The organism is Halobacillus sp. GSS1 (assembly GCF_017307035.1).
Taxonomy (GTDB): Bacteria; Bacillota; Bacilli; order Bacillales; family Halobacillaceae; genus Halobacillus; species Halobacillus litoralis.
This window is the reverse complement of record NZ_JAFLHE010000004.1, coordinates 115,344-230,686: the sequence shown is the minus strand read 5'-3', so window position 1 is coordinate 230,686 and position 115,343 is coordinate 115,344. Positions and strand designations below refer to the sequence as shown.

102 protein-coding genes and 3 riboswitches (2 of these 105 cut by a window edge) are annotated in these 115,343 nt (G+C 45.3%); of the genes, 20 read left to right on the top strand and 82 right to left on the bottom strand.

Annotation, left to right across the window (positions count from 1 at the left end):
- From rlmD to pruA, 8 genes are all read right to left on the bottom strand, one after another.
- Positions 1–154 carry the 5' portion of a 23S rRNA (uracil(1939)-C(5))-methyltransferase RlmD gene (gene rlmD, locus J0K78_RS11345; protein WP_206947050.1) on the bottom strand. The gene continues 1,229 nt to the left of window position 1, outside the view, so the window shows 154 of its 1,383 coding nt (coding positions 1–154); the start codon lies at positions 152–154; its stop codon lies beyond the left edge, outside the window.
- A 142-nt stretch (positions 155–296) separates the two neighbouring features.
- Positions 297–1,217: a diacylglycerol kinase gene (locus J0K78_RS11340; protein WP_160913944.1), complete on the bottom strand. Its 921-nt coding sequence runs from the start codon at positions 1,215–1,217 to the stop codon at positions 297–299.
- Positions 1,218–1,372: 155 nt separating this feature from the next.
- Positions 1,373–2,803, bottom strand: coding sequence for an Asp-tRNA(Asn)/Glu-tRNA(Gln) amidotransferase subunit GatB (gene gatB / locus J0K78_RS11335; protein WP_160913942.1), 1,431 nt, complete (start codon positions 2,801–2,803; stop codon positions 1,373–1,375).
- Positions 2,803–4,272 carry an Asp-tRNA(Asn)/Glu-tRNA(Gln) amidotransferase subunit GatA gene (gene gatA / locus J0K78_RS11330; protein WP_206947048.1) on the bottom strand — a complete coding sequence of 490 codons (1,470 nt, stop codon included), beginning with the start codon at positions 4,270–4,272 and terminating at the stop codon, positions 2,803–2,805. Before gatA ends, gatB begins: the two co-directional genes overlap by 1 nt.
- A gap of 12 nt (positions 4,273–4,284) precedes the next feature.
- Complete coding sequence (gatC, locus tag J0K78_RS11325) at positions 4,285–4,575, bottom strand: Asp-tRNA(Asn)/Glu-tRNA(Gln) amidotransferase subunit GatC (RefSeq protein WP_206947047.1); 291 nt, start codon at positions 4,573–4,575, stop codon at positions 4,285–4,287.
- A gap of 283 nt (positions 4,576–4,858) precedes the next feature.
- A complete protein-coding gene (gene putP / locus J0K78_RS11320; protein WP_206947045.1) occupies positions 4,859–6,370 on the bottom strand; it encodes a sodium/proline symporter PutP in 1,512 nt (503 codons plus the stop codon).
- A gap of 6 nt (positions 6,371–6,376) precedes the next feature.
- Complete coding sequence (locus J0K78_RS20175) at positions 6,377–6,502, bottom strand: hypothetical protein (protein ID WP_255534807.1); 126 nt, start codon at positions 6,500–6,502, stop codon at positions 6,377–6,379.
- Between the two features lie 363 nt (positions 6,503–6,865).
- Entirely contained in the window at positions 6,866–8,416 is a 1,551-nt protein-coding gene (pruA, locus tag J0K78_RS11315) for an L-glutamate gamma-semialdehyde dehydrogenase (protein ID WP_160913936.1), read from the bottom strand.
- Positions 8,417–8,790: 374 nt separating this feature from the next.
- Between pruA and J0K78_RS11310 the strand changes: the two genes are divergently transcribed.
- Positions 8,791–9,600: a ZIP family metal transporter gene (locus J0K78_RS11310; protein WP_206947043.1), complete on the top strand. Its 810-nt coding sequence runs from the start codon at positions 8,791–8,793 to the stop codon at positions 9,598–9,600.
- Positions 9,601–9,642: 42 nt separating this feature from the next.
- Here J0K78_RS11310 and J0K78_RS11305 read toward each other — a convergent pair whose 3' ends face one another.
- From J0K78_RS11305 to J0K78_RS11270, 8 genes are all read right to left on the bottom strand, one after another.
- Positions 9,643–10,788, bottom strand: coding sequence for a CamS family sex pheromone protein (locus tag J0K78_RS11305; protein ID WP_206947041.1), 1,146 nt, complete (start codon positions 10,786–10,788; stop codon positions 9,643–9,645).
- 90 nt (positions 10,789–10,878) lie between these two features.
- Positions 10,879–12,879: an NAD-dependent DNA ligase LigA gene (gene ligA, locus J0K78_RS11300; protein WP_206947040.1), complete on the bottom strand. Its 2,001-nt coding sequence runs from the start codon at positions 12,877–12,879 to the stop codon at positions 10,879–10,881.
- A 14-nt stretch (positions 12,880–12,893) separates the two neighbouring features.
- Positions 12,894–15,131 (bottom strand): DNA helicase PcrA, encoded by a 2,238-nt coding sequence (pcrA, locus tag J0K78_RS11295; protein WP_160913928.1) that lies wholly within the window; start codon positions 15,129–15,131, stop codon positions 12,894–12,896.
- Positions 15,128–15,838, bottom strand: a complete 711-nt coding sequence (pcrB, locus tag J0K78_RS11290; protein ID WP_206947038.1) for a heptaprenylglyceryl phosphate synthase — start codon at positions 15,836–15,838, stop codon at positions 15,128–15,130. Before pcrB ends, pcrA begins: the two co-directional genes overlap by 4 nt.
- A gap of 278 nt (positions 15,839–16,116) precedes the next feature.
- Entirely contained in the window at positions 16,117–16,704 is a 588-nt protein-coding gene (locus J0K78_RS11285) for a YitT family protein (RefSeq protein WP_206947257.1), read from the bottom strand.
- 131 nt (positions 16,705–16,835) lie between these two features.
- Positions 16,836–17,138 (bottom strand): YerC/YecD family TrpR-related protein, encoded by a 303-nt coding sequence (locus J0K78_RS11280; protein WP_089651501.1) that lies wholly within the window; start codon positions 17,136–17,138, stop codon positions 16,836–16,838.
- Positions 17,139–17,151: 13 nt separating this feature from the next.
- Entirely contained in the window at positions 17,152–18,228 is a 1,077-nt protein-coding gene (locus J0K78_RS11275) for a DUF3048 domain-containing protein (RefSeq protein ID WP_242517837.1), read from the bottom strand.
- A gap of 19 nt (positions 18,229–18,247) precedes the next feature.
- Positions 18,248–19,993, bottom strand: a complete 1,746-nt coding sequence (locus tag J0K78_RS11270) for an adenine deaminase C-terminal domain-containing protein (protein WP_206947036.1) — start codon at positions 19,991–19,993, stop codon at positions 18,248–18,250.
- Positions 19,994–20,066: 73 nt separating this feature from the next.
- Here J0K78_RS11270 and J0K78_RS11265 point away from each other — a divergent pair, with 73 nt between their 5' ends.
- Both J0K78_RS11265 and J0K78_RS20305 read left to right on the top strand, forming a co-directional pair.
- Positions 20,067–20,321, top strand: a complete 255-nt coding sequence (locus J0K78_RS11265) for a YgaP family membrane protein (RefSeq protein ID WP_206947034.1) — start codon at positions 20,067–20,069, stop codon at positions 20,319–20,321.
- Positions 20,322–20,515: 194 nt separating this feature from the next.
- The gene (locus J0K78_RS20305) at positions 20,516–20,623 is read left to right on the top strand and encodes an EYxxD motif small membrane protein (protein ID WP_335808466.1); all 108 of its coding nucleotides are present in this window, start codon (positions 20,516–20,518) and stop codon (positions 20,621–20,623) included.
- On the opposite strand, the gene purD is transcribed toward J0K78_RS20305, so the two are convergent.
- From purD to J0K78_RS11195, 14 genes are all read right to left on the bottom strand, one after another.
- Positions 20,585–21,868: a phosphoribosylamine--glycine ligase gene (gene purD, locus J0K78_RS11260; RefSeq protein WP_206947032.1), complete on the bottom strand. Its 1,284-nt coding sequence runs from the start codon at positions 21,866–21,868 to the stop codon at positions 20,585–20,587. The genes J0K78_RS20305 and purD overlap by 39 nt on opposite strands.
- A gap of 18 nt (positions 21,869–21,886) precedes the next feature.
- Positions 21,887–23,419 carry a bifunctional phosphoribosylaminoimidazolecarboxamide formyltransferase/IMP cyclohydrolase gene (gene purH / locus J0K78_RS11255; RefSeq protein ID WP_206947031.1) on the bottom strand — a complete coding sequence of 511 codons (1,533 nt, stop codon included), beginning with the start codon at positions 23,417–23,419 and terminating at the stop codon, positions 21,887–21,889.
- Complete coding sequence (purN, locus tag J0K78_RS11250) at positions 23,416–23,994, bottom strand: phosphoribosylglycinamide formyltransferase (RefSeq protein ID WP_206947029.1); 579 nt, start codon at positions 23,992–23,994, stop codon at positions 23,416–23,418. The genes purH and purN overlap by 4 nt, the downstream gene beginning before the upstream one ends.
- Complete coding sequence (purM, locus tag J0K78_RS11245) at positions 23,991–24,995, bottom strand: phosphoribosylformylglycinamidine cyclo-ligase (RefSeq protein ID WP_206947027.1); 1,005 nt, start codon at positions 24,993–24,995, stop codon at positions 23,991–23,993. Before purM ends, purN begins: the two co-directional genes overlap by 4 nt.
- A gap of 12 nt (positions 24,996–25,007) precedes the next feature.
- The gene (gene purF / locus J0K78_RS11240; protein WP_206947025.1) at positions 25,008–26,420 is read right to left on the bottom strand and encodes an amidophosphoribosyltransferase; all 1,413 of its coding nucleotides are present in this window, start codon (positions 26,418–26,420) and stop codon (positions 25,008–25,010) included.
- Positions 26,396–28,621, bottom strand: coding sequence for a phosphoribosylformylglycinamidine synthase subunit PurL (purL, locus tag J0K78_RS11235; RefSeq protein WP_206947023.1), 2,226 nt, complete (start codon positions 28,619–28,621; stop codon positions 26,396–26,398). The genes purF and purL overlap by 25 nt, the downstream gene beginning before the upstream one ends.
- Positions 28,605–29,288, bottom strand: a complete 684-nt coding sequence (gene purQ / locus J0K78_RS11230; RefSeq protein WP_206947021.1) for a phosphoribosylformylglycinamidine synthase subunit PurQ — start codon at positions 29,286–29,288, stop codon at positions 28,605–28,607. Before purQ ends, purL begins: the two co-directional genes overlap by 17 nt.
- Before the next feature lies 1 nt (position 29,289).
- Complete coding sequence (gene purS, locus J0K78_RS11225) at positions 29,290–29,535, bottom strand: phosphoribosylformylglycinamidine synthase subunit PurS (RefSeq protein WP_089651512.1); 246 nt, start codon at positions 29,533–29,535, stop codon at positions 29,290–29,292.
- A complete protein-coding gene (gene purC, locus J0K78_RS11220) occupies positions 29,523–30,245 on the bottom strand; it encodes a phosphoribosylaminoimidazolesuccinocarboxamide synthase (protein WP_160913904.1) in 723 nt (240 codons plus the stop codon). Before purC ends, purS begins: the two co-directional genes overlap by 13 nt.
- Before the next feature lie 127 nt (positions 30,246–30,372).
- Positions 30,373–31,665, bottom strand: a complete 1,293-nt coding sequence (gene purB, locus J0K78_RS11215; RefSeq protein ID WP_206947019.1) for an adenylosuccinate lyase — start codon at positions 31,663–31,665, stop codon at positions 30,373–30,375.
- A gap of 10 nt (positions 31,666–31,675) precedes the next feature.
- Positions 31,676–32,803: a 5-(carboxyamino)imidazole ribonucleotide synthase gene (purK, locus tag J0K78_RS11210; RefSeq protein WP_206947017.1), complete on the bottom strand. Its 1,128-nt coding sequence runs from the start codon at positions 32,801–32,803 to the stop codon at positions 31,676–31,678.
- Positions 32,793–33,284, bottom strand: a complete 492-nt coding sequence (gene purE / locus J0K78_RS11205; protein WP_206947015.1) for a 5-(carboxyamino)imidazole ribonucleotide mutase — start codon at positions 33,282–33,284, stop codon at positions 32,793–32,795. Before purE ends, purK begins: the two co-directional genes overlap by 11 nt.
- Before the next feature lie 108 nt (positions 33,285–33,392).
- A riboswitch (purine riboswitch) is annotated at positions 33,393–33,493 on the bottom strand.
- Between the two features lie 81 nt (positions 33,494–33,574).
- Complete coding sequence (locus J0K78_RS11200; RefSeq protein WP_206947013.1) at positions 33,575–33,775, bottom strand: NETI motif-containing protein; 201 nt, start codon at positions 33,773–33,775, stop codon at positions 33,575–33,577.
- The gene (locus J0K78_RS11195) at positions 33,744–34,313 is read right to left on the bottom strand and encodes a DUF2179 domain-containing protein (protein WP_146815706.1); all 570 of its coding nucleotides are present in this window, start codon (positions 34,311–34,313) and stop codon (positions 33,744–33,746) included. Before J0K78_RS11195 ends, J0K78_RS11200 begins: the two co-directional genes overlap by 32 nt.
- A 143-nt stretch (positions 34,314–34,456) precedes the next feature.
- Between J0K78_RS11195 and J0K78_RS11190 the strand changes: the two genes are divergently transcribed.
- Complete coding sequence (locus J0K78_RS11190; RefSeq protein ID WP_206947011.1) at positions 34,457–34,882, top strand: Hsp20/alpha crystallin family protein; 426 nt, start codon at positions 34,457–34,459, stop codon at positions 34,880–34,882.
- Positions 34,883–35,044: 162 nt separating this feature from the next.
- Here J0K78_RS11190 and J0K78_RS11185 read toward each other — a convergent pair whose 3' ends face one another.
- The 24 genes from J0K78_RS11185 to J0K78_RS11070 all read right to left on the bottom strand — a co-directional run bounded on the left by J0K78_RS11185 (position 35,045) and on the right by J0K78_RS11070 (position 63,997).
- The gene (locus J0K78_RS11185; protein ID WP_206947009.1) at positions 35,045–36,379 is read right to left on the bottom strand and encodes an NCS2 family permease; all 1,335 of its coding nucleotides are present in this window, start codon (positions 36,377–36,379) and stop codon (positions 35,045–35,047) included.
- Positions 36,380–36,579: 200 nt separating this feature from the next.
- Positions 36,580–36,682, bottom strand: a riboswitch (purine riboswitch).
- 79 nt (positions 36,683–36,761) lie between these two features.
- Entirely contained in the window at positions 36,762–38,300 is a 1,539-nt protein-coding gene (gene guaA, locus J0K78_RS11180) for a glutamine-hydrolyzing GMP synthase (protein WP_206947007.1), read from the bottom strand.
- A gap of 109 nt (positions 38,301–38,409) precedes the next feature.
- Positions 38,410–38,511, bottom strand: a riboswitch (purine riboswitch).
- A gap of 34 nt (positions 38,512–38,545) precedes the next feature.
- A complete protein-coding gene (locus J0K78_RS11175) occupies positions 38,546–40,741 on the bottom strand; it encodes a transglutaminase TgpA family protein (RefSeq protein WP_206947005.1) in 2,196 nt (731 codons plus the stop codon).
- Positions 40,741–42,006: a DUF58 domain-containing protein gene (locus J0K78_RS11170; RefSeq protein ID WP_206947003.1), complete on the bottom strand. Its 1,266-nt coding sequence runs from the start codon at positions 42,004–42,006 to the stop codon at positions 40,741–40,743. The genes J0K78_RS11175 and J0K78_RS11170 overlap by 1 nt, the downstream gene beginning before the upstream one ends.
- Positions 42,003–42,968, bottom strand: a complete 966-nt coding sequence (locus J0K78_RS11165) for an AAA family ATPase (protein WP_206947001.1) — start codon at positions 42,966–42,968, stop codon at positions 42,003–42,005. Before J0K78_RS11165 ends, J0K78_RS11170 begins: the two co-directional genes overlap by 4 nt.
- 452 nt (positions 42,969–43,420) lie before the next feature.
- Positions 43,421–44,494: a HAMP domain-containing sensor histidine kinase gene (locus J0K78_RS11160; protein WP_206946999.1), complete on the bottom strand. Its 1,074-nt coding sequence runs from the start codon at positions 44,492–44,494 to the stop codon at positions 43,421–43,423.
- Positions 44,481–45,164 (bottom strand): response regulator transcription factor, encoded by a 684-nt coding sequence (locus J0K78_RS11155; RefSeq protein WP_206946997.1) that lies wholly within the window; start codon positions 45,162–45,164, stop codon positions 44,481–44,483. The genes J0K78_RS11160 and J0K78_RS11155 overlap by 14 nt, the downstream gene beginning before the upstream one ends.
- A gap of 10 nt (positions 45,165–45,174) precedes the next feature.
- A complete protein-coding gene (locus tag J0K78_RS11150; protein ID WP_206946994.1) occupies positions 45,175–45,738 on the bottom strand; it encodes a redoxin domain-containing protein in 564 nt (187 codons plus the stop codon).
- Positions 45,739–45,754: 16 nt separating this feature from the next.
- Positions 45,755–46,507, bottom strand: a complete 753-nt coding sequence (locus J0K78_RS11145; protein ID WP_206946992.1) for a cytochrome c biogenesis CcdA family protein — start codon at positions 46,505–46,507, stop codon at positions 45,755–45,757.
- Positions 46,508–46,663: 156 nt separating this feature from the next.
- Positions 46,664–47,263, bottom strand: a complete 600-nt coding sequence (locus J0K78_RS11140; RefSeq protein WP_206946990.1) for a hypothetical protein — start codon at positions 47,261–47,263, stop codon at positions 46,664–46,666.
- 116 nt (positions 47,264–47,379) lie between these two features.
- Positions 47,380–48,702, bottom strand: coding sequence for a class I SAM-dependent methyltransferase (locus tag J0K78_RS11135; RefSeq protein ID WP_206946989.1), 1,323 nt, complete (start codon positions 48,700–48,702; stop codon positions 47,380–47,382).
- Between the two features lie 111 nt (positions 48,703–48,813).
- On the bottom strand, positions 48,814–49,545 hold the full coding sequence (locus J0K78_RS11130; protein WP_206946987.1) for a cytidylyltransferase domain-containing protein: 732 nt from the start codon (positions 49,543–49,545) through the stop codon (positions 48,814–48,816).
- Between the two features lie 16 nt (positions 49,546–49,561).
- Positions 49,562–50,611, bottom strand: coding sequence for a pseudaminic acid synthase (gene pseI, locus J0K78_RS11125; protein ID WP_206946985.1), 1,050 nt, complete (start codon positions 50,609–50,611; stop codon positions 49,562–49,564).
- The gene (gene pseH / locus J0K78_RS11120; protein ID WP_206946983.1) at positions 50,601–51,146 is read right to left on the bottom strand and encodes a UDP-4-amino-4,6-dideoxy-N-acetyl-beta-L-altrosamine N-acetyltransferase; all 546 of its coding nucleotides are present in this window, start codon (positions 51,144–51,146) and stop codon (positions 50,601–50,603) included. The genes pseI and pseH overlap by 11 nt, the downstream gene beginning before the upstream one ends.
- A complete protein-coding gene (gene pseG / locus J0K78_RS11115) occupies positions 51,139–52,134 on the bottom strand; it encodes a UDP-2,4-diacetamido-2,4,6-trideoxy-beta-L-altropyranose hydrolase (RefSeq protein WP_242517850.1) in 996 nt (331 codons plus the stop codon). The genes pseH and pseG overlap by 8 nt, the downstream gene beginning before the upstream one ends.
- Before the next feature lie 50 nt (positions 52,135–52,184).
- Positions 52,185–53,393, bottom strand: a complete 1,209-nt coding sequence (gene pseC, locus J0K78_RS11110; RefSeq protein ID WP_206946979.1) for a UDP-4-amino-4,6-dideoxy-N-acetyl-beta-L-altrosamine transaminase — start codon at positions 53,391–53,393, stop codon at positions 52,185–52,187.
- A 13-nt stretch (positions 53,394–53,406) separates the two neighbouring features.
- Positions 53,407–54,351 carry a dTDP-glucose 4,6-dehydratase gene (locus J0K78_RS11105; protein WP_206946977.1) on the bottom strand — a complete coding sequence of 315 codons (945 nt, stop codon included), beginning with the start codon at positions 54,349–54,351 and terminating at the stop codon, positions 53,407–53,409.
- Between the two features lie 69 nt (positions 54,352–54,420).
- Positions 54,421–55,830 (bottom strand): hypothetical protein, encoded by a 1,410-nt coding sequence (locus J0K78_RS11100; RefSeq protein ID WP_206946975.1) that lies wholly within the window; start codon positions 55,828–55,830, stop codon positions 54,421–54,423.
- Between the two features lie 17 nt (positions 55,831–55,847).
- Positions 55,848–56,852, bottom strand: coding sequence for a UDP-N-acetylglucosamine 4,6-dehydratase family protein (locus J0K78_RS11095; protein WP_206946973.1), 1,005 nt, complete (start codon positions 56,850–56,852; stop codon positions 55,848–55,850).
- A 302-nt stretch (positions 56,853–57,154) separates the two neighbouring features.
- Positions 57,155–58,525: a hypothetical protein gene (locus J0K78_RS11090; RefSeq protein ID WP_206946972.1), complete on the bottom strand. Its 1,371-nt coding sequence runs from the start codon at positions 58,523–58,525 to the stop codon at positions 57,155–57,157.
- A gap of 2 nt (positions 58,526–58,527) precedes the next feature.
- The gene (locus J0K78_RS11085) at positions 58,528–59,772 is read right to left on the bottom strand and encodes a surface carbohydrate biosynthesis protein (protein WP_206946970.1); all 1,245 of its coding nucleotides are present in this window, start codon (positions 59,770–59,772) and stop codon (positions 58,528–58,530) included.
- 79 nt (positions 59,773–59,851) lie between these two features.
- Positions 59,852–61,279, bottom strand: coding sequence for a hypothetical protein (locus tag J0K78_RS11080; protein WP_206946968.1), 1,428 nt, complete (start codon positions 61,277–61,279; stop codon positions 59,852–59,854).
- A gap of 12 nt (positions 61,280–61,291) precedes the next feature.
- Positions 61,292–62,707 (bottom strand): hypothetical protein, encoded by a 1,416-nt coding sequence (locus J0K78_RS11075; protein ID WP_206946966.1) that lies wholly within the window; start codon positions 62,705–62,707, stop codon positions 61,292–61,294.
- A gap of 306 nt (positions 62,708–63,013) precedes the next feature.
- Positions 63,014–63,997, bottom strand: a complete 984-nt coding sequence (locus tag J0K78_RS11070; protein WP_206946964.1) for a ring-cleaving dioxygenase — start codon at positions 63,995–63,997, stop codon at positions 63,014–63,016.
- Positions 63,998–64,242: 245 nt separating this feature from the next.
- Here J0K78_RS11070 and J0K78_RS11065 point away from each other — a divergent pair, with 245 nt between their 5' ends.
- Complete coding sequence (locus J0K78_RS11065; protein ID WP_206946962.1) at positions 64,243–65,637, top strand: L-cystine transporter; 1,395 nt, start codon at positions 64,243–64,245, stop codon at positions 65,635–65,637.
- 40 nt (positions 65,638–65,677) lie between these two features.
- On the opposite strand, the gene J0K78_RS11060 is transcribed toward J0K78_RS11065, so the two are convergent.
- Genes J0K78_RS11060 through pgsB form a run of 4 tightly spaced genes read right to left on the bottom strand, consistent with a single transcriptional unit; the run spans position 65,678 to position 70,527 of the window.
- Complete coding sequence (locus J0K78_RS11060; RefSeq protein WP_206946960.1) at positions 65,678–67,525, bottom strand: gamma-glutamyltransferase family protein; 1,848 nt, start codon at positions 67,523–67,525, stop codon at positions 65,678–65,680.
- Positions 67,526–67,538: 13 nt separating this feature from the next.
- The gene (locus J0K78_RS11055; protein ID WP_206946958.1) at positions 67,539–68,795 is read right to left on the bottom strand and encodes a CapA family protein; all 1,257 of its coding nucleotides are present in this window, start codon (positions 68,793–68,795) and stop codon (positions 67,539–67,541) included.
- A 13-nt stretch (positions 68,796–68,808) separates the two neighbouring features.
- Positions 68,809–69,258, bottom strand: coding sequence for a poly-gamma-glutamate biosynthesis protein PgsC (gene pgsC / locus J0K78_RS11050; RefSeq protein WP_160913838.1), 450 nt, complete (start codon positions 69,256–69,258; stop codon positions 68,809–68,811).
- A 21-nt stretch (positions 69,259–69,279) separates the two neighbouring features.
- Positions 69,280–70,527, bottom strand: a complete 1,248-nt coding sequence (gene pgsB, locus J0K78_RS11045; RefSeq protein ID WP_206947255.1) for a poly-gamma-glutamate synthase PgsB — start codon at positions 70,525–70,527, stop codon at positions 69,280–69,282.
- A gap of 367 nt (positions 70,528–70,894) precedes the next feature.
- Between pgsB and J0K78_RS11040 the strand changes: the two genes are divergently transcribed.
- Positions 70,895–73,414: a cyanophycinase gene (locus J0K78_RS11040; protein ID WP_242517836.1), complete on the top strand. Its 2,520-nt coding sequence runs from the start codon at positions 70,895–70,897 to the stop codon at positions 73,412–73,414.
- A gap of 87 nt (positions 73,415–73,501) precedes the next feature.
- On the opposite strand, the gene J0K78_RS11035 is transcribed toward J0K78_RS11040, so the two are convergent.
- The 5 genes from J0K78_RS11035 to J0K78_RS11015 form a co-directional block, all read right to left on the bottom strand.
- A complete protein-coding gene (locus J0K78_RS11035) occupies positions 73,502–75,472 on the bottom strand; it encodes a penicillin-binding transpeptidase domain-containing protein (RefSeq protein WP_206946957.1) in 1,971 nt (656 codons plus the stop codon).
- A 133-nt stretch (positions 75,473–75,605) separates the two neighbouring features.
- On the bottom strand, positions 75,606–77,138 hold the full coding sequence (locus J0K78_RS11030) for a BCCT family transporter (RefSeq protein ID WP_206946955.1): 1,533 nt from the start codon (positions 77,136–77,138) through the stop codon (positions 75,606–75,608).
- A gap of 109 nt (positions 77,139–77,247) precedes the next feature.
- Positions 77,248–78,471 carry an MFS transporter gene (locus tag J0K78_RS11025; RefSeq protein ID WP_206946952.1) on the bottom strand — a complete coding sequence of 408 codons (1,224 nt, stop codon included), beginning with the start codon at positions 78,469–78,471 and terminating at the stop codon, positions 77,248–77,250.
- Between the two features lie 195 nt (positions 78,472–78,666).
- Positions 78,667–79,038: a VOC family protein gene (locus J0K78_RS11020; protein WP_206946950.1), complete on the bottom strand. Its 372-nt coding sequence runs from the start codon at positions 79,036–79,038 to the stop codon at positions 78,667–78,669.
- A 54-nt stretch (positions 79,039–79,092) separates the two neighbouring features.
- Positions 79,093–79,824: a ZIP family metal transporter gene (locus J0K78_RS11015; RefSeq protein WP_206946948.1), complete on the bottom strand. Its 732-nt coding sequence runs from the start codon at positions 79,822–79,824 to the stop codon at positions 79,093–79,095.
- A gap of 273 nt (positions 79,825–80,097) precedes the next feature.
- Here J0K78_RS11015 and J0K78_RS11010 point away from each other — a divergent pair, with 273 nt between their 5' ends.
- The gene (locus J0K78_RS11010; RefSeq protein ID WP_206946946.1) at positions 80,098–80,904 is read left to right on the top strand and encodes a CsxC family protein; all 807 of its coding nucleotides are present in this window, start codon (positions 80,098–80,100) and stop codon (positions 80,902–80,904) included.
- Between the two features lie 40 nt (positions 80,905–80,944).
- Here J0K78_RS11010 and J0K78_RS11005 read toward each other — a convergent pair whose 3' ends face one another.
- The 3 genes from J0K78_RS11005 to J0K78_RS10995 form a co-directional block, all read right to left on the bottom strand.
- Positions 80,945–82,213: a hypothetical protein gene (locus J0K78_RS11005; RefSeq protein ID WP_206946945.1), complete on the bottom strand. Its 1,269-nt coding sequence runs from the start codon at positions 82,211–82,213 to the stop codon at positions 80,945–80,947.
- Positions 82,214–82,400: 187 nt separating this feature from the next.
- Positions 82,401–83,132 carry a CsxC family protein gene (locus tag J0K78_RS11000; protein WP_206946943.1) on the bottom strand — a complete coding sequence of 244 codons (732 nt, stop codon included), beginning with the start codon at positions 83,130–83,132 and terminating at the stop codon, positions 82,401–82,403.
- Positions 83,133–83,315: 183 nt separating this feature from the next.
- Positions 83,316–84,071 carry a CsxC family protein gene (locus J0K78_RS10995; RefSeq protein ID WP_206946941.1) on the bottom strand — a complete coding sequence of 252 codons (756 nt, stop codon included), beginning with the start codon at positions 84,069–84,071 and terminating at the stop codon, positions 83,316–83,318.
- A 783-nt stretch (positions 84,072–84,854) separates the two neighbouring features.
- Here J0K78_RS10995 and J0K78_RS10990 point away from each other — a divergent pair.
- On the top strand, positions 84,855–86,045 hold the full coding sequence (locus J0K78_RS10990; RefSeq protein ID WP_206946939.1) for a ParM/StbA family protein: 1,191 nt from the start codon (positions 84,855–84,857) through the stop codon (positions 86,043–86,045).
- Positions 86,046–86,056: 11 nt separating this feature from the next.
- Positions 86,057–86,425 carry a hypothetical protein gene (locus J0K78_RS10985; RefSeq protein WP_206946938.1) on the top strand — a complete coding sequence of 123 codons (369 nt, stop codon included), beginning with the start codon at positions 86,057–86,059 and terminating at the stop codon, positions 86,423–86,425.
- Between the two features lie 92 nt (positions 86,426–86,517).
- On the opposite strand, the gene J0K78_RS10980 is transcribed toward J0K78_RS10985, so the two are convergent.
- Positions 86,518–87,075 (bottom strand): CotY/CotZ family spore coat protein, encoded by a 558-nt coding sequence (locus J0K78_RS10980; RefSeq protein WP_206946936.1) that lies wholly within the window; start codon positions 87,073–87,075, stop codon positions 86,518–86,520.
- A gap of 244 nt (positions 87,076–87,319) precedes the next feature.
- Here J0K78_RS10980 and J0K78_RS10975 point away from each other — a divergent pair, with 244 nt between their 5' ends.
- Both J0K78_RS10975 and J0K78_RS10970 read left to right on the top strand, forming a co-directional pair.
- Positions 87,320–87,745 (top strand): hypothetical protein, encoded by a 426-nt coding sequence (locus tag J0K78_RS10975; RefSeq protein ID WP_160915881.1) that lies wholly within the window; start codon positions 87,320–87,322, stop codon positions 87,743–87,745.
- A 118-nt stretch (positions 87,746–87,863) separates the two neighbouring features.
- Positions 87,864–88,364: a hypothetical protein gene (locus tag J0K78_RS10970; RefSeq protein ID WP_160915883.1), complete on the top strand. Its 501-nt coding sequence runs from the start codon at positions 87,864–87,866 to the stop codon at positions 88,362–88,364.
- A gap of 160 nt (positions 88,365–88,524) precedes the next feature.
- Here the strand turns inward: J0K78_RS10970 and J0K78_RS10965 are convergent, their stop codons facing one another.
- The 4 genes from J0K78_RS10965 to J0K78_RS10950 all read right to left on the bottom strand — a co-directional run bounded on the left by J0K78_RS10965 (position 88,525) and on the right by J0K78_RS10950 (position 92,175).
- Positions 88,525–89,073: a CBO0543 family protein gene (locus J0K78_RS10965; protein WP_242517835.1), complete on the bottom strand. Its 549-nt coding sequence runs from the start codon at positions 89,071–89,073 to the stop codon at positions 88,525–88,527.
- A 191-nt stretch (positions 89,074–89,264) separates the two neighbouring features.
- Positions 89,265–90,446, bottom strand: coding sequence for an NAD(P)/FAD-dependent oxidoreductase (locus J0K78_RS10960; protein WP_206946934.1), 1,182 nt, complete (start codon positions 90,444–90,446; stop codon positions 89,265–89,267).
- A 17-nt stretch (positions 90,447–90,463) separates the two neighbouring features.
- On the bottom strand, positions 90,464–90,895 hold the full coding sequence (locus tag J0K78_RS10955) for a helical membrane plugin domain-containing protein (protein ID WP_206946931.1): 432 nt from the start codon (positions 90,893–90,895) through the stop codon (positions 90,464–90,466).
- Positions 90,896–91,257: 362 nt separating this feature from the next.
- Complete coding sequence (locus J0K78_RS10950; protein ID WP_206946929.1) at positions 91,258–92,175, bottom strand: aldo/keto reductase; 918 nt, start codon at positions 92,173–92,175, stop codon at positions 91,258–91,260.
- A gap of 196 nt (positions 92,176–92,371) precedes the next feature.
- Here J0K78_RS10950 and J0K78_RS10945 point away from each other — a divergent pair, with 196 nt between their 5' ends.
- The gene (locus tag J0K78_RS10945) at positions 92,372–93,568 is read left to right on the top strand and encodes a cytochrome P450 family protein (protein ID WP_206946927.1); all 1,197 of its coding nucleotides are present in this window, start codon (positions 92,372–92,374) and stop codon (positions 93,566–93,568) included.
- Between the two features lie 23 nt (positions 93,569–93,591).
- Here J0K78_RS10945 and J0K78_RS10940 read toward each other — a convergent pair whose 3' ends face one another.
- Entirely contained in the window at positions 93,592–94,323 is a 732-nt protein-coding gene (locus J0K78_RS10940; protein WP_206946925.1) for a TspO/MBR family protein, read from the bottom strand.
- A gap of 174 nt (positions 94,324–94,497) precedes the next feature.
- On the opposite strand from J0K78_RS10940, the gene J0K78_RS10935 reads away from it, so the two are divergent.
- Positions 94,498–95,388, top strand: coding sequence for a fructose bisphosphate aldolase (locus J0K78_RS10935; protein ID WP_206946923.1), 891 nt, complete (start codon positions 94,498–94,500; stop codon positions 95,386–95,388).
- 41 nt (positions 95,389–95,429) lie between these two features.
- Here the strand turns inward: J0K78_RS10935 and J0K78_RS10930 are convergent, their stop codons facing one another.
- From J0K78_RS10930 to J0K78_RS10915, 4 genes are all read right to left on the bottom strand, one after another.
- A complete protein-coding gene (locus tag J0K78_RS10930) occupies positions 95,430–98,051 on the bottom strand; it encodes a heavy metal translocating P-type ATPase (RefSeq protein ID WP_206946922.1) in 2,622 nt (873 codons plus the stop codon).
- A gap of 20 nt (positions 98,052–98,071) precedes the next feature.
- Complete coding sequence (locus tag J0K78_RS10925) at positions 98,072–98,428, bottom strand: ArsR/SmtB family transcription factor (protein WP_206947252.1); 357 nt, start codon at positions 98,426–98,428, stop codon at positions 98,072–98,074.
- A 408-nt stretch (positions 98,429–98,836) separates the two neighbouring features.
- A complete protein-coding gene (locus tag J0K78_RS10920) occupies positions 98,837–100,645 on the bottom strand; it encodes a methyl-accepting chemotaxis protein (protein ID WP_206946920.1) in 1,809 nt (602 codons plus the stop codon).
- 2 nt (positions 100,646–100,647) lie between these two features.
- Positions 100,648–102,648: an efflux RND transporter permease subunit gene (locus J0K78_RS10915; RefSeq protein ID WP_206946918.1), complete on the bottom strand. Its 2,001-nt coding sequence runs from the start codon at positions 102,646–102,648 to the stop codon at positions 100,648–100,650.
- 214 nt (positions 102,649–102,862) lie between these two features.
- On the opposite strand from J0K78_RS10915, the gene J0K78_RS10910 reads away from it, so the two are divergent.
- The 6 genes from J0K78_RS10910 (at position 102,863) to J0K78_RS10885 (ending at position 107,676) form a co-directional block, all read left to right on the top strand.
- Positions 102,863–103,429, top strand: a complete 567-nt coding sequence (locus J0K78_RS10910) for a TetR/AcrR family transcriptional regulator (RefSeq protein WP_206946916.1) — start codon at positions 102,863–102,865, stop codon at positions 103,427–103,429.
- Between the two features lie 383 nt (positions 103,430–103,812).
- Positions 103,813–104,553 (top strand): metal ABC transporter ATP-binding protein, encoded by a 741-nt coding sequence (locus tag J0K78_RS10905; RefSeq protein WP_206946914.1) that lies wholly within the window; start codon positions 103,813–103,815, stop codon positions 104,551–104,553.
- 3 nt (positions 104,554–104,556) lie between these two features.
- Positions 104,557–105,414 (top strand): metal ABC transporter permease, encoded by an 858-nt coding sequence (locus tag J0K78_RS10900; protein WP_206946912.1) that lies wholly within the window; start codon positions 104,557–104,559, stop codon positions 105,412–105,414.
- Positions 105,415–105,456: 42 nt separating this feature from the next.
- Positions 105,457–106,398, top strand: a complete 942-nt coding sequence (locus J0K78_RS10895) for a metal ABC transporter solute-binding protein, Zn/Mn family (protein ID WP_370551115.1) — start codon at positions 105,457–105,459, stop codon at positions 106,396–106,398.
- Positions 106,399–106,580: 182 nt separating this feature from the next.
- Entirely contained in the window at positions 106,581–106,931 is a 351-nt protein-coding gene (locus tag J0K78_RS10890) for a PadR family transcriptional regulator (protein ID WP_206946909.1), read from the top strand.
- On the top strand, positions 106,909–107,676 hold the full coding sequence (locus J0K78_RS10885; protein ID WP_206946907.1) for an HAAS domain-containing protein: 768 nt from the start codon (positions 106,909–106,911) through the stop codon (positions 107,674–107,676). Before J0K78_RS10890 ends, J0K78_RS10885 begins: the two co-directional genes overlap by 23 nt.
- Before the next feature lie 63 nt (positions 107,677–107,739).
- On the opposite strand, the gene J0K78_RS10880 is transcribed toward J0K78_RS10885, so the two are convergent.
- From J0K78_RS10880 to J0K78_RS10870, 3 genes are all read right to left on the bottom strand, one after another.
- On the bottom strand, positions 107,740–108,723 hold the full coding sequence (locus J0K78_RS10880) for a class F sortase (RefSeq protein WP_206946905.1): 984 nt from the start codon (positions 108,721–108,723) through the stop codon (positions 107,740–107,742).
- Between the two features lie 59 nt (positions 108,724–108,782).
- On the bottom strand, positions 108,783–110,114 hold the full coding sequence (locus J0K78_RS10875; protein WP_206946903.1) for a copper amine oxidase: 1,332 nt from the start codon (positions 110,112–110,114) through the stop codon (positions 108,783–108,785).
- Positions 110,115–110,279: 165 nt separating this feature from the next.
- Entirely contained in the window at positions 110,280–110,624 is a 345-nt protein-coding gene (locus J0K78_RS10870) for a YqfO family protein (RefSeq protein WP_206946901.1), read from the bottom strand.
- 136 nt (positions 110,625–110,760) lie between these two features.
- Here J0K78_RS10870 and J0K78_RS10865 point away from each other — a divergent pair, with 136 nt between their 5' ends.
- Positions 110,761–111,261 (top strand): GNAT family N-acetyltransferase, encoded by a 501-nt coding sequence (locus J0K78_RS10865; RefSeq protein WP_206946899.1) that lies wholly within the window; start codon positions 110,761–110,763, stop codon positions 111,259–111,261.
- 15 nt (positions 111,262–111,276) lie between these two features.
- On the opposite strand, the gene J0K78_RS10860 is transcribed toward J0K78_RS10865, so the two are convergent.
- The 3 genes from J0K78_RS10860 to J0K78_RS10850 form a co-directional block, all read right to left on the bottom strand.
- Positions 111,277–111,672, bottom strand: a complete 396-nt coding sequence (locus J0K78_RS10860; protein ID WP_160915924.1) for a VOC family protein — start codon at positions 111,670–111,672, stop codon at positions 111,277–111,279.
- Positions 111,673–112,397: 725 nt separating this feature from the next.
- On the bottom strand, positions 112,398–114,311 hold the full coding sequence (locus J0K78_RS10855) for an LTA synthase family protein (protein ID WP_206946897.1): 1,914 nt from the start codon (positions 114,309–114,311) through the stop codon (positions 112,398–112,400).
- A gap of 314 nt (positions 114,312–114,625) precedes the next feature.
- On the bottom strand, positions 114,626–115,343 hold the 3' end of the coding sequence (locus tag J0K78_RS10850) for an FAD-dependent monooxygenase (RefSeq protein WP_206946895.1). Its footprint extends 902 nt past the window's final position; the window shows 718 of its 1,620 coding nt (coding positions 903–1,620); the start codon falls outside the window, past its right edge — the gene reads right to left on this strand; the stop codon is at positions 114,626–114,628.

Genomic DNA, 115,343 nt, shown 5'->3' with positions numbered 1-115,343 from the left:
TGACTTTTACTTCCGCCTTTTCACCTGGAAGGCCATACGGTACGAAAAGTGGATAGCCATCGACTTTCCCTACCCCATTGCCTTCGTGGGTCAAATCTTCAAAGCTGAGTTCGATCGTCTCGTTCTTCTGTACCGGCGGTTTTGGTTTCGCCATTGTTCATCCGTCCTTTATCGCTTTATCTATATACTCTACATGTAGTTTATCATATCTCTAAGTGCGGAGTCGCCCCGGTGGCTATGTACTCCCCTTAAACAAAACAAAAGAACGCCACTGTCTCACACAGCAGCGCTCCCCATTATTCTTCTTCGTCAGCTTCTTCTTCTTTGAATATATCTTCTGGGACAAAAAAGTCCAGATGTCTGTATAAATTGACAAATTCCCCGGGCAATAATCCACCGAATTCCCCGTCAATATTCAACTGCATCTTTTCATCTGTCTTCACTTTCACACGGCTTGCGGTCGTGTGGATGAATTTCGGGTGATTCAAGTGGTTGCCTTGGATGGCGAGTGTCGCTAAGCGGACGAATTCTGCGATGTTCATTTTTTCAATGATCATCAGGTCGAAAAGTCCGTCATCCATACGGGCAGATGGCGCCAGTTTTTCAAGGCCGCCGACAGAGTTGGTGTTACTGACGAGGAAAAGCATGATCTCGCCTTCATACCATTTGCCGTCATACTCCATCTCGACATAAGTCGGACGAATGGATGGCAGCATCTCGATACCTTTTAAGTAGTAGGCGAGTTGCCCAATCATTGTTTTCAGCTTACTTGGTACTTCGTAAGAGATTTCTGTTATTTTACCGCCACCGGCGATGTTCATGAAATATTGGTCGTTGACACGGCCGATATCGAGCGGATGGCTGTAGCCTTCCAGGATGATATCCACCGCTTTATGAATGTTTCTAGGCACGTGTAAAGCACGGGCGAAATCGTTCGTTGTCCCGACTGGAATGATGCCGACTTTCGGTTTGTGTGGTTTTTCGGCAAGTCCGTTGATCACTTCATTGATGGTTCCGTCTCCCCCTGCAGCGACGACAAGATCGAATTCACGATCGACGGCGTATTCTGCTGCTTTGACGGCGTCACCCGCACATGTTGTGGCATGAGTGGAGGTTTCGTAACCGGACTGTTCGAACCGTTGCAAAATGTCCGGGAGAACCTTGCGTATGACTTCTCTTCCAGAGGTCGGGTTATATATAATTCGGGCACTTTTCATCGTGTATGACCCCCTTTTCTATCCAAGCATGTTCCATTCTACATCATAGCGCTTTTTCCTGGATTTGCAAACCATTTCTATAGTATATGATGGCAAGTCCTAAACCATACGAAAGCACGCACCAGCAAGTGCGTGCTTTCTTGTAATTTAAGCGTTTAGCGCTTTTCCATTTCTGCAAGGATGATCTTGTTGACCATCGGCGGGTTCGCTTGTCCTTTGGTTTCTTTCATTACCTGACCGACAAGGAATCCAAGGGCTTTGTCTTTTCCGTTCTTGAAGTCTTCGATGGACTGCGGGTTGTTGTCCATGATGCCGACGACGATTTCGGTCAGCTGGCCTTCGTCGGAAATCTGAACAAGTCCTTTATCCTTAACGATCTTCTCAGGATCGCCGCCTTTTTCTACTAGCTCTGTGAAGACCTTCTTCGCGATCTTGGAACTGATTGTTCCGTCTTCGATCAACTGGATCATCTTCGCAAGAGAAGCCGGCGTTAGCTCAAGCTCATGAAGTTCTTTATAGTGCTTGTTCATGTAAGCAGAAACTTCACCCATCAACCAGTTGGATGCCTGCTTGATGTCCGCTCCTTCGGCAATGGTTTCTTCGAAGAAATCGGAAAGCTCTTTGTTGTTTGTCAGAACCATCGCATCGTATTCTGGAAGCTTCAGTTCTTCAATGTAACGCTTCTTACGGGCATCTGGAAGCTCAGGAATTTCAGCACGGATGCGTTCTTTCCAAGCTTCATCGATGTGTAGTGGAACTAGATCCGGCTCTGGGAAATAACGATAATCGTCAGAACCTTCTTTGACACGCATCAGAATCGTTTCTTTCGTCTGCTCATCGTAACGACGAGTTTCCTGAAGGATTTCTCCTCCGGAAAGCAATTCTTTCTGCTGACGCTTCTCTTCGAATTCCAGTCCTTTTTGTACAAAGGAGAAGGAGTTCAAGTTCTTAAGCTCTGTCTTCGTTCCGAACTCTTCCTGACCGATCGGGCGGATGGAAAGGTTGGCGTCACAACGTAGGGATCCTTCTTCCATCTTACAGTCGGAAACGCCTGTGTACTGGATGATGTTTTTCAATGCTTCCAAGTACGCGTACGCTTCTTTCGGTGAACGGATGTCCGGCTCAGATACGATCTCAACGAGCGGAGTACCTTGACGGTTATAGTCGACAAGGGAGTATCCGTCATCGCTGTGTGTCAGCTTACCAGCATCTTCTTCCATGTGAAGACGGGTAATACCGATACGCTTCTTCTTGCCATCGACTTCGATATCGATGTAGCCATTTTCACCGATCGGCTTGTCAAACTGGGAGATTTGATAAGCTTTCGGGTTGTCAGGGTAAAAGTAGTTTTTACGGTCGAACTTCGTGTCTGTCGCGATGTCGCAGTTCAATGCCATCGATGCCTTCATCGCGAAGTTGACGGCTTCTTCGTTCAACACCGGCAGCACACCTGGGTACCCAAGGTCGATCGGGTTCACGTTCGTATTTGGATCATCTCCGAACATGTTCGGAGACGGGCTGAAAATTTTCGAGTCTGTTTTCAATTCTACGTGGACTTCAAGTCCGATAATCGTTTCAAAGTTCATTAGCGCGCACCTCCAAGGGACGGGCGTTGTTTATGATAATCAGTCGCCTGTTCGAAGGCATGAGCGGCACGGTAAACGGTACCTTCATCAAAGTGTTTTCCGATAATCTGAAGGCCGATCGGAAGACCGTCTCCAGAGAAACCGCATGGGATGGAGATTCCTGGTACGCCTGCAAGGTTAACCGGAATCGTCAAAATATCGTTCGCATACATCGTCATTGGATCATCGACTTTGTCCCCAACTTTGAAGGCAGGTGTCGGTGTTGTCGGCCCGATGATGACATCGTAGTCTTCGAACACTTTTTCAAAGTCGTTCTTGATCAATGTACGAACCTGCTGGGCTTTCTTGTAATACGCATCGTAATACCCGGAGCTCAAGGCGAATGTTCCAAGCATGATCCGGCGCTTCACTTCGTCACCGAAGCCTTCTGCACGGGAACGCTTGAACATATCGAGCATGTTCTTCGCATCTTCGGCACGCTTACCATAACGGACACCGTCGAAACGGGCCAGGTTCGCAGATGCTTCAGAAGACGAAATCAGGTAGTACGTGGATAGCGCGTACTTGGAGTGAGGAAGAGAAACTTCTTCCCAAGTCGCTCCCATTTTTTCATATTCTTTAAGAGCAGCTTTGACTGCTTCTTTTACTTCTTCAGAAACCCCTTCAGAAAGGTATTCTTTCGGTACACCGATCTTCATGCCTTTCACATCACCAGTCAGAGACGCGGTGTACTTCGGCACTTCAACGTTGGCAGAAGTAGAATCCATCTTGTCATGACCAGCAATCGTTTCAAGCAAGAACGCATTGTCTTCGACGCTGCGAGTGATTGGTCCGATCTGATCAAGAGAAGATGCGAATGCAATCAGTCCGAAACGGGACACACGGCCGTAAGTCGGCTTCAATCCGACCACACCACAATAAGCGGCTGGCTGGCGGATCGAACCACCGGTATCAGAACCTAGAGAATAAGGTACTTCTCCTGCGGCTACAGCTGCGGCAGAACCACCACTGGATCCACCTGGAACGTAATCGGTATTCCAAGGGTTACGAGCCGCTGCGTAGCTTGAGTTTTCGTTGGAAGAACCCATGGCGAACTCGTCCATGTTCAATTTTCCGATCGTGACGGACTTGGCATCATTCAGTTTGTTGACAACGGTCGCGTCATACAATGGATCATCCAGGTTAGAGAGAATCTGGCTTCCTGCTGTTGTACGCAGTCCTTTTGTTACGATGTTATCTTTCACACCAATTGGCAGTCCGAAGAGCTTTGCATCATTGTTGCCGCGCTCCTGGTCAAGTTCTGCCGCCTGCTTCGTCGCTGCTTCTTTATTCAGCGTGATGAAGGCCTGGACTTCGTCGTCCACTTCTTCGATTCGTTTGTAAGATTCCTCTACTAAATCTGTGACAGAAATCTCTTTATTATGTAGCTTCTCTTGAAGCTCACGTAATGTATAGTCAAATAAAGACATCGTCGAACCTCCTTATTCCAATACGGATGGTACTTTGAACTGTCCATCCTGCTTGTCTGGTGCATTTTTCAGTGCATCATCCTGAGAAATCCATTTCTTCGGCTCGTCCTTACGCATAACGTTCTTCAAATCAAGAACGTGGGTCGTAGGCTCGACACCTGTTGTATCTATTTCATTCAACTGTTCCGCATACGTGATGATGTCATCAAGCTGCTTCGTGAATGTCGTTGCTTCTTCTTCCGTGATCGCAAGGCGCGCGAGATTCGCGACGTGCTTCACTTCCTCTTTGCTAATTCTGGACATAATGCGACCTCCATTTCGATCTCACATAATATATGATCATACCAAATATCAGAATCCATTTTCAACGTACGGATACACCTTTCTTAGTTTAACACATCAGAAGGGCGCTGTCTTATCGCGAAAGTTTCCTCTTGCTGAGAGTGTTTCCGTTAATTTCAAACGTGCTTGAAGGTCTGGGGAATCACTCGCTTTCCATGGGCGTACAGTGAGCTTCCTCGGGCTAAATGCCCTGAAACAAAAAAATTCCCGGCCAAGAGACCGGGAATTTTTAATGAAGAACTTCTTACATTTTCGTAACTTTATCAAATTCTTCAGCAATATCTTTCGGTGGCGTACCAGAAAGACTGACAAGAATAGCGACAAGTCCACCTAGTATGAAACCAGGTACGATTTCATAAAGGTCGAAGAATCCGCCACTCAGGAAGTCTCCCCAAATGACAACGGTAACGGCACCGACGATGATTCCTGAAAGCGCACCATTACGTGTGATGCCTTTCCAGAATAGGGACAGAATGATAACGGGACCAAATGCGGCACCGAAACCTGCCCATGCGTAGGATACAAGACCAAGAACGGTACTGTCCGGGTTACCTGCAAGAAGCACGGCGATCAAGGCTATACCGGCTACGGCAGCACGACCAACCCATACCAATTCTTTTTCCGTAGCGTTCTGACGGAACAGTGCTTTATAGAAGTCCTCTGCAAGTGCAGAAGAAGATACAAGCAACTGAGAGTCAATGGTACTCATGATAGCAGAAAGGATCGCTGCTAGTAGGATACCGGCAATGACAGGGTGGAACAGGATTTGAGAGAACGTGATGAAAATTTTCTCAGAGTCGACAAGCATCTGGATGCCGCCTTCTGTCATCACTTCTGCGTTGAATGTAGAAAGATCAGCTACATCTGCTGTGTTGATGTAAGCAAGTCCGAATAGACCTGTGAAGATGGCACCGTATAGACCTAGAACCATCCAGCCGATACCGATCAAGCGTGCTTTTGGAACGTCCTTAGGAGAACGTAGAGCCATGAAACGTACAAGGATGTGCGGCTGACCGAAGTAACCAAGTCCCCAGGCAAGAGAAGATAGGATCGCAAGGGCACCGACACCTTGAACCATGTTCAAGTGAGATGGATCGATTTGGGCTACTGCATCTGTCGCAGCATTCCAACCACCAAGTTCAGAAATCGCAACAATTGGTACAGCGATTAAGGCAAAGAACATCAGGATACCTTGAACAAAGTCTGTCCAACTTACGGCTAGGAATCCACCTAAGAAAGTGTAAGAAATAGTAACAATTGCGCCTAACCATAGAGCCTGTGTATAGCTCAAAGCAAAGGAAGCTTCAAACAGCTTCGCACCGGCAACCATACCGGAAGATGTATAGAAGGTGAAGAATAAAAGAATGACAGCTGCAGAAATGACACGTAACACGTGGGAATGGTCACGGAAGCGGTTCTCAAGATAGTCTGGAACAGTAATCGAGTCATTTGCAATCTCCGTAAACACACGAAGTCGGCGTGCGACGAACTGCCAGTTTAAGTATGCACCAATAGCTAGACCGACACCGATCCAAGCTGCGGATAGTCCTCCAGCATAAATCGCGCCCGGCAAACCAAGCAGCAACCAACCACTCATGTCGGATGCACCGGCAGATAGCGCGGCAACTCCTGGACCTAAACGACGACCACCTAAGACATAGTCAGATAAATCACTTGTAAGACGATATGCAGCAAAACCGATTCCCAGCATACCGATTAAATAGACAATAAACGTTATTAACGTAGCAGTACTCATGTTTTGTTATTCGCTCCTCTCAGTGAATAGTGTAATGATAGATAGAATGATTAAAATTGGCATTGGTACAAATAACCAGAACCATGTTGCTCCAGCGATGGATGCTGATGTTGCAGTAGCGAGTTCAAACACATTTCCACCTCCCAAATGTTGGTTTATACAATCCTATGCAAATCGTACCGACGCATGGTTCTTAAGTCATATTGACTTAAAAAAACCAAACACAGGTACAACTATATCATATAACTTTTATACGAACATTGCAAAAATTGTGTGAATAGGTCATAATTGAATGTTTATTCGTTTATATAGTATAAAAATACATATATGTGACATTTTTATGATATTCATTCACAAAATTTATTTTAAAAAATTTTAGAGGTCATAGAAAATTGGGGAAATGTTCCCTTTTCCCTACAGCGTTAGTATGTTCCATTTTTCATGAAAAAATCCCTTTCCACATACATGTGGAAGAGGGATTTTTTGGTCGTTCTATTACAGCATTTCAGACGTTGTTTTTCCTTGCATATGATGAATAAGGTAATCAGGACCACCGGCTTTTGAATCCGTTCCTGACATGTTGAAGCCACCGAATGGATGATAACCTACGATTGCAGCCGTACACCCGCGGTTGAAGTACAAATTCCCGACATGGAAGTCATCGCGTGCCTTTTCAATATGCTCGCGATTGTTGGAAATAACAGCTCCTGTTAAGCCGTAGTCGGTGTTGTTTGCGAACTGAATCGCTTCATCAAAAGATTTCGCCTTCGTGAAACCTACAACAGGACCGAAGATTTCCTCCTGCATGAGACGAGCATCCGGAGCAAGGTCAGCAAAAACAGTCGGCGCGACGAACCAGCCTTTGCTGTCGTCTCCTTTGCCGCCTGTCATTAACCTTCCTTCTTCCTTACCGATTCCGATATAACTCATAATCTTATCATAAGCGCCCTGGTCGATCACCGGTCCCATGTAGTTGCTGTTATCGGTTGGATCTCCATAGTTTACTTGTTCCTTTGTCTTCTGAACGACTCGATCCAGCAGCTCATCATACACATCTTCATGAGCAATGACACGGGAACAGGCGGAACACTTTTGGCCGGAGAAACCGAAAGCCGAATACGTAATCGCATCTGCCGCAAGCTCAAGGTCAGAATCACTGTCTACAACAATGGTATCTTTCCCGCCCATTTCAATGATGGTACGCTTCAACCACTTTTGGCCTTCGTGAACTTTTGCGGCACGCTCGAATAAACGGGTACCCACTTCACGGGAACCTGTAAAGCTTACAAAACGCGTACGAGGGTGATCGACAAGATAGTCGCCGACTTCTTTACCGCTTCCCGGGATGTAGTTGATGACCCCTTTCGGCAGTCCAGCTTCCTCTAAAACTTCCATCATTTTATAAGCGATGATCGGAGTTGCACTCGCCGGCTTCAGAAGCACCGTATTCCCGGATACCATTGCGGCAACCGTTGTTCCGCACATGATAGCAAACAGGAAGTTCCAAGGAGAAATGACCACCCCTACTCCAAGCGGGATGTAATGGAACCTGTTATTTTCAATCGGACGTGAATTGATTTCCACGCCTTTATCAATTTCAAGCATCTGCCGCCCATAATACTCCATGAAGTCGATTGCTTCTGCTGTGTCCGCATCCGCTTCCTTCCATGGTTTTCCGCCTTCTTTGACAAGGTGTGCCGTGAACTCATGCTTACGACGGCGGACGATCGCTGCCGCGCGGAAGAGGATGTCTGCACGGAACTTCGCTTTCGTCTTTCTCCACCAGTCAAACGTCTCATCTGCCACTTGGTGAGCTTTCTCAGCAAGATCCTGGTTCGCTTTCGACACATAGCCGATGACTTCTTTCTTGTTAGCCGGATTAACGACCTTGATCTTGTCATCCGTGACAATTCTCTCCCCACCGATGATGAGAGGGTACTCTTTTCCAAGGTCCGCTTCTACCTGCTTAATTGCCGCCTGCAGAGCTTTCCGATTTTCTTCCACTGTGAAATCAGTAAATGGTTCGTGTTTGTAAGGGACTACCATGAAAAACCGCCTCCTTGAAAAGTAAGATGGGTGACGCTATGTAATAGTTTGAAAATTACCACATTAAGCGTTTCCATAACTATTCTATCGTAACGGTGAATCTAGTTCAATCGATTGAGACGGATTTGAAGCGATATATTTATATATAGGCTATTGAATGCCATCCATTGGATCTATACTCTAAAATTCTTGTTTTTAATCACATTTTGTCGAATATTGTTATAAACCATGCTTTGTTATTTATCATGAAACCCATTTCCTATTTACCTCAATCTTGTTATTTGACGAATAAAATACACGCCTATAAAATGGTCATGTCAATATTTTTTGCCTTAATACAAAAATTAAAGTCTCATTCAGAGGTGTGTGTTACTATGATTGAACTTTTAAAAGAGTTAAACCCCGTACTACAGGCTCTTTTGGGCACGTTATTTACATGGGGCATGACCGCTCTTGGTGCCTCTCTTGTCTTTTTCGTAAAAGGTTCGAATCAAAAATTCCTTGATAGTATGCTTGCCTTTGCTGGCGGGGTTATGATTGCGGCAAGCTATTGGTCGCTTCTAGCTCCAGCCATCGAAATGTCTTCAGAGGGACCTGTTCCTTCCTGGGTCCCCGCTGCTGTAGGCTTTTTATTAGGTGGAGCCCTGTTGCTCCTCATCGACCGCATGCTGCCTGCATTAGATACGGATCGTTATTTATATGATATTAAAGATGAGAAGGCGAAAAACCGAACCGCACTTCTCGTCTTTTCCATGACTCTTCATAATATTCCAGAAGGCCTGGCAGTCGGCGTTGCGTTTGGAGCATTAGCTTCTAATGGAACCGAAGCCACTCTAGCTGGAGCAGTAGCCCTTGCCATCGGAATTGGCATACAGAATTTCCCTGAAGGAACAGCGGTGTCTATGCCTCTTCACCGTGATGGGATGGGAAAAAAGAAGAGTTTTCTATTCGGACAATTTTCCGGCATGGTTGAACCCATGGCCGCTGTCATCGGCGCTTTTGCTGTTATTGCCATTGAGCCGATTCTGCCTTATGCTTTGAGTTTTGCGGCAGGAGCGATGATTTTTGTTGTAGCTAAAGAAATCATTCCTGGTTCCCATGAGAAAGGGAACGTGAATCTGGCTTCCATCAGTCTTATGCTTGGTTTCACTGTCATGATGACGCTGGATGTTGCTCTCGGATGATAGAAAAAAGACCACACGGGATTTTCCTGTGCGGTCTTTTTATTATTCATACACATGAACGAAAGGTTCCTGCTCGCCGGCTTTTTTAACGATCAGGCTTTCCGGTTCATCCATACTGTGGATATTCACTTGAACATTGTAATGGTCTGCAAACATTTCGTTTACAAGACTGTACACATATTGTGTGAAACCGACAACTTCCGATTCAGATTGGAACTGGATCGGTATTTCAATCGATACTTCGCGAAGGTCGTTATTGACATAAAATCCATTGGCAATCATCCCTACGAAGTTTGGGAAGTAGTCGGAAACTTCTTTTCGGAAGTCTGAAAAGATCTGTGAATCATCGAAGTGATCGTCTTCTGCTTCTTTGGAAGGAAACAGCACGTGCTTTTCATCGATGTTATCCCAACCATTGATGGTAAGGTCAGATCCTTTGACATACGTTTTACTTAAAAACTTGCCTGGAACTTTCGAACTTGCTTCCTCTTCTTCATATAAGGCGAATACGACCGGTACACCGTTGAGCTCTTCTCTTTCCCGAATCCGCTTCAAAATCTCTCCTGCGTATTCCTTCCCTTTTTGAAGGAGTTCTTCGGTCGAGTGGTCCTCAGAAAAGCTTCGGTCCTCAGCGGTAAAGTTGTAGACGGTTCTCAATGAGATCCCGATGGTCAACCCTCTCAATTCCACCTTGTTTTCATCTTGTCTGACTAAGTAATTCTGCTCGATGATATTTGATATATAACGGGGGCTTTCACGAAACTCTTCTTCGGTCGCTTCATCTTCGTTAAGCTCGGGATTCAAGCCGTCTTCATTGCCCCCGCTCTCCCTGCCTAACCACCGGAGCAGCGTATCACCTTCAAAGTATTGTCCCGGCTGGAAAAAATACTTATCTGGATCGAAGTATTCTTTGGAATGACGGCGAAGGCCGCTTTCGAATTCATCAATGTCCATCCGGTTCCCCATCTGGTTCGTCGTCACCGCACGTGCCGTTGAAACCTTCGGACTACTCTCTGTCAGAATCATCCGGTAATCCTGCTCCGACATATTGTAGTTCGGGATGATGGCAGATTGATTATTTTTTTCATCTTTCGTTTCTTGTATGACTTCTTCTCTATTGTCAAAAACGGGCGTACACGCGCTTACGACGAGCAAAGAACTAAGCAACAGTGCGTGCATCTTCCTCATGCTTTCCACTCCCTTAATGAGACCAGCCGGAGCGCGTATGATTTCCTACGCTCCGGCTACTCTTGTATAACCATAAAACGTTTATATCGATCAGGATAGAGCGTTTTTAAACTGCTCTTCACCCCAAATTTCAATCCCCAGGTCTGATGCTTTCGCGTACTTGGAACCAGCGTCTTCACCAGCGATGAGAAGGTCGGTCTTCTTACTCACACTTCCTGTCACTTTCCCGCCAAGTTCTTCAATCATTTTTTTCATGTCCGAACGGCTGTATTCTTCCATTTTCCCTGTGATGACCACGGTCTTATCGTTGAAAGGAGAATCGACCGGCTGATCACTCTTCTTCGCACCCTTATACTCCATATTCAGGCCGAGCTGCTTCAATTCTTCCAATAACTGTATGACCTGGTCTTCGTCAAAATAGCTGGCAATCGACTCGGCCATTTTGCTGCCGATTTCTGGGATGGCTTCAAGCGCTGCGGCATCCGCTTCGACGAGCGCGTCCATATGTTCAAAATGCTGGGCTAGCGTGCTCGCCGCCTTCGAACCTACGTAACGGACTCCCAGTCCGAACAGCAGTCGCTCCAGGGAGTTTTCTTTTGAAGCTTCAATCGCATTCAAAAGGTTCTCCACTGATTTTTCACCCATCCGATCGAGCTGCAGCAGCTCTTCACGGTCGAGTTTATACAAGTCTGCGATCGTATGGATCAAGTTTTCCTGGAACAGTTGGGCGATCACTTTTTCCCCAAGTCCTTCGATATCCATCGCATTTCTTGAAACGAAGTGGATCAAGCCTTCCCTTAGTTGAGCCGGGCAGTTCGGGTTCACACATCGTAAGGCGACTTCTTCATCAAGACGCACGAGCTGACTGCCACACTCTGGACATTCTTCCGGCATGCGGTACGGTTCTTCTTCACCAGTCCGCTGATCTTCAACTACACGGACGACTTCAGGAATGATGTCTCCCGCTTTCTTGATGACGACGGTATCTCCGATGCGGATGTCTTTTTCGATGATCAGGTCTTCATTGTGTAAAGATGCGCGTTGGACCGTTGTTCCTGCGACTTTGACAGGATCAAGAATCGCTGTCGGTGTCACGGCACCTGTACGACCGACACTGAGTTCAATATCTTTGAGTTTCGTAATCGCTTCTTCTGCCGGGAATTTGTAGGCCGTTGCCCAGCGCGGGCTTTTCGCGGTAAAGCCCAAGTCTTCCTGTTGATCGAGGCTGTCCACTTTGATGACGATGCCGTCAATTTCGTAATCAAGATCAGCACGGTGTTCGACCCAGCTATTGACATAGTCGATGACCTCTTCGATATCGTTACACTTTTTCCATTCCGGGTTTGTTTTCAGTCCGAGCTCTTTCATTTTCTCCAGGCGCTCACTGTGCGATTCTGTCGGATCGTTTTCCCACACACCGATGCCATAAAGGAAAATATCGAGGTTACGCTTGGCCGCGATTTTCGGGTCCAGCTGCCTTAAGGAACCCGCAGCTGCGTTTCGCGGGTTGGCAAAAGGCTCTTCCCCATTCGATTCCTTGGCTTCATTCAAGGCCATGAACGATTTCTTCGGCATATACGCTTCACCGCGGACTTCGACGGTCATCGGCTCGTTCAGGCGAAGAGGGATATTTCGGATGGTACGAAGGTTTTTCGTAATATCTTCCCCTGTCGTCCCATCTCCACGAGTCGCTCCCCGAACAAAGATCCCATCTTCATATTTCAAAGAAACCGCAAGGCCGTCGATTTTCAGTTCACATACGTAATTGACCTCGGCATCGGTGCCGTTTTTGACACGACGGTCAAAATCACGGAGTTCTTCATCATTGAAGGCATTTCCCAGGCTCAGCATCGGGATGTCGTGCTGCACTTTTACAAAAGCATCAAGGGGCTTGCCTCCAACCCGTTGGGAAGGTGAATCGGGTGTCTGCAAATCTGGATGCTCTTCTTCAAGGTTGATCAATTCCTGCATTTTTTTATCATATTCATAATCTGAAACACTCGGTTCATCGAGCGTGTGGTACTCGTAGCTGTACTGCTCGAGATCCTTTCTGAGTGCTTCAATCTTTTGCTTAGCTTCCGTTGCGTTCATATCCATCCACTTCCTTACGCTTTCGTAATCGGAGCAAAACGGGCAAGCAGGCGCTTGATGCCTGTCGGTGCCGGGAAGGCGATATCGAGTTCCATCGCATCTCCTTCGCCCTGCACTTTGACGACCGTTCCTTCGCCCCACTTCTTATGCTGCGCTTTGTCGCCCGGCTGCCAGCCGATTTTCTCGCCGCCTGAGGAAGCTTTCTTCTCAGGTTTCTTCGCGGCCCGTTTCTTCGGAGCGGCTTGAGGCTTCGCACCGAACGGCGTGCTTTCACGTTTTTTATTGAAAAATGGCAGCTCTTCTTTCTGTTCTTTTCCTTCAACCAGCTCTTCTGGAATTTCATGAATAAAGCGGCTGATCGGATTCATATTCGTCCGTCCGTAAAGGGTGCGCATTTTCGCATGGGAAATGAACAATTCTTTCTCTGCACGGGTGATTCCGACATAAGCAAGACGGCGTTCTTCTTCCATCTCCTCTTCATCCATTAGTGCCCGGCTGTGCGGGAAGACGTTCTCCTCCATACCAATCAGGAAGACGACCGGGAATTCCAGACCTTTCGCAGAGTGCAGGGTCATCAACGTCACTGTATCATCACTACTAGGGTCTTCATTCATAGAATCAATATCCGCAATCAGTGCAAGATCGGTCAGGAAGGCGACCAGTGTCTTATCTTCCGCGTTTTCTTCAAAGTTCTTCGTCACAGATTTGAATTCTTCGATGTTCTCAAGGCGGCTTTGTGCTTCAATGCTCTTCTCGTTCATAAGCATCTCTTCATAGCCGGTCTTATCGATGACTTCCTGAACCATATCAGTCGCAGAAAGGAATTCCTGCTGTTCAGCCCACGTCTGGATCATTTTACGGAAACTCATGATCGCTTTCGCTGCTTTCGCACTCACGCCGACGAAATCGACTTCGGCTGCCGCCTCATAAAGGGAAATATCGTGATCGGCCGCATAGGCAAGCATCTTATCCATACTCGTTTTCCCGACACCGCGTTTCGGTTCGTTGACCACACGCTGGAAGCTGAGGTCGTCGTTCGGGTTCGCGATCAGACGCAGGTAAGCAAGCATGTCCTTGATCTCTTTACGATCATAGAACTTCGTCCCACCGATCATTTGGTACGGCACGCCAGCTTTGACGAACGTTTCCTCAATCGTACGGGACTGAGCGTTCGTACGGTACAAAATCGCAACATCCTGGTAACGGAACTTCCCTTGGCGGACGAGGTCTTCAATTTTATCAGTGACAAAAAGACCTTCTTCACGTTCGGTGCCTGCCTGGTGGTAATGGATCTTCTCTCCACCTTTATTATCCGTCCAAAGGCGCTTCGGCTTACGGCCACTGTTTTTATCGATGACATTGTTGGCAGCATCCAGGATTAATTCTGTCGAGCGGTAGTTCTGCTCAAGCAGGATCGTCCGTGCTTTCGGATAGTCACTTTCGAAGTTCAGGATGTTTTGAATATCCGCCCCGCGCCACGCATAAATCGACTGGTCGGAATCACCGACAACGCATAGGTTCTGGTAACGGCTCGCCAAATGTTTGACGAGTTGATACTGGGCATGGTTCGTATCCTGATACTCATCGACATGAATGTACTGAAAACGGCGCTGGTAGGATTCCAGAACTTCCGGCACTTCATCGAAAAGTCTCAGTGTCTGCATGATCAAGTCATCGAAATCGAGCGACTGATTTTTGCGGAGTTTCTTTTGATAGCCTTTATAGATTTGGGCGATTTGTTCTTCGTGCATGTTGTTCGCCTGTTTTTCATAATCCTCTGCGGTCATCAATTCGTTCTTCGAATTACTGATGGCACCGAGCATCGCACGCGGGTCCCATTTTTTCGGATCAAGATTGATCTCTTTCAACACTTGTTTAATGACAGAAAGCTGATCGCTCGAATCGAGGATGGAAAAGTTGCGGTCATAACCGATCCGGTCGATGTCACGTCTCAGGATGCGTACACACATCGAGTGGAACGTGGACATCCAGATTTTTTCCCCATCCTTGCCGACAAGAGATTCGACACGCTCTTTCATTTCGCGTGCTGCTTTATTGGTAAACGTAATCGCTAATATATTCCGTGGCGCTACATCTTTTTCACTAAGTAGATAGGCGATGCGGTGTGTCAGTACACGTGTTTTACCACTTCCGGCACCTGCCATGATGAGCAGCGGGCCTTCTGTGTGGGTCACCGCTTCTCGTTGTTCTGTATTCAAGCCTTGAATCAATGCGTTCAATGCCTGTGTCATGAGGGTCCACCATCCTTCATCTTCATTGATTTAACGGCTTTGACCGTTTTAAGAGCAACCTCTAGGTTATCATAAATCACATCGCCGACAACGATGACATCTGCATAAGCGGCCATTTCTGACGCCTGTTCTTCCGAACGGATGCCTCCGCCGTAAACGAGGGATGTGTTTTTCAATTCACGAGCCACGTCTTGGACCAAGCCGGGGTTCCCGTAAGTACCACTGTATTCCATGTAGAAGACGGGCAGATGGAAGATGTGTTCAGCCATCCGGGCATAGGCGAGGACATCTTCATGATCCGGGAGCGTACAATCGGTCCGTTTGAACACCTTCGCTTCCGGGTTGAGGACACAATACCCTTCCGTCAGCATGTCCTGCCACTCGATCACATCGCCATATTCTTTAATCGCCTGGTGCTGCACATCGATCATCCACTTCTTATGTCCACTGTTCAGGACAAGAGGGATGAAATAGGCATGAAAATCGGGCGCAATGGCTTCGATGTCTGACACTTCAAGCACATAGGGGATGTCAAAGGACTCCAGGCGTTCCTGCAAATCCGTGACGTTTTCGAACGTGACACCGTCTGTACCTCCGACGATGAGCGCATCTGTGCCTGATGAGCATATCTTCTCTAAGTCTGCGTTTGTGATCGTCTTATTCGGATCAAGCTTGAACACATGATCCCACTCGCTTATATTGTACATTTCCGTCCTCCAAAACAACAGTTATCCATCTACCCATTATAGCAAATTTTCATCCCCGGGTTGAGGGGCACAACCAAACAAATCTATGACCATGATAAGAAGAGGATGTGGAGGGTGTGGAAATATATGTATGACCTGGTACACCATAAATTGTAAACACGAAAAAACCCGCCCTCTCTACTCAAAAGAGAGGACGGATTTGGGTTTGGAGGGCTGTAAAATAATAGATGACCAGGTCATACAAATATTACCATAACCACTACCATCACACCCTCAAGTCATGATGGTTGTTCGGGGAGGAGGCGGGTGGATGTGAAGGTCATGGTGACGAGGCCGACGCTTAGGATGGTGATGGCGGAGAGGATGAGCGTCTCGAGGGAGAACAGGTAGCCGCTCGCACCGATGACGACAGCGTCAATCGCGAGGATGACGAAACCGACATTGACTTTGCACCAGTCGGCGATCATTTGCGCGAGGAGGTCGGTCCCGCCCGTGCTTGTATGCACCCGGAGCATCAAACCGATCCCACCACCCACAAGTGCCCCTCCTATGATGGAACTGATCGCTGGATCGAGCGGCAGGTGATGGGCACGCAGCCCTTGGAGAACGTCAATGGAAAAAGAAGAAATGAGCAGCCCATGCAGACTGTTGTAGAAATAAGAGCGGTAAAAGAACCAGGCGAGTGTAAAGATCGGAATGCTGAAGCAGATGATCGTTAACCCCACCTCAAGCCCCCATATGTAATTGGCGATCATCCCGATTCCGATGATGCCTCCATCCAACACATGATCCGGAATCAGGAAAAAGTTGATGCCGAGTGAAAGTATCATACTGCCGAGAATGATCATGGCGCCTTTTTTCAACATCGTTTTCATCGGACAGGTCCCCTTCCATAGTACTAGCCTATGCCTGTCCGGTTTCTCTTAGAATCATGGATAGATATCCTCCTCACCCATCAAAAAAGACTGCCCACATCCTGTTGGCAGCCTCTCCTCACCTATTCGGTTTGTTTCGCTTGTACACGGTCAAGCGCTTGTGTATAAGCGTCATTGCCATAATTCAAGCAGCGTTTCACACGGGAGATCGTCGCCGTGGATGCACCTGTTTCGGTTTCAATTTTATGATAAGTGAAGCCTTCACGCAGCATGCGCGCTACTTCCAATCGCTGAGCGAGTGACTGGACTTCATTCATCGTTGCGAGATCATCGAAGAATTCATAGCATTCTTCTACACTTTGCAAAGATAATACCGCTTCGAACAGTTGATCGAGCGTCTTCCCTCTCAATTTATCGATCTGCATGCCTTTTCCCTCCTTACTCCGTTTCTACTGCGGCGTTCCCTGGAATGATGTTCACCCAAGTCTTACCCGGGGTAAATGCCTGCGGGCTGCCGTCTTTATAGGGAAGCAGTCGTCCATCGACGTTCTTCCACTCTACTTCTTTCATTTGTCCTTTTTGTAAAAGATACCCGTTCCCGCCTGAAGTAAGATCAATCGCTCGACGACCTGCGCCATCGATGATCTGGTGACCCGTTTCTATGATCCAGACATTCTCAACGGCCACACGTTCCTCATTCAAACGGTCGATGGTCGGCTCTCCATCACTGGAACGTAAAAACTGCTCTTTTTCAGAATCATAGGTGAACCTCACATTCGTCCGACTGCCATATGTGACCTGTACGTCATCCACCGGCGTACCATCGAAGGAGTCTTTCTCAGTAAAAGACAGTGTTTCAGGTGCCTCTTCAGCATCATAGCCTTTAGTTGCAGCCGCCTGCTCGACTCCCTCTGTCAAAAGATAAGAGTTGTGAGGGGCTGAACGATCGGAGGACCGTTGAAATAACCAGCCGTTGTTATCATACATCGCTCCATCCAGATAATCGATCCCGCTGCTGGCTACTTGCTGATTGATGGCCGTGGACGCCCCGTGGTACGCGTAAAGCGCATCAAACCCATCAGCGATTTTGAAATAGTATGGCCGTGCACTTCTTACCGGCCCTATTGTATCAGGAATCTCACTGTGGAACAAAGCAAGGAAGCGTGTAATCTGCCCCTCTGCCAAAATTTCATAGACAATATCGGCCTGGCTCAACCCTGATTGAGGTCTCGCTTTCGGGTGATTGTTAACCATGACGGCCAAGGCGCGATGATCTGCTTTATCAACCGCCGGTTCACCTGTCAGTGGGAACGTTTCTGTATAGGCTTGTTCAGTTTCTTCCTTTTCATCAACGGTCACGTTCTCTTCTGTCTCTATTTGTTTTTCGACCGCTGTTTCTTTCTCTTTCGTTTCTCCAGGTTGTGCAGCCCCTGCCTTCTCGTTACAAGCCGTGAGCAGAAGGACGATAAGCAAGCTGAAGATTGTAAGCTTTCTCAATAACAGCACTTCCCTCATCTGTATTCCCTCTTTTATTTTAACGCATTATTGAAGGAAAGAGTACCTCTTTCTTTTTCACATCCATGATTCCAAGCGGTGTAATCCGGATGAACGGCAGGTGCATGGACGATAAAAAGAGGAGCGTGTAGACGGGATCATTGAACGTAAACCCATGCTGTAGCAGGTAATCTTTTAATTTCGATTCTTCCTCCATAAGCTCTTTCATCGGCAGGTCGGCCATTACGCCGCCAAGAGCCAACGGAAGTTCATAAAGGACTTCACCTTCATTCACCAGCACAATCCCGCCCCCGATTTCCTTCATGCGTTGAAAGGCCTTCTTCATATCTTTACGTGATTTCCCTGTCAATATGATATCGCCTGTATTGCTGTAAGAGCTGACAAGGCCGCCTAAGGTCTGTGTGAATCCTTTCAGCAGCGTATTGACCATCCATTCCCCTTCCCGGTCCATCAGCATGAGGTAAGATTCTTTATTGTCCTCACTCAGCCGGTCGGTGTAAACGTCCGTGTCGATGGCATATGGTTTCATAATGACATCATTCACCATCTCAAGACCGATCGGCATGGAAAACTGCATATCCGCATCGGTCACTTCCCAATCCAGATCAAGCGGCTTCACACCATTTTTCTCCCACTGGATCGGTGTTTCTTTTTTCAAAACTTCACCATCACGCTTTGTCCACTCCCCTTTAGCGATAACGGAGTGGGGCATCGGGTCTTTCGGATGTGATAAAAAGTTCAGGTGAGCGACACGCCCGGCGTTCAAGCTCCCCACACGATTTTCAATCCCGAAGTGACGGGCCGCGTAATACGTAGCCATCATATATGCATCAATTTCCGGGACGCCGGCATCCAATGCGATTTGAATACATGGATTGATCAGTCCTTCACGATAAAAGCCAGGCGTTGATCCATCCGTCGTGTACATCATATGGTCAAAGTGGTTGTGACCTTGATCTACTAACCCTTGTAAAATATCCGGAAGATCCGGACGGATGGAAGAATAGCGCAACCCTGTATGATAACCGATTTCCAAACGCTTCAGTACATCGTCAGCGGTCATCGATTCGTGTTCTGAATCCATGCCGAGCAAACGCATTTTCACAAGCGTTTGTTCAGATGCACCCGGCAGATGAGCTTCCAATGGCTTTCTTGATCGTTTAGTCTCCTGCATAAAATGCAGAATCTGTTCGTCTCCATGGTGAAGAACATCCGGCCAGGCAGTCAGCTCCCCGCCCTGAATCACGGCATCATGAGTAATCCAGTCTGGAATCTGCGAATCGAAAGCGTGACGATCTTCATCACGCAGCACCGACTGCGGGTCAAAACGGGCCCACCAGTACATCGTAGCCGGCAAATCCATGAACTCCTCCAATAAAGAAAACGCTTTCTCTTTTTCCGTTAAAAAAAGCCACATCAAGTTATCGTTGACGAGCGTTGTCGTCCCGGTCTCTGCCGCATATTCTGCAAAGCTCTGGGGATTATATAACTGAAATGGATGGGCATGCGGTTCAACGTAGCCAGGCACAATATAACTGTCTGTGCCATCAATGATTTCCGTGCCTTCTGTATAGGAAGGAAGCTCTTGGCCAGTATAGATGATGCGATCATCATACAGCCAAATATGGCCATGCATCCATTTCTTTAAGTAAACATTCAAGTATGTTGTATTTTTGATTAATTTCGTCGGCGCCTTTTTTCCATCAATGATGGCTGCATGTTCACGCAGCTGACGGTTCCGCCAACGGAAACGTGTTTCGTTCATGGAGCGTACCTCCCTGAGATCATTATGTTCTATGGTAACACAGGATATTCCATTCTGGTAAGGAGGAAGCACAATGAAACCGAATATCGGAATCATCAACAGTATGGTCCGCATCACCGCAGGTCTTAGTATGCTGACCTATTTGACCATCCGCGGTTCACGCAGAGAGTGTGATTCTTCCCACCCGCTTCTAATCATGTTGTCTGCATTGAAAGTTGCGGAAGGAATTGTACGCTTCTGCCCTTTGACCGCCGTCTATGAAGAAATGGCAACAGAAAAAGACGGCATCGAGCAAAGCTGGCAGCAGAATATTCCGCAGGACCAATAAACGCGGAGGTGTCCGGCATGTTTCTGCCGATGATTTTCTTGTTTCGTAGATATATTAAAAATTGGGCCGATAAAAATAAAGTTTAGCCGATATATCTAGTTTTTGATTGATATAACCAGATTTAAATTGATATATCACCATCACCAACAAAAGAAGAGCGGGCGTCCCCGCTCTTTCTCAAAAGGATGAATCATATGGATTTTATGGAGTACTTCACAGACGTCGGTTTCGTCATCGTCACCATCATCGGATCGATTGCCGCTTTATTCTATGTCGGTATGAGAAGCCGCCGAAGAGACTGATGATCGTCCGATATCTCTTCGATAGAAAAAGTCGCTCTGATCCTCAAATGGCTGTAGCGATTGATACGTACGGTCCAGCGCTTGCGCCAAGTCTTCTCCTCTATTTCCAACTAGAAGAACGCGCCCGCCGCTGGATACATACTTCCCGTCTTCCCAAGCGGTCCCTGCATGGACGACAAAACCATCTTCCGCTACTTGCAACTCAGGTAACGGACGCCCTTTTTCATAAGCCCCCGGATAGCCTTCAGAAGCAATGACGACTCCCGCACAGTAATCCTTCGACCACATCAGTTCAGGATTTTTACCATCAAGCACATCAATCATCACTTGTACAAGATCATTTTTCAATAAAGGCAGTACAACCTGCGTTTCCGGATCTCCGAAGCGCGCATTGAACTCAATCACCTTCGGACCTGTGGGCGTTTCGATCAGGCCCGCGTACAGAATGCCGGTAAACGATCGGCCTTCCTCCACCATCGCTGCCGCTACCGGTTTTACGATTTCCTCGACGGCAAACGCGTACGACCAATTATTCAATTCCTTTACAGGGGCATAAGCACCCATACCGCCTGTATTCGGACCCTGATCTCCATCATAGGCCCGCTTATGATCTTTCGCTGGGAGCATCGGATAGACCTCCGCACCATTCACAAACGCCATCAGCGAGAACTCATCCCCTGCCAGAAATTCCTCCACGACAATTTCCCGGCTCGCATCACCGAACTGGCCGTTTTCAAGCATATCTTCCGCTGCCGCCAGCGCTTCGTCCACGTTTTCAGCTACGACCACACCTTTTCCAGCTGCCAGTCCATCCGCCTTCACCACAATCGGTGCGCCTTTTTCTTTAATGAAGGCTTGAGCGGCTTCCACTTCTGAAAAAGCAGCGTACCCAGCAGTCGGAATCTCGTATTTTTGCATCAGCTGTTTGGCAAAATGTTTGCTTCCTTCAATAAGTGCAGCCGCTTTGGTCGGACCGAATACCCGTAGGTCCGCTTCCTGAAAAGCGTCCACCAAACCATCAAGCAAAGGGTTTTCCGGTCCTACTACGGTCAGTTCTACATTATTCTCGCGGGCAAAAGCAACCAGCCCGTCAAAATCCTGCTCACTCGTATCAATGCATTCAGCAATCATACTCATCCCTGCATTTCCAGGGGCTACGAAAATACGCTCGACCTGATCACTTTCTGCAAACTTCTGCACAAGGCTGTGCTCCCGGCCTCCTCGACCGACGACCAAAACGTTCATAAGACTCCACCCTCTCCATTAATGTTTGAAGTGACGCATTCTAGTAAAGACCATCGCGATGCCATGTTTGTTGCAGGCATCAATGGAATCCTGATCACGCTTGGAACCGCCTGGCTGGATGATCGCAGTCACGCCTGCTTCCGCTGCCGCCTCCACAGTATCCGGCATTGGGAAGAAGGCATCGGACGCCATGATGCTGCCTTCCGCGTTCTCACCTGCCTGTTCAAAGGCGATTTTCGCTGCACCGACGCGGTTCATCTGACCGGCGCCGACACCAAGTGTACGGTCTCCTTTCGCTACGACGATCGCGTTCGATTTCACATGCTTGACGACCTTCCAGCCAAGCTTCAAATCTTCAAGCTCCTGCTCAGACGGCTCACGTTCTGTCGCCACTTCAAGCTCGACATCATCAAGAGACCCTTCATCGGCATCTTGCACGAGCAGCCCGCCGTTGACGGTTACGAGTTTATGAGCCGGTTGATCCGCTTTTTTCATATCCACTTTCAGCAAGCGAAGGTTTTTCTTTGCAGTCAGGATATCTAATGCTTCTTGACTGAAGGACGGAGCGATGATGATCTCAAGGAAAATCTCTTTCAATTTCGCCGCTGTGTCAGCATCCACTTCCCTGTTCAAGGCAACGATGCCTCCGAAAATGGAAACAGGATCGCCTTCATACGCTTTTACATACGCGTCATACAAGTTCTCACCAACTCCTACACCACACGGGTTCATGTGCTTAACCGCGACCGCTGCCGGCTTATGGAACTCGAGCACGACTTCAAGAGCCGCATTGGCATCCTGGATGTTGTTGTAGGAAAGTTCTTTCCCGTTCAGCTGTGCCGCTTCGGCGAGAGACGTACCTGCAAAATTCGCTTTCTTATAAAAGGCAGCGTTCTGGTGTGGGTTTTCTCCATAGCGTAACGATTGCACTTTTTCATAGGTCACAGAATACGTCTCAGGAAATGGTTCTTCAGTTAAACCGGAAAAATATTCGGCAATCATCGCATCATAATTGGCGGTATGACGGAAGACTTTCGCTGCTAGCTTGCGGCGGGCCTCATAAGAAAGCGCGTCGTTCTTGAGACCTTCCACGACCTCATCGTAATCGGAAGGATCCACGACGACTGCAACGTCTTCAAAACTCTTCGCAGCTGAACGCAGCATTGTCGGTCCACCAATATCGATGTTCTCAATCGCATCTCTTTCTGTGACGCCTTCTTTCGCGATCGTTTCCTTGAACGGGTACAAGTTGACGGCCACAAGATCGATGGTCTCGATGTTCAGTTCTTCAAGCTGCTTCATATGTTCTTCATTAGAGCGCTTAGCAAGTAGTCCACCATGGACCGAAGGATGAAGCGTCTTCACACGTCCGTCCATGATTTCCGGAAATTCAGTCACCTCGGAAATGGATTGCACCGGGACTCCTGCTTCCTCAATGGCTCGTTTCGTGCCACCTGTAGAGATAAGTTCAAAGTCGAGTTCATGTAGTTTTTTTGCAAAATCAGCCAATCCTTGTTTGTTGGATACGCTCAGTAGGGCACGTTTCTTCATTGAGACTCCTCCTTGATGAATAATGATTGAATCACTTGTGGGTAGAGACGGTGTTCGACCGTCTGGATTTTGTCTTTCACATCGTCCGCTGTGTCATTCTCTTCGATATCGATGGCTTCCTGAGCGATGATCGGTCCTGTATCCATGCCGTCATCGACAAAATGGACCGTCACGCCGGTCACTTTCACTTTCTTCTCCAGCGCCTGACCGATGGCATCTTTCCCAGGGAATGCAGGCAGCAGGGACGGGTGGATGTTGACGATGCGGCGCTCATAAGGCTTCAATAACGTAGGTCCGATGAGTCTCATATATCCGGCGAGCACGATGAATTCAATACCCCGCTGTCGGCAGTCCTCCAGCACGGCCTCTTCATAGGCCGCTTTGTCTGCAAAACTTTTTGCCCGGTAAACGACGGTATCGATTTCATGCTTTTGTGCCTTTTCGATGACAGGGGCTCCGATGCGGTCACAGACGAGCAGGGCGATGTTCGCTTCAAGCTCTCCGGATTCCACTTTGCTGACGATCGCATCAAAATTCGAACCGGTGCCGGAGGCGAAGACAGCGATGTTGATCATATGCCCTGCACTCCTTCCTCGTCCGTCACTTTTCCGATGACGACCGCATCATCACACGCTCCGAACGCGGCGTTCACGTCAGAAGGATCAAGCACGACGACCATGCCGATGCCCATGTTGAACACTCCGAACATTTCCTCATCGCTGATCGATCCTTTTTCCTGCAAAAAGCGGAACACCTCGGGCACCTGCCAGCTGTCGGTATCGATTTCGCAGCCAAGTCCTCCCGGAAGTGTGCGCGGAAGGTTTTCGTAAAAACCGCCGCCGGTAATGTGCGCGACACCTTTAATGGTTGTGTTTTTCTTCAGCGATTGAATCTCCGGAACATAAATCCTCGTCGGTGTCAGCAGGACTTCCCCTAGTGTCCGGGTCCAGCCCGCCGGTGCCATACCGAGATCCAAGTCTGCGATGAGTTTCCTGACAAGGGAAAATCCATTCGAATGGACACCAGAGGAAGGAAGACCGACTAAGACGTCCCCTTCTTTGATTTCATCTCCTGTAATGATCTGTTTCTTTTCTGCCATCCCAACGACAAAACCGGCGAGGTCGTATTCATCTTCTTCATACATCCCTGGCATCTCTGCCGTTTCGCCACCGACTAACGCAGCTCCGGACTGTTCACAGCCATCCGAAATCCCTTTGACGATCTGCTCGATCCGGGCAGGATCATTTTTTCCACAGGCAATGTAATCCAAAAACAGAAGCGGATCTGCTCCCTGGGCGACGATATCGTTGACACACATGGCAACGACGTCTACACCGATCGTATCATGCTGATCCATCTCGAACGCCAGCTTCAGCTTCGTTCCGACTCCATCTGTTCCTGTCACAAGAACAGGGTGTTGATAGCTCATTCCGCTCAGGTCAAACAATCCAGCGAATGAACCGAGTCCACCCATCACTTCCGGCCGCATCGTGCGGGCGACATGTTTTTTCATACGCTCGACCGCTTCGTAACCAGCTTCGACATCAACGCCCGCCTGTTTATACGATTGACTCATCTCGCTTCCCTCCTATGCTTTTTCATATGGATGCATCGTGTTTGGATAGATTTCTGTCGGGTAATTGCCAGTAAAACATGCCATACACCCGCCATGTCTCAACGACTCTTCTCCTTGATAAATGCTGTCGTTCAACCCCTGTACCGATAAAAACGCGAGACTGTCTGCGCCGATTTGCTCTTCGATTTCCTCAATGGAGTTGTTCGCGGCAATCAGCTCTCCGCTGTTGGATGTATCGATGCCGTAATAACAAGGATTTTGAATCGGAGGAGACGCAATCCGCACATGAACTTCCTTCGCTCCCGCTTCCTTCAGCATCTTCACAATCCTGCGGCTCGTGGTACCCCTCACAATCGAATCATCGACCATGACGACTTTTTTGCCTTCGACAATACCCCGGACAGCAGAGAGTTTCATTTTCACCCCTTGTTCACGGAGCTCCTGGGACGGCTGAATGAACGTACGACCGACGTAGCGGTTTTTAATTAAACCGAGCTCATAAGGAATTCCGGAAGCTTCCGCATAACCGATGGCTGCCGAAATGCTTGAGTCAGGCACACCTGTTACGACGTCCGCATCAATCGGAGCTTCTTCTGCCAGCGATTTGCCCATCCGTTTGCGGGAAGCGTGGACATTCTTTCCATCAAGGTTGCTGTCCGGTCTTGAAAAGTAGACATATTCCATGGAACAGAGCGTGCGCTGGATCGGTGCAGAGAACCGTTTGGATTCTATGCCCTCATCCGATATGATCAAGAGTTCACCGGGGTCGATTTCCCGGTCATACTCAGCCCCTACTACATCAAAAGCACACGTTTCTGAAGAGACGACCCACGATTCTCCAAGATGGCCAAGACTGAGCGGACGCAATCCACGCGGGTCATTAGCAACAAACATACGGTCCTCCGTCATGACAAGAAACGCATACGCCCCTTTGATCATCGAAAGAGCTTCCATAATCGCCTGCTCAAGAGGCAGATGTCGCGCGCGTTTGATTAAGTGGGCGACCACTTCGGTATCCGACGTGGTCTGCAAAATGCTCCCCTGTGCCTCCAGCTGATTTTTCAATGCCTGAGCGTTTACAAGGTTGCCATTATGAGCAAGAGCAAGACCGCCTGTTTGGGAGCGGAAAAGGAGCGGCTGAATATTTTCATAGCCGCCATCCCCTGCCGTTGCATAGCGCACGTGGCCGATTGACGCATGACCACTCAAATCTTCGAGCTGATTTTCAGAGAAAACTTCATTGATCAGGCCGTGTCCTTTGGCAAGCTTCAGCTGTTCACCGTCCGTTGTGACGATTCCTGCCCCCTCCTGACCGCGGTGCTGGAGGGCATGTAAGCCGTAATACGTCAGCTGGGCCGAATCTTGATGCCCCCAAACGCCGAAAATGCCGCACTCTTCATTTAACCCTTTGATTTCACCAAGCATCCGATCGCTCCTTTCCACGCTTCTTTCAACACTGATGTCTTTTCTTCCAGAACGACGTCTTCCTGCTTGATTCTGTACACCCCGTTTTCCGTCACGGTTCCAATCAGACGAGCGTCTGTGACACTCTGTTCGAACGCTCCCTTTTGTTCCGGCGCGACGGTAACGATAAAGCGTGACTGCGATTCTGCAAACAACGCTGTTACCGGTTCACCTTCGAGCGTCACTTCACAACCGAATTCGTTTTCAAACAGCTTTTCTGCAAGAGCAACTGACAAACCACCTTCGGATACGTCATGGGCAGAGACGACAAGTCCTGCACGTATCGCGGTTAGCAGTTGCTTTTGACGGTTGTACTCTGTCTTCAAATCAAGCGCAGGAGCTTTGCCGAAATGTTTCCCTTCAAGCATCCCCTGCAGTTCACTCCCACCGAATTCTGCGTGCGTCTCTCCAATCACATAAATCAAATCCCCGGCGTTCTGAGCATGAGAACGCGTGATATGGGCGACGTCATCAATCAAACCGACCATACCGACGATCGGTGTCGGGTAAATCGCCTGACCTCCGAACGATTCGTTATACAAGCTGACATTCCCGCCGATGACAGGCGTTTCAAGATCACGGCAGGCCTCACTCATTCCGTCGACGCTTTTTTCCATCTGCCAGAAGATTTCCGGATTCTCCGGTGACCCGAAATTGAGACCGTCTGTAATCCCCAGTGGACGTCCACCCGAGCAGATGATGTTCCTTGCTGCTTCGGCGACAGCGATTTTCCCACCGATTTCAGGATCTACAAAGAGATAGCGGGAGTTGCAGTCGGTCGTCATGGCGAGCGCTTTGTTCGTACCACGTACACGAAGCACAGCCGCATCGGACCCTGGCGTGACGACTGTATTCGTCTGGACCATGGAATCGTACTGATCATACACCCATTCTTTACTGGCGATTGTCGGCTGTTTCAATAGATTCACCAATGTTTCCCGGTAGTCTGTGACTTCAGGTTTATAGTCTTCCATTCTTTGAAACTCTTCATAGTAAGCAGGAACGCGGGACGGCTGGTGGTAAACCGGTGCATCCTCAGCAAGAGAATCGACTGGAACATCCGCTACGACTCCCCCGTGATGCTCGAGGCGGAAGCGCTTCGTATCCGTCACTTCACCAACAGCTACGGCTTCCAGGTTATACTTCTGGAAAACTTTCGCAATCTCATCTTCACGTCCTTTTTCTACAACGAGAAGCATGCGTTCCTGAGATTCAGAGAGCATCATTTCATAGGCCGTCATATTTTCTTCACGCTGCGGGATGTGATCAAGGTTCATCGTCATCCCCGTGCCTGCTTTACTTGCCATTTCGCTTGCTGATGAAGTGAGACCCGCTGCCCCCATATCCTGAATACCGACAAGAGCATCGTGTTGAATGACATCAAGACAAGCTTCGATGAGCAGTTTTTCCATGAACGGATCTCCAACCTGTACGGACGGACGCTTTTCTTCGGATTCTTCCGACAACTCTTCCGATGCGAAGGTAGCGCCGTGGATGCCGTCGCGGCCCGTCTTGGCTCCGACGTACATGACAGTGTTCCCGATTCCTGCTGCAATCCCTTTTTGGATATCTTTATGATCGATCAATCCGACACACATTGCATTGACGAGCGGATTCCCATTGTACGCATCATCAAACTGGACTTCTCCCCCTACCGTAGGGACGCCGACACAGTTGCCATAACCGGCGATGCCGCGGACGACTTCTTCAAAAAGATACTTCACACGGGGCTGCTGCAATGAACCGAACCTGAGAGAATTCAAGAGCGCAATCGGACGGGCCCCCATCGAGAAGACGTCACGCAGGATTCCGCCGACGCCTGTCGCTGCGCCTTGATAGGGTTCAACCGCAGACGGGTGGTTGTGGCTTTCAATTTTGAAAACGACGGCCTGATCATCACCGATATCGATGATACCCGCCCCTTCTCCGGGACCTTGGAGCACGTGTGCACCTTCGGTGGGAAACTTTTTCAAAAGTGGTTTAGAGTTTTTATAGCTGCAATGTTCCGACCACATGACCGAAAACAAGCCGGTTTCTGTGTAGTTCGGACGACGGCCGAGAATCGAGCAGATCGAGGCATACTCGTCATCCTTCAGCCCCATCTCTCTATAGACTTGCTGTTCTTCGATTTGTTCTGGACTGATCTCAAGCATTGATGGCATGGTGTTCCCTCCAGTGTGTCAAAATCGATTCAAATAGACGAAGACCGTCATCATGACCAAGAAGCGCTTCGACCGCCCGCTCCGGGTGTGGCATCATGCCGAGCACATTTCCTTGTTCATTCGTAATACCGGCAATATCTCCGACGGACCCGTTCGGGTTCTGGTCATACGTAAATACAATCTGCTTGTTGTTTTGGAGCTTCTGAAGCGTTTCTTCGTCACAAAAATAATTGCCGTCTCCGTGAGCGATAGGAATTTGGATTTTTTCCTTTTCCTCGTAATGACGAGTGAACATCGTGTCGGCATTTTCAACCGTCAAGGTTTCAAAATGGCACATGAATTTAAGTTTTTCATTCGGAAGCATCGCACCCGGCAGAAGACCCATTTCGAGGAGAATCTGGAATCCGTTGCAGACACCAAGGACTGGTTTTCCTGCCTCAGCCGCTTCCCTGATTTGTGCGATGACATCAGACGTCGAGGCAATGGCACCAGAACGCAGGTAGTCGCCATAAGAGAAGCCGCCCGGCAGTAGAATCCCGTCATAGTTTGCTAGATTCGCTTCCTTATACCAGACAAGATCCGCTTCTGCTCCAAGCTGATCCTTCACAGCAAAGTACATATCACGGTCACAATTCGATCCTGGAAAAACGATGACAGCGAATTTCACTTTAACCCGCCTCCTCAATCGTGTAGCTGTAATTTTCGATAACAGGGTTGGCAAGAAGCTGGTCACACATGCGGTCGATTTCCGCTTCAAGGTTGTCACTGTCTTCAACCATCACTTCCATGTATTTTCCGACGCGTACGTCCTGGACGTTGTTGTACTCCAACGATTGCAGTGAATTGTGTACGGCTTTCCCCTGTGGATCAAGGACACCTTCTTTTAATGTGATGTGGATCTTTACTTTGCGCATATGTTCTCCTCCAGTCGATGTAAAATTTTTGTGTACGTATCGATCAAGTCACCGGTACTTTCCCGGAAGACGTCTTTATCCATTTTCTCGCCTGTTTCCTGGTCCCAGAGCCTGCACGTATCCGGGGAAATTTCATCCGAAAGGACGATGGTGCCGTCTTGGAGGCGGCCGAATTCCAATTTGAAATCGACAAGTGTCAGTCCTGCCGAGCGGAAAAGCTTTTGTAATTCGATGTTGATATCCAAGGCCTGTTGCTTAATAAACGTGAGTTCTTGTTCCGTAATGTCCGTCAGGTGATAGGCGTGGACATCGTTGATGAGCGGGTCATTCAATTCATCTTTCTTGTAAAACAATTCAATGATCGGTGGAGTGAAGCTCGTTTTTTCTTCAATACCGAGCCGGCGTGTAATGCTGCCAGCCGCCTGGTTGCGGACAACGACTTCAAGAGGAATGATGTTCGTTCGTCTGACCAGTTGTTCGGTGTCGTTCAAAGCTTCGATAAAGTGGGTCGTAATGTTGTGCTGGTGTAAGTATTGGAATACTTTCGAGGTAATCAAGTTGTTGAGGCGTCCTTTGCCTGTGAACTCGTCTTTTTTCTTTCCATTAAATGCTGTAGCGTCATCTTTATAAGATAAAACGAGCTGATCCGACTCATCCGTCGTATGATAGACCCGTTTCGCTTTCCCTTCGTACAATAAAGAACCCTTCATACAATAACACCTCGCTAAGGAATTGGGATTTTTTGTATGACCTGGTACACCAGTTTCTGGTGTACCAGGTCATACAGTATTTTCCATCATCTAACCTTCATCTCATGGTGATCTTTCCGCTCTCGTCTTATAGTCCGATGCGGTCAAAGATGCGGTCGACTTGTTTCAGGTGGTGCTTGTAGTCGAAGCAGGCATCCAGCTGTTCTTTGGACAGGGTGGATGTGATCTTGTCGTCTGCTTCAATCAGTTCACGGAACGGGATGCCTCGCTCCCATGCTTCCATGGCTTTCGGCTGGACAAGGTCGTACGCTTCTTCACGAACCAAACCTTCATCGATGAGCGTCAACAGTACACGCTGGGAGAAGATCAGTCCGTATGTTTTCTCCATATTTTCCTGCATCCGTTCGGGAAAGACTGTCAAGTTCTTCACGATGTTGCCGAAACGGTTCAACATGTAATTCAAAGCAATCGTTGCATCAGGAAGGATGATGCGCTCTGCGGAAGAGTGAGAGATATCGCGTTCATGCCAAAGCGGTACATTTTCAAAGGCCGTCAGCATGTTTCCGCGCAGCACGCGTGCCATTCCGGTCATATTTTCAGAACCGATGGGATTCCGTTTGTGCGGCATCGCGGAAGATCCCTTTTGACCCTTCGCAAAGAATTCTTCCACTTCTCTCGTTTCCGTTTTTTGCAATCCGCGGATTTCCACAGCAATTTTCTCAATGGAAGTGGCAACCAAAGCAAGCGTGGATACATAATGAGCGTGACGGTCCCGCTGCAGCGTCTGCGTCGATACAGGTGCTGGCTTCAGGCCCAGTTTTTCACACACGTACTCTTCAACAAACGGATCAATGTTGGCATAGGTCCCAACCGCACCGGAAAGCTTTCCGAACTGGATGTGGTCCATGGCAAGATCCAAACGCTCCAGATTCCGCTTCATCTCTTCATAATAAAGCGCAAGCTTCAAACCGAACGTCGTCGGCTCGGCATGAACCCCATGGGTACGCCCCATCATGACCGTATGTTTGTGTTCCTTCGCCTTTTCACCAAGGATCTCGATGAAGTTGACGAGGTCTCTGCGAATGATTTCATTCGCCTGTTTCAATTGATAGGAAAGCGCCGTGTCCACCACGTCTGTTGAAGTCAGTCCGTAGTGGACCCACTTTCTTTCTTCTCCGACCGTTTCAGAAACGGCACGTGTGAAAGCTACAACGTCGTGACGGGTTTCTGCTTCAATTTCATGAATACGATCGATGGAGAAGGAAGCACCTTCGCGCAGCTTCTTCACGTCTTCTTTCGGGATGACCCCAAGTTCACTCCACGCTTCACACGCTAAAAGTTCAACCTCAAGCCATGCCTGGTATCTATTCTCTTCTGTCCAAATCGCACCCATTTCCGGGCGTGTATAACGTTCTATCATTGTCTTCCTCCTACCATAAATGGATCTGATTTTCTGTGATGATTTTGTCGATTTCTTCTAAAGTTTCGCCGATAAATGTAAGGTGTCCCATTTTACGAGTCTGACGAGCTTCCCCTTTTCCATAATCGTGAATATGAAAGCCGTGATAGTATTCCAGACGATCCAGCAAAATGCCTCGATGTTTGCCGAGCACATTCACCATCACCGCGGCCCCGAACGAATGGACCGGTAACAACGGAAGGCCGCAGATCGCACGGACGTGCTGTTCGAATTGCGATACGCTGCACGCTTCAATCGTATAATGGCCGGAGTTGTGAGGACGTGGTGCCATTTCGTTGATGAAAATGTCATCACCCTTCACGAACATTTCCACAGCGAATGTACCGACCACTCCGATTCGTTCCGCCAAAACCTCGACAGCTTCACGGACGCGTTCTTCCACTTTCCCAGAAACGGTTGCCGGAACCCTTGATTCATGCAAAATGTGGTTCTTATGGATATTTTCCGCAATCGGGAACGGGATAATACGTCCATCCATCCCTCTTGTAAACACTTGAGAAATTTCCAGATCGAATTCAAGCCACTGCTCTACAATGTAGGTGCCGCCTTCTTTCATAAAAGAACGGACATCTTCAAGTTGCGTTTCATCTTCGATTCTCTGCTGCCCCTTGCCATCATAGCCTCCACTCACCGTCTTGATGACAGCCGGATAGCCGGTGATGGTAACCGCTTCTTCCACCTCTTCAAAAGTATTCACTATGCGATACTCGGGAACAGACAGTCCTGCTTCGACCGCGATTTCCTTCTCTTTAGCCCTGTTCTGGGTTACTTCAAGCGCAAAAGCTCCTTGAGGCAGCTTCCCTTTTTCTTCAAAAAGCCGTGCCACATTCAGATCGACGTTTTCGAATTCATAGGTGATCACGTCACTGACGGTACTCAATCGCTCTGCTGCTTCTATGTCATCATATGGAGCTACAATATGTTTTTCAGCGATCGAGGAACAAGGGCAGTCTTCTGCAGGATCAAGAACAGCGATTTTATAGCCCATATGCCTTGCCGCGACCGCCATCATGCGACCGAGCTGGCCGCCTCCTAAAATCCCGATGGTCCTTCCTGGTCGTATCACTTCAGGTTTCACGAAGGTCCCTCCTCATTCCGTCGACTTTATCTACCATCTGCCGACGATAGTCTGATAGTTTTGAAGCAACTTCCTGTTCGAAAGCCCCGATCATTTCCGCTGCCAGGAGACCCGCATTTTTCGCGCCTGCCTTTCCGATTGCGACGGTAGCGACTGGAACGCCCCCCGGCATTTGCACGATGGATAAAAGAGAATCCAGCCCTTGCAAAGCCTTCGATTCTACCGGTACGCCGATGACCGGTAGTGTGGTTTTGGAAGCGACCATCCCAGGTAGGTGAGCCGCGCCCCCTGCTCCTGCAATAATCACTTTCAACCCTTTTTCCCGGGCCGTTTCCGCGTACGTGAACATATCTTCAGGTGTACGATGTGCGGAGATGATTTCTTTTTCGTAATCAATGGAAAGCTCATCTAAAACGCTGCACGCTTCTTTCATTGTCTCCCAATCTGAAATGCTGCCCATAATCACGCCTACATTTGCCATCGAATCCCTCTTCTCTTTCGTAGCATTAAAAAAGCCTGCTCGACGCCCCTCAAAAAAGATGAGAGGAGTCGAACAGGCACACGTGTGTCCGGTCTGAGAAAGCTTCTTCACAGCTTAAACTCCCCTCATAGTCCGGAAATTTACGGTTCCCAGGTAGAGACGTACGGGCCATATCCCCGTCATATATGAGGTCGTCTATGCAATTCTGCTTTCATCATATCAAGTTCTGTTCACAGATGTCAACGCAAATGTCGAACATTGATGAAAACTTAACAATAAATTGTTCGGTTTTATTCCTTTACTGCATGAAATACGATCGTTTTCCCTACAGGTTCCATCACTTTTTCCCCGCCACGGGTTTCTTCACGAAAAACGGGCTCTTCCGCACGACGGACCGGTGTGTAACCTTCTTTCTTCATGCGATCGAGACATTGACCAATCGTTTCATTTTCACCAACTTCAAAGCGCTTCTTGCTGTTCTTTTTGGGCATCACGAATCTTTCCTCTCTTGACGGATTTCACCCAGAATCCACCATGAATCTGCTTCGGTTCATACGCCACAATAAAGGCTTTCGGGTCGATGTCCCGAATCGTTTCATACAAAGACAGTTCATACTTCCGGGGCGTCAGGATCTGCATCGCCAAACGGTCGCCTTCCATCCCATACGCATACCAGCTTGTCACACCATATCCTTTTTCACGAAGTCTGCGGGTGAATTCGATGTCTGGGTCTGAAGATATCACATTAACTGTAATATACCCGAGAGCGAGCTTCTCTTCAATCTTCATCCCGACGATGACACCAAGACCATACCCGACGGCATAGGCAATGACGTTTTCAATTTGATCCAGGCGATCGAGGACAAGCCCCAGCCCGAAAATGTACGTCACGATTTCGAACATGCTGATGAACGCAGCAAAGTAACGCTGTCCTTTCAGTGTAAAAATCATCCGGAGGGTAAAGAACGAAACATAAACAATGTTGACAGCTAAAATGATCCCGATCAGCAATAATGGGTTTTCAAGCATATTAGAGAGCCTCCTAGGCCGAGGTGTGCCCAAATCGTGACATTCACCCAGACAATGTTCTTTGCATACACTATAAACCATGAGAAGAGACGTGCACAACAGATTTGTAACGCAATCTATGACATTTTTTGGAGGATGATGACATGAATCAATTCAAAGACTGGAAGACCAACCTCGATCGCTTCTTCGGGCAGGATTTCTGGGGAGACTTCGACGGCATGATGAAGCCCTCCGTACCAGCCATCAACATGTATCAATACGACAATGAACTGCTTTGCTTCGTCAACATCCCGGGCATGAATCACCCGAAAAATGTTGATGTCCTTGTCGACCATTCAACATTGACCTTAAGTGGGAAAATTGAAATCAACAACCGCGGCGGTCATCAGATCAAATCAGAAATCGCTGACGGGTCTTTTGAAAGAAGCATCGATCTTCCTTTCCCCGTTCGTCATGACAAAGTGGAAGCGACGTATAAGCATGGCCTGCTCGTCATACAGCTCCACCGCTACATTTCAGATTCAACGAAACAGCGCCCGATCACCATCCGCCATTTGGAGGATGAATGATGAATAAAACCGGCAGCCGTACGAACGGCGCGCCGGTTTCTTTTTTGACTGGATGAATCTAGCTGCTGCCAGGCTATATTAGCAGCTTCACAGCTTTTATTAGACACTTTATCAGCGACTTCAGCCCATTTATCGGTCAGTTCCCCTATTCTATTAGTATCTTTACGCCAGGAAGACAAAGTACAGCACAAAGATCACAAACAGGAAGTACATAATCGGGTGAATCTCTTTGCCGCGCCCCTTCAACAGCATCGTAATCGGATAGAAGATGAACCCGATGGCAATACCCGTTGCAATGCTGTAGGTCATCGGCATTGCAGCAATCGTGAAGAAGGCAGGGACTGCGATTTCAAACTGATCCCAATCGATATTTTTCAGCGTTGAGGCCATAAGTACACCAACGATGATCAAGGCAGGCGCTGTCACTTCTGCCGTCACTACAGAAAGTAGCGGAGAGAAGAAGAGCGCCAAAATGAAGAATCCAGCTGTAACAACAGATGTGAATCCTGTACGTCCACCAGCGCCGACACCAGCTGTGGACTCAATGTAAGAGGTTGTCGTAGAAGTACCGACAGCGGCACCAACGACGGTTGCTGCTGAATCCGCAAATAACGCACGGTTGGCACGTGGCAATTTATTATCTTTCATAAAACCTGCCTGCGTGGCTACCGCTACAAGCGTTCCAGCTGTGTCGAAAAAGTCGACGAATAGGAACGTTAGAATGACGACCAGCATTTCAATCGTAAAAATTTCACCAAAATGCGTAAAGGCAGCACCGAAGGTTGGCGCAACGCTCGGAGCTGTGCTCACAATATCTCCAAGCCCTGCCGGCGGAGTAATCAAACCAGTTACGATACCTGCAATAGACGTCAGGACCATGCCGTAAAAAATACCGCCTTTTAATCCCATAGCCATCAGCATGACACTTACGATGATCCCGAAGATGGAAAGAAGAGTCGGGCCTGCCGTCAAATCGCCAAGCTGGACTAATGTCGCATCACTGTTCTGCACAATCCCTGAGTTCTGAAATCCAATGAATGCGATGAACAAACCGATTCCCGCACCGACCGCGAGCTTCAAGTTCGCAGGAATCGCATCGATGATCATCGTACGCAGGCCTGTCACGGTTAATACAATAAAAATAAGTCCAGATGCCAAAACGCCTGCGAGCGCCGTTTCCCAAGGAATCCCGAAACCTAAAACAACGGTGTAAGCGAAAAATGCATTCAAGCCCATACCCGGCGCAAGAGCGATCGGATACTTGGCGAACAATCCCATAATCAGTGTACCGACAGCCGCTGCGATCGCCGTCGCTGTGAATACGGCTCCTTTGTCAATCCTCGTTACACCTTCCGGAAGCTGCTCAATTCCATCAAGTGCAAGTGTGGACGGGTTCACGAACAAAATGTATGCCATCGCAAGGAAGGTCGTTAAACCTGCCATAAACTCCCTGCGGTACGTTGTTCCAAACTTTTCAAACTTAAAAAACTTACTCATAAACGTTTCCTCCCCTTTTCCCTCATTCTCTACGGATCAGGCACTCTCTTTATTTTTGTGCCTGACCCTTCACCTTCTTTTTTCGGTGCCTGGCACTAAACGGAGCACAAGAAAATAAAAAAGACACTCTCGGAAGCTCCAAGAGTGTCTACATCTATACGAAGGAAACGGACGAAAGGTACAACCTATAAAGGTCTCCCTCATCGTCTATTCACCAACGTAGTCAGACCGATTTACGGTGGTCTGGTAGAAACTCATGGGCCTTATCCCCAAAATTATACGACGGTGTTGCTTTATTCATTTGTCTCTATCTTACAAGCTTCGACATCGTTCGTCAACCCTGAATCCGAACATTAATATAAAAATTAAACCTAACGTTCGATTATTCCCACTCGATTGTTGCAGGTGGCTTACTTGTCACATCATAAACGACGCGGTTGATGTGGTCGACTTCGTTAACGATTCGAGTGGAGATCTTCTCAAGGACATCCCATGGAATACGTGCCCAATCCGATGTCATTCCATCAATGGACGTAACCGCGCGAATTCCGATGGTGTAATCGTACGTACGCTCATCACCCATGACCCCAACGGAACGGATGTCAGGAAGCACGGTGAAGTATTGCCAGATGTCACGGTCAAGTCCTGCTTTTTTAATTTCATCGCGAAGGACATGGTCTGATTCGCGGACGATTTCAAGCTTCTCTTCTGTCACTTCCCCAAGAACGCGGATCGCAAGGCCGGGCCCTGGGAATGGCTGGCGCCAAACGATGTGCTCAGGCACACCCAGCTCTGTTCCAAGCGCACGTACTTCATCTTTGAACAATGTGTTAAGAGGCTCAATCAATTCGAACTGCATGTCCTCAGGAAGACCACCGACATTGTGGTGAGACTTGATCGTCTGTGCTGTCTCTGTACCACTTTCGATAATATCAGTATAAAGCGTTCCTTGTGCGAGGAAGTCGATTTCCTTCAATTTTTCAGCTTCATCATCAAAAACATAAATAAACTCATTGCCGATGATCTTCCGTTTCTTCTCAGGATCGGATACACCTGCAAGCTTGCTCATGAAACGGTCTTTGGCATCAATTTTGATGATATTCATGTTAAAGCCATCTCCGAGGGTACGCATGACGTCATCGGCTTCATTTTTACGAAGAAGTCCGTGATCAACGAAAATACATGTCAGCTGATCGCCGATGGCACGGTGGATCAAAGCAGCGACAACAGAAGAATCCACGCCACCACTCAAGGCGCACAACACTTTACGGTCGCCGACTTTTTCACGGATTTTTTCCACTTCCATTTCCACCACATGTTCCATTGTCCAATCATCCGTCGCTTCACAAACGTCAAAGACAAAGCTGCGTAGGATGTCATTTCCATATTCGGAATGACGGACTTCCGGGTGGAACTGAACCCCGTACATGCGGGCTTCATCGTTACTGATAGCGGCTACTGGGCAGGACGGGCTCGTGGCATCGACCTGGAAACCTTCCGGAGCTTCGATGACTTTATCGCTGTGGCTCATCCAAACGGTTTGTTCTCTCGGTGTTTTAGCAAAAATCACCGGCTCTTTGGCCACATTGATATCTGCTTTTCCATATTCACGCTCTTTGGCACGTTCGACTTTTCCACCGAAATGATGGGTCATCAATTGCATGCCATAGCAGATCCCAAGGACTGGAATACCAAGTTCGAAAATCTGGTCGTCACAACGGAAGCTTTCTTCCCCATATACGCTGTTCGGTCCACCGGAGAGAATGATCCCACTTGGGTTCATCGCTTTAATCTCTTCGATGCTCATTTTGTGAGAGTGAAGCTCACTATACACTCCGAATTCACGGATTCTTCGTGTAATCAATTGGTTATACTGGCTCCCGAAGTCCAGCACGAGAATCATGCCTTGTACTTGTTCCATCTGTTCCACTCCTTGATCTATAGACTATTATTTTTTCATAAAAAAATGGATGGATCCCCCGCCTCAATCCACGACGACGAAGGCAGAAATCCATCCATGTACATACATGTCACGTGATTCCCACCTTCATAGTCAGGGCGTTTACGGTGCCCCGGTAGAGACTCTCGGGCCATATTCCCGAGGATATACGAAGGAAGAATGCATCTGATAATTTTCATTCATTCTATCAACCGCATGAAGAGGAATCAAGACAATGTCTTTTTGATTAAATTTTCCCATAATTCAGTGACTTTAGGCCAATGGGCACTTTGAGCTTCATTTCGGTAGATGACACGCTCATAATGATTCGTTAACCGTCTCATGTCATTCGACTGATAATGCCGATCGACCGAAAGCGCAAACTCACGCAGGGTTTGTTCAGGCTTGCGCTTGAACCCTTTATGATCAAGCACTTTTAATAAATAATGATAGGCTTTTTCGTACGTTTCTTCATCTTTGTTTTTCCGGTACTTACGAATGAGCAGTGCAGTCATCCAACGGTACCTTGTAAAGTAAAGAATAATCGCTGCCACAAGGATTGCGCTTAACAGCACCCACAACCATGTGTAACTTTGGCCGGATGATCCTGCGGCTCCGGCAGCATCCGAACTTTCTTCCTCTTCCATTTGCTGCGGGTTCCCCATTTGATCTTCCGGTGTTTCACTATCCGGAGCAGCAGCTGGGTCTTCTCCTTCTTCTGTTTCCACATCTGTATAGAAGTCCGTGTTGTTCGTGAATCCTTTAGTCGGCTCAAAAGGTACCCAGCCGATCTCAGGGAAATAAACTTCTACCCAGGAGTGCGCGTTGCCACTTGTCACCTGATAGACATTTTGCACTCCATCACTAAGGTCGGTTTCACGCGTATCGATGCGTTCTCCACCGGTGAATCCTTTTACCCAGCGGGCTGGAATCCCTTCAGAACGAAGCATGACGACCATGGATGTGGAGAAGTTATCACAATATCCGAGCTGGGACTCAAACAAGAACTGAGCAACATAGTCTTCATTTTCATCGGGCACCGGAACATCCGTCGTCGAGTACTCAAAGCCATTGGAAGAAAAGTAAGACTCGATCGCTTTCGCACGATCATATCGATTATCTTCAGCCTCGACGATTTGACCGGCTAGGTTCCTCACTCGATTCGGCAGACCATCCGGAAGCTGAAGGTAACGTTCACGGATTTCCTGAGGATCGTCATCCCCCGCTTCCCGCAGTTGATCGTATGCAAAGGAAGGATACTCATAATTGGCGATGAACTCATTCACCTTCGCTGGTGAATCCCCTTTCACGGTATCCATCTCACCCGTGTTCTCGTGGACAAGGAGTTCATAGTCATTCGGGAACCTGACGAGCGAAGACAGGCCATAGGGATAGACCAACTTTTGAAAAGAAGCCTGCCGGGACATTTCAATCATGACCGTCTGCTCTTCCACTTCCACATTGTCCGTAAACAATTCGTAGCTGATGTTTTGCGGATCCATATTGGTCACTGGCTCTTCCAGCGTATCTTCCCACCCTTTTCCTGTGTACGTATCCTTGGACTCGATGCGCCAATAACGCTCTCCATCAGCGGTCGCACGGAACACAGGGGTGTCATCTTGAATGAAAGAACCACCAAGACGGCTGTCGTCTTCTCCATACCCGACTTTTTGGACGGTTCCGCCGCCACTTCCTCCCGGGCCAGCTCCGCCTGCTGCACTTTCTATATAAGGGACAGGGTCCGGCCACTGCGGATCAAGTTTTGGTGAGGCGTATGCAGCCGCAGAGGAAAACAAAATGATCGCAAGAAGCGGAATGGCCCACATTTTAGCTTTTTGCAGTCCTTTAAAGGAGATCGACTCTTGGTCCATCACTTTGGCAAAGCTGGATAATCCGAGCGCAACCATTCCCAGGATGAATGTTCTTACAATCGACCATTTGCCATCGAAGGCCGTAAAGGTATCGACGACTGTGACATAGATGAGTGTCAATAAGACAAAAAAGAACATCCGGCGGGCTACGACGAACCAATAATAAAGCAAATAGCTCATCAACCAGAGAAGGATCAAAAACAGCAGACTTCGGAAGAGCGGCGTCATCTGCCACCATTCCTGTGATTGAATCATCTGGATGTTGAAAAGCACCTGTTCATATAAGACAGTAAACCAGTCCCGTGAAAAAATGCGTTCCGCAATATAAAGTCCATCAATGATGAACGCAAGTCCAAGCCCTTTCAAAGGGATGGATAGATACCACGGCACTTGTAAAAAGGAAACAAAAAAGCAGAACGTCGCGTAGATGAAGAATACTCGCACATCATTGGTTTCCGAGATCTGCTCCATCGGCCTCATCCATTCACAGAACAATAAAAAGCCAGTAATATAGAGAATTAGTTTATAGATGAACGATTGTCGCTCTTCCATCATGTGTTCACCTCGAATTGTTGTTTCGTCAGCTGTTCCTCATTCAATAGGTTGACAACGACGCCCTGACTTTTCATCTGCTTCACAGCTTGATGGTCCTGGAACGACATTTGTCCATGAGGACGCACATAGAAAAAGACGACACGCTTGCTTCTTTTTGCCAGTTTGCTAATGGCAACCTGGATTTCCTTATCCAAGTGATGACTCACGATCATGAGCATCACACCACTTGGGATCAATGACTTTTCACGCTCCAGCTGTTGCGCAAAAGGAATGCGCCCGACAGGTCGGATTCTAGCCAAATGCCCCTGCATCTGCTGCTGGTGAGCGTGGTCTTGATGGAAAGGAAAGTATTGACGTCCGTCACCCAGGGACATGAATGAGAGTGGAGAGGAGTTTTTATGGAACTCCTTCATCAAGGAAGCCGTGAATTCCACCGCTCCTTCAAAACTCAATTCACTCATCTCCGGATGATAGACGCCATTCAGGATAAGCATCATGTCGACACTTTTTTCCTGTTCAAATTCTTTCGTCATCATCTCATTCTTCTTCGCCGTCGTTTTCCAGTCCACCCAGGCAAAGCGGTCCCCAGGCATGTATTCGCGGACACCGGTGACCATGTTCGTGTTCTTTTCATTTATCTTGAAAGAGGGACTCGCTCCCTGTTCAAAACTGTAGACCCGGTCTTTCATTTTCACAGGACGAACATAAGGAAAGACAAGCAGTTTGCTTTCCTTATGATAAACGTGTTCTTTTTTTACAAAGCCGAAAAAGTCACCGGTTTTTATTCTAAGTGCCTTCAGCTTATGGTCTCCACGAGGGACTTTATTCAGTTGGTACCGATACGTAATGGTCTTGCTGAACCAAGGAAAAATAACCTTTTTCACTTTACGGGGGTCATAAAAGCGGTCCACTTTACCCATATCCTTGTATTTATCTAAGTGTTCGTCCACTTTATTCAAAGATTCCGGCAAGTGTTCTTCGATGATGCAGTAATAGATGGGGAAAGGAACTTTCCTTTTTAACTTCACTTCAACATCGATGGTTTCACTCCCCATCGCCATTCGTTTAGACAGGTTCCGTTCGATCTTCCAATTATCAACCGGATAAATGAGGACGGCGGCCATGTAAAGGAGGAATGGCAGAAAAGCATAAAAAAGGAACCAGCTGACAAACCCGCCCTGAAACATGGCGTAGGAAAAGAGGATGACAAAAAGGATCGCTACGACAAGGCTTCTAGCGATGATTCCAAGTTTCCGCCTCATTCACTGATGTTCCTCTTCACTGGAATGGACGTGGAGGATAGCAGGCTGTCAATAATCGACTCCGCTGTCTGTCCTTCAAACCTCGCTTCTGATGTAAGAATCATACGGTGAGAAAGGACAAAAGGAGCCATGAATTGAACATCATCAGGTACCACATAATCGCGGTCATGAATGAACGCATAAGCCTTCGCCGCTTTCATCAAGGCGATCGACCCACGCGGGCTGACCCCTAGGTAAACGCCGTCATGAGTCCGGGTTCCTGTCACAAGGTCGATAATGTAACGGTTGACCGTACGATCGACATAGACATCCAATACTTCTTTTTGCAATTCAACAAGCTCTTCCCTCGTCAACACAGCGGAAATTTCTTCAATTGGGTGGCCGTTCGAAGTTCTTGAGAGCATCTCCATTTCCTGCTTTGCAGAAGGATAACCCATCTTCATCTTAATCAGGAAGCGGTCAAGCTGCGCTTCCGGCAATGGATAAGTTCCTTCATACTCTATCGGGTTTTGAGTCGCCATGACAAAAAACGGGTCACTGAGGGGAACGGTATTCCCATCGACCGTAATACTCGTTTCTTCCATTCCTTCCAAAAGAGCGGACTGCGTCTTCGGGGATGTCCGGTTGATCTCATCCGCTAAAACGATATTGCCAAGGATCGGCCCAGGCCTGAATTCGAACTCCATACTCTTCGGATTATATATTGATACACCCGTCACATCAGAAGGAAGCAAATCTGGCGTGAACTGGATACGTTTAAAGTCACAATCCAGAGATTTAGCCAGCGTTTTCACAAGCATCGTTTTCCCGACACCTGGAACATCCTCTAAAAGAACGTGCCCTTTCGCAAGTAAGGCGACAAGGCTCAACATCGCGGCTTCTTCCTTCCCGATCATGACCTTCCTCATATTTTTAAGTACTTCCGATATTTTCGGTTGATACAAAAATGTCTGCTGAGTCATTTGGTGTACCCCTTTCTCCCTAAGATACTATTTTTTCTGAAAAATCAAGCTCCTTTTAACTATACTATATTGCAGGGGGTTGAACAAAGGTTGATACCCATTGGATATTAAAGGAAATGGCTTCAATACAGGGTTTATCTTTCATAAAAAAATTTGTCGATAGGAGAAGAATAAGATTACTGATGACCCCTTTTCTTTTTTCAAAAAAATGGTTAACTTCCATGACTATTTATGGTATCTTGAATTTGAGCCATCTTAATTAAAGATAAAAGAATTCAAAGAGACGAAAGTTTGTATAGGTATAGGTGGCGGGGCCCCAGCGTTGAGCTGGGGCTTTTAGTATATTTGGGTTTGTGAATATATGAACAGCAAGCCTGGCACCGCATCCCTCTTCACCGGTACCAGGTACACCTCTTCCACTCCAACCACAAAAAAAAGCGTAAACCATTCGTTTACGCTCCCATTGGGAAGGATATACAAAAACAGTGCTTCCGACCATCGGTTTCCAAATGAATGTGACCGCCATGGCGTTCCACAATCTGTTTACTGATGGCAAGACCAAGCCCAGACCTCCCGTCTGACCGGGAAGGGTCCACGCGGTAAAAGCGATCAAAAACTTGACCTTTTTCAGATAAAGGAATCTCCTTTCCTTCTCCTCTTACCTTGATCACGTATTCTCCGCCTTTTACTTTTCCTAGAACCTTAACCCCATCCGTCCCCTCATGATACTCCAAAGCATTTCTTAATAGATTCGTCAGAACCTGCTGGATACCTTGTCTATTTAAAGGCACTTCCGCGGCTTCCACCTCACTATTCAATCCGATGCCTTTTTTCTCAAATTCCAAAGTGAACATTTGGATTACTTGAGAGATGACCTGGGTCATATCCTCCTGATTGACCTCCAGTGGCTTCGAAGGGCTCATAGTCGTCCAGGATTCCATGTCATCCAGCCGGGCGAGCAGTTGAGAGACTCGGTCGGTTTCTTCTGCGAGAGAGCGGTAAATGGTCTCATCCCCTGGAATCACCCCTTTTTCAAGGGCCTCTAAATAACCTTGCAAGTTGGATAACGGTGTCCTTATTTCATGCGATAAATCACGAAGCATTTGGTACCGCGAACGCTCCTGTTCCTGCATACGACGGTTCATACGATTGAAGTGAACGACAAGCTCTCCTATTTCATCGTTGGTTTGGACGTCCAAATCTCCAGGATAAGTCCCTGATTTCATCGTTTCCATGGCATTTGTCAGCTCTTTGACAGGTACAAGCACTTTCCTTGTTACCGTTGAATATAAAAAAGCCCCCATCACAATAACAACGCCTCCGATTACCCATGCGTAAAACAAGAGGGAATTATTGAAGGTCAACTGGGCTTCACGCTCGACACCTGTAATGTCAGCAGCAAGAAAACAGGCCGTCTGATAGAGCGTCATTCCTGTAACAATCACGACGCCAATGAGAAGTGCAATGTTTACGATGGTCATCTTCACCCAAAGTTTCGGCGGCAGGAGACGTTCAATGAAACGCATATTTATACCCCATCCCTCTCACTGTCACAATCCTTTTCGGAACAGATGCATCCGCTTCTATTTTCCGTCGGAGCTTTTTGATGTGCGCATCAATGGTACGGGCCATAATATCCGCTTCGCCGTTCGGGTGGATTTGCTCGAGCAGCTGTTCTCTCGTAAACACTTGATCTTTGTGATCCATCATAAAATAAAGCAAATTGAACTCATAGTGCGTCAACTCCAGCCGTTCACCGTTCAACCATACTTCCCCTTTACGCGGTTTCACTTCAAGGCCTTCATGGGAAAGCTTTTGACACACATGCCCTGTCCTCCGTAAGACGGCTTCCACGTGCGCCATCAATTCTTCAGGACTGAACGGTTTCGTCATATAGTCATCAGCACCGAGACGCAGCCCTGTAATCCGGTCTTCCGTCGTTCCTTTCGCAGATAACATAATGACACCGGGAGGATCTTCGCTGTCTGCCTTCACAAAGCGGCATAATTCCTCTCCACTCCATTTAGGCAGCATCAAATCAAGGATCAGCAGGCAGGGGCGGTGTTGAAGATAAAGCGCTCTGCCCTCTTCCCCGTCATAAGCCTGTTTGACGCTGTACCCTTCATTCGCTAAGTAAATGCTTATGAGATTTGAAATTTTCCGATCATCTTCAACGATCAGTACTTCCGGTTTCATGTAATCACCCTTACATTCCTTCCATCCTTTGTACCATCATATCGTAATTCATCGCCCCGAGCATAACAGAACTGATCTTCCCTTCTTCATCGACAAAAACGGATGTTGGGACGGGATTGACCTCATATTGGTTGGCGACGGAAACGTCCTGATCAAGCAAAATCGGGAACGTTAACCCGAATTCGTCTACAAAGTCCTGGACACCTTGTACACTCGCTTCGGTTTCCGTTAAATTGACGGCCAGCACCTGGATGGCTTCGTTTGACGAAAACTCCTGCATATCCGGCATTTCAGCGCGGCATGGCGGGCACCATGTGGCCCAGAAGTTAATCATGACTTTTTCTCCACGATAATCGGATAAAGAAACCTCTTCGCCACTGAGCGTCTGCAGTGTGAAATCCGGGGCCTGCTGTCCTTTTTCCAAACCAATGTCAGCTTCCTCAGTGGCTGGCCCTTCGGCAACCATCTTCTCTCCTTCGGCCACCTGTTCTTTGGTTTCCCCTTCATATACGAAATCATAAACAGCCCAACCAAATAAGGCGGTTACAACGACAATGAGCCCCCATTTCTTCATTCAGCCCTCTTCCTTTCTATAAAAATATCATGCCTAGTTTGGCAAACCATGTATCCTGAACCAAATTCAAAAGCAATGTCGAGATTCTCGTCATATACCCAGTATAGAGAAACGCTCCGGCTAAGATCATCGCCACTCCACCGACTTTCATGATCTGCTCACTATATTTCAAGATGGCCCGGGTGGATCCTATGAAAAAGGAAAACACAAGAAACGGCAGGGCGAATCCGATCACATAAACGACGGTGTACAAGATCCCCTGGGTCGGGTTGCTTGCGGACAACAGGAGAATCGATGCAAAAATTGGGCCGATGCAAGGCGTCCACCCTGCTGCAAAACCCATCCCTGCAAAAAAAGTTCCCGCCAGGCTCAATGACGTTTTCGGCTTCGTCTGCACCCTTTTCGTTTTCATAAACCAGCCGATCTTCAACCAACCGGCGACGAACAGTCCCATCAAAATAATGAAAACGCCAGCCAGCCGCTGCAGGAGCAGCCCTGAGCTGCCCGTTAAGATGTTTTGTACAGCGCTCCCTACATAAGAAGCACCTATGCCTAAGCTGATAAAAATCGAAGAAACACCTAGAAGAAAGAGAATAGAATGCTTGAGTAACCTCTTCTTCACCTCAAGACTTCGATTCTCTTTCATCTCTTTCACACTCATCCCGGTGATATAAGATAAATAGGCCGGGAACAAAGGCAGGGTACACGGCGATAGAAAAGAAATGATTCCTGCTCCGAGTGCCAGCCAAAGCGTTACATCAGACCCCATTTTTCAAACCTCCCACCTTAATAGAGTTCTTTGTATTATACAGTTTTAACATTTTACAAGTGGTCTCTTTACACCTCTCTCAAATTCTACTGCGTACTTATTTTTCAAGGAAAAATCACTAATATGCTACGATGACGTATAAGCTCCTCTGCATTCCTAAGTGAACCTTTCTCCTATTCGCCTCCTTAGTACTATGTACGACCATACTATAAAACTGATCATGACATAGAACCATCCGTCGATTCTGTAACCCATTAACCCCGGCGACTGACTAATCACGGCGAGCATTGCGCCGACTGTAGATATTATCGCAATACTCAAAGACACTCTTCCTATAAATAAAACTAGTATAAAAAAGATAAAAGCAAAAATCATATCCACTAAATCACCCTGATTCAATAGAAGCTGCTGTAACAAAGCAAACCCTAAAAAACTTGTTGCAAATACAAGTAATGAAGACTCTGAGTAACGACTATGCTCATACCTTTTGCGCCATTCAACTACGATCGTTACCACCATTGCTATGTAAAGTTCGCTTGTTCCACTTGGATAAGAGAGTACAGAAATAGGATACTCCAACAAAAGATCCCAACGGGTCACAACCTTCGCTCCTATAAAAGCTAACACCCACGTAGTCAATAAGGACAGGAAAGCTTCGCTCTTTTCTTTCTTATGATCCCTTTGCATCATCCAAAGAACCATGACCCCGGTTGCAATGGCTGCGAGGCGGATCATTAGTAGAGGCTGTATAACCATCGATATCCTCCAATCCATCACATTTCACAAACCTTCACAAAAATAATAATACATGTTTATGAAAATATGATGAAAATACCCCCTTTATCCGGATTGCATCCAGAAAAGGGGGAACCTTATCCTTTTTGATTATTGAAGTACATAAGGGGACGCTTCCCGAGACCTCTGATGTTATCCGTATGCGTCAATATGACAGGTTTCCGGGCCTGCAAAAGGCTGTTCATCCCTTTAACGGTATTACTGCCATACCCTCCATTTGCCTCTTCCAGCGCTGAGGGTTCAATAAAAAGGTGGTTCGAATGAGCAAATAGTACATCAATGATGTCTTCATAGTTATCGAAGTGATGCAGTACACTCAATGCCAGGATCACATCAAACTTCTTTTCCTTACAAAGCTTTTCTAATTCCTCAACGTCTACGCGTCTGTTCACCAGCGTCACATAAGAATTTTCGTTCATATCGTAAATCTGACGTACTTCTTTTTTTGCTTCTATCATCGTCACTGGCACGTTAAAATCTTCGGCTATACGGAAAGAAAAATAGCCATTATTTGCTCCAAGGTCAAGAACCGTAAAGCTCGGATCGATTCCATCCAATATTTCTTTTATTTTTTCATATCTGTTTGAGCATTCCCGCTGCCCTTTTTTGATAAGCTTTCCCTTCACCCACATATCCTGATACATGAATCGGTTGCCTCCTATAAAATATTTCGTCCCTTCTGTTTTCGTCAACCCATACAAAGACGCTTTATCTCTTCCTGTTGATTCGAAGTACATATGAAACACATGAGATGCCGTTTCTTTTGAATAGTTCCCCATCCTGACTTGATCCCATTCCATGATGTCATTCAAATCGATCACTCTCTTCATCCGGGGTGGAATTCTTGCCAAGATAAGATTCTCCCCCATGACTGCTAGTGAAGCTATGCGGTGCTGACCACCAGTAATCAAGAAACGATAATCCATCCCTTTTTTTAAAAAATATCCTTTAATGAATCCATCATGATATTGGGTAGGCTGATAACCTTCTGCTTTCAACTTTTTATAAACATGAATCAATCGTGTGAATTCTTTTCTTATAAAGGTTTTTGTATTAGGGCCATAATGTTGATTCCCTTCCCCCGGGACACGCCGATGGCCCATCCCCCAAGGCAATGGGATCCAAGGATCATCCAGGATCAATGGATCATAATCATCCTCGCACATTAGACATTCAAACATTGAGGTAGGTTGATAGAGGGAATAGTATTGAAAGAGTGTGGAATGCCGGTAAGAGATTTTCGGTTTCTTCTTATATTCTTTAATGGTTTCACATAAATAATGCCAGCCCTCATCTGTATAAGAGAAGCCCTGCCAATCAACACATTTATCTATGGAAACCTCTACTGTTGGAGAAGAACTGCTTAAAGCATTCATCCCTGAAGGTATCTCCATTTCCATACGTTCACCTCCCGCAGGCCATCTATAACGATGCACTTATATTTCATTCGTGTTTAGAAAAGATCGTGCAACTGTATGTTTTCCTTCACACTGATCTCCAGAAAAGGTTGATCATTCTTCTTTCTGCTTGACTTGTCGGTTAATCTCCACCCATTCGGGATTCCTCTCCAAAACTCCCAACACGTCCTGAAAGGTAAATGTTGGGTTAGTTGGATAAAGGCAGTCAAGCACTTTGGAGACGAATTGAAAATCCTCAGGGGTATCCACCGTCCAGCGGTGGTGACTTAAGTCGATGTCATGGGAAACCTGAGCGACCGCTGAAGGCCCAACCCGCTTCACAATGAATGGTGTGACATGTTCAAGGTCATGAGGGGAGTTGGCATTCATATAAGCATCTTTAAGTACTTCATAAGTGAAGACTTCCGTATCCATCCCCCTTGGATATGAACGGCTTCTTGTATTTGAAACATACATGTAATAAGGGTGGTGGTCTAAAAAGTAAGAGATGACCTTATCCATGACATCCGGATCGATGAATGGACAATCCGCGGTCATCCTGACCACAACATCTGCCTTATAATGCTCACAAGTTTCATAGAATCTCCCTAACACATCTTTCTCCGAGCCGCGGAAGGTGTCCACCTTCAGGTCCCGGCACAATTCAATAATCGGATCATCCAGCTCCTTCTTCGATGTACTGACCACAAGCTGGTTGATTTTCTTTGAACGCAGCATTCTCTCTATCTGGTACTCCAACAGGGTTTTTCCATTGACTTGCTTCAGAACTTTCCCCGGAAGTCTCGTTGATCCCATACGCGCTTGAACAATAGCCATAACTTTCATAGTTCCACCCCCTTTTTTACCCAATAAGATCCCATGACATCGGTGTCCCTCTCTTCACATCAGCATTCACTCTTTTTCCGAGAAGCCGTTCATAATACTTCGGCGGCAGACCGAACCCGGGTCGAATGGACCGGAGATTATCCTTCGTAAGAATATCGCCAGCCTTTAAATCCTCGGTAATGTACAAGGACCTGCGAAACTTTCCCGAAGCCTTCTCACTATCTGTCGCGCCATAGCTTACCTGTCCCAGCGCCTGCCATGCACGCTTAGTTTCCAGAACTAGGGCATTCATTTCATGCGGTTCCAAGGAGAATTGAGAATCCACTCCTCCATCTTTTCGAGCTAATGTGAAATGCTTCTCTACAACCGTGGCCCCGAGGGCCACGCTTGCAACAGCTACCCCTGTTCCCATGGTGTGATCAGACAAGCCAACCTGGCAATCGAACAGTTTCCGCATATGAGGGATGGTCGTGATATTGGAATTTTCCGGGGTCGCTGGATAACTGCTCGTGCACTTCAAAAGAATGAGATCCTCTCCTCCTGCTTTCCGGAAAGTATCAACCATATCTGCAATCTCTCCAGCGGTCGCCATTCCTGTAGAGATGATCACCGGTTTCCCTGTTTTTGCGACTTTTTGTATTAATGGTAAATCTGTATTTTCAAAAGAAGCAATTTTATAAAGAGGAACGTCCAGACTCTCTAAAAAATCTACGGAAGACTCGTCAAAAGGAGTACTGAAACCGATCATCCCGAGTTCCCTGCAGCGTTCAAATATTTTTTCATGCCATTCCCAGGGTGTATAAGCTTCTTTATATAGTTCATAGAGGCTTTTCCCTTTCCATAGGCTCCCAGAGTCAGCGATCTGAAAATCTTCCCCCTTGTGGTCGAGGGTCATCGTATCAGCAGTGTAAGTTTGGATTTTCAATGCATGTGCTCCGGCTTCCGCCGCTTTTTCTACGATATCGAGAGCTCGCTCCAACGAATGATTATGGTTCCCTGACATTTCTGCAATGATGAACGGAGAATGATTGTGTCCGACGAAACGTTCACCTACTTTAATTTCCACCCTCCTGCCCCCTCATTAGTGTTTTTCTTCTTTTATTCCAGACATCTTTAAACAAACCCATTGGAATGACATCAATCAGCTGGTCCTCACGTTTCAGCTGTTCGACAAGCTTTCCTTCCTGTAGGAAACCAAGTTTTTGATGATAACGAAGGGAGGCAATATTAAAATCCAGCACCTCGGCACACACTTTCCTGATGCTGTCATTTTTGAATATCAAATCCAACGCCAACATCCCCATGACGGTTCCTGCCCCTTTCGGGGCCCGTTGATCCCCAATATAAAAGCCCCAGTCACACGTCCCATTTTCGAGATCGATGTTCGTAAAGCGGACGACACCGAGAGGACGTTCTTGGTAGATGAAAATATAAAAAGAGGAAGATGTGTTCTGTTGTTCCTTTTCGAACCAGGCGGTATGTTCTTCCCATGGGATGACTTTGTCATTGTACATATGCTTCCTGATATGTTCAGCATTCCGCCATTTCCAGATGATAGGTAGATCGGTACTTTCTACTGAACGCAGATGATACTCATTCAAATGAACCGCCGCCCATCATGTACATGGAGACCCCATATGGGTGGTGGTTCTTCATAATCTCTTTTACTGATTTCCTCACGGCTTTCAAGTAATCCGGATGAGCCATGATTTCTTGCAGCTGTGTGGCTATATGATTTGAATTCACTTCATCACTCTTTCCTAAATAAACAATAGCTCCTTTTTGTTTTAAAAAGGAGATAATGTCTGATTGGTTTGAAGCTGTTTCAATAATGAGTGATGGTAGCTTCATATAGCAGCGCTCCCAAACGGAACTCCCTCCAGCACCAATCACCAGGTCTGCTTTTTCCATCAACAAAGCGATATCCTTTGTTTGTATATGAAGATCCACCCACTGCTTTTCTCTGCAGAATGAGAGGATTTCCTTTTGGTAGGGATAGGACCTGCCGATTACGACATCCACTTTTGGTTGATACTTCAACTGACTGACAGCCCTTAATGTTTTCATGGTTTCATTGGTCGGGTCACTCCCACCGAAAGAAACCAGCAGGCGCCGTACTTCACCGTCCCACTGGTCTTTCCTCGGACGCCTTGATATAAACTCTTCTCTTAATAGAGTATAACTAGGACCAAGAAGCAGATCCGTCCCTTCCGGAATCAGTCCTTTATACCTATGTTCCATGTCCCTATATAAATTCTGATCAAGAAGTAAGTCACAATCATGAGGTCGATCTGCAAGATCATCAATCACCATCAATTTCCCGACATAAGGCCGCACCGCTTCCTCCCACTTTGCATCTAAACAGTAATGATCCATAACCAGCCACTGAACCGGTTTATTATTTTCCAATATGTGTATGACCTGTTCTGCATCTTTTTTCCAGATTACATTATCCCCACCAAGGAGTTCATAAACGGGATATCCTTGTTCCTTGATGTACTCGACGAGGTCACCATTGAGTCTTTTGCACATAAAAAAAGATTCCGCACCATGTTTAAAGAGCTGCTCAGCGAGGGTTAAGCACCTCATGACGTGGCCTGTTCCCCATGCGCTAGAAGCATCTACCCTGAATCCAATCTTCATCTGCTGTCCTCTGTATTCATTCCGTAGTAGCTTGTAACTTTTATAACGGCACGGATCACATCTGAAACATCATCCGTAGTCATGGCAGGGAATAAGGGAAGACTGATGATATGTTCATAGATTCTTTCTGCTACAGGGCACAATCCTCTCGTATAACCACGGTCTTTATAGTAAGGTTGGGTATGGACGGGCATATAGTGGACATTCACACCGATATTCTCCGCGCGCAAGGCATCAAACACCTCTCGCCTCAACCCTTTCAAAGGCCCTGCCAATTGAATGATATATAAATGGTAAGAAGAGTCTGCCCCTGCTAATTGCGCTGGAATAATCACTTGATCCAATTTCTCAAAGGCAGCATTGTAAGCTTTCACATACTCTCTTCGTTTTTCTACAAATGGATCCAATTTCCTTAACTGGCTGTTCCCCAAAGCGGCTTGGATATCTGTCATGCGATAGTTATAGCCTAAGAATTGCATTTCATATTCCCATGGATGGCGTTTCTCCAGAAGACCTCCAGGTTCACGAGTAATCCCATGGGTGCGGAACATGATTAATTTATCGTAATAGTCACGATTGTTGGTGACGATCACTCCACCTTCACCTGTTGTAATATGTTTGACAGGATGAAAGCTGAACATGGTCATATCACTGAAAGCCCCCACTTTCTTTCCTTTGTACTCCGCTCCAATCGCATGAGCGGCATCTTCGATAACGACCAGGTTATGCTTGTCAGCAACCGCCTGGATTTGATCATAATCCGCAGGCTGCCCTGTAAAATCCACAGGTATGATCGCTTTTGTTTTTGGTGTTACTAATGATGCGATCGAGCGGGGATCAATATTATAGGTCACCGGATCCACATCTGCGAAAACAGGTTTTCCGCCAGAATATAATACACAATTAGCACTGGCGACAAAGGTCAAAGGAGTTGTGATTACTTCATCTCCCCTGCCAATACCAGCTGCAAAACAAGCGGCATGTAAAGCGGCTGTACCGTTAGAAAAAGCAACGGCATACGCTGCTCCTACGTACGCGGCCACGCTTTTTTCAAATTCACTGATGGCTGGTCCCGTTGTTATAAAATCACTTCTTAAAGTATCGATGACGGCTTGGATATCCTGGTCATCGATCGACTGCTTTCCATAAGGAAGCAGCGACTTACGTACCGGGTTACCCCCCAAAATGGCTAACTTTTCTTCCACATTCTAAGCCCCTTTAAATTAATTTCGTGCTGTCGATCCAAGCTTCCGTTTTTTTAATTCCTTCTTCTAATGATGTAGCAGGCTCCCACCCTAGCAAGCTTTTAGCCTTCCTGAAGTCACACAGCAGCTTAGGAATCTCACTCTGAGGATGGATGTGCTCCACATGTGTGATGAGACCGGGGTCACCAGCAATCAATTCAGCTAAGTCATTAATGGTGATGTCCCGCCCTAGCCCTGCATTCACAATTTCCCCATTCACTTCATCCTTGTATCCTGCCTGCACAACAAAATGCGCGCAATCTTCTACATACAAAAGGTCGCGCGTCTGCTTCCCGTCTCCATAAATTTGTAAAGGGAGTCCATTCAGCTTGTTCTTAATAAAAATCGCAACAACCCCACCTTCGCCCCCCGTTTTTTGAAATGGACCATACGTATTGAAGGGACGAATAACTGTCACTGGTAAACCATAAGCATAGTAGTAGGACAAGACCATATTTTCAGCTGCTATTTTTGCACCTGCATAAGGTGAAGCTGGTTTTATTGGGTCTTCCTCACAAATCCCTTCTTCATCCTCAGCCCTGTCATAGACCATACAAGTGCTCATGAATACCATCTTAACCTGATGCTTTCTGCATTGCTCAAGCAAATAGAACGTTCCAATCGTATCATTATTAAAGGTCGTCTTCGGATCATCAATACTGTCCTGAACATTGATACTTGCCGCCAGGTGGTAGCAGAGATCAATCCCAGGGTAGAATAGACTCTCAACGGTTTTCTCATCCTTGATATCTCCATGAATGAACGCCTTAAAATTTTTGTGTACGAGAAGTTCCTCAATGTTTTCAATTCTTCCGTTCGATAAATCATCAAGTACCCACACTTGGTGCTGCTCATCCAATAATTTCTTCACTACCCAACGCCCTATAAATCCGGCGCCTCCTGTCACTAATATATTCACGCACACACCCCTCCCTTATATTCACCATGTATATTTATTCAATGGCTCACTTATTCTTGCATGTATCCATCACAACAATTGCTTCAAAAGTGTGCTAAGCCTCTCTCCCGAGTTTTTATGAGTATGGTAGGCTGTCGAAAGGAATGATTTTACCATTTGCTCCGCATAGACTTTCACTTTATTATCTAAAAAGTAATCAGAGAAGATGCTCGCTAATTTTCCTGGGTCTTCCTGAACAAGATCTCCCATTTTGGAAAAATATCCAGAATACCCCCCAAACGGTTGATCGAGGATAAATACTACTTTTCCAGCAATCATCGCCTCAAGAGCTACTGTTGAAAAATAAGTGACAACGACATCACTCATATGGATAAGATCATGCAGTTTACGTCCTGGGGACCGGAAGAGGTTCTTTTGGGATTTAGTCAAGGGATGAACTTTATGATTGGGGAAATCTTTCAGCACGATATTGAGGTTTTGTTTGACCGTGATTTTCTTCAAAAACTGATCCCAGCTTGTATAATTGGCATGACCTCTTACAATGAGAAGGACATTCTTCTTTGAAGCATCGAGACCGAGTTGGTTTTCTAACTCTTCCCTGGAAATAGTCGGGGGTTTCGAAATTAAATCGAACCTTGGATGTCCTATGATTTCTGCACCCTTCTCTTTCGCTCCTCGCTCTTTATACCAATCCATTTCAAACTGTCCATATACCGCATCAATATCCGCGACTTTAGGCAGGTAACCAATTTCTCCAGATATGATGCCATGCTGCAGGCAAACCGTTGGAATTCCGTTTTTCGCAGCTACCATGACCAGCGTGCGACTTTCCGGATAATGGGTAGAAGCAACAACGATCGCTGATATATTAACCTTTTTCAGAAGAAGAATGGATTCATTAATACGATTCACGATCTTCATGACTTGAATTAGAAACCTTTCCTTGAACGTTTCATCACTGTACATCGGGTGACCAGGGAAGGAATGGAGGATCTGCTTCGCCTTCTTCTTCATCAGCTTAATAGCTTCCGAGGCATCCTCAGAGTACTCACTGAAATATTGGTAGTCGAAACCTTTGACTCGGGAGAACGATTCTTCTCTTTCCTTCATCCCTTTCTCTTCTATGATCAGAGTTTTCTTTTTGTCAAAATACCGAAGGAAAGTTTCTTCGGGTACACGAAGCAAGTCATGCACGTCGTGGAAGACGATTTTACCTCCTTTTCCCCGCCGCCATGTCTTTTGATGTTCACTCTTGAATGCATTGAATCTCGTCTGAATAGACGTGAGTTCGACTCGTTTATTTTTTAATGCCTTTGTAAAAGCTGCTGTCTCAAGTTTGCCCATCAAACCTTCATTTTCTCGGATCAAACTCCGATAATGGCACAAATAAGCAATGGGATATCCCTTATAAACTAAGTCACTAAAATCATCGAGAAAATCAAGGTAGACTCCCCAGTAGTTTTTAGTAAACAGATCCACTCTCTTCTCCTCCTTTCTTATATCAGTCGTTGGTTTTTCAGTAATTCATATAGATCCTGAGAGGTAATCGGTGTCAATCCTGAAGAGCTGTACGTTCCGGTTGACGCTTTTCTAGCATTCTTATAAGAGACGTCTTTTCTTAAGAAATAAGGTATCACATACATGTCCGGCATCTCCCAAGCTGTCAGAGACTCTTCATGTGTCATCAATTCTTCATACATTTTTTCCCCTGGACGTAGGCCTATTTCTTCCATGACAATATCTTCAGGATTTAGATTGTGGTGCCGGCAGGTTTCTTGAATCACCAATTCAGCAAGATCCCTTAGCAATACAATCGGCATTTTCAGAACGAAAACTTCACCACCCTGTGCCTCCTGCAGTGCCTGTATGGTTAGTTTGGTTGCCTGATCCAGTGTCATCATAAACCTTGTCATAGAAGAGTCAGTCACTGTGATCTTTCCATGTTCAAGAATCTGATTTTTAAATAGAGGAATAACAGAACCACGCGAACCCATGACGTTACCAAACCTCACACTTGCAAAGATGGTCTGCCCCTCCCCTTTGCTATATTCTGCCGAAGTAAATAATCGCTCAGCGGTCAGTTTTGTAGCACCATAAGCATTTGTGGGAGAGATCGCCTTATCGGTACTTGTAAAAACTACTTTTTTCACGCTTTGTGCCAAAGCTGCGCGAACAACGTTATTCGTACCATGAATATTTGTCAGGACCGCTTCATAAGGGTTGTACTCGCAGGAAGGCACGTGCTTCATCGCAGCTAAATGAAAGACATAATCTACCCCTTGCATTGCCGTATGAACCCTGTCATAATCCCTCACATCCCCAATGAAATAACGCACATCCTTCCTCTTCCCTAGTTGATTTTGCAGCTCATGTTGTTTATGTTCATCTCGACTGAACACACGGACAACGTCTGGCGAATCTTTGAGAAGCGTTTGAACAATACTTCTTCCAATGGTCCCCGTCCCCCCGATAACTAAGATTTTCTTATCCTTAAAAAACAATCGTATCTTCCCCTTCTTATTACTATCTGGTCATCAATCCTGTAAAACAGATATGCGCCCTATGCACTCTATTCACATCCCTGATTACTATATATATTCGGAATCTAAGATTCGGTGCTAATAATAGATTAGTACCTAATACCACGTGTGAAAGAGCTTTCCCCCAGGATAGTGAGCAGCTTACCAGTCACCTCTGACTCCTTATATGGAAAACAAATCCAGTCTGAATCTTCCACTATCGAAAGCATATAATGAAGTCCACGAAGGGAGTTAACAGAACCAAACAAAAAAAGCGTTAACCATTAATCCGCTTTGGAGCGAATGTTTTGGATCAACGCTTTCAATAAAAGAGTGGACGAAGAACGCTCAGGTATATAAAAAGATTTCCTTACTTCCTCTGTTGGAACATGGGTTTGTTTTCCTTCATTAATATAGGTCACTACATCATCAACCAATTCCCCCACATCAATGTATCGTTCTACAGGTAATTTGGAGAAGTAGTCGGTGAGACCTGCCTGATTAAGTTTCCAGACGAATGTTCTCTTTCCAGCTAGAAGTGCTTCAAGAACGACTGTCGACTCATAACTGATAACAGCATCACTGTAGGAAAGTAAGTCTTCTAGATTCATGCGGGTTACGATGTGTACACGTGGATGCTTCGCATAGTGATTGTATGCCTGGCTTCCCTTTTGAATCTTTAGAATAAGCTCTGTTTCCGGGACCTTTTTCAATAATCCATCGATGATCTTGAGGTTCTTTGATTTATCTGTGTGATGATCAACGATTAATAACCTTTTCCGCTTACGGTCCGTCTGTGTTTGTTTATAAAAGAGGGAGGGATTCATGTGTTGATTGCTTGTGATTCCATCAAACCGAGGATGACCAATGATAGGAAGGTATCGAGCATCGACACCTGCAGACTGATAAAAGGCCTGTTCGTATAAACCATACACCCCTTGGTATATGGCAATCTTCGGTAGATATCCGAAAGAAGAAACAATGGCTCCGTGTTGAAGGCAGATTGTAGGGATCCCCTTCTTACGAGCGGTCATCGCTAAACTCCTTGTATCGAGGCTGTTGGTTTCACCCATTATGAGAAGAGAGACCTCTGTCTTTTCAAAAAAATGTTCCGCAGCATTCAAATACTTCATATATTTCGAAATTTGCTTTTTCACTTGAGTATGAACATTCTTCTTTCCAAACAACGGGTGTGAATGGAAACGGGTGGCAATGGCGCTGAAAGATTTTTCAACCTTTCGCACCGACTCTTCCCCATTTGCTTTATTCCCTATCAACCCGACCATCTCCATACCTTGGACTGGAGTCGATCGTATATTCGTCACGTCTGATTTCAGTAGAATGGATTCTGATAAAGGGACGAGCACAGGATAGACAGAGGAAGGAATTCGAAGCAGTTTATCATAAAAAACAACTTTCCCTTTTGTATTCTTCCATTCGTAGTCAGGAAGGTACGCATCTACCACCTTCTGGCCTCCTCTCCCTGTCTTAATGTAAGATGGATGAAGGAGATTCCTTTCCAGATCAACCCGATCCTTAAGTAAACTGTAAAAATGAATTCCGAAAGCCAGTGGATGCCCATTGTACGTCCATTCTTTAAAGCCTTCTAAAAAGTCTGCAAACAATCCCCAATAGTTCTGCTCAAACCTATCCATTATCAATCACCTGGAGAGAGCAGGAACAGGCGGTCAGCAAGTAAAGTTACCTGTATGGGGAGCTGCTCTCCTTCCACCTGATCTATCCGAGAGAAAAAGTCCCTCATTTCTTTTTCCGTAAGAGAAGGAAACAAATGACGCATTTTTTTACGCCGATCCCTTGAGAATTGATGCTTTATCTTTTTGACTTTCATCTTCCCTCCTAGTCCTTTCATTTGCATATAACCAAGGATTTGTTTGTAAGCATAGGTGGATCCTGAAGAATGGGCGCAGTACTCCGGTAAAATCTTGGACTTGGAATTATGTACCGAACCCTTTTTACTCTGTAATTTCCACAGCTGATCTTTTAAATCTTCAAATCGATTAATCCTCACACTGACATCCTGAGTGATCGGCACATCAAACTCGCGGGAACAAATAGGCTCATAGGAAAAAACGGGACGCCCCAGAAGATAAGCCTCTACCCCTGTTGTACAGCCATTATGAATCAACGCTTGCGCTCCCAACAACCAATGAACGACAGCCCCTTCACCTTTGACGATCACGTTCGGGCATGTTTTCAAATCTTGCATATAGCTTTCTTTTCGTTCAGCAGGGTGTGGTCTGATAATAAAAGTAAAATTCGTTCCTGCTGCACTGACCTTTTCGATCATATCAATGAACTCCCAATAAAGCTTACGGATATACTCGCCATGAGCATGGAGGCCATGGTCTTTTTTTCCTTTCAGCGTGTTGTATAAAGTAAACCGTGTATTAATCAATACATAGGGACCGTACTTTTCACATAACAACTTCGCTTCCTTGCGATATACTTCACGATACTTAGAGGTCAGTAAATCAAAGCGCGGATTCCCTGTTGAAATGCACTTTCCTCTCATTTCAGGATAGGCATCCTCAATGACTTTCTGTTGATGTTTCCCCCAACAAAACACCATATCCAGATAAGACATGAGCGGCCGGTTCATCCTTGTACGTAAATAAACCTTTGGATCAGTATATATCATTCCTTCCTCATCAAGGTTCATTACAGTATGATTAGAAGCTTTAGCGGCAGTTACGACGCGCTTCATGTAACTTCGCTGATATCCTTTAGCTAAAAAAAAACCAGCAGGATAAATCTGAGCAGATTCTTCTACTTTACTGTGCTCTCCTATGATAATTTGCTCTCCTTTTGAAAGTGCATGATAGGCAAGCAGCAACTTACCATGAAGTTCTCTAGACTTGATTTCAACAGGCAAATACAGCATCACACCCTCCCCTCTCTTTTCCAACTAGATCAGAATATACCTTTCCTTCAAAAGAACGTGATGTAGAAAAACGCCTAGTCTATTCTTTGATCATTTCCTGAATAAGTGTCGTCAACTTTTTTCCTGAGGTTTCTCCATTGGGATAGGCATATGAAAGAAATTTTTTACTTTTGGAATCGACTTTCTTCTTAAATTTTTGATCATTGAAGTATCGATGCACAATATGAGCAAGGCCCTCCGGGTCATCCTGTATCATTTGTCCAAGGGTGTCATAATAACCTGAATACGTAGGAGCCGGAGTAGACATCAGAAAAACAGGTTTCCCAGCGATCATCGCTTCAAGTCCGACGGTGGAAAGATAAGCTACAACGGCATCTACATTTGGCAAGAGGGTGTATAAATGATAGTTTTTCGATGAGACAGCAAATGGGAAATTGTCTGTTAATGGGTGAGGCGTACGTGGTGGCTGGTCTTTAATAATTACATTACAAGGTCCCCACTGCTCTAACGCCTTTAATAGTCTACGCCAATACTTCATATAGGCATTCCCACGGACGATGAGCAGAATGGTTCTCTTACGTCCATCTATACCAAGATCTTCATGGACTTTCTGTCTGGTAACCTTTGCACTTTGATTAATTAAATCGAATCGGGGGTGACCCACAATGCGTACAGATTCTTTCGACACGCCCAGGCCCATAAACCAATCGACTTCAAACTGACCATACACAGCATCCACATCCGCCACTTTAGGCATATAGCCATTCTCACTTCCAATGATGCCATGCTGCATACAAATTGTAGGAATATTATGTTTGGCTGCAACAATTGCCAAGGTCCTGCTTTGATAATAGTGAGTGGAGGAAAAGACAATACATGAAATAGGAAGTTGACTGATCATATTGTAAGATTCTACAATTCGATGAACGATTCGCTCCACCTGATTGTTAAATGCATCCTTAAACGTAACATGACCAAAGAGTGGGTGTGTTTTATATTTTTTCATAATCGTGGCTACCTGCTTAAGAATGGCATCCACCTTATCATCGATGGATTCATCATAATCAATCAGGTAGTATGCAGGAAGCCCTTCGGCTGTCTTCGGTATTCCATTTGTTTTCTGGGTGTTCTTGCCTCGAACATCACGAATAACAAAGGTCTCTTCCGGTTTGAAATATTTGATTACAATCTCACTTGGAAACCGAAGGAGATTCGCGGCATTATAAAGGGCTAATTTTCCATCCTTATTGCGCGGTACTTTTCTATTGGTATGACTGGCCTTGAATTCAGTGAATAACTTTTGGAAAGATTTTTTATCGTTGACCTGATAGGATAAGTGATTAATAAAGGAATCTGAGGATAGGTTTTTTTTGAGTTCAACATGATTCGTGAACAAACTTCTAAAATGACACAAATACGGAATGGATATTCCTCTAAATTTCACATCCTTAAAAACTTCTAAGAACTCCTTATAAAGGGACCAGAAATTCCTTTCAAACGTATCCATCATTTCCCCCCCCTATAACTTAATCGAGTCGATCAATTCTTTTAATTTAGCGCTACTGGTTCCAGGCTTGTGAGGATAGTGTGTCGATAAAAAATCCCGCTTCCGCTTTTCCCAATTTTTATTACTTGGGGCATTCATTACAGCAAACATATGATCAACAAGCGCATGAGGGTCGTCATGAATATACATGGATAGTTCATCGTAATAATTGGTCATGCTTGATCTGAAATCCTTCAATCTCCATAGATAGATCGGCTTACCTGCAAGCATGGCCTCAAGAGCGATGGTCGATTCATAACTGATGACAGCATCGACATTGTTCAATAAGTCATAGAGGTGGAGGTCATCGGCGAACTTCAAATGCGGAAACTCCTTCACCAATTCAATCGTTTGGGCAGACCTGCGCTGCTTTCCGTTTCTCTGTTTGATAATGATATTGACACTTCCCTGTTCACCCAAATACTTGAGCACCGCTTTCGTAAACTCCGTCTCAAGATGGTGAATCACAACAAGCACCGATTTCTTACTGTTATCCAACTTAAAATGAGAATGAAGAGCAGCCCGATTCAGTGATGACCTTTTCACCAATTCATCAAACCTCGGGTGACCGATGGATTGAAGACCATTCGGTTGAATTCCTTTCCTTTGATACCATTGAATATCTGATGACCCATACACCGCCTGATAAGTCGAAACCTTCGGTAGATATCCGAACTCCAGCATTACGATGCCATGCTGAAGACAGAGAGAGGGAATCCCTTTTAAAGCTGCGGTAAGAGTAAGGATCCTCGTGTCACTACTATTGGTAGTTCCTGTGACAAGACAGGAAACCGCGTTCTGCTCAAAGAACTTCTTAGCTGCAATAATTTGCTTCATCATCCCAGGAATCTGTTTAACAAAGGTTTCACGGAAGGCTTTATTTTTGTAAATCGGATGGACTGCTGCCCTATCGAAATGCTTCTCTGCCTTTCTCTGATATGCTTTCAATGTATTGAGATGAATCGTCTGATATTTTTCTAGACTGTCTACAGGAATCTCACCCCTTGATGATCCGTAAGCATTCGTTTTCCTCTTCAAAACGAGGGCATTTGAAGGACTGAAGTTTTCCTTCATAAGCTGATCAGGAAACCTCAGTACGTTATCATAAAAAACAACCTTTCCTTGTACCTTCCCTCTCGACTTCACTGTTTTGTTATGGAAGGGAGAAAAGTGAATATCAAATAAGGACTGCAGTTGTTTCTCATTCTTAATCTTTGTATTCAATACGGTTGATTGACTCTCAAGCCTCTCCAAAAGAACATCATTATCATGGACCAACAAGAAATATGGACAAACTAAAGGTAGCGGTATCCCCAAGTAGGACAACTGTTTAAATGCATGGATGAAATCTAAATAAGATGCCCAGTAATTATTGACAAAGGTATTCATTCCTTCCCTCCTTACGCCCTTTCCGTTTAACTATGTGACCCAGATTAACAACATACTGAACCATTTTATGTATAATCTTATTGAATAATTCACTCATACCTCGGCTCTGAGGAATATCCTTTGTCCAAAAACACCATATGAGTCTTACCGCTCTCCTCTTCCATACCATGATATGTGCACAAAATCACGCCAACAGTATCTTGTCATTTTTTAACTTCAGGCGTTCTTAAATCTCATCATAGAAGGTCTTTCTTACTTAAAAGTAAATAAAGAACCGAGGGTGGTTTCACCTTCGGTTCTTAACCGTTATTCGTATTCTTTTTCAATCTTTTTCGTGCTTCTCACTGTATCAATTGGACGCACATAATTCTCAATCTCTTCACGCTTCGGTTCAAGCTTCGGCGGAAGTGATAACTTTTCACCAAGAGTTTCATACGGTTCATCACCCATAAAACCAGGTCCGTCCGTTGCCCACTCAAATAAAATCTGCGGTGAAACTTTCGCATATAACGAACCGAAATAGTGGCGGTTAACGAACCCTGAGTTCCTTAAACCGAACTTCGACAAACGCTCGATCCATTCATCTAACGCTTCCTTATCTTCTACACGAAAAGCAGCATGGTGAACGGTGCCATATCCTTGACGGGCCGGCGGAAGAATCGTGTTGTATTCCACAATTACTGAAGCACCGTTTCCACCTTCTCCCACTTCGAACAGGGTGAACGCGCCTTCTTCATCCGCTTCCCTGAAATTCATGACTTTTTCAAGCATTTCCTTGAAGTATTCCTTATTGTCGACTCTCACGTATAAGGGTCCAAGACCGGTAATGGCGTATTCCAATGGAACGGGACCTTTCTGCCATGGTGTACCTGGGGCTACTCCATCATCGTTTTCGTCGGATACCAGCTCATAAGCTTGATCATCAAAATCGACAAAAGGAAGAACCTTCTTGCCGAACCGTTCCTGAATTCCTTTGTGTTTCACTTCCAAACGATCAAATCTCTTCACCCAGTAATCCAAGGCGTCATCACTCGGAACACGGAAAGAAGTTTTCGCAATTTCATTCGTTCCGTGGGAGCCTTTCGGAATTCCTGGAAAATCAAAGAAGGTCATATCCGTACCTGGATTCCCTACATCATCTGCAAAAAACAGGTGGTACGTTTCAATATCATCCTGGTTGACTGTCTTTTTCACAAGACGCATGCCAAGGGTATAGGTGAAGAATTCATAATTTTTCTCTGCACTACTTGTTATGGCGGTGACATGGTGAATGCCTTTCAACTCACTCATTCGTTCCCCTCCCATTTATTTTTGACTGCAATATATTTATCTCAGTTTCAAGATAAATATATATCATGAACATTGGATTGTCAATTTATTAAGTTCATACAAGAGACCGCCCGCTCATACCTTCTGTATATGGAGGCTCCATTTATTATTTTTCATGTTGACAGCTGTTAAATACTGGTGTAAGTTTAAAACCAACCTTTTCCATCGGTTTAATAAGTTAATGTCTAGAAGGAGGTAACAAAATCATGGAAACATTTCTTGTAATCGTCAACATCGCTCTTATTTTTGCGCTTATTCTTGTCCTCATCCGTATGCAGCAAAAGCACATTTCTTTCAGTAAACGTGTTTTTGCAGGGCTTGGGCTTGGAGTACTCTTAGGTGTGTACTTACAATTCGCATTTGGAACCGATTCCAGCATCACTGCACAGACAACTGATTGGTACAATATCGCAGGACGTGGGTACGTACGCTTACTTATGATGATTGTCATTCCGTTAATTATGGTGTCCATCATCCAATCCATTATCAATCTCGAAAAAACATCACAGTTGGGAAAAATCTCCTTATGGATCATCGGTGTACTCGTAGGAACTACAGCGATTGCAGCACTTGTGGGCATCGGGAGCTCCTTTTTGTTCGATTTGAATGCAAGTGAAATTGAAGCCGGTCAAGCAGAAGAAAGCCGGGGGCTATATTTAGAAGAACGCCTGACAGAGGTTCAGGATATGTCCACACCACAAAAAATTCTTGAATTTATTCCAGCCAATCCATTTCTTGATATGACGGGAGATCGCGCAACATCTACTATTGCCGTGGTCATCTTCTCCGCTATTATCGGTATCGCTGTTCTCGGTGTTCGCCGCAAACAGCCGGAACAAGCTGAATTGTTCGTCAAGATCGTCAACTCTGTTTACGCGGTAGTCATGCGGATTGTCACACTTGTCCTACGCCTCACTCCCATTGGGATTTTAGGACTGATGGCTACCACCGTAGCTCAGACCGATGTGGGAGGAATTCTGGAGTTAGGGAAATTCGTGCTTGCTTCCTATGTCGCATTAGGGGTGATGTTCATCATCCACCTTGTATTGATTGGGATCTTCGGGTTAAACCCATTCACATATTTACGAAAAGTGCTGCCTGTTCTAAGCTTTGCTTTCACATCAAGATCCAGTGCAGGAACGATTCCATTGAATATTTCCGCACAGAAAAACAGCCTCGGTGTCGAAGAAGGGGTCGCAAACATGTCTGCCTCTTTTGGTGCAACCATTGGCCAAAATGGCTGCGCGGGCATCTACCCAGCCATGCTCGCTGTCATGATTGCTCCTTCTGTGGGAATCGATCCGTTGAGCCCTGGATTCCTGGTGCAGCTTGTGTTGATTGTGGCTATCAGTTCATTTGGTGTGGCTGGTGTCGGAGGCGGAGCAACATTCGCTGCATTAATTGTGCTCTCTTCCATGAACCTTCCCGTCGCTTTAGCCGGATTGCTCATTTCAGTTGAGCCTTTAATCGACATGGGCCGTACCGCATTGAATGTCAATGGGGCGATGACTTCAGGAACCTTGACTTCACGCGTCTTGAAGACTTTGAACCTTGAACGTTTTAACGATAAAAAAGCAGTCGAAAAAGATATTGCCGTTTAACCAAAAAAGGCCTCTCCAATTAAGGAGAGGCCTTTTTCATCTATTGTGCACTACTCACATCATCCATACCATCCTGATTCCCAATCTGCCATGTTCCTAAACGACGGGGATCTCCACCCCCGTACATTTGGAGCACATCTCCGTTGGTGCGTATTCCCAGTCCCTGAATACCACCATAGAAAACAGGAGAGTCATGTTCAATGACGGAGTAGCCTTTCAAATCCCTTAAGCGGGCGATCGGCTGCTGCTCAATCAAATTCTCAACATGGACGACGTTATCTTCTGTATAAAAACGAGTGCGGCTGATTGCCTCCTGCAATGTCAGCTGCTCACCAGTGTCTTCATTCCGCCCATATTCATATTGGATCAAGGTTTGGATCAGCATGGCCGGGATCCTTTTCCCGCCAGGAGAACCGATGCCGAGAACTGCCTTTCCGTCTCTTGCGAAGATCATCGGTGAGACGAACGAACGAGGGCGTTTGCCTGGTTCATAAGCGTTCATGGAATCCTCTGCAGTATCGAAGTTGTTCATTTGATGATTTAAGAAGAAACCATCCACGTACAATCCTGAACCGAAGAATTTACCGAGTGAATTCGTCGCGGACACCATCATCCCGTTCTTATCAACAACCACAAAATGTGTCGTATTGCGGTGATCCGCTTTCTCACCTGGTGCGGTGTACAGGTCCGCAGAGCTTGTCAGTGCCTCGCCGCCGACAGAGAATTCCTCTTCAAACAACTGATTTGTATATTCCGTTGAGGTCAATTTCTCCTGCTCGACTTCTTCAAACTCAGGGTCGCCCAGGGTGTAGACCCTGTCAGTGTAGACCTTGTCGACGATCTTATTCACAAGGTGGATATAGATATCTTCATATTGTTGATCATTGACAATCTGTTCCATATTCTCAGGAAGGTTGCCATCAAGGAACGCTGGCCATCCGCCACCAGGCAGGGCATATTCCTCTTCGAGGACTTTATCCAGGTTCGCTTCCAACTGTTCCAGCATCTTCAATGCCTGAATCACAATGATTCCGGATGTTGGAGAGGAGCCGGCATACAAAGTCTGGCCCTTGAATTCACCTTTGGGCGCAGGGCGCTTACCGACTTCATAAGCTCCAAGATCTCCCGGTTGGAAACCGAGCTGGCTTGTTAATGAGTCAGCAATCTCCCCTTCATAAAAAGATTCTGCCCCTTGCTGCTGCAGTGTTTTCAATGTTTCCGCAAGTTCTGCCTGTACAAGAGTATCATTGATCTGTAACGGCCGGTCTTCAGGGTAAAACATGTTGTAAATGGCCGGATCTTCATTCCCTGATTGAATGAAACGTCTGGAGTTCTGAAGCTGCTCATTAAAGATCCGCCCGACTTTGATGCCTTCTTCACTGTGAGTAACGGCATCTTCCAGCAACTCATTCCACTCCATTTTGTCTCCGTAATCTTCGTAAACCTCGCCCATCCCTTTCACAAAGCCAGGCACAGCAATTCCACGTTGTGGGCGCGCTCCGCTAACAGGAGCCGCTTCCCGATAATCATATGTGATGGCGCCTTCGTCCGGTTCGTGGACAATCATTTGTCCTCCTCCGCCGATGCCGGAGCCATAGGGTTCCACGACATTCAGAACAAAAGAGACAGCGATCGCTGCTTCAGCAGCATTCCCTCCCTCATTGAGCACTTTCATGCCCGCTTCTACCGCGAGTGGGTGCACAGCACTGACGCCGTACACAAAGGCTTCTTCCTCTGAAGAAGTATCCACTTCAACCGTCTCCTCACGCCCCTGAACTTCATAAGGCTCACGGAACTGGTCAAACTCTTCTTCAAAATAAACATTCCATCCAACTAAGCCGACGAAAATAATGCCGGCAAGTATATAGGTCACTTTCAAATCATTCAAACCTGCGGACCTCCTATCCTTCAATGACGCCGGCTTTTTTCAAATCGATGACAAGTCTGCCGTCTTCCATCCGCCATAGTTGATCGTCCAGTTCTTTTCTAAGCGTCCGGAAAATACGATAATCACGGAACGGCTTCAATATTCCATCTGTTTCCCTTGGTCTCGTATCGGATATTTGCATAGGTATGAAGGAAAGTTCTGCTCCTCCACCCTGTAAAAAGTCAAGTTGAGCAAGGGTCGAGTCTTTCGTTCGCGACCATCCCTGGTCGAAGACGAAATTCCCGAGACTGTTCATGACGATCGATGTCTTATCTTCACTCTGTGGATCATCCGGGTCTCTCTCGATATGTACACGAGTGATGGGTTCAAGCACGTGAGAGTGGTGGCCGATAATGACGTCCGCTCCCATATCGGTCATTAAATACGCAAGTGTTTCCTGTGTATCATTTGAACCGACCTGGTACTCGTCTCCCCAGTGGGTATGAACCATAACGATATCTGCCTGTTCTTTCGCTTCACGGATTCTACTTTGCAGCACACCAAGGCCAGCATTCGTCAAAACCCCGCCGACATATTCACTGGCACTATAACCCTGAACAAACACATCTGTGAAGCCTAGAATCGCGATATTTCTTCCGTTCGCATCGAAATAATGAATTTCACCGGCATCGGTCAATGTTTCCTCTTCTTCAAACATTCCTTCAGCAGGATCTAATGCACGACCAATCCCCAGGAGGTCAAGGTCCACGTCTTCCATATGTTTAAGGGTTTCTTCTAATGAAAGATTCCCATAGTCCATCATATGGTTGTTTGCTAGATTGACAGAGTCGAAACCAGCATCCACCAGCGCCTCTTCGGCTCCTTTATCCGCATACAAATGGATATCCTTATTACGCAGTTCAAAATCTTCCATGACGGCCTCAACTTCAGGATTATCAGCGTCAATGACCGGGTTTTCAAAATTCCCTGTGACATAATCAGACTCTTTAAAGTATGGAGTCACATAATCAAACACACGTCCAACCGGTTCGCCACTCCTGACAGCGGCATCACGAACGTGACGCCCGAGCATCATGTCCCCGACCATCGAAATTCTGAAATCGACATCATCCGGGCGTGTCTCTTGCGGCATGTCCGGTTTATCGATCCATTGGTGACCGAAGAAAGGAACCGCCAATAGAGCTGCGAGCACCATGGAATGGAAAGGTGCTTTCTTTTTATGCTTCTTCGTCCATACTTTCATCTTATATTTAAGGTCTTTTTCTTCCATTGAAAAATCTCCTCTAAACCAAATGGTACGCCGTAATCAATACAAACGTTGCGAACGCAATCAGGAAAGTAGCACTAAAGGTAGGCAGCACTCCCTGCTTCTGTATTGAGTTTGCGATCAATCCAGGGACAATGACTCCAATTCCCCTTAATTCCATGACAGGAAATGGGGTGAGGGGATATAAATAATCCATCGACATCTTCATCAAAACCCCGACGGTCAACATCGCAGCAAATTTACGACGGCCGTAAAGAACCGTAAACCTTGATAGAACTTGAGAAACGAGTAAGTATGTAACCAGGCTGATCAATCCAACAGCTAATACGTACATCACTTGATCGAATATCAACGCTATGTAGCCCGGGACAACCAGACCCGCGGGCACGATTCCTGTTTTCTCTGCATACAACAAGCTTAATAAAACACCAATGACAATCGCGATATATAAATCAGTACCGAACACGTGGACTCCAACTCCCTACCATTATTTGTTCGTCTGCAAAACCTTACGAGAAAACGATCGGCTTTCTTCCGATTCTTCCATGATCTCCCATCCCGTTTCTTCCCGGGAAGAAGGGCGGAATTCAAGCTCTTCGACAGCCGCAGCCACTCTCTCACCAGCTCCGACGATGTTACCTATTCCGTAGATGACACTATCATCCGGAAGTTCTTTCAATTGATCGACAATGACTTCCGTCGATGCTTTTTCCAGGTTTATAAGATTAAGAGGCCTGATTTTTCCTTCTTCATAGGCTTTCGTAATCGGCCAGACACTTTCTCCCATGACAATCAACCGCTCCATTTCAATATGGGGCAGGACATTTTCAGCGAAATCGATCGTCCGCTCTACTCTGTCACTCCGGCAGCTCATGACGATTGTACGCTCCTGGTCGGGGTAATCCAACTGCTGGATTCTTTCCCAGATGTTCAACGTTGATGTTGTGTCATTAGCAGCGAAGCCGTTAAAGAAATACTTAGGCGCTTCCTCCTTACCGAAACGATGGACACGCATCGCTCCTGGATCGACAGGTGCCTGCAGCATTCCCTCAAGCGCAACTTCACGATCGATATCCAAAATTTCCGCAACAGCCATTGCAAGGGCTGCGTTTTGAGGAAAAATCATGAATGGGAACTTTTGCAAGTATGCTTCGTCTATCCAGCTTTCATCCGCAACGACGACTTTCGAATTTTTCTGGCGTGCGATTTTCTCAAAATACTTCTGATAGGGGGTTTCCGGTATGATGACGTAACCGTTCTCCGGAATGGTCGAGCTGAAAGCTTCCGCTATATCATCAAGCGTCGGTCCCATCACATCCATATGGTCTTCAATGACATTGGCGATGATCGTAATGTTCGCCTTGACCAGCCGCTCCTGGAAGACCTGCTGATATTCCGGATTCACAGCCATACATTCACTGACAAAAGCATCTGCACGTCGTTTCACCACTTGCTCCGTAATCTTCATTTGCTCATTAATGTTCGGACCTTGCAGACCACGGACAATCGGTTCTTCCTCATCCTTATCCCAATAAAACATCCGTGCTGACGTCCCTGTCGTTTTTCCGACTACTTTCTGCCCATCCTGTTTAAGAATGCCCATAACAAGACGGGTGACCGTTGACTTCCCACGAATTCCATTGACGAGGATCCTGGTGGGGATTTTTTTCAGACGACGATCAAGCTTATATTTTTCCCAAAGACCTATAACGAGCACAACAACAAAGAAGATCATCAGGTACGCTAACTCATCCACTCACATTTCACATCCTTCTCTAGTTCCAAAGATACCATGAACTCATCTTCTCTAAAACTAACAGATTATTACAACAAACGCCACCACTCGGCATAAGTCCTAGTATATTACCATACCCTAATGGTAGATTTTTAGTTGGAATTTTCAAAATACTTTTGTAAAAATATTATTTTCACAAAGACTTACCCAATCCATGTTCAAGAGAACAATAGGTGCTAAAACAGTTTTTCTATTACAACCATTAATACCCAATAAATTATAAATCCTTATTCTTAACGCCTCCCCTTTTTTGGCATGAAAGTTGCTTGTTAAATATTGAATTGAAAATTTGAAAGGAGCATGAACAATGCACAATCGAAAATGGCTGTTCATAGTATTCGTCACGGTTATGACTTTTTCGTCTTTCATCCCTTCCGTCTCAGCAGGAAAAAGTGAAAAAGAGGAAATTAAAGGAAACCTGGTCATTGTAGGAGGTGCTCTTGGCTCAAGCAACAGTGACGTGTATAAGGAATTTATCAACCTTGCTGGAGGAGAAGAAAACGCACGAATTGGTATTATTCCAGCCGCTTCAGGCTCCTTGAAATCCTCCGAACAGTTCAAAGAAGATATGGTCACTTACGGAGTGAGCCCATCAGATGTGGAAATTCTTGAATTATCGAACCATGACTTCAAAGACACAGAAGCAAATGAACGAAAATGGAAAAGCAACGCTCAAAAGAATAAAGTGTCCGATCAAATCAAGGATCTTACAGGCCTTTGGTTTGTCGGAGGAGATCAATTAAAAATCACCGACACTCTTCTCAATCCGAACGGAAAGAAAACCAAAGCCCTTGAAGCGATATGGGAAATCTACCAGGATGGAGCCGTTCTGGGCGGGACAAGCGCCGGAGCCGCCATCATGAGTGACGTCATGATCACAGGGGGAGACAGCCTTGGCGGATTCAATCAATCCTTCATTTACGAAGATCTTTCAAACCCTGCCGAGGAGTCTGTTCCTGTTTACATTGAACAAGGTCTCGGTTTCTTTCAATGGGGAATTGTGGATCAACATTTCAGCGAACGATCAAGGTTCGGCAGGTTAGCCGCCACTGCGTTGGAGTATGAAACCCAGGGGAACTATGCCTATGGAATTGATGAAGACACCGCAATGGTGGTATCTAACAAAGAACAAACCATTGAAGTGATTGGTAGAAGTACCCTCACAGTTCTTGATGTTTCCCAAGCTGCTGTTGAAGGTGATTCCATAAATGGATTGGACTTAAGCTACCTCGCAGCAGGAGATCAAGTCAATGTAGAGGATAAAAGCTTTCACATAGATGAAGCACGCAGCCTCGAAACGACAGGCTATGAGTATTTCAATTTTGAACCTCTACCGGCTACTGGTGTGCTGACTTCCTATGGTACACTGCCGAATTATCTTTCCTACTCTCTTGTAGATAACGCAGCCACAAGAAAAGTAGAAAGTTATCTCTATGACAGTTCAGGGGAAGGGTTTAAACTTACTTTTAAACAGACAGCGGATACGAAAGGGTACTGGGGATATGAAGATGGTCAAAAAGATTCCTATTCGATCACTCATGTCACGATGGATGCGACCCCTGTGAATGTACAGTTCAAAGACGAGGCAGACCTTTTCGAAGCGTTTCAGCCCTCCTCGTTCACCGCGCCGGACTCTTCCTTCAAGGCTGATACTAAAGGGGCGCTGGTTATGGCAGGTGGTGCTTTAGGAAGCTCAAACGAAGAAGTTTACGAAGCGTTCATCTCAAGGGCAGGCAAGGATGGGAAATATGGAATCATTCCTGCTGCAAGTTCAAGCCTCAAAAGTTCCCACCAATTCAGGGAAGACTTAATTTCCTATGGAGTCCATCCGGATAAAATAGAGATCCTTCCTCTATCGAATCATGACTTTAAGAACACAAAAGAAGATGAAAGTCACTGGTTAAAGAACCGGAATGATGAGGGATTGGCAGACCAAGTAAAAAGCTATGACGCGATATGGTTTGTCGGTGGCGATCAGACGGATATTACCGCCTCCCTTCTGAATGGTGATGGATCACAATCTAAAGTCCTGAGAAGCTTATGGACCATTTACGAGAAAGGGGCCGTATTAGGAGGGACCAGTGCAGGAGCAGCCATTATGAGCGACGTTATGCTTGCGGGTGGTGGAAGCTTTGATACATTAAGCAAAGGATTTACAAAATCCTATGACAGCATGTCTCAGCAGGAAGGCGGCCCTGCTTATCTTGAAAAAGGACTGGGGTTCTTCCCTTACGGAATCATCGACCAGCATTTTGATAATAAAGCACGACTAGGTCGTCTGATTGCGACAGACGCTGCTCATGGGGAAACAGATGAATATTCCTATGGCATTGATGAGGATACCGCTCTAATCCTGGACAACAAAGAAAATGCTTTAAGCGTAGTCGGGCGTGCAGGGGTTTCTGTCATCGATATCAATGATCAAGAAGAAAACGACGGATGGAAAGGTTACGAAGGGATCCGTCTATCGTGGCTTACTTCCGGCGATCAACTGAACCTTAACACGAACGAATTCTCGATCAGTGACCATAAAGTTTCGACCAGAGACTACGAATATTTCGATTATGAAGCTGCTCCACACTCAGGTGTGCTGACTCCACATGCAAACTTGAACAACTATTTATCCTATGCTCTATTGGATAACGTTCGCGAAACTGAGGTGAAAAGCTATAGTTTTCATAAAGGGAAAGGTTTCGAACTGACCTTCAGAGAAGAAGAAGACACAGAAGGATTCTGGGGATACAAGGATGGCAACAAGGATGACTACTCTTTCTTAAATGTCTATTTGGACATCCAACCAGTAGAAGTGAACATCCAGGACCGTTAAGAACAAAGACACCATCTCTTTCAAGGGCATAAAGGTTATAAACCAAAAACAAAAGGTTCTTCCCAGCAAAGGGAAGAACCTTTTGTTTTATTGCAACTCACTAAAAACATCTTTCACTTTAGGTACTACATAGTGGCTGCCGCCTTCAGCCTCTTCAATCATCATGGACACCATAAGGTCCCTGTTCTCAGTATCCCAGGCGATGAACCATCCATTCTCCTGGCCATCCTCCTCCTGGGATTTTTTCAATTCGGCCGTTCCCGTTTTACCCGCAAGATTCAACCCTTTTTCGACGGGCTTATAAGCGGTCCCTGCTGGGTCATCGACCACAGCTTTCAAATCATTCTTTATAATCGAAGCTGTCTCTTCACTCATCACTTTCTCATGCCATACCTGCCCTTCTTCTTCAGAAGAGACCAACCTTGGTTTCATGACGTCTCCTCCTGTCACGAAGGGGGTGTAAGTGAGTGTTAAGTGAAGGCTGCTCATTTGAATCTCCCCTTGTCCAAAACCCGTATCCCCAAGTAACGCGTCCCGTTCAAATGCATCTCCGTTCAGCAACTGGGAATTTTCTATCGGGAAAATCAACGGAAGGTCCTCCCCAAAGCCGAACTCACGAGTTTCCTGGAGGAAGGTTTCTCCACCAATTTCGAGGATTTTGCGGGCAAAGTAGATATTGTCGGAACGAACGAGTGCGTCTCTAAGATTCACTTGTTCATCTTCAGCCGCTCCTGCCACCCTTGTCACTGTGTATCCGTTCTGCTCATAGGTCGTTCCCTTAATCGAGAGCTCTTCTTCTGGTGTAATGACTCCTTGTTCAAGGCCGATGGCTGCTGTGATCGGCTTGAATGTGGATCCAGGTGAATAGGTGCTGTTGAATTTGTTTAAGGTTGTCTGCTCTCCCAACCCCAAAGTTTTTGCGTTAGGGTTATAAGAAGGAGCACTTACTAACCCTAGCACATCTCCATTCATTGGATGAATGGCAGCGGCAGATCCAGATTCTCCTTTTAATTGTTCAAAAATAGTTTTTTGAACTTCAGCGGAGATTGTAAGGGTCACATCTTCCCCGTCCTCTGATGCTTTCTCAGCCAATACCGATTTCTTCTCTTTTTCTGAGTTGTAAATGGATAGATTCCATCCCAGTTCTCCACGCAACCGCGCTTCCAAAACCTCTTCCAAACCATCCCTACCAATACGATCATGGGTTAAATACCCGTCCTTATCTTTCAAGTCTTCTGCTGTCACATCGGCCATATATCCAGTTAAATGTGCTGCGGATTCACCTAAAGGATAGACCCGGGATTCTATCCCGGAATTTATCAGGTAACCTCTTGGCAGCTTTTCAATAGCAGATGACCTTTCCTCATCATCTTCTGGAATTCTTGCCAATGGTACAAAGGTATCCGGTTCAACCCAAGATTGATTTAATTTCTCATTAATTTCATCTACAGACAGACCAAGAATTTCTGCCAGCCCTTTTATCAATTCTTCTTCTTTTTCCATCTTCCCTGGAACTAGCCCAACTTCACGAACAGTACCTTTCACAGCCAAACCTTGTCCATTCGCATCGAATATTTCTCCGCGTTCTGGTCTAAGCGGTGTTGCTCTCACAGTGTCCCCTTCTTCCATTTCAGGAACAATCATAGAGGGGTCCCATTTTATCACCCAACTATCTTTATCCTCACCTTCTTCAAACACAAGAGAAGCATCGCTTGAAAACTCAATAACCCCAGCTAATGAGTCCATAGAAGCTTCATAGTCAAAAGAAACAGTTTCTTCCTCTTGGTATTCCTGATCTTCTTCTGGAAGTTCATATGTAAATGAAAGATTCTCCATCACAATTTCTTCATAAATGCTCGTATATCGATCAATAAACTTCTCCTTTTCTACTGACTGCTTAGAGTTTTCACTTAGTAGTTCATACATCTCCCCGTATTCACCATTTTCCCAGTGATCCATATAGGATTGAAAAGCGTCTTCCGGCCTTGGTTGATCCGAGCAACCCGCCAGTAATAAAATTATTCCAATTCCGACAAACATGAATCGCCACCACTTCATATTTACCTCTCCCCTTTACATATATAGACAAAAATAACCTATTTTCATCATAGTACACTCGGGGATAAATGAACAGAAAGCCACCTTTTCTATAAAAAGCCCCCTTCATAAAAGGATGAAGGGGGTTTACGATTCACCTTATATTGTTACTCCATGCACGATCTTCATCTATCATTCGCTTCGCAGCGTAAATGAGAATAAATTGAATGATGATGACAGGAAGTCCCATCAAGCCTGAAATGACCTCGAGTGGTGCCAGTCCACCAATCCTCATCAGAACAAGGGCAAATCCGGTGATGATCGCAGCGATGATAATTCTTAGTAGTTTCGGTGGTTCAAACTTACTCATATCCCTTGTACTTGTGTAGGCGGCTACGGTGTAAGTGGTCGAATCGAGGGTCGTCGTCAGGAAAATGAGGGCAACGACCATAAAGATAATGATGGCCACTTCCCCGAAAGGAAGAGTAGATAGAATATCTGGAATTGCTGCCATCCGATCATTTTCTTTCACTAGATTCAGAACAGATAGATCGCCAGAGAGGTAGCGATGGACACCAAGTCCACCAAGCACACCTGTCGCTATCCAGGAAATCAGTGTAGGCGCAAGCAAGTAGGTCAAAATCATTTCCTTGATTGTGCGCCCCCGTGAAATCTTAGCAGCGAATACACTGTGCAACATCGCCCAGGTCGCACTATACGCGTACCAGAATACGGTATTACTCTGAATATGGGAAGCTTCTCCCTGGTGAACCGAATCTGTATTCAGCGACATGTTCAAATAATTAGATAATAAGAACGATACACTGTCTGAGAAATAATTGAGGATGAACACCCCAGGTCCACCAATTAAAATAAACACAGCAAAGAACCCTGCGATATACATGTTCCACGTACTCAACCTTTTGATTCCCCGCTCGATGCCGAGATAGGCACTTAATGAGAATAAAAGCACCCAAATGATCGTAACCGTAATCGTGAGTGGAAAGTTCACTTGAATTCCGAACAAGTGGGATAAATTCTGCGTGATGATTGGCGCTCCAAGACCTAACGTCACCGAAGCCCCTGCAAGAATGCTGATCAGGAATAGAACATCAAGGAACCGCCCTCCGATGCCATCTGTAAACTTATCCCCGAATAGCACCCGGCAGGCTTCTGATATTCTCATCAATGGTCGCTTGCGGACATGGAGGATGTACCCCATGGCAGGTGCAATCATGACGAAAATGGCGAACACTTGAAATCCCCATAAGAACATACTGTAGGCATTTCCCCATAATAGCGCCTCTGCCGAACCAGCTTCCACGCCTGCCGGTGGATCGTTCGCAACAGAAGTCCACTGCAGCATCCCCGTCCGCATGATGGTCGATCCTACGCCCATCGCAATTAAAATAGACGCATATTCAAATAGTGTAAAACGTGGCTTTTCCTTGGGATCACCAAGGACCACCTGTCCATATTTAGAAAAAGATAAATACAACCCGGCTACAACTAAAATCACACCATACCAAAGGTAGCCCCAACTGAAATTGTTCACGATGGAATCAAAAATGGCATTCAGCAGTTCCAGTGATTCTGCCTCATACAAGGCAAATGGAATGCTGATGCCAATCATAATAATTAATGATGGAACAAAGATTTTATAATCGATCAACGGCTTCTTTCTCATCCAATCCTCCTAAGTTATGTAAGATTCTCCTCACTTTCTACCCGCTGAAACCTTATCCATAACTTAAAAGAAACAATTTTTATATAATAATTTTGTATGGTGAGATTTTTCATTTCACTCGCTTCAGTTCTTGAGTGTTTTCCACCCCCTCTCCATCTTCTTGTTCTTCCTCTTCAGTCTTCTTGATCTGCTCATAACGCTGGCGTTGACGGTAACCATAAGTGGAAGAAAGTACCACCTCTTCTTTTTCAAGTGCAGATCCGAGCGCTCCGATAATCGTCGAAACACTGGTAGCCGTCCAGGCGATATAAAAATAATTGATGAACCCTACGTCACCCGTTAACTGAGACTTCAACATCCCCATTGGAATGATGGCAAGCACGGCAAGGGAGAAAATAAAAAACAAAAGCAAATAATATAAACTGACAGATACAAACAGTGTCAGTACGGTAGCTGCATTGTATAATTTCCGTAAGTAAGAGGCTCTTTCATCGTTCGGCTTCTCCCATAGCCTATGCGCAAGAATGATCCAACCGACCATCGCTATAATGGATACGATCGAAAGCATGAACATACGCCATATGCCGTAATTATTACTCAGATTCCACAAGGTCGGGAACACGAGGGCATACGCCCCGGTTGTAAAAGCGAAAACAATGACTTTCATGAATGCCGGAAACATCGCCCATGGCCGATTGGCACGAACCATACCCGTCAATAACCGCAAGGCCCCGCTGATTCGGGACTTCACAGTGAAACGAACATTAATGTTTGTTTCCCCTTCACGAGGGGTTTCCCTCTGAATCGGCGAGAGCCATTCAAAGCCTCTTTTTCCTATCAATCTGGTTGAGCTTTTATTCCTCAATTCTTCATGTTGCTCATTATCCTTCGACTGAATCCTTTCTTCTGCCTGTTCGCGTTCCTTGTCAGAACTGCCGTAATAAATTTCATTCACGAGTTGTAAGATCGACTCTCTCACTCTCTTAATCATAGGTGTGGAACCAAGGCCAGGGAGACTAATCAAAGCTACTCGTCCTTCCTCACAAGCCTCAGCTACAATGGGAAACTTTCCTTTGAATAACGGCAAATCAGTCAGACAGATCCCAAAATCCCACTTCTCTTTTTCGCTCCGGTCCAATGTCGCCTCCAGAACATCTTCCGATTTTTCTGTCACTCCTGTAAGCGCATCGACCGTATATTCCACTTTCCAGTTGTAATTGTCCTCTACATAATAACGGAGAAGGTCCGGAAGCTCGTTGACCAACGCCTCTCCTAATTCTTTGGGGTACCCTGGCGCTGTAATCAACCCCACTCTTTTCTCTTCTCGTCCCATAGCCATCCCTCCAAATCCCTACAAAACTATTTTTTAAAAATATATAACCTGAATCAGAGATTTTAAACGGAAAAATGATTCCCTCTGTCAAAATCACCCCACGTAATAATAGGGGTTAAACGAAAAAGACTACAGTCCTGGTAGCGTCGGACTGTAGTCTTTTTCATTTGTGTTCCTATGAGGCAGCAAACTGCACTATTTGTTAAACTCAATGATATTTCCATCCGGATCACTGATATACACCTGGTGCCATTCGGTTTTATTCTCAGGCTTATTCAGCATTTCGACCCCATTCTCCTTCAAACGGAGAATGAAAGCCTCCATGTCCTTCACCCTTACTGCAAAATGACCATCTCTTGAATCGATTGCCGTTGTTCCACGGAAGGTTCGTCCTTCCTTATGTACAATGAGATGAATCTGCGTGGAACCAAGTTGATACCATGCCCCAGGAAAACCAAAATCAGGACGATCCGGACTCTCGTCAAAACATAATACATTTCCATAAAAGTGCTTCGCTTTTTCGATATCCGATACTAGCAGGGACACGTGGTGAATACCTTCGTACATCTCTTCCACTCCTTTTTCCTTTTCCATCAGTGTAATCGAAAAAAAGAGAAGTAGCTACCTGAACCACTCCACCACACCGATCATACTAAGCAACCCGAGCAGGAAGGAAAAAGTAGCCAGCCTTTCGTATCCATGTCCATGTGTTTCCGGTATCAGTTCTTTATAAACGATGAATAACATTGCCCCAGCGGCAAAGGCAAGACCATACGGAACAAGAAACAAGGCGATATGAACCATGTAAAATCCAAAAACACTGGCTAAACATTCAATAACTCCTGTTAAAAAGGCCATGGCCACTCCTAAAGATTTACGGACGCCCTGATTCAGCAAAAACAAGGCAACAAGAAATCCTTCCGGAGCATTCTGCAAGCCCATCGACAAAGCAACAACAAGTCCAAGATTTTCAACTTCACTCGCAAGGCTTGCTCCAACAGACAGACCTTCCGGGATATTATGCAAGGTCATAGCCGCCACAAACATCAGCCCCTGCTGCGGAAGTTTCACATCGCTCCGTTCATGATCCAGGTCAATGTGAGGAATGATGTATTCCAAGATGTTTAACAACAAAGCCCCCACCAGAACACCACAGCACAACACATACAAATTCGTTAATTTAAGAGAAGCAGGGATCAAACCGTACGTCGAAGCCGCCACCATAATCCCTGCTGTATAAGCAAGAATGCTATCCATCCGCCTGTGAGAGATGGAACGTATGAATAATACAGGCAGAGCGCCTACACTTGTCGCAAAGGCGGACAATATCATCACCGATAAATTCCCCTCCATAGCCTCCCCCTTCACTAAGCCAGTCTTAACGGTTCTTTTTTAACAATATGACCAAGCCTTCCAATTTAGACGCCTCTCACTCCTCTCTTCGCCCGAAATTCTTTCGCTAGCATGCTGGTGATAGTTTTTGAGGGAAAGCACCTATTTTTAAAGCCTATCGTCACTCGTCCATTCATCTAGCTTCATAGAGACATATAGTATTAATGAGTCAAAAGGAACTTGTCTGAGAGAGAACTGGTAGACTTTTGACAATATTAAGAAGGAGTGAACAATATGAAGAAAAATACAGGATGTGGTAATGGGTATGGACACGGTAAGAAATGTCCACCTCTATCAAGTGACGTAGCAAAATCCAAGAGTCTCTTCACTGCATCGGAAGAGTTTTCTTCTGATGATATGGAGCAAACGGTCATACTTGGTGACGTGTTGATCCAGTCTCTTACAGAGGCGGACTTCGAACTACCATCATATGCCAGAGCCATTAAAAACATCGAGAAGAACGTTTCCTTGACGCAGTGTAAAGCGATCCCTGTCGTAGGAAACCCTGGGTATGTAAAATTGTTTGTTGAGGGAGTTGTACACAAAAACATTCAATACGTAGAAGACGGTTATGGATATGTCAAAGACTACAGCATCGACATCCCGTTCAAAGCGTACGACCAAGTCCAGCTTGCAAACCCAGTCGACTACCCATTCGGTTTCGAATACAGCATTAAAGAAAATGTTCTTCAGCGCCGTGAGCTTGCTAAAGGCGGCATGGGTGCCAACCGTTGCGAATTTGGTTCTTTGACGTTCGAAATTAACAACGAACCTATCAAATGTAAGCTTCTTGCTTCTGCTGTGAACCAGTGGGACATCGTGCATCATTTTGATAACTGGGGCCGTTTCAACAAAGTAACGGAAAAAATGGACATCAACCTAGTCATTAAGCTGACTCAAAAACAACAACCTAATTTCACACCACCAAGCGTACCTCCAATGGATAATGGCGACAACGGTGGAGAAGATAGTGCGCAGGCTTCAACAACTCAACAACAAGAAACAGTCTACAGCCGCTTCCGAAAAATCATCGGTCAATAATAAAAAAGAGATGCTCCTTGGCGGGCATCTCTTTTTTTGCTTATGAACCAAACGCTACACGTACATATTGCTTTTGCAAAAAGTTGTAAACCAGTTGCGCGGAGCCTTGGATATAGAGTTTGCCATCCGTACCAGAAGCATCGCTGTGACTTATAAACCGTACACTCTGCAATTCGACTTCCACCGGATCGACGAAGGTTTGACTAAACTCATGATGGACGTCCCCTGTCTCATCACCGTCAAAAGTGTATGCCTTACGATCTGCATATGGGATCTGTGGATCCTTCTCCCAATTCACTACAACCGTCTCTTCCCATGGCACCTGTTGTTTTATCTGCTGCATCGTTTCTCCATCGTCATAAATGACTTCCACCATGAGCACACCGCTAAGAAAAACATAGGAAGATGGTAGAACAACGGTTTCCTTTTGAGAGTGAATAGATAATTGGATATCAATGATTTCGCATAGATCATCAGGAATATTCAAAGTTTCCATTACATTGACTTCTACCTTTTCCGTAGATAATAAAACAGGAACTTTCACCGTCATGTTCCATCCTTGGGATGACGACTCTTCATCTTCTTCCCAAAACGGCTCCGATGAAGAACTCTCCATGCCTCCCTGTACTTGCTCACAAATAGATTCTTCGTGATCCTCGATCGTACAGGCCGGGGGGGCAACAAGGGATGATTCCTCTTCGTAAGACCACTCGATTTTTTCTGACCATGAACTGGATTCATCCAGCATGGAGCATACCTCTGTGAACAGGTTATCGGGGGTACTTTCTTCCTTTACCTTTCCACCTGACTTTTCTACCTCTTCAAGAATAGAACCTTCTTCGTCTAAGATGATGTTTTCCTGCTCTTGGTAGTGGTTCTTAAAACCATGCCGATTATCTGAAGACTCCCCCATCGAAGAAACGATATCCGTTAAAATCGAATAGTCTTCTAAATCGTGGTCTATTATTTCCTGAGGATCCTTCACCGAATTCCAGTATGGACTAGGATCCTGTTTTAACAAAGTTAGGATTTCCGGTATAAACGGATGATTTTTGTTCCTTTCCTTATTGGATTCGATTGGAGTACGATTCCCTGATTCCCCCATGAAATCATCCTCCCTTCCAGATCCTTCACTCATGGAATTTGATTCTTTGCGGGAGGAAGACATCCGCTTTCGGTACTCTGCTAACACACGTTCATCCGTATCTTTACCGATTATTTTTGAAGGTGGGGAAATGATGGGGCGGGGCATTTCTCCACCCGGGTCGCAAGGAGAATAGATGTCATGTTGATCTTCTGAAACAGACATATCTTCCTCATATTGAAAATCATAAAAAGGAACATGATTTCTATTTTCTTTCTTCATTTTTGAGGATGGACATGATGACCGCTTCGTCCAGCGGGTTTGATTGAATTTAATCTCATCTCTCTTCATATCACTCAGAAAGATGCCAGCCCTTAAGCATCCTTCCTCCCTCCTTTACTATCCTTACTCATCACTCATCATTAGAAGCTGAGGATACCCGGATTTGCTGTTCCTGGAGAACTTTCAAGCACATATCCAATACCATTTTTTCCTCAAGCTGAGTAAAGAAACCCTCATTAAATGGAGAAGAGCCTGGCAGTGGCTGACGATCGATGGCTTCATCCCATTCAATGATTTTACTGGAAAGCAATTCACAATAAGGAAGCTCATTATAATATTGGCTACTTTCCTGATGGTATTGAGAAAGATCGCTGCTTAACAGTTCATCTTTCTCAGGGAAGCCTGAAGGCAAGGGTTGGGAGACAGCAAAATCAAATTCTTCCCGTTTGTTATGTTTAGGCATTACCGGCATAGATAAGAATTCTTCAATTTCAATGACTGTATCAAAGGGAAGATCAACCGTAAACGAATGAAGATCTGAAGCGACTGTAGTGTCTGTGCTCATTTCGATTTCGTTCGCAGGACTTGCATACTGGATGTTTTTTCGGACGAACCCTTTAATGAATAGTTTTTTAGTCGGAAGGAGCAAACGACATTGAGTCAGGGCCACTCTTTTCTTAATATCTTTGATTTCAAGTACAGGTTCCGGGAAGGTGATCGTTTCAGTAATATTCAGCTGGACATTGAGTTCGGCAAGAACGACGGGTACCTTTGTGACGATCTTCCCAATGCTGACGTGAGGCTTGCATGGTTTACAATATCCTTTTTCACACTCATAGGAATCGTTATGTTGATCAGACATTCGATGGCCTCCTAAACGAAAGATATCCCCATCGTATGTCGGATGCCTAACAATGTCTGGGCGCATATCTCGGTTTTGAGATACGATCAAGCTGCCAACGAAACGAGAATGACCCCACCATTTCCAGAGAATAAAATAAAAAACACGACTCCTCTCATAAGGAATCGTGTTTTTGTTTTTTACTTATCCAAGTTCTACTTGTTGTTTTTGCAAAACTTTAACGCGGAATCTCAGCATCATCTTCTCAACAATGTGGTGGAAGTAGCCTTCGTCAACCGGACCGTAGGAATGGCGGTCTGTAGCTTCATCCCACTCAATGATATCACTCGCGACAAGCTCACAGTATGGAAGCTCATTGTACGCTTGTGTGCTCTCCTGATGATATTGAGAAAGGTCGCTGGATAGAGCTTGATCTTTTTCTGGGAATCCTTCACCCAAGTCCTGAGCACGAAAGAAGTCGAATTCTCTTCTTGTGTTCGCTACAGGAAGCTGAACGAATCCATCAAGGTCTACTGTCGTCATGCATTCAAAGTGAACTTTAGTAGTCAATGATTTCATATCAGATGATACACATTCGCCTGAAGCACCATAAACCGGGCTCGCATATTGGATGTTTTTGCGAACGTATCCTTTAATGAACAACGGGAATTCTCCGTCGCTGAATAGATCGTCGCTGCCTGTTGAAGTACGAGTCATCAAACGACATTGAGTGATTACCACTCTTTTCTTAATATCCTTGATTTCTAGTACTGGGTACGGAAACTTGATGTTTGCTACAAGGTGAGTCGTAACATCATAAGCTCCAAGTTCTACAGGAACTTTAATCGTAAGTTCATCTGCAGGGTTTACAGGAGTATCTGCTCCTGTGTTTGTGCATCTATCAACTGAGGCTGACGCATTAAGGTTTACACATTGATCGTGACAATTATCTTTTTTCATCACTATTTTCCTCCTTTATATTAACCTCTCTGTATTCTATGCAATCTACTCTATTAAGCATGGTCAGATGAAGGAGTATAAACGTGGAACTTTGAACAAGTCCCTCATTTTAATAGAGCTCCCTCTACCTTTCTAGCAATTAAACAAAAGCTCCCTTTAGTGGAAGACTCGGTTTCGAGACTTTTGTTGAGTGGATGGGGGCTGCGGGGAATAGCTCGCTTTCCGCGGGAGCGCGGTGAGCCTCCTCGGACTGCGTCCTGTGGGGTCTCACCAAGCACTCTTTTCCCGCAGGAGTCTCGCCATTCCCCTCCGCCCCTTTGCCATGAAAGATTCTCAAAACCACTATTAAAAAGTCAGCTCGTATGATTATGGGGAGTGGATTATAGAATATCTCCATAGCACTTAAAAGCTTGATCCAGAGCGCTTTATACCTCTAACAGTTGGACGGTGGAAGACCATCCAACTTTGTACAGGGGTTCGTTTCTCTCTTACATCGAAAGGGGTGGTTGGGAAGCTGCGAGACTTCCGTGGGAGAAAGGAGATCGGCGAGATCCCGCAGGGCGGTAGCTCGAGGAAGCTCGGCACTCCCCCACAGGAAAGCGAGTAGCTTCCCAGCCACCCCCGACGCCCAATAAGGTAACGAAACCCGAAAACATCTCGAAACTGAGTCTTCCACAATCCTGCCATTTACTTTAATAATGCGGGTGATGTGGAGGGGAAATGGGTATTCGCACAGGGACGGACTCGTCGACATAGGTTAAGTTGTAGATGAGGAGGTAGAAAATGAATAGTAATAATTTTCTTGCCGTAGATGTCGGAAACAGCTGGTACAAAGCGTTGGTATCCGATCAAGGGGAAATGTTTGATTATCAAATGCCAAACGCCATCGCCTTGTTTGATGAGGAATTTTACGAAAAACCTTATGACGAAGAGGATATGGATCTTGAGGAAAATTTGATTGTCGAAATTAAAAGCCCTTCGATCCAGGATCGACGCGAGATCTTTTATATTGGAAAGTCAGCTATGCAGCAGAAAAACGTCAGCTTAACGTCCTTCAATAATCAAAAAGTGGATGAAGAGCGAACCTACCTTCTGCTTTTTGCAACCGCTGCCTACCATGCTTTACTGACGAACCCTGCTGAAGAGGATCTCCATTTCACCATCGATCAACTGGCCGTATCGTTACCAACGACCCAATATAAGGAAAAGAAAGATCTTTTCAAACAGCGCTTGATTGGAAATCATACAGTCATTTTTCATAAAGTGCCTGGGGTCAGGGAGCCGAAAGAAGTCGCAATCAAAATACAAATTGAGGATGTTATTGTTGGTGCGGAAGGCGCCCTTGCCTATTTAGCTTTGACAAGGGATCAAGAGACGCTCATGATTTCGGACGATTCCCTTGTCAAAGATTCCTCCAAAGGCATTCTTATCGGAGACCTGGGTGGGGATTCGGTGGACTTTGTAGGGATCAAGAAAAATAAACCGGTTGCTTCTATTGAAGGGGAGCCGTTCGGCATCAATCAGTACCTCGACCATATCATACAAAAAGTAAGTAAAAATGAAATGTACAGCTTCAATTCACGTTCAGAACTTGAAGAAAAACTTGTAGCTGGACAGTCCGAATGGTATGTGGAGCCATTTGCAGGAGTTCGGAAAGATATTAGTAAATACATTAATCCACAGCTTCGTCTAATGGCGATCAAGTACCTCGAACACTTTGACAGAGTGAGAAGCCGTTCCAATGAAATCAAGGGCGCCTCCCGATACATCGCTGTCGGGGGAGCCGCTGAAATTGCTGAAAAACAAATCAAAGAAGCCGCAGTGAAATGGAATGAGCGCGGTCGTCCGATTGATTTACTGTTCCCTGAAAACATGTCTAAATTGAATGTCCAGGGATTGATGATTCTGGCCAAGATGCAATGGATCAGTAAAAACAAAGAATACGCAGATGGTTACGCTTATACCAAAAGTTAGAGGGTGAAGGCATGTCAAACGTATATCACGATTACTTCAAACAAACCGTGCTGACAATCCCTGATACCTTCATTGATATAAAAACCGGGGATCAGCACGCGGTCCTCCCTGAAATAAAAGAGGAAATCGCTTATCACTCAGAAAATAACACCCTGACCCATTTACTGTTCTCTGCCCTGAATGATTACTTCCTGAAAGCTCCGACTTCACAACAAAAGGGGACCAACTGTGTGTTGTCTGAATTGCAGGAAATAAAGAGAATGCTTGCGGCAGGATCTTTTCAGGAGAGAAGTATCCCAGCATCCATCAAGAAACCACCTGTTTCAAAGGAGATGGACATTTTGGAAATCGAGGATCTGTTAGAAGCTTTCGGTGGGTAAGCCGTATGTACAGAAGGTAGACATTTTTCAGTCTACCTTCTATTCTTTTACGCGTTTCCGTATAGAAAGGTGAATTCAGATTGGAGGATTTTTCATAAGTGAACGGCTGGCAGGCAGGTAATTGCACAAAAACAAGATAAATCCACCGTGATACAGATGCCAGTACCTACGAGGTCATTCAGACTCTTATGATCCAGCTGGTGACAGGCGGATCCGTGTTTGCTGTGACAATGCTTTGGATGACGATCTTTCAAGTCTGACTTAAAGTCAAGAAGCTCAAGGACAGCACAACCTTTATTCAGTTCTTTAATTTTGAAAACGTGAGTATGGATACACTTAATCTTCTCTTTCTTCGAGTGACAGGAATAAGTGGTTACCCCTGTCCCTTTGAAAGGTTCGCATCCGCAATATAAAAGAAAGGGAATCGTGTTTTTCTTCACTCGTTTCTTTCCTAGCAGCTCCTGAATGGATTGCTGGCAGGAAGTATGACACTCCTCTTCACTCACTTTATTTTGCGCATATAGAATCGCCTCTAATACATCTTCCACACAATTTTTATAATGTTTCATTTTATCGTGTTTATCTTTTTTCCCACAACAACCATCCTTATGATGGCGATCGTAGTCATAATCATATGCTCGAAAACTCATTATTACACTCCTTAATATTTCAGTTACCGTATTATACGTGCGGAGATGATTTTCGATTGATTTGTGTGCCCACAGCAGAGGAATTTTCTCTCAACTATAGAAAATGAGAGAACCCCTCTATACTTCCGACCCCTACCATATTCCCAGTCCAGGACTTTTTCATTATGAGCGTATCGTACCTTGGTCCACCTCCTTCCTTCACTTATACTGAGAATAATAGAAAGGAAAGGTCAGTGATTCCCCAATGCTTTACATACGGCAGGTTGAAGAAATTATAAAGGATACGCTGCTTGAACATCAGCTGGAAATCAATTATGAAATCAACAATAAACTCCCAGCTCCTATGAGTTATAACGTATCCACAAATACAGTGAATTTTAACTATCTACAAATAAATGGATATATGAGTAAAATAAAAGTAAATGAGCCTGAAGAAAACGTCGTGAAAATCATCCTCTATCATGAAATCGGCTACTATCTCACTTTTAAGAAACATAAACACGATCTGCGGACACTCATGTATGGAGGAGATGAAGAAATTGAAGAACTGAAATCCGTCATAGAAGCCAATGCCTGGAATTATGGACGGGCATTAGTCCCCGAACATTTAGTTGAAACTTACGACCTCGTTCGGGAAAAAGACGAGAATCTTCTGCAAGGATTGAAATAAAAATCCCTACATTCTACAAATTATCCTTAAAATTGGAAGGTCATTGTATGGAACTTGTAGAAATAGTTATACACAGTCACTCCATGATTAGGCTTAATAAAAAAGGAAGGTGAATGGCATGTTCAAGAATCGTTTATTCAAGAATGTTCTATTCCGATGGATGCCACATAAAGAGCAAAGCATTTGTGAAAAAAGATTGATCAAAGTCGTCAAACGCCTGAAGGTTGAGAATTTCAATTTTAATTGGGACCGTAACAGTTGTTTTGTGGAATTTACATATCAAGGGGAGAGCTATCGCCTGGAGCATTCCGTTGATAAAGCCAAGGAAAAAGGCATTATTTTAAGGAATGGTTTGGATTGCTTGAATGAATTGACACAGTCACTTGAAGATTTGGGCTTGATTATCGACCGTGGCATGTATGACTTTGACACTTGGATTGCCGGCATGAGACAGTCACCTTCCGTTGAGGAAACGCCTGAAGTGCAGGACGAGTTACAATTCAAGTATAAAACTCTGGGAAAACAAGCGGGAGAAGAAACCATTGCGCTTAAACCAGAAACTTCGTTTAAGAAGTTCGACGAAAACCATACATCATCGAAACGGACGCAAATAAAATAAAAAAATGACCTGCCTCTTTATTCAAAAGAGCAGGTCATTTTTTATGGATTTTTTTCTTTCCGATGTAGACCCACATAACTACGTAAGTGGTAAAAAGCAATAGCAAAAACATAGGGGCAGATAGCACATCACGTATAATCACCGTCGCATCACATCCTTTCTATTTTAAACTGTCCAAGGGAAATGGAAAGAATGCATAGAAAAGGACAATGATCGGAACAGATACGAGAAGAGCCCGGACTGGGTTTCTATAATGAAGATATAGGACGCCGAATAGTACGACATTTAAAGGAATATTGAGCCAGTTGTTCCACCCATGATCGTAGACATACATCCCTTTCAGTGAAAACAGCCATTCCAAAACCGTATAAAACGCAACCCAGACCGTAATATAAATAAACTGGCTGCTCCTCGTTTGGGGAAAACGCTGCAAATAGATAATTAAGCCGACAGGGCAGATGAAAAAAGTGAACGCCATATTGATGATGGAATGATTCAGCCACTCCATCGTTATCCCTCGGAATGCCCACAGCGTGTGGTTGTAATAAAGGAAATTATAGGTCATGTTTACAGCAATGAAAAATAGAATCGTCGGATATTGCTTCCCTACCTGCTTCCAGTCAACAAATCGATAAGCAAAAAGGATCCACACCACAATAACTAATAATAAATACATCTCCCACCACTCCAAAGAATCAATTATCCCCATTCTTCACCCACCCCATCCCCTTTATACATGCGCGCTCAATTACCAGAAATACCCACAACAGGATATCCATTTTCTGGATGACCTGGTGTGGGAAATAATGTAATAAAAACAACAAAAAAAGCCTGCTTCGTTTCGCTTGGAAGCGTTGGAAACAGGCGTTTTTCAAGGTGGTTTACCTTAGAGTATATGGTTTAATAGGCAAGTGCGAATAGTCCCTTGATATGGGAAAGGTAGCGCACGTTACTCGCTTCTTTCATGACAGAAGCCGGAAGACCTTTCAATGGTGTCTGGTTGGCACCGATGAAAGCAACCGCATCTTTACGGCCAAGGCTTGCAAGTGTACCTGAATTGACAGGTTCAAACTCTTCAAAGCTCTTGTCTTCAAGGAAGGCATATAGGTTATAACCAACGGTCTCACCCATCTGCCAAGCGATTTGTGCAGTTGGTGGCTGCGGGCGTTCTTCACCTGGTTTGAAATAAACCGCACTGTCACCAACAACAAATACGTCTTTGTGAGATACGGACTGAAGGTAATTGTTCACAGACGCACGTCCACGATTCACTTCAATACCGGATTCACCGACAAGTGGATTTCCTGCAACTCCGCCTGTCCAAACGAACGTGTTCGCTGTCAGCTTACGGCCGTCTTTCAACTCGATAACGTTTCCTTCTACATTCGTGACAGGAAGTTCTGTCAGGAATTCAACGCCGCGCTTTTCAAGACTCTTCGTTGCTCTTTCAATTAAGTGATCAGGAAGCATTGGCAAAATTTTCGGCATCGCTTCTACAAGTGTGAGCTTGATTTCATCAGGGTTAACGCCATATTTTTTAGCCATTGCTGGTGTTTCATCAGCCAATTCACCGACAAGCTCGACACCAGTCAAGCCACCGCCTCCAATGACGATGTGTGCATCAGCTTCGTTATTGGACGCTGCATAATCACGGATACGAGCTTCCACATGTTCACGGATTTTGTTTGCATCTTCCGCAGATTTAAGAACCATGCTGTGTTCCTGCAATCCTGGAATCCCGAAGTAGTTGGTTACACTACCCAGTGCCACGACCAAAGCATCGTAGAACAATTCAGAACCATCTTCCAGTGAAATCTTTTTGTCGTTGACAGAAAAGGACTCGACCGTTGCAACCTTAAGGTTGATGTCTTTTCCTTTCAATAACTTTTCAAGAGGAAGTGCTGCCGCCTGCTCAGAAATGTTTCCTGCTGCTAAACGGTGCAATTCTGTAATGATTTGGTGTGTCGGAGTTTTGTTAATGATTGTGACGTTCGCTTCGGAAGCGTCCATGTATTGGCGTACAGACAACGCAGCAAGAAGCCCGCCGTAACCGCCGCCTAAGATGACGATTTCTTTTGACATGTTGATTCCTCCATTTCCTACTCTTTGTGATTGCGTTCAGCAGATACTTTTAAGTATGCGTTGACGAAACGGAACATTTTCTGAGCCTGAGGGTCTTTCAACATCTTCATCAAGCCGAATAGTCCGATGACTTCTGAGCTGCTTTCCGCATGATCTTTCGCTTCGATTGCGTTCTGCGCTACTTCTTTCACGGTATGTTTGAGAGGCTCAGCCACTTCTGACATGAACTCAGCCGTGTCTTTTTTCAGAACTTCATCCGTCGCAATCGATTGAACGGTGTCGTAGGAGCTTGAAAGAATCTTCACCAATTCGGTAAGCTTCGGAAGCTCTTTCACAAGAACAGTCAAAGATTCCTGTACTTCAGGTTCCAGTAGTTGGTCGAGCAGTTCACGCTCGTCACGAGCAACGTTTGTCTGCCCGTCTTTTTCTGTTGTGAATGAATCTGCCATATCCACTTCTCCTTTTTTGAGCCCGGGGCTCATTTTTTTATAAGTAAATAACTAGTACAAGCAACGAAAGCTCCACCTGTTATAAAACAGTAAGAGTGCCATTTTATAGCTAACGTTACTAGAGTAAAATATAATCTTGTGAAGCACAACACATTCTGACAAAATAAACGGTTACATTAATAATTTTTTTCAAAATCTCTGTTCTTTTTACAGCATTTTCAATCAAAAAGACGGATTTATCACTCTTATTATCATTCGCTAAAGATATTTTCTCATACTGTAATATACCTTTTTTAAATGAGTAAAGGTTCTCCATACAAGAAAGAGGCTAACCGGGACCCGATTAGCCTCCTCCAACAATGTTACGGTAAATCGTTACCGGCAGCGCGGTAAAGCTCGTACCATTCTTCTCTGGACAACACAATATGAGAAGCTTTGGCAATGTCCTGCATTCGCTGGGTATTCATGGTTCCCACGACAGGTTGAATGTTAGCAGGGTGACGCAGAATCCAGGCAATGGCGATGGCAGAATCCGTCACGTCATACTTCCCTGCAAGTTCCTGCAGCTTAGCATTCACTTCCGGAAAAGCGTCATTCCCTACAAAAGGACCTTCAATCATTCCATGCTGGAATGGCGACCAAGCTTGAATGGTTATATCATTCAGGCGGCAGTATTCCAAAACATTGCTGTCCCTGACGATGGCCGGGTCGTTATGCATGTTCACATTGAATCCAGCATCAATCATCGGTGTATGGACGATGCTGAGTTGCAGCTGGTTGACGATCAAGCTGTCGCCCATATATTTCTTCAGCAGTTCCATCTGCATCGGGTTTTGGTTACTGACGCCAAAGTAACGCACCTTCCCACTTTCTTTCAGTGTAGCAAACGCTTCAGCTACTTCTTCCGGCTCCATCAATGCGTCCGGACGGTGGAGTAGAAAACTATCCAGGTAATCTGTATTCAACCGCTTCAGACTTCCGTCTACAGACTCCAAAATGTGTTCTTTAGAAAAATCGAAGAAACCATTGCGAATGCCACACTTCGATTGAAGCATGATGTCCTCACGTGACACATCCGTCTTTTTGAGGGCGTCAGCAAATACGGATTCCGATTCGCCTTTTCCATAGATGTCAGCGTGATCAAATAAGTCGACCCCATTTCCGACCGCATTTGTAATCACTTCCGATGCATCCTTCGTGCTCAGTTCACTCATTCTCATACAGCCGAGCGCAATCTCCCCGACCTGTAAATCACTTTTTCCTAATTGAATTTTCTTCACAATGCTTCCACCTTTCATTCCAAACCTATCTTTATCTTATCACTTTCCCTCAAAACCTTAAGAAATAACGCTTACCAGTAAAAGGAGTACCAGGTCACCCATAATCTGGATGACCTGGTACTCCTTTTATTTCCAATAACACTCATTCCCTTATATACTTTATATAAGATCGATCATTTCAGAGGAGGAACTTTGTATGGGGAACATGGAAACACTGAATCAATCGAACTTCAAAAAAGGCGCCTATTCGTTTTACGAAGAGCTTCGAGAGGGTCAACCGATTTTTCCAATGTACAATGATGGCACGAATCACTCCTGGATGATTACCAAGTACGATCACGTGAAAGAGCTGTTGAAATCACCTAGTTTCATTAAAGACCAAAGCAAGTTATTCTCATCTTCCACCCAAGACACGGGCGAAAATGACTTCAACATCTTCCAAAACATGATGCTCGACGTGGATCCGCCCGACCATACACGCCTGCGTAAACTTGTCCAACCTTACTTCAACCCTAAAACCATTAAACAACTGGAACCAAGAATCCGTGAAATTGCGGATGACCTGTTGAACCAGATGAAACAAAAAGATACCACGGTCGATTTAATTGATGATTATGCTTTTCCGCTGCCCATTATCGTCATCAGTGAGATGCTCGGTGTTCCCGCAGAGGACAGGGATAAATTCAGACAGTGGTCCAACACGATTGTCTCTGCCTCCAACGAAATGGACCCTGACTTCATGGTGGATGTAGAAGCGTTCACTACATATCTGACCGAGCTTTTTGAACAACGTAAAGCAGAGCCTCAGGATGATCTCGTTTCCCACCTCATCCAAACGGAAGAAGACGGGGAGCAACTGACAAGAAATGAACTCTACTCTATGATTGTCCTTTTAATCATCGCCGGTCATGAAACAACCGTCAATTTGATCGGGAACACGATGTTTGCCCTGTTTGAGCATTCTGACCAGCTTGAAAAAGTAAAAGCTGACCCATCTCTCATACCTGGGGCCATTGAAGAAGGGCTTCGGTATTACAGCCCTGTCGATTTCTCAACGGCCAGATGGGCAGATGAGGGCATTGATTTCCACGGCCAGCCCATCCGACGTGGGGATTTCGTTATCGCATCGATCAGTTCGGCTAACCGTGATGAAGAAAAATTTGAACATGCTTCTCACTTTGATGTGACGAGAGAAAGAAATGCGCATGTGGCATTCGGTTTCGGCATCCACTTTTGTCTCGGTGCCCCGCTCGCCCGACTCGAAGGGAAAATTGCGCTGGAAAAATTACTAACCACTTTCCCAGATATTGATCTGAAACGCAGTGGAACCCAGCCTGAATGGCGGTCTGTTTTCCTATTAAGAGGACTAGATTCCCTCCCCGTTTCTTTATAAAAAAAGGCCACTTGATGAGCTCATCAAGTGGTTTTTCTTCTAAATACATATATAAGGGTGAGTACAAAGAGAAGGCCTGCAAGAATAAAAGCGGAGTTCACAACAAGAGGAACGTCATTCCCCTGATTTTTAACCCCGATGCCGATGAACGCCCAGACAAAAACGAGCGGGTACACCCAATCATCCTGGCTCTTCATAAAGAAAACCGCAAGCAGTGTGCCCACAATCATCAACAGGATCGTCCATACAGAGGCCGAAATGCCGAATCCATCCCAGCCGATGTAGGTTAAGTAATAGCTGATATTCGCGATGGTCGCGACACTGATCCAGCCAAGGTAAACCGAGAACGGAAGCCGGTCGAAAAAAGAAGCATCATTTTTCTGTAAGGTTTGATACAAGCGGATCAATGTTAACAGCAACGCAATCATGACCACTACAGAGATTCCGAAAAACTCATAGTGCCACATAAAGATCCAGAGAGCATTTAGCAAGCTGCTTAAGACGAAGAGGCCGCTTGTCTCTTGATAGATAGGCAGGTCGCGTCTACTCTTTGGAAACTGTCGAATTACCCAGATTCCTAGTAAAATGTAAATAAGTCCCCATATACTGAAAACATAACCAGCAGGAGTGAATAAAACGTTCAGACGGTTGGATATTTCACCTGTAGTCTGGCCGTTCAGAGGTAAAGCATTGGCAAGCACGTTCACAGTGACTACAAGAATGAATGCCAGTACGTTCATGATCCATTTCCCCATAAAAACTCCTCCTCTATACTCCGATTGATACATAGTATTCCTTTTCATGCCCTAATAAAACACGTTCCCCCACATCGATGAAAAAACTCTTCTCCCATTTCGGGTTATGCATGTCCCATTTAAGGGAACAGTATAAAGGGAATTTTTTCACACTACGAAAAAGGAGTGGAAAACATGAATAACAAGCAATTTGAAAAAATGAAAAACGGTAATGGATTCATCGCTGCGCTGGACCAGAGCGGCGGCAGTACACCGAAAGCGCTGGCCGCTTATGGCGTCCCTGAAGATTCCTATTCCGGTGAAGATGAGATGTTCGACCTTGTCCACCAGATGCGGACAAGGATCATAACCTCCCCCTCTTTTGATGCGGACCATATTCTTGGTGCCATTCTCTTTGAGCAAACGATGGATCGTGAAATTGAAGGACAGTTCACGGCCGATTACTTGGCGAGCAAAGGCGTCGTTCCTTTCCTTAAAGTCGACAAAGGACTGGCAGAAAAAGAAAACGGTGTCCAACTCATGAAACCGATCGATGACCTGGACGAAACACTCCGTCGTGCCAATGAACGCAACATTTTCGGCACAAAGATGCGTTCTGTCATCCATGAGCCGAATCCTAGCGGAATCAAAGAAGTGGTTCAGCAACAGTTCGACATCGGAAAAAGAATCATCGCTTCCGATCTTGTACCTATCATCGAACCAGAAGTCGATATTCACAGCAGTGACAAGGAAAAATGCGAAGAACTTCTCCGAGATGAGATCTTGAAACACTTGAATGAGTTATCTGAAGAGGAGAACGTAATGCTGAAGCTCACGATCCCTACGCAGCCGAACGCATACAAAGAACTCGTCGATCATCCTAGAGTCGTCCGTGTCGTTGCCCTTTCCGGTGGTTATTCCCGTGAAGAAGCGAACGAGAAGCTCAAGGAAAACGACGGCGTCATCGCAAGTTTCTCCCGCGCGCTTGCCGCAGACTTGAATGCCAACCAGTCTGATGACGAATTCGATGCAGAGCTTAAGAAAGCCGTAGATTCCATCTATGATGCTTCGGTCAATAAAAAATAACCAGCGCAAAAAGGTGCGATCCTAGGATCGCACCTTTTTTATTATTCATTTCTTAATAGTCTCATACTGTTGAGAATGACAAGTAAAGCTGCTCCCGTATCACTTAACACAGCCATCCATAAAGTCAGGATACCTGGGAAGATAAGCATCAGTGCCACGAGCTTCGTAACTAAGGAAAACCACACATTCTGTTTAATAATCTTCAACGCTTTCCTGCTCAAACGAATCGTGTGAGGAAGTTTCTCCAGATTATCAGCCATCAGAACAATATCTGCGGTTTCCATAGCGGTATCCGTTCCCGCTCCGCCCATAGCGATCCCAAGATCAGAGGTAGCTAAAGCCGGGGCATCATTAATTCCATCTCCTACCATGGCTACACTCTTGCCTTCCGCTTGGAGCTTCTTCACAGCTGAAACCTTATCTTCTGGTAAAAGCTCAGCAAAATAACGATCCACACCTGTTTCTCTGGCTATCTTATCAGCGGTTCCTTTATTATCCCCTGTGAGCATCACCATTTCCTGCATCCCCACATGCTTCAGCTTTTGAATCGACTGAACGGTGATGTCACGGATGGTATCAGCCACAGCGATAACGCCTAGAACCTTGGCTGAAGTCCCTACAACCACGATGGTATGACCCTCTTTTTGGAACTCAGCAATTTGATCTTTCCAATCAGTAAGAGGTACATTCATATCTTCAAACAACTTCGGACTTCCAGCATAATATTCTGTGCCATCCAACTCCGCCTTGGCCCCTTTTCCGGCGATGGTTTGATAGTTTTCCCCATTCATCGCCGCGATGTTTCGTTCGGTGGCATATGTCGTAATCGCCTGAGCAATCGGGTGGGTGGAATATTCCTCAATGGTCCGCGTTATACGGATCAGCCCATCTTCACTTACGCCAATAGCCAGCACTTCAGAAACCTTTGGACGTCCTTCTGTCAGCGTCCCGGTCTTATCGAAAGCGATGGCTTTGATGGTTCCGGCCTTTTCCAAAAACGTGCCGCCCTTGATGAGGACACCATTCTTAGCGGCATTTCCGATAGCGGAAACAATCGCGACTGGTGTAGAAATAACAAGAGCACAAGGACAGGCGACCACAAGTAAAGCGAGCCCTTTATACAGCCATTCTCCCCAGGTACCAAAACCGAAGAGAGGCGGAAGGACCATGACCAACAGAGCGAGGGTGAAAACAATCGGCGTATAGACTCTCGCAAAACGGTCGACGAAAGCCTGGGTGGGCGCTCTTTTTTCTTGAGCCTCTTCCACGAGGTGAATAATTTTAGCGATTGTTGTATCCTCTACGAGCTTCGTAACTTCAATTTCCAACGATCCACTTTCATTCACAGTCCCTGCATAAACTAGATCTCCCGCTTCTTTATCTACAGGCAAAGATTCTCCCGTGATCGGTGCTTGGTTGACACTGGATGTGCCGGTCACCACATCACCATCCAAAGGAATTTTCTCTCCTGGTTTAACGATGATCACTTCCCCAACCCCAACCTCTTCTACTGCTTTACGGATGAGTTCGTTGCCTGACTTGACTGTAGCCTCTTTAGGAGTGAGATTGATTAAACTTCTGATCGATTCTCTTGTCCGTTCAATCGACCGGTTTTGGAGTGTATTGCCTAATGCAAACAGCCAGACGACCATGGCCCCCTCAAACCATTCCCCGATTAAAGCAGCACCGATCGCTGCCGATGCCATGAGGACGTTCATATCCAAAGAACCGCTCTTGATGGCATAAAAAGCACTTCTTGCAGGCTTGAACCCGCCAATCAGAATGGCCGCCGCATAAAAAGCCGTTATGAATTCTGCGGGGATGCTTGTAAACGAACCTATAAATCCAAGACCAAGGAACACTCCGGAAAAAGTCGTTGTTGAGAGGCTTTTAGATTTGTCAGCTTTCTGATTATAGCTGTCTTCTTTTCCTTCCAAGAAAGCTTGAAACCCGGCCCTGCCTACTTCTTTAATAATTTCTTTCGGAGAGGTCGTATGCTGAATCTGCATCTTCCCAGTTGAAAATTGGACTTGCACATCCTGGACCGCACGATTTTTGCTCAAATGCTTTTCAATCGTCATGGCACAAGAACCACAATCCATCCCGTCTATTCTATAGGTTTGTTGATTCTGCTGGCGATTCACCCGTTCCGCTTCAAACCCTAATTTACGAATATGCTTCGGTATTTGTTCATATAGGGATTCATTCTCAGCACCTACTGTCATCTTCCCTGTCCCGTACTGAACGTTAACCGTTTGAATCCCGTTGATTTTCTGAAGGCCTTTTTCAATCGTGGTGGCACAAGAAGGACAGTCCATGCCTTTGACATCGAATTTCACTACGTTTGAACCTTCTGATTTTTCAACACCTGCGTCTGTGGTACAGCATGAAACCTCTGGCTGCTCACTTCCACAACAAGAGTGCTGGAGCGCTTCTTTGCTCTTTTTATCACTAGAACAACAAGCGGAATTCGCCTCCTGTTCTTCAGTAGCACTGGAGCAACAGGTCGTTTCCGCCTCCACTTCTTCCTTTGCGGTGGAACTGGAACAACACGTTACTTCCGTCTCTTGTTCTTCTTCAGCACTGCTACAACAAGACATCGCTTCACTTTTTAAAACCTCTTCCGAACTTGAACAGCAGCTCGCTTGTTTCTCCTCACTCATTCCTCTCACCTCTTTTCTCTCTATACTTCTTTCGAGTGTTGAATCGCAATAGAAACCAACTGATGCACATGCTCGTCAGCCAAAGAATAGAAAACAAGCTTCCCTTCTTTACGGTATTTAGCTAATTTCATATTTCGTAGTAATCGGAGGTGATGCGAAGCAGTCGCTGTCGTTGAACCAATAATATTCGCTACATCACACACACAGAGCTCGTTTTCGAGAGTCAAGGCATAGGCAATTTTCAAGCGCGTGGCATCAGACAGGGCTTTGAAAATCAACTCTACACCAAGAACTTCCTCCACCTTCGGCTGGACTCTTTGCACAAGTTCTTCGTCATAACAAAAAGTGTCGCACGTATCTTTGGGCGTTTTCTTCATAACCTTTTCACTCAATATATTCACCTTCATTCAAATAATCGTTTTAATGTTTAATTATAGTGTATGCCTTTTCTTTCAACCTCGTCAATGATAATAATCAAATAATCATTTGAATATAAAAATAACTCGTTTTATCATGAGGCACTGATCAGGATTTTATCCTTTTTCATCAGCGCGATATTTTGTTGCGATTTGCATCTCCCTTTGGCGCGATTCGCACCTCCTTTGGCGCGATTCGCTCTCCCTTTGACGCGACTCGCTCTCCCTTTGGCGCGACTCGCTCTCCCTTTGGCGCGACTCGCTCTCCCTTTGGCGCGACTCGCTCTCCCTTTGGCGCGACCCGCTCTCCCTTTGGCGCGACCAACAAAAAAAGCCTTCCCTCAACTAAAATTGAGAGAAGACTCCTCCTTACCTGAACAAATCCAGCAAGCGATCCCAGAAGCTCTTTTCTTCTTCTTTCTCTGGTGCCTCTTCTTGTTCTTCGTCCTTTTTAATACTTTCCGTTTTAATGACGAACTGCACCGATCCAACCTTTTCATTCTTCTCGGAAACGAAGGAAGCTGGTTCGAAATCGGATTTATCGTATTCTTCGACCATCTGTTCAATCTCTGAATCCATCTGACCAGGTAAATCACTGGTGCTGGACGCTAATTCGGATGTGCCTTCATGAAGTTCCGCAGCTCCACTTTCGAGCTCAGAAGTTCCGTTTGTCAGACTTCCAATGCCGCTGTGGATGTCTGCATAAGAACCTGCCAACTGGTCAACACCACCTGTGTACTCCTTTAGTCCAGCGTGAAATTCTCCATACTTCGATGAAAGTGACTGTAAACCTTCCTGCAATTGTTTGACAGAGTCCCCAATATTCATATTTTCCATACTGGTACCGATTTGATCGGCCATCGTGTTCAGGTTTGTACTCATTTCATTCAATGAACCGGCACTCTGTTCCAAAGCCGGAGTGACGGCCTGATACGCTTCTTTTACATTACCGTACGTTCCTTTTGCGGTTTGAGCGGCCTGGTATGTTTCTACAAGCTTATTAACGACTTCCGGGTCAGCCCCGCTCTCACGTAAAGCCTGGATTTCCTGTTCAGAAATTTGATACCCAGGAATGGCTTCGATGGACTGACTCAACGCCTGATGGGCTTGGCTGTACTGATCCTTCAGATTCGTCAATCCTTTTTCAGCTTCATTCAAACCTGCAGACAGCTGACGTAAGCCCTCTTCCATTTTGGCAAAATCACTTACGTTCACTTCGCCAGATCCAGAAGCGACAGCCTCGTTCATCTGCTGCAGTGCGTTCTTGATGGAAGCGGAACCTTCCACAAGCTCTGCTGAACCATTGCTTACCCCTTGAATGCCGCTGTTAAATTGTTCTGATCCGTCATACAAGTTTGCTGCGCCATCATTCAGTTCAGAGATTCCATTTTTGAGTTCACCAACACCTTTGTTGATTTCAGCGGTGGCATTCGATAATGAGCCCATGTCGTTCTTCATTCCGCCAATATCGGGTGCGTCAATGGACATGGAGGATGGAATCGCTGCAAATTCAATGCTTTCCATCTCCAAATCGGTGACGTCCGCCGTCAGAGTGAAACTTCCTTCTTTTTCAGGCATGACAGTGAATGTCACTTGCCGGTCTTTCCCGGCGTTTGCGACCGTTCCTTCAGGAGCTTGAATGTTTTCATAAATCATGGAATCCAGCTTCATCGTGATTTGCATCAAGTAGTTGTTGAAAAAGCTCTCATCCGCCTTTTCATTTTTCGATGTATCAATACTCACATTGAGCTTGCCGTCTTTTCCGACCAGCTCTTCAGGATTCATGGCTTCTCCATCTAATTGATAGGAAACATCGATATTCCATGGCAGAGGTTTGTCTTCTAAATTGCCTTGATAGTAATACTCTTCTTCTTCAGCTTTCAATTCGACTTTTTCATTCTGCTGCTCAATTTCTGTAACATCCGTCAGATTCTGGACACTTGTGTAAGGCCCGTAATCGACGATTTTTCCAGGCTCTTCAATTGTAAAATTGTTGACGACGTACATTTCTTCTTGATTGCCGGAAGCATCGAGCGTGGTGTACACGACTTCATGCTTTTCCGAGTAGGAGCCTTTCGCTGCAGGCTCTGTTTTTCCGTTGTCTTCTGCCGATACAGGAACAGTCGGCAGGACGAGAAGAAATGCTGTGAACAGCGCTGTCGCACGTTTAAATCTCATCCTCACTTTTCCTCCTTATAAAAATTAGCTCTCCAAGTCGTTCTCTTAATCACACGGTCAAAGATCACTAGCAGGGCCGGAAGCACGAACACAACCATGAGGAAGGCAAGCAGAGCTCCCCGTCCTAACAACAATCCGATGGAAGATACAATCGGATTAGTGGATGTGATCCATAAAATGAATCCGACACTCGACAGGATGGCCGCTGATACGAAAATCGCGAAAATTTTATCATCGATCGTCTTCTTAATTGCCTCCAGAGCAGGCATTTCTTTTCTCAAATGATTATAGTTTTCCGTAAACAAGATCGCATAGTCCACCGTCGCCGCAAGCTGGATGGTACTGATTAAGAGATATCCGACATATACAAGCGACGTATCCATAAAGTACGGGAACGATAAGTTGATCCATACGGAAGCCTGAATCGTCACCAGAAGAACGACAGGGATCGAAATTGACCGGAACGTGAGCAGAAGCACCAGCGCTACTGTCACGACCGTCAAAATATTGACGAGCCGGTTATCGTCCTGGACGATGTTTTTCATATCATACAAAGTGACACTCTCACCGAGCATATGCGTTTCATCATAATATTCCCCGGTCGTTTCCTTGATTTTCTCTATGAGAGAAAATGCTTTTTCCCCTTCGGCATCCGTTTCGGTGTATAGCGTAATCCGTGCATAGTTCTCCGAATAAAACGACTCCGTGACCGACTCCTCCAAATAAGCGGGCGGGATGGCAGGGCTGACCATGTTGACGTAGGAGATGACACTGGAAACAAGCGGAAGGTCCTCCAACTCCCGTACAAGCTCTTCCTCTTTGGCACGATCGCCTTCAGGGACGAGCAGAACCATCGGCATGTTCTTCCCGAACTCCTCCTGAATCGCTCTCGCATCCTGGCCTGCCCGTGTGTTTTCAGGATGTTCGCCTGTTCCATAAATGAATGAAGTTTCACTTTGCGCCAAGAAGGCAGGAACGATGATCAGAATGACAAAGATCAAACTCGGAATACGGAATTTCATGACTCGTCTGCCGATCCCTTTGAAATTCGGAACGAACGGGCGGTGCTGGGTACGGTCAATCCAGTGATAGAACATCAACGTAAGAGCTGGAAGGAAAATCATGACGCTGAGAAAACTCAACAGGATACCTTTCAGCAAGTTGAGACCTAAGTCTGCCCCGATGCCGAAGTCCATGAATGTAAGAGCCGTAAATCCGAAGAAGGTCGTCGACGCACTGGCGATGATCGCCGGGAACGACCGTTTCATCGCCAGGTGCATCGCTTCTTTCGGATCGGACACTTCTTTTCGATAATCCGAAAAGCTATGCAGCAGGAAGATCGCATAATCAAGCGACACCGCGAGCTGTAAAATCGGTGCGACAGACTGCGTAACAAACGACACTTCTCCAATGAAAATATTCGTCCCCAGGTTGATCAGGACAGAAACGCCAATCGCCGTTAAAAAGAAGACCGGTTCCATCCAAGATGTCGTAGACAAAATCAGAATGAGGATAATGATCGGAACAAGTAGTGCAGCCGCGTACATCGACTCACTGCCCGCCATCTTCTGGGAGACCGCCGTGTTGACCGCTTCCCCTGCCACAGCATTTTCTTCGCCAATCAAATCGTAAATGGCATCGGTCGCTTCCACTTCGAACCCTTCTTCAATGGTCACAGAAAAAAGGGCCGAATCACCCTGGTAATACGTTTCCACGGTATCCGGGTCTGCCATTTCGAGCGGTACTTTCATATCGATGACATCATCGAGCCAAATCACATTGGTGACTCCTTCAATCGAGTCGAGTTCTTCTTTATAACTTAGTGCCTCGGTAACGGAGATGTCCCGGACCAGGACCCGGGTATTCTCTACCGGCTCATCAAACTCTTCCTCCATCAACTCCATAGCTTCCATAGATGGAGAATTCTTCGGCAGATAATCGACCATGTTGTAATTGACCGATACCCCGAACTGCGCCACCGTACTGAGAATGGTTAAAATCATAAAAATAATGACAATGCTTTTCTTATGTTTAATTATTCTTGATGCCCAGCCAATAAGGCCTCACCTCTCTTGCAAATGACATTCATACATTCTATCATTTTATTAACACCGTGTTGGATATTCAACAAACAGTTTTTTAACTAACGTCAGTTTCCCAACATAACTCTATTTTGTGTTGGATTGTCACAGAAATGTAACAAAAGGGGCTATAACCATGAGCGAAAAACTAGACCGCAGAAAAAAATACACAAGGAGAGTGCTGAAGGAGAGCTTGATCAGCCTGCTTGCGGAAAAGCCGATTTCGGATATCACTGTGAAAGAATTATGCGCGCTTGCTGATATCAACCGATCGACCTTCTACACCCATTACTCAGACCATTACGACCTGCTCAGCAAAATCGAAGAGGAAATCACAGAAGACATGAACCGCTACCTGCACAGCTATAACTACGAACATGAAGAAGAATCTATTCAGATGACTGAAAAGATATTGGAATACATCATTGAAAACAAGCTGATGTTCCGTACCTTGCTAAATAAAGAAGCAGCTCCGACTTTTGAAAAACGGATGATGGATCTGACGCGGGGATTCATGAGGAACAATTGGATGGACGAGCATGTGACGAAGAAACATGAATCGGAGTACTTAAGCTCCTTTGTCATCAGTGGAGCCATTCATGTCATCAAAGATTGGATTGAAAAAGATATGGATCAATCACCGCGCGAGATGGCAGTCATGATCAATCATTTTATTAATTATGGTTTTTCTTATCTTGAATAATTATCCTTACTCGAAATTAGCAGAGCATTCCGTATCATAACTCAAGCATTTCCATGATGGGGTGAAAGATGATCCAATATATTCCTTCCCCTCCCTCTCATCCCCCTCTCAACAATATAAAATCAAATTCGATTTTTAATAACGGTTGACTTTTATTGGCTAGACCTATATATTTTGCACTAAGGAAACTTTTTGAGCGATCTTCAATTTTTGTCAACTTTCTGTGCTGCCACCCATATAGTAAAAGGACTATTTTTTTACCCAAAAAGTTGCACTAAGGAAAATTAAATGAACAAAACAAATTTTTGTGATAATACGACAAATCCATGAGTATATCTAAACCTTATAATCATGGGGATATTCATGATAAAGGAGGAAAAAAGATGGCGAATGCTGCTCTATCCATCAAAAATCTGCACGTTTCGTACTATGGGAATGAAGCAATTAAAGAAGTCAGCTTAACTGTGAACCAAGGAAATCTCGTCGGCATTATTGGTCCAAATGGTGCTGGGAAATCCACTTTTTTAAAAGCCATGTTGAATTTGATTCCAAGAGATAAAGGGGAAATTAGAATTCTTGGAAAAACAGTGAAAGAAGTGAGGAAAAAAATCGCTTATGTCCCTCAGCGGAATGATATCGATTGGGATTTCCCGATCACCGTCCTTGATGCGGTCCTGATCGGCACTTATCCCAATCTGAAATTATTCAAGCGCCCGAAAAAGAAAGACAAAGAATGGGCGATGGAATGTCTCGGTAGGGTCGGTATGGAAGACTTCAGTAAAAGGCAGATCGGAGAACTATCCGGTGGTCAACAGCAACGTGTCTTTTTAGCCAGGGCACTTGCACAGAAAGCTGAGTTGTTCTTCCTTGATGAGCCGTTTGTCGGTGTGGATGCATCGAGTGAAGAGACAATTGTACGCATTTTGAAAGAATTGTGCTCCCAGGGAAAGACGGTCATCGTCGTGCATCACGACTTGAGCAAAGCCAACGATTATTTCAATCAACTCATTCTATTAAACAAAGAATTGATTGGATTCGGCTCCGTGCAGGAAGTCTTCCAAACAGAAATCATTGAAAAAGCCTACCAGGGACAGTTTGCTTTTATGAAAGAGATAGGAGTGTAAGCGATGGCTTTTATTGAAGCAATTATGCAATATGGATTTTTACAAAAAGCGTTATTGACATCGGTTATGGTCGGAATCATTTGTGGAGTGGTCGGTTGTTTCATCATTCTCAGAGGAATGGCCCTCATGGGAGACGCCATCTCTCATGCCGTCCTGCCCGGAGTCGCGATTTCTTATATGTTCGGAATCAATTTCTTCTTCGGCGCTGTTTTCAGTGGCGTCATTACGGCGGTTGCCATCGGATTCGTCACTCAGAACAGCAGGATCAAACACGACACATCGATCGGCATCATGTTCACCGCAGCCTTTGCAGCAGGGATTATCATCATTACAATGCTTAAAAGCAGCACGGATCTCTATCATATTCTTTTCGGAAATGTCCTTGCAGTCAGAGCCTCTGATATGTGGATTACGCTCGGAATCGGTGTCGTCATTTTAGCCGCTGTGTACCTTTTTTATAAAGAACTCCTGGTCACCTCGTTCGATGAAACGATGGGAGCGGCTTACGGTTTACCCGTACGACTGATTCACTATTTCCTGATGACTCTGCTAACGATGGGAACCGTAGCATCTTTACAAACGGTAGGAATCGTTCTCGTTGTTGCGATGCTGATCACACCTGCAGCGGCTGCCTACCTTTTGACGGACCGTTTATGGGTGATGATTTTCCTTGCTTCTGGAATCGGAGTCCTTTCCTCTGTCATAGGGCTTTACTTCAGTTTCACCTATAACCTGGCTTCAGGAGCGACCATCGTCATAGCAGCAACGGCCATTTTTGTGCTGGTCTTCCTGTTCTCCCCCAAACACGGGTGGTTATGGAGAATGTTGAAAGTAAGAAAGAAGAAAGCATCTCTTGTTTAATATAAAAATTTTCATAGATAAAAAAGAGGAGGAATTTTCATGATGAAGAAAAAGTTATTATTGTTAGCAGCCACTCTTTTCACCCTGCTTCTGCTGGCAGCATGCGGTGGAGAGGAAGCGAACGGAAACACGGAACAGGAGGACGGGAAAGTCCAAGTCGTAACTACGTACTCCATTGTCTATGACATTGTAAAAAATATCGGCGGAGATCACGTCGACATTCACAGTTTAGCGCCTATTGGTTCCAATCCCCATGAGTATGATCCGTTACCAGAAGACGTGAAGAAAGCCACGGATGCAGATGCTGTGTTTTACAATGGCCTCAATCTTGAAGCAGGAAATGCCTGGTTCAACAAACTGATGGAAACCGCAGGTAAAGACGGTGAAGATGCGCCCGTATTCCTTATGAGTGATGGAGTGGAAGCCATGTACTTAACCTCAGAAGGAAATGAAGGGGAAGAGGACCCTCACGCTTGGCTGGATATCCGGAATGGAATCAAGTATGCCGAAAATGCAAGAGATGGACTCATCAAAGTCGACCCTGAGAACAAAGATATCTATGAAAAGAATGCCGAAGAATACATTGCTGAACTTCAAGCGTTACACGACAAAGCCGTCGAGCAGTTCAATGACATTCCAAAAGAAGAGCGCGTACTTGTGACAAGTGAAGGAGCGTTCAAATACTTCAGTGATGCCTATGGGTTCCAGGCGGAATACATTTGGGAAATCAACCAGGAAAATCAAGGGACACCGAATCAAATTACAAGAATCGTAGATATCATCAATGACAAACAAATCACAGGGTTGTTTTTAGAAACAAGTATCGACCCGCGCAGTATGGAAGCTGTCTCGAATGAAACCGATATTCCGATTATGGGTGATGTTTTCACCGACTCTTTAGCTGAACCAGGCGAAGAAGGTGATACGTATATATCCATGATGGAGTCAAACATAAATACAATTAAAGAAGGATTAAGCAAGTAACTCGAAAGCTGCCAACACCTGGTTTATGTTGGCAGCTTTTTTTCATGTTTTCTACAGATTATTTTTTAAAAATATATGGAATCTATTGGAATATGGTGGTATAGTTTAACTACCTTGTATTGCAAGCTATTTTTAAACCCCACTATCTTGTTATGCAATATAGTTATGAAAGTGGTGAAACTTTGTCTTCCAGTCAAATATTAAAAGGCATTCTAGAAGGTTGTCTCCTCTCCATCATCGCTAAAGGAGAAACTTATGGATACGAAATGATTGAAAAACTCGACCATTATGGATTTACCATGGTCAAAGAAGGCAGTATCTATCCCCTCCTCTTGCGAATGAAAAAACAAGGGCTTGTCGAGACAAGTCAAAAACAACTCCCTTCCGGTGGTCCGAAGCGGAAGTATTACACGATTACAGAACACGGAAGAAGAGAACTGGAAACATTTAAAGGTAACTGGAACGCTATTTCCACCAGTGTTACAAAATTAATGAAGGAGGAATCCCATAGTGAATGTATCAAAGAAGAGTGAAAAGTTTTTGGAAAGTTTACACCTCTACCTGATTTCCAGTGGAAAAAAAGAAACAGAAACCCGTGAAATAGTCGAGGAACTACGTGACCATTTAACAGAGGCTGAAAAGGAAGGAAAGAATGTAGACGACATTATTGGTCTCTCACCAAAAGAATATATGGAACAAGTATCCAGAGAGATGCCTTTTGATTTCCGTATGCTGTTCAGTGCCTTTACCATCTTTGTTTTCGGCACACTCTCCTATCTTTTATTAGGGGATATCATCAGTGGGGGTGCACAACTATCGATGATCCAAATGATCGGCTATCCTATCCTGATGGTTGTGTACCTTCTTTCTCTTGCCACTCTCCTGCGTTATACCTCTTTACATCAATTTGATAAAAAGAAAGAGTATATACTGATCAGTGTTTTTGGGTTTCTAAAAATTTCTCTTTTCATCGCCGTCCTCTCTCTTGATCAAGCTATCAATTCTCCGGTTATTGTTCTTTCACCGCTCGGCAACATAATCGCTGCCTTATTAACAATCGCTTTCTTTATCGGAGCTTCCCTTTGGGCAAGGACATGGATTATGATTATCACTGTTCTTATCATGATCATCCCAGAGATTCTTGTCCAAAGTCTTTCGTTGAGCGAAGAAGCGAGCCTCATAACGAAGAGTGTTTTGATATTCGGGGGACTATTTCTTTACTTTTGGCTACTTAATCGTAAAGAAAAGTCAAAAGAAACGTACGCCACTTCCTTTTGACTTTATAATAATAAAAAACTATAGAAGCTCCACACCTATATAGGTGTGGAGCTTTTTAGATCGTTACTTTTGTCCGACAATCTCTGAAGGAGAAGATTCCTGCCCATCTTGATTAACAGTCGTCACATAATACTGATGTTCAGAAGCTGCTTCATCCACATAGGTTTTTCGTTCATGTTTGGATATGCTCGCCACCTTTTGAAAATCTTCTCCGCCTTTACTCTTATACACCCTGTATCCTGCTACGTAATCTTCCCGAACCGCATGCCAGGTTACGAAGGTGCCTTGTACCTGGACTTTGGCCGGAGGAGTGATATCCTTTTGGTCCATTTCCGGTTCCTTCAACTTAGAATAGACGACCAGCCGATCCTGGTGCCCTCCGCGATCACGAACGAATTCCCCTGTACATGTAATGAGATTCAACCGTTTCTCATTCGTACTTCCAAAGATCTTTTCTATCGGTGAATCTTCCATCGGATAACTTTCCAGCTTTTCCACGATGTAGACCGTTTCGTCGCCTTCTTTGTCCTGAATTTTGATTTCATCACCTTTTTGAAGTTTCTTCAAATCATAAAAAACAGCAGGTCCTGTACGACTATCTACGTGCCCTGCGATGACAGCGTTCCCCCGGCTTCCTGGCTGTGTACCCGGTTCAAACCAGCCGGAAGCCTGCGGATCTTCAGGTACCCCCATTTGTCCATTATCCAAGATTCCCACATCCTCGACGGGTGCATCCACTCCAATGGAAGGTATATGAATATGAGAAGGTATAATTCCAGCCTCTGATTGTTCCTTATCTTTCACTACCTTTTCATCATTGAGGTCCTTATCTTTGTTCAATACCGTAAATTCGCCATCCAATATTTCTCTTTTATCATCTGAAGAAGCTTCTTGTACATTCAAACTTTGAGAGACATTCTCCACTCTTACGAGATCAGGATTCGCCTCTGTTTCAGATCCAAATGTCCACACATTCATCTCATATGAAATCATCCCCATAGCAACCAAACCCACAACTGTAAAATACAGCCTCCATCCAATTTTCATAGTAAGCTCACCTCTATATGATTAAAGGAAGGGAAGAGATGTCTTCCCCTCCCCGTCTATTATTGTTGATTCACTTTTCTCACATAAATGAAGCTTGCTGAAGCAGCAGCCAAGAGACCGAACGCTACCCATACCCAAGTAGAAAGGCCTTGATCACTTGTACCACCAAATCCAGTATCTGGCATCTCTTCCGGCATCATTTCCTGGTTAAACTGATCAGGCATCTGTTTAACGATGGCATCCCCAAGCGTCTCACCAATTCCGAACATGAATCCATACCCTTCGCGGAAAGAAGTGTAAGCTGCCTCATAATCTCCCTCTACGTAGGCATCAAATGTACTCAGGACTTGCTCTTCGTGCATCCATACAGCTTCAGTAGCCGATTCTGTGGGAAGATTACCTTCTGTAGCGGATCCTAGGAAAGCACCAAAGTCTTTAGCGAACATTTTCAAACTTTCTTCTGCCATTTTTCTAGCTTCTTCATCTTCTTCAAGTGCAGCGGTAACAAGATCAGATTGTGCATTGATGTGGTCTTGCTGCCATACTTGTTCAAATTGCTCGGCACCTTCTTGTCCGTAAATAGAAGCAATCGCTGCTTTGAAATCTTGTGTATGCTGATTTTCTGCCCATGTCACAAAATCATAATCCGCAGATTGATTATAACCCTTCTGCATTTCCAATACAGCTAAAGCAAAATGTTCTGAAGCAAGAGCATTCAAATTGGAACGAAGATCAGCTGCAGGTGCATCTGCTCTTGTATTTTCAAATTGATCAGGCATTTGTGTAACAATCGCAGAGGATAGAGCCTTACTGATGTCGAACATACGTTGAAATCCTTCACGATAAGTAGCATAGGCTTGCTCATACTCTTCATTCACATAGTGATCGAAGACTTTCACTACATCTTGTTCGTGAGCGGCAAGCACTTCTTTAGCTGTTTCTTCTGAAAGGTTACCTTCTGTTGCCGTTGCTAGAAAGCTACTGAATTCATTCACGAACTCATCCACTTCCGCCTCTGCCATCTCACGGGCTTCTTCATCATCGTTCTTAGCGGCTTCTACAAAGCCATCCGAATAATCGTTATGTCCACGGAAAATCTCTTCAAATTTTGCCGCTGCTTCTTCCCCATATACGGAAGCAATCGCAGGGGTCATGTCTTTTGCATTCTGATCGAGCTTTTCCCAAACCTGGTCTGCGTCTTCTGCATTATCATAAGATTTCATCATGTATGTCGTTGCTAATACAAAGTGCTCAGATAGTAATTGATCCAGACTTGCTCTTAATTCAGAGGCTGGTGTTTTTACCGTTGCGCTGTTGTTTGCCATACTAACAGAAGGAACAATAAGAACAAGAGCCATCATCAGTACCAGTACTTTTTTTAAATGTTTCATTTTTTCCTCTCCTTTTAATTTTTTATTTGTTTTCAACAAGCTAACGAGAGGAAAATGAAATTGGATCACTATTTTCTACATTTTTTTATATTTTTCATTTATGGATGAAGATTGGTAAAAGGTAAAAGAAGGCTCGCCCATAACTGAGCGAGCCTTCTTTTCCTATTACTTTCTGGCTTCCCGTTCTTCCGAGACTTGAACCACCGGCTCATCCCATGGATGATAAGGGTAAATCCCTTCCTCAATCACCTTTCTTAGTAAAGCTTCATCCCTTGGAATAGAAAATTCTATCCGAAGTGAAGTGAGAGTGGTTTTTTCTCCGGCCTCTCCCTCTGTAGGAACTGCCTCTTCACCAGGTACAAACTGCTCCATCCCGTCCTTCGACTGCCACATCACGTTTTTGTAGTTTCCTACCCTCAACTCATCAATGCCGAGAACCCCCTGTACCACTGCGTCCACATATTCAGGAACCACAAAAGTTTTAACACGATATATATCCACTAATTTCATCCGATCCAACCTCCTTCATACTTCTCTAAGAGTAGTATCTTTCACCAAGAAGAACTTACCCTCCTGCGTTAATGAATGGAACTTTTCCATATTCTTAACCGTATTGAAAAGTATAACTTATAAAGGGGAAAATCAAATGACGACTTTACGCAGAATGTCCGAAGAAGAATTTTTAAATTACAATGATTTTTCCATCACTGCCTATGCAAAGGAAAAGGTGGCTGCGGGAAATTGGGCGGAGGATGAAGCGCTTGAAAAAGCCAGAACCACTCATGCAGAACTGCTCCCTGATGGAAGGGATACCGAAAATCATTTTCTATATACGATCCTCAGTGAAAAGGGAGAAAATGCAGGTTCTCTGTGGATTTGTAAGCAGTCCTCTGATAAAGCATTCATTTATGATATTCGGATTTCAGATGAACATCAAGGACAAGGACACGGAAAAAATGCTATGAGGCTGGCAGAAGAAGAAGCCAGAAAAATCGGGGTTCAGAAAATCGGCCTGCACGTATTCGGTCATAACACAGTAGCAAGGAAGTTGTACGAGAGCCTCTCTTACAAAACGACCAACGTTAAGATGGAGAAAGACCTCCATCCTGGAAACGATGAAGAAAAACCTAAAAGAACCCTTGATTAAAGGGTTCTTTTAGGTTTATTTTGCATTTTCATCGGGTTGATGGAGACCAAAGATATTGCCTTCCGTATCCAAGTAATATCCCTGCCACGCCATTCCAGGAAGGGCATATTTAGGCAGAGCGACCTTGCCTCCGTGTTCCATGATTTTAGCTTCACTCGCATCGTAGTCTTCCACTCCAATTGTACAGGCAAAGCCATTCACTGCCTGATTCAATTCTGGCGGTGCACTTTGGCGCTGCATTAAAGCTCCGTTGATCCCAAGCTGATCTTCCGCCCCTGTCACCACTCCGAAGTAAGGCATTCCTGCGTATTCACTCCAGTCTTCGAATTTCCATTCAAAGACCTCTCCATAAAATTTCTTCGCTCGTTCCATGTCATCGACATGAACTTCAAAATGCACAACTCTTCCCATCATCTCCACCCACTTTTCAAAGATTTTTATTAAACGTAAAAGGCTTCTCGCTTACATATTCGCCTAACAATCATCTACTCCTGCTTATTTAAATGATTAAACGATATGGCAGGATTGCGGAAGACTCAATTTCGAGATGTTTCGGGGGCCGTTATCGTGTTGAGCGCCAGGGGTGGCTGGGAAGCTACTCTCTTTCCTGTGGGGGAGTGCCGAGCTTCCTCGGGCTACGCCCTGCGGGATCTCGCCGATCTCCTTTCTCCCACGGGAGTCTCGCAGCTTCCCAACCACCCCATACGATTAAAGTGATAAACGACTCCCTTTGCCGAGTGTGAGTGTTTTTCACAAATCCTGAATCTATAGTGATAAAGAGCTCTATAACAGGCTTAATCATTGAGAATAGCGGTGGTGAATCCACATTGCTTCACTTTCCTTAGGAGTAAAAGCTTCCTTTTCCGGAAGTGGTTTCGAGATACTTATATGGCAAAGGGGCGGAGGGGAATGGCGAGACTCCTGCGGGAAAAAAGTGCATGGTGAGACCCCACAGGACGTAGTCCGAGGAGGCTCACCGCGCTCCCGCGGAAAGCGAGCTATTCCCCGCAGCTCCATTAACTCAACAAAAGTCTCGAAATTGATTCTTCCACAACCGGGCGCATATATGTAAGAAGAAAAAGTGATTGATAATAAAAAGCTTGCAGGGAAATGAGGATTCCCTGCAAGCTCATGGTTTATTCCTTATCTTTTGAAGTATCTTTTTCTTCAATCATTTCAATTTCGTCAAGGTAACGAAGTAAATCTCCGTAAACCACAGAATCAGATAAGGCCAGTTCTTCTTCTGCCTGCTTGAAGCCAGGCGCGCAAGCCTCTCCTTCTTCGACGGGTTCACCTGTTTCTCTGTCATAACAGTTTCCATTCACACCAACATATTTTTCATTGGCGAAGTTCCCATCCCGGGTGACCATCATCTCGCGGCGATCTTCACTGAAAAGATCCTGCCCGAATTGAACAGGGTTTTCGTCTTTGACCCCGAGAAGGTTCATAAGTGTCGGACGCAGGTCAACCTGTCCACCAACGGTGTCATTTTCCTGCGGTTCAATGCCTTCTCCTAAAATAAGAAGCGGCACACGCTGCAATTGAAACTGTTCGTAATCATTGATGTCTTTATCAAGATACTCTCCCATTGCCTGCTTATGGTTTTCGGAAATACCGAAGTGGTCCCCATAAATGACAAGGACTGTATCATCATAAAGATCGGATTTCTTAAATTCTTCGACGAATTGTTTCAGCGCTTCGTCCTGATAACGGATCGTCTGGAAATAACGGTTTAAAGTTTCACTGGACGTATTACCTTCTTCTACATACTTCTTCTCTTCAGGCAATGTGAACGGATGGTGGTTGGTCAGCGAAATCATTTTGTTGTAGAACGGCTGTTCCAACTGTTCCATTTTATCTAAAGAGTCACTGAAGAAATACTCATCCAGGTAACCCCAGCCGTATGACTTCTCTTCGGTTACGTTGAAATCTTTTTTAGAGAAGTATTCGTCATACCCCAGAGAATCGTACATGACGTTACGGTTCCAGAATGTTTCATCATTGGCGTGCATGGTTGAGGTGAAGTATCCTTTTTCACCCAAGACTTCAGGAGTCGCTTGGTATTCGTTTCCTGAATGAGTGAAGAAAGCTGCTCCCCGGTTCAGTCCATACAATGAATTATCAAGTAAGAATTCAGAGTCAGACGTACGGCCTTGTTTAACCTGGTGGTAGAAGTTGCTGAAGTAAGCCCCTTCCTCCTTCAGGTCGTTGAAATACGGCGTCAATTCTTTTCCGTTAACCGTATTGTCGACAACAAAGGTCTGCGTACTTTCAAGGGACAACGCAATGACGTTTTTCCCTTCCGCTACTCCTGTCATCTCACTGTTGGGATTTGTTTTATGTTCATTGATATAGTTCAAAACCGGCGATAGTTCATTACTGTCGGCAAACGTCTTCTTCGCCTCTGTTTGCCCCTGGAGGACAATATCATAAGCGTGGAAGTTGAGTACACCGATATACTTCACGAGCATGTTGCGGTCAAAAGCACGCTCTAATAGTTGCGTACGTTCTGTCGTCGCCCAGCCTAAGTTCACAAGGAACAGAGGAATCGCGATAACCGCCAAAATCAGACCTTCTTTTCGTTTCGGCATGAAACTTTGGAAGCGTTCCGGTTTCAGATAAAAGAGAAGGAACGCAGCAATCAATACATCGACAAACAAGAAAATGTCTGTCACAGATAGGATTTTGGTGATACTTCCTCCCATACCAGCAAGGTTCGCAGCTTGTCCTAACATCGGAATCGTCAGGAAGTCACTGTATTCCCTGTAGAACAGAACGTTCACATATAATAGAAGGGAGCCAAAGATATACGTGGCAAGCAGCCCTCTCCGGCCTGCAAGCATAATCCCTACCCCGAATAAAAGAAAAATACTGCTCAATGGATTAAAAGCCAGAATAGCCGCTTCATTGGCGTTTTCAATATCAAGCGTGAAAATACCGCCTTGAATGAAGTACATCTTCGCCCAGAAGATCGCCATTACGGCAGCATAAATCATTATTTTCTTCTTAAACGCTGGCTCTTTCATTTTCATTTTAAATTTTGAAAGCATGATCAAACCTCCGTTGATTTAACCTTTATCAAATTTTTTATCAGTCTTTCCATCATTAAGTCTCGTATACTATCATTTTTTCAAATCGTTGTAAATGACGACGAAACTCATCATAACACATGTTTGATAGAAATATACCATTATCATAAAACTGTTAAACTCATTTAAAGAGATGACATAACCGTTACATAGAAGTTATAATCCATACAAAAAATCCCATCCATAGTTAAGAACTCAGATGGGATTTCCTAATAAATTCTTATAAATGTCTACACGATCAGGGAGAGGCTTTCTCCCTGATGTTTTTCTCTCTACTAACTAAAAAACTGTCTTACTTTTTCCAGTATCTTTTCATGGTCTGAAGATGATTCGTGGAAAGCCACATGACCATCAGGACGAATGAGAAGGGTATGCCCTTTCTCCATACCAAGCTTATTACCTAAATGCCTGTGCACGTCGTAAATAATCGGAAGCTCATCACCATCCGTCCTCACTGTCCCTCCTTTAGCAACAAGGAAAACCTTGATAAGTTCTCCATACGTTTCTTGTACCTTTTTGGAAAAACTGTACGATTCATGAATGAAGGATTCATCTTGTGCGTCTATATAGATAAAGCAAATGTATCCATACCTCCGGATTAAAGGATACACACTTTTATCATAGGAACCATCAAAGAATAAAAGGTGATCCGGTACCCGTTCTCCCGCTCGTATGGCTCCCTTAGACAGAGAAGAGTCTTGCAGAGACTTGTTTTTAGAGGTTTCTTCATATTCGTTGTAAATATTGGAAAGGTGATTGGCAATCTCCTTTTGCACCCAGTCCTGCGTCAATGCCGCTTTGCCCGCCCAATTCCGCATTTTCCCCTGAGCCCCTTGAAGGTCAATGATTTTAAGCATGCGCGATGTCTCTTTCAGTACATCCAACCCAATCGGAGCGCGTTCGTGATGGTAGCTGTCGAGAAAAGCATCATCCGCATGGCCGTTAAGCACGTCATCCAGCTTCCAAACAATATTTGCTGCATCCTGCAGACCC

Coding starts and splice junctions, on each gene's coding strand:
- J0K78_RS11340 (WP_160913944.1), bottom strand. CDS start 1,217: ATGAAAAGTGCCCGAATTATATATAACCCGACCTCTGGAAGAGAAGTC.
- gatB (WP_160913942.1), bottom strand. CDS start 2,803: ATGAACTTTGAAACGATTATCGGACTTGAAGTCCACGTAGAATTGAAA.
- gatA (WP_206947048.1), bottom strand. CDS start 4,272: ATGTCTTTATTTGACTATACATTACGTGAGCTTCAAGAGAAGCTACAT.
- gatC (WP_206947047.1), bottom strand. CDS start 4,575: ATGTCCAGAATTAGCAAAGAGGAAGTGAAGCACGTCGCGAATCTCGCG.
- putP (WP_206947045.1), bottom strand. CDS start 6,370: ATGAGTACTGCTACGTTAATAACGTTTATTGTCTATTTAATCGGTATG.
- pruA (WP_160913936.1), bottom strand. CDS start 8,416: ATGGTAGTCCCTTACAAACACGAACCATTTACTGATTTCACAGTGGAA.
- J0K78_RS11310 (WP_206947043.1), top strand. CDS start 8,791: ATGATTGAACTTTTAAAAGAGTTAAACCCCGTACTACAGGCTCTTTTG.
- J0K78_RS11305 (WP_206947041.1), bottom strand. CDS start 10,788: ATGAGGAAGATGCACGCACTGTTGCTTAGTTCTTTGCTCGTCGTAAGC.
- ligA (WP_206947040.1), bottom strand. CDS start 12,879: ATGAACGCAACGGAAGCTAAGCAAAAGATTGAAGCACTCAGAAAGGAT.
- pcrA (WP_160913928.1), bottom strand. CDS start 15,131: ATGACACAGGCATTGAACGCATTGATTCAAGGCTTGAATACAGAACAA.
- pcrB (WP_206947038.1), bottom strand. CDS start 15,838: ATGTACAATATAAGCGAGTGGGATCATGTGTTCAAGCTTGATCCGAAT.
- J0K78_RS11285 (WP_206947257.1), bottom strand. CDS start 16,704: ATGTTGAAAAAAGGCGCCATGATCATTCTCGGCAGTATGATACTTTCA.
- J0K78_RS11280 (WP_089651501.1), bottom strand. CDS start 17,138: ATGCAGATCGATAAATTGAGAGGGAAGACGCTCGATCAACTGTTCGAA.
- J0K78_RS11275 (WP_242517837.1), bottom strand. CDS start 18,228: ATGAGGGAAGTGCTGTTATTGAGAAAGCTTACAATCTTCAGCTTGCTT.
- J0K78_RS11270 (WP_206947036.1), bottom strand. CDS start 19,993: ATGAACGAAACACGTTTCCGTTGGCGGAACCGTCAGCTGCGTGAACAT.
- J0K78_RS11265 (WP_206947034.1), top strand. CDS start 20,067: ATGAAACCGAATATCGGAATCATCAACAGTATGGTCCGCATCACCGCA.
- J0K78_RS20305 (WP_335808466.1), top strand. CDS start 20,516: ATGGATTTTATGGAGTACTTCACAGACGTCGGTTTCGTCATCGTCACC.
- purD (WP_206947032.1), bottom strand. CDS start 21,868: ATGAACGTTTTGGTCGTCGGTCGAGGAGGCCGGGAGCACAGCCTTGTG.
- purH (WP_206947031.1), bottom strand. CDS start 23,419: ATGAAGAAACGTGCCCTACTGAGCGTATCCAACAAACAAGGATTGGCT.
- purN (WP_206947029.1), bottom strand. CDS start 23,994: ATGATCAACATCGCTGTCTTCGCCTCCGGCACCGGTTCGAATTTTGAT.
- purM (WP_206947027.1), bottom strand. CDS start 24,995: ATGAGTCAATCGTATAAACAGGCGGGCGTTGATGTCGAAGCTGGTTAC.
- purF (WP_206947025.1), bottom strand. CDS start 26,420: ATGCTTGGTGAAATCAAAGGGTTAAATGAAGAGTGCGGCATTTTCGGC.
- purL (WP_206947023.1), bottom strand. CDS start 28,621: ATGCCATCAATGCTTGAGATCAGTCCAGAACAAATCGAAGAACAGCAA.
- purS (WP_089651512.1), bottom strand. CDS start 29,535: ATGCGCAAAGTAAAGATCCACATCACATTAAAAGAAGGTGTCCTTGAT.
- purC (WP_160913904.1), bottom strand. CDS start 30,245: ATGAAGGGTTCTTTATTGTACGAAGGGAAAGCGAAACGGGTCTATCAT.
- purB (WP_206947019.1), bottom strand. CDS start 31,665: ATGATAGAACGTTATACACGCCCGGAAATGGGTGCGATTTGGACAGAA.
- purE (WP_206947015.1), bottom strand. CDS start 33,284: ATGGCAAATGTAGGCGTGATTATGGGCAGCATTTCAGATTGGGAGACA.
- J0K78_RS11200 (WP_206947013.1), bottom strand. CDS start 33,775: ATGCCCAAAAAGAACAGCAAGAAGCGCTTTGAAGTTGGTGAAAATGAA.
- J0K78_RS11195 (WP_146815706.1), bottom strand. CDS start 34,313: ATGCTTGAAAACCCATTATTGCTGATCGGGATCATTTTAGCTGTCAAC.
- J0K78_RS11190 (WP_206947011.1), top strand. CDS start 34,457: ATGAATCAATTCAAAGACTGGAAGACCAACCTCGATCGCTTCTTCGGG.
- J0K78_RS11185 (WP_206947009.1), bottom strand. CDS start 36,379: ATGAGTAAGTTTTTTAAGTTTGAAAAGTTTGGAACAACGTACCGCAGG.
- guaA (WP_206947007.1), bottom strand. CDS start 38,300: ATGGAACAAGTACAAGGCATGATTCTCGTGCTGGACTTCGGGAGCCAG.
- J0K78_RS11175 (WP_206947005.1), bottom strand. CDS start 40,741: ATGGAAGAGCGACAATCGTTCATCTATAAACTAATTCTCTATATTACT.
- J0K78_RS11170 (WP_206947003.1), bottom strand. CDS start 42,006: ATGAGGCGGAAACTTGGAATCATCGCTAGAAGCCTTGTCGTAGCGATC.
- J0K78_RS11165 (WP_206947001.1), bottom strand. CDS start 42,968: ATGACTCAGCAGACATTTTTGTATCAACCGAAAATATCGGAAGTACTT.
- J0K78_RS11160 (WP_206946999.1), bottom strand. CDS start 44,494: ATGCGTTTCATTGAACGTCTCCTGCCGCCGAAACTTTGGGTGAAGATG.
- J0K78_RS11155 (WP_206946997.1), bottom strand. CDS start 45,164: ATGAAACCGGAAGTACTGATCGTTGAAGATGATCGGAAAATTTCAAAT.
- J0K78_RS11150 (WP_206946994.1), bottom strand. CDS start 45,738: ATGAAGAAATGGGGGCTCATTGTCGTTGTAACCGCCTTATTTGGTTGG.
- J0K78_RS11145 (WP_206946992.1), bottom strand. CDS start 46,507: ATGGGGTCTGATGTAACGCTTTGGCTGGCACTCGGAGCAGGAATCATT.
- J0K78_RS11140 (WP_206946990.1), bottom strand. CDS start 47,263: ATGGTTATACAGCCTCTACTAATGATCCGCCTCGCAGCCATTGCAACC.
- J0K78_RS11135 (WP_206946989.1), bottom strand. CDS start 48,702: ATGGAAATGGAGATACCTTCAGGGATGAATGCTTTAAGCAGTTCTTCT.
- J0K78_RS11130 (WP_206946987.1), bottom strand. CDS start 49,545: ATGAAAGTTATGGCTATTGTTCAAGCGCGTATGGGATCAACGAGACTT.
- pseG (WP_242517850.1), bottom strand. CDS start 52,134: ATGAGGTGCTTAACCCTCGCTGAGCAGCTCTTTAAACATGGTGCGGAA.
- J0K78_RS11090 (WP_206946972.1), bottom strand. CDS start 58,525: ATGGATAGGTTTGAGCAGAACTATTGGGGATTGTTTGCAGACTTTTTA.
- J0K78_RS11085 (WP_206946970.1), bottom strand. CDS start 59,772: ATGCTGTATTTGCCTGTTGAAATCAAGTCTAGAGAACTTCATGGTAAG.
- J0K78_RS11080 (WP_206946968.1), bottom strand. CDS start 61,279: ATGGATACGTTTGAAAGGAATTTCTGGTCCCTTTATAAGGAGTTCTTA.
- J0K78_RS11075 (WP_206946966.1), bottom strand. CDS start 62,707: ATGAATACCTTTGTCAATAATTACTGGGCATCTTATTTAGATTTCATC.
- J0K78_RS11070 (WP_206946964.1), bottom strand. CDS start 63,997: ATGAGTGAGTTGAAAGGCATTCACCATGTCACCGCCATAACAAGTAGT.
- J0K78_RS11065 (WP_206946962.1), top strand. CDS start 64,243: ATGGAAACATTTCTTGTAATCGTCAACATCGCTCTTATTTTTGCGCTT.
- J0K78_RS11055 (WP_206946958.1), bottom strand. CDS start 68,795: ATGGAAGAAAAAGACCTTAAATATAAGATGAAAGTATGGACGAAGAAG.
- pgsB (WP_206947255.1), bottom strand. CDS start 70,527: ATGATCTTCTTTGTTGTTGTGCTCGTTATAGGTCTTTGGGAAAAATAT.
- J0K78_RS11040 (WP_242517836.1), top strand. CDS start 70,895: ATGCACAATCGAAAATGGCTGTTCATAGTATTCGTCACGGTTATGACT.
- J0K78_RS11035 (WP_206946957.1), bottom strand. CDS start 75,472: ATGAAGTGGTGGCGATTCATGTTTGTCGGAATTGGAATAATTTTATTA.
- J0K78_RS11030 (WP_206946955.1), bottom strand. CDS start 77,138: ATGAGAAAGAAGCCGTTGATCGATTATAAAATCTTTGTTCCATCATTA.
- J0K78_RS11025 (WP_206946952.1), bottom strand. CDS start 78,471: ATGGGACGAGAAGAGAAAAGAGTGGGGTTGATTACAGCGCCAGGGTAC.
- J0K78_RS11020 (WP_206946950.1), bottom strand. CDS start 79,038: ATGTACGAAGGTATTCACCACGTGTCCCTGCTAGTATCGGATATCGAA.
- J0K78_RS11015 (WP_206946948.1), bottom strand. CDS start 79,824: ATGGAGGGGAATTTATCGGTGATGATATTGTCCGCCTTTGCGACAAGT.
- J0K78_RS11010 (WP_206946946.1), top strand. CDS start 80,098: ATGAAGAAAAATACAGGATGTGGTAATGGGTATGGACACGGTAAGAAA.
- J0K78_RS11005 (WP_206946945.1), bottom strand. CDS start 82,213: ATGTCTGTTTCAGAAGATCAACATGACATCTATTCTCCTTGCGACCCG.
- J0K78_RS11000 (WP_206946943.1), bottom strand. CDS start 83,132: ATGTCTGATCAACATAACGATTCCTATGAGTGTGAAAAAGGATATTGT.
- J0K78_RS10995 (WP_206946941.1), bottom strand. CDS start 84,071: ATGAAAAAAGATAATTGTCACGATCAATGTGTAAACCTTAATGCGTCA.
- J0K78_RS10990 (WP_206946939.1), top strand. CDS start 84,855: ATGAATAGTAATAATTTTCTTGCCGTAGATGTCGGAAACAGCTGGTAC.
- J0K78_RS10985 (WP_206946938.1), top strand. CDS start 86,057: ATGTCAAACGTATATCACGATTACTTCAAACAAACCGTGCTGACAATC.
- J0K78_RS10980 (WP_206946936.1), bottom strand. CDS start 87,075: ATGAGTTTTCGAGCATATGATTATGACTACGATCGCCATCATAAGGAT.
- J0K78_RS10975 (WP_160915881.1), top strand. CDS start 87,320: ATGCTTTACATACGGCAGGTTGAAGAAATTATAAAGGATACGCTGCTT.
- J0K78_RS10970 (WP_160915883.1), top strand. CDS start 87,864: ATGTTCAAGAATCGTTTATTCAAGAATGTTCTATTCCGATGGATGCCA.
- J0K78_RS10965 (WP_242517835.1), bottom strand. CDS start 89,073: ATGGGGATAATTGATTCTTTGGAGTGGTGGGAGATGTATTTATTATTA.
- J0K78_RS10960 (WP_206946934.1), bottom strand. CDS start 90,446: ATGTCAAAAGAAATCGTCATCTTAGGCGGCGGTTACGGCGGGCTTCTT.
- J0K78_RS10955 (WP_206946931.1), bottom strand. CDS start 90,895: ATGGCAGATTCATTCACAACAGAAAAAGACGGGCAGACAAACGTTGCT.
- J0K78_RS10945 (WP_206946927.1), top strand. CDS start 92,372: ATGGGGAACATGGAAACACTGAATCAATCGAACTTCAAAAAAGGCGCC.
- J0K78_RS10940 (WP_206946925.1), bottom strand. CDS start 94,323: ATGGGGAAATGGATCATGAACGTACTGGCATTCATTCTTGTAGTCACT.
- J0K78_RS10935 (WP_206946923.1), top strand. CDS start 94,498: ATGAATAACAAGCAATTTGAAAAAATGAAAAACGGTAATGGATTCATC.
- J0K78_RS10930 (WP_206946922.1), bottom strand. CDS start 98,051: ATGAGTGAGGAGAAACAAGCGAGCTGCTGTTCAAGTTCGGAAGAGGTT.
- J0K78_RS10925 (WP_206947252.1), bottom strand. CDS start 98,428: ATGAAGAAAACGCCCAAAGATACGTGCGACACTTTTTGTTATGACGAA.
- J0K78_RS10920 (WP_206946920.1), bottom strand. CDS start 100,645: ATGAGATTTAAACGTGCGACAGCGCTGTTCACAGCATTTCTTCTCGTC.
- J0K78_RS10915 (WP_206946918.1), bottom strand. CDS start 102,648: ATGATTTTAACCATTCTCAGTACGGTGGCGCAGTTCGGGGTATCGGTC.
- J0K78_RS10910 (WP_206946916.1), top strand. CDS start 102,863: ATGAGCGAAAAACTAGACCGCAGAAAAAAATACACAAGGAGAGTGCTG.
- J0K78_RS10905 (WP_206946914.1), top strand. CDS start 103,813: ATGGCGAATGCTGCTCTATCCATCAAAAATCTGCACGTTTCGTACTAT.
- J0K78_RS10900 (WP_206946912.1), top strand. CDS start 104,557: ATGGCTTTTATTGAAGCAATTATGCAATATGGATTTTTACAAAAAGCG.
- J0K78_RS10895 (WP_370551115.1), top strand. CDS start 105,457: ATGAAGAAAAAGTTATTATTGTTAGCAGCCACTCTTTTCACCCTGCTT.
- J0K78_RS10880 (WP_206946905.1), bottom strand. CDS start 108,723: ATGAAAATTGGATGGAGGCTGTATTTTACAGTTGTGGGTTTGGTTGCT.
- J0K78_RS10875 (WP_206946903.1), bottom strand. CDS start 110,114: ATGAAACATTTAAAAAAAGTACTGGTACTGATGATGGCTCTTGTTCTT.
- J0K78_RS10870 (WP_206946901.1), bottom strand. CDS start 110,624: ATGAAATTAGTGGATATATATCGTGTTAAAACTTTTGTGGTTCCTGAA.
- J0K78_RS10865 (WP_206946899.1), top strand. CDS start 110,761: ATGACGACTTTACGCAGAATGTCCGAAGAAGAATTTTTAAATTACAAT.
- J0K78_RS10860 (WP_160915924.1), bottom strand. CDS start 111,672: ATGGGAAGAGTTGTGCATTTTGAAGTTCATGTCGATGACATGGAACGA.
- J0K78_RS10855 (WP_206946897.1), bottom strand. CDS start 114,311: ATGCTTTCAAAATTTAAAATGAAAATGAAAGAGCCAGCGTTTAAGAAG.